Raw genomic sequence first — 115,343 nt, 5'->3', positions numbered from 1 at the left:
AGGGCTTCTGGCGGGGGGCGCCCAAGTTCGACGAGCTGGTCTTCAAGACGTACAAGGACCAGGACGCCGCCGTCTCCGCCCTCCGCAAGGGTGAGGTGTCCTTCGTCGCCGGGCAGCCCGCGCTCACGCCCGCGCAGGCCGCGTCCCTGAAGAACGAGGACAACATCAAGGTCAACGAGGGTCCGGGGCGGCGCTTCTTCGCGCTCGCCACCAACCCGGGGGCCAAGACCAGGGACGGCAAGAAGTTCGGTGACGGGAACCCGGCGCTGCTGAACAAGAAGGTCCGTCAGGCGCTCTTCCTCTCCGTCGACCGCAAGGCGCTCGTCGACAAGGTGTTCCAGGGACACGCGGTCGAGGGCGCGGGGTACATTCCGCCGCGCTTCTCCGAGTACGCCTGGCAGCCGTCCGCCGATCAGGTGATGACGTACGACCCGAAGAAGGCCGTCCGGCTCCTCGACGAGGCGGGCTATCAGAAGGACGACAACGGCCGGCGCGTCGGCAAGGACGGCAAGCCGCTCAACCTCCGCATCCTGTGCCACGCCACCGACCCGAACGACAAGGCCGTGGGAAAGTACCTGAAGGAGTGGTGGGGGAAGATCGGGATCGGGCTCAAGGTCAACTGCCTCGATGACGTGTCCGTGCCCTGGTACGCCGGTGAGTACGACCTCGCCTTCGACGGCTGGTCCGTCAACCCCGACCCCGACTTCGTGCTCGGCATCCACACCTGCGCCGCGCTGCCCGAGAAGGCCAAGGAGAGCGCCGCCACCGACAACTTCATCTGCGACAAGAAGTACGACAGCCTGTACGAGAAGCAGCTCGCCGAGTACGACCCCGGCAAGCGGGCCGCCATCGTCAAGCAGATGCAGTCGTGGCTGTACGACTCGGGGTACATGAACGTCCTCGCGTACCCGAACGCCGTCGAGGCCTACCGCACCGACCAGATCAAGTCCATCACCACCATGCCGACGGCCGCTGGCAACATCTACGGCCAGGACGGATATTGGAGCTGGTGGTCCGCAGTGCCCGCGGATGGGAAGAGTTCCTCCAAGGACGGCAGCTCGACCGGTGTCATCATCGGTATCGCCGCTGCCGCGGTGGTGCTCGTGGGCGGCGGAGTCCTGTTCGCCCGGCGCCGCCGTTCGACCGCAGAGGACCGCGAGTAACGCATGACCGCTGACAGCAATCCCGCTCTGCTCGACACCGGGGGCCGAAAAGGTCCCGGGGCCGACGGTGACCCGGCTCCAGCCGGGGCGCCGTCGGCCCGCGGGCCGCGCGCCCGCGACACCCGTGCCTACCTCATCTATGTGGCGGGCAAGCTCGGCGGCGCGCTCGTGTCGCTGTTCGCCGTGCTCGTCACCAGCTTCTTCCTGTTCCGGCTGATCCCCGGCGACCCCGTCAAGCAGATGACGGGCGGCAAACGCGTCTCGGCCGAGCAACTGGCCGCGATGCGCAAGGAGTTCGGCCTCGACAAGCCGGTCATGGCCCAGTTCTGGGACTACACCGGCAAGGTGCTGAGCGGCGACTTCGGTACGTCGTACCAGTTCCACGCGCCCGTCCTGGACAAGATCACGGACGCGCTGCCCGCGACGCTGCTCCTCACCGGAACGGCGTACGTCCTCTACACCCTCATCGGCATCTGGCTGGGCACGCGCACCGCCTGGCGCAACGGCGGACTCGGCGACCGCTTCAACACCGGGCTCGCCCTGACCCTGTACTCGGTGCCGTCGTTCTGGCTCGGCCTGCTGCTGATCATCACCTTCTCGGTGGGGATAGGGCCCATTCCCGGGATGTTCCCTACGGGTGGTCTTGAGTCGGGCGGCGAGACGGGCTTCGCGTACGTCATCGACGTCGCGCACCACATGGTGCTCCCCGTCCTCACCCTCGTCGCCGTCGGGTACGCGCAGACCTTGCTCGTCATGCGTTCCTCGCTGCTCGACGAGATGGGCAGCGACTATCTGACGACCGCGCGCGCCAAGGGGCTCCGCGATGATCTCGTGCGGCGCAGGCACGCCGTCCCCAACGCGCTGCTGCCGACCGTCACGCTGATGTTCGTCAATCTCGGCACGGTGGTGGCGGGCGCGATCCTCGTCGAGACCGTCTTCTCCTGGCCGGGGCTCGGCGGGCTCTTCTACGCGGCGCTCAGCGTGCCCGATCTGCCGCTGGTGCAGGGGCTCTTCTTCGTCTTCTCCACCGCGGTGATCCTGATGAACACCCTGGCCGACGTGATCTATCCGCTGCTCGATCCCCGGGTGGGCCGATGACGACCGAATCCGCACCGACCACCCCGACCGCCCCCGCGGCCCCTGCCGCCAAGAGCGCCCGCTCGCTGGCCTGGACCCGGCGCAGGCACTCCCTCGTCCGCTTCTGGCGCGAGTACCGTGCGCACAAGGCCGGGCTCTTCGGTCTCGCCGTACTCGTCATGATCGCCCTCGCGGCGGTCTTCGCGCCGCTGCTCGTCGGCTCGGACGCGCAGAGCGTGACCGAGGCGCCGGGCAGACCGATGGAGTCGCCGAGCGGTGAATTCCCGCTGGGCACCGACCAGTTCGGGCGCGACCTGCTCGGCCTGCTCGTGTGGGGCGCGCGCATCTCACTCTCGGTGGGGCTGCTCGCCGCCGTCCTCTCGGTGGCCATCGGCACGCTCGTCGGCATCACGGCCGGCCACTTCAAGGGCTGGTACGCCACCGTCATCATGCGCGTCACCGACTGGTTCCTGGTGATGCCGACCCTGGTGCTCGCCATCGCCCTCGCCTCCGTGATGTCCCGCTCGATCTGGACGATCATCCTGGCGATCGGCGTGACGACGTGGCCGACGACGGCGCGCCTGGTCCGCGCGCAGACCCTCGCGGTGGAGTCCCGCCCGTACATCGAACGCGCCCGCGCGCTCGGCGGCGGCCACGGCCACATCATGGCCCGCCACGTGCTGCCGAACGTCATGCCGCTCGTCCTCGCGCAGACCACGCTGGTCATCTCCGGTGCCATCCTCACCGAGGCCACGCTCGCCTTCCTCGGCCTCGGCGACCCGACCAACGTCTCGTGGGGCGGGCTGTTGCAGGACGCGCGCGAGGCGGGCGCGGTCAGCGCGGGTCACTGGTGGTACCTCGCCCCGCCCGGTCTCGCCATCGCGATCGTCGCGCTGGCGTTCACGCTGTGCGGCCGCGCCGTGGAATCCGTGCTCAACCCCAGGCTGGGGGCCACCCGTTGAACGACGTACAGAAGACCGGTGCACGAGACGTACGAGGCGTACGAGGCGTACAAGGCGTACGAGGCGTACGAGAGGACGTGGCCCCGGCGGCCGAAGGGCACCGCCTCCTCGACGTGCGGGACCTCGAAGTGACGTACGCAAACGGCGCCGCCGCCGTCCGTGGCGTGAACCTGCACGTCGACGCGGGCCACAAGCTCGGCGTCGCCGGCGAGTCGGGATGCGGGAAGTCCACGCTCGCGCTGGCCCTCCTCCGGCTGCTCCCCGCGGGCACGAAGGTGTCCGGCGAGATCCTGCTCGACGGCGAGGACGTCCTCACCATGAAGTGGGGGCGGGTCCGCGCGGTGCGCTGGGCGGGCGCGTCCATCGTCTTCCAGGGCGCCATGCACTCGCTCAACGCCGTCCACCGCATCGGCGACCAGATCGCCGAGCCGATCCTGCTGCACAAGAAGGCGACGCAGGCGGGCGCGGAGAAAAAGGTCGGCGAGCTCCTCGAACAGGTGGGGCTGCCCGCCGCCCGCGCGCGGGCGTACCCGCACGAGCTGTCCGGCGGGCAGCGGCAGCGCGTGATGATCGCGATGGCCCTCGCCTGCGACCCCCGCCTGATCATCGCCGACGAGCCGACGACCGCGCTCGACGTCATGATCCAGGCGCAGATCCTGCGCCTGATCGAGCAGTTGGTGGACGAGCAGGACCTCGGCCTGATGATGATCAGCCACGACCTGGCGGTGCTCTCCGACACGTGTGACCGGCTCGCGGTGATGTACGCCGGACGCGTCGTCGAGGAGGGACCCGCCACCGAGGTCTACGAGAACGCCCGGCACCCCTACGGGAAGGCCCTGTCAGCCGCGTTCCCGCGGATCGGTGACGCGGCGTCGCGGTTCGCCCCGCGCGGTCTGCCGGGAGACCCGCCCGACCCCTCCGACCTGCCGACGGGCTGCACGTTCCACACCCGGTGCCCGGTCGCACTCGACGTCTGCGCCACGGAGGACCAGGCGCTGCGGGAGGCGGGCCCGCATCACCGTGCCGCGTGTGTCCACGCGGGTGCGCCGCTCCCGGCGCAGCCCACGTCGGCACCCGCGGCGGCGGAGCGCACGCCGTGACCGAGAGCCCCCGCGAAGAGGAACCGCGCATGACCGCATCCACGATCCCGCCCGCGGCCGACGGCCCCCTGCTGTCCGCCGCCGATCTGCACATCGCCTTCCCCGGCCGCCGCGGCGCGCCGACCGCACGGGCCGTGGACGGCGTCGACCTCGACATCAAGGGCGGCGAGATCGTGGCCCTGGTCGGCGAGTCGGGGTGCGGAAAGACGACACTGGCCCGTTCGCTGCTCGGCCTCGTGCCCCCGACATCCGGCAAGGTCACGTTCGGCGGCAAGCCGCTCGACTACTCGGGGCGCGCGCTCAAGGCGTACCGGAAGCGGGTGCAGCTGGTCCTCCAGGATCCCAGCGGGTCGCTCAACCCCAGGCACACGGTGTACGACGCCGTGGCGGAAGGGCTGCGCATCCACGGGTACGGGGGCGACGAGCGGGCGGCGGTCGCCGAAGCCCTCTCGCGGGCCGGGCTGCGGCCGCCGGAGCGGTTCTTCCTGCGCTATCCGCACGAACTGTCGGGCGGTCAGCGCCAGCGCGTCGTCATCGCGGGCGCGCTGGTCCTCGAACCGGAACTCATCGTCGCCGACGAGCCGGTGGCTTCGCTGGACGCGTCCGTACGAGGTGAGATCCTGGCGCTCCTGCTGCGGCTGCGCGAAGAGCTGGGCCTGTCCGCGCTGGTGGTGACGCACGACCTGGGCCTCGCGTGGAACATCGCGGACCGGGTCGCGGTGATGTACCTGGGCCGGATCGTGGAGACGGGGACGGTGGAGGAGGTACTGACGTCGCCTCAGCACCCGTACACGCAGGCGCTGTTGTCCGTCCTGCCCGAGGCGCCGGGAGACCCGGTGGTACTGACGGGCGAGCCCCCGGACCCCTCCCGCATCCCCGGCGGCTGCCGCTTCCACGCCCGCTGCCAGGTACTCGCCTCCGGCGAGGCGGAGCGGGTGGGGGTCGCGGGGCGGTGCCGGGGGGAGGATCTGCCGCTCCTGTCCGGAGGGGGTGGGACGCAGGTTGCCTGCCACTGGGCTGCGGCGGCGCGGTAGGGGGTGCGGGGGATTGTTTCGTTTGCGGCTCACCCCCGGTGGGGGCTGGTCGCGCAGTTCCCCGCGCCCCTGAGCCAACGCCCTGCGGGCGTTTGCCCAGGGAGCACGAAAACCGTGCGAGCACCCACAGACCCCCAGGGGCGCGAGCAACCAAAACCAACCCGCACCCGGCCACGCAGGACACCCACCCAGGGGCGCGAGGAACTGCGCGAGCAACCACGACCAACCCGCACCCGGCCACGCAGGACACCCACCCAGGGGCGCGGGGAACTGCGCGACCAACCACGACCGACCCGCACCCGGCCACCCACGCACGCACGCAGAGCACCCCACCAGGGGCGCGAGGAACTGCGCGAGGCCCGCTACACCACCCCCGCTCCCCCCGCCCCCTCCACAAGCTCCCGGCACTTCTTCACGTCGTCCGCCATCGCCACCAGCAGCTCGTCGATCGAGTCGAACTTGGCCTGGCCGCGGACGAAGGCCAGGAAGTCGACGGCTACGTGCAGGCCGTACAGGTCGAGGCCGACGCGGTCGATCGCGTACGCCTCGACCGTGCGCTCGACGCCGTCGAACTGCGGGTTCGTGCCCACGGAGATCGCGGCCGGCATCGCCTCGCCCTCGACGTGCAGCCACCCGGCGTAGACGCCGTCGGCGGGGATGGCGGTGTGCGGCAGCGTCTCGACGTTGGCGGTGGGGAAGCCCAGCTCACGGCCGCGCTGCGCGCCCCGCACGACGACGCCCTCGACGCGGTGCGGGCGGCCGAGGATCTCCGCCGCCCCCCTCATGTCGCCCTCGGCGACCAGGCGCCGGGTCAGGGTCGAGGAGAAGGGCTCGCCGCCACCGGCCTCACCGCTGACGTACAGGTCGATGACGTCGACCTCGTAGTCGTACGTGCGGCCCAGTTCGGCCAGGAAGTCGACGTTGCCCGCGGCCTTGTGGCCGAAGCGGAAGTTGGGGCCCTCGACGACCACGCGCGCGTGCAGCTTGTCGACGAGGACCTTGACGACGAAGTCGGCGGGCGACAGCTTCGAGAACTCGGTGGTGAAGGGCAGGATCAGCAGCGCGTCCACGCCGAGCTCGGCCATCAGCTCGGCGCGGCGGTGGTGCGGGGCGAGCAGCGGCGGGTGGCTGCCGGGGCGCACGACCTCGCTGGGGTGCGGGTCGAAGGTGACGACCACGGCCGGCACGCCGAGCTCCCGCGCCTGCTCCACGGCGCGCCCGATGATCAGCTGGTGACCGCGGTGCACGCCGTCGTAGGAACCGATGGTGACGACGCTGCGCCCCCAGTCCTGGGGGATGTCCTCCAAGCCACGCCAGCGCTGCACTTCTTTGCTCCTCGCCGAACCCGTATACGTCACGTACATCTGTACGTTCCCATTGCCGATTGCGCAGGACTAAGACTGCCATGCCGACGGGTGGCGGCTCGCACCGGAGGGAGTGGCGGGGGTCACTCCGGGCCGGTCCGTAGGACTACGCCGGCATTCCGTACGACTACGCCGGTACGACGGCTACGCGGGCATGCGGACGCCACCGACGAACCGCTCGATCGTGCGGCGGGCGCTCGGGCCGACCACCGCGGCCCAGTCCTGCGGTGCCGCGTCGAGCCAGCCCGCGACGAGCACGGCGAAACCCGGCACGTCGCGGGCGAGTTCGACCAGGCGCCGGTCGAAGCGGGAGGCGCCCTCCGGGGTGCGGACGAGCAGTAGTCCGGTGCGGTGCACACGCTCGCGGGTGCGGGCCTCGCCGCACTCCCCCGCGCCGTGCGCCACCGCCCGCAAAACTCCCTCCAGGACCGCGGAGTCCCGCTCCTGGCCGAGCAGTACGTCGAGCAGCTCGTCCCGCGGGTCGCGCGAGGCGGCCGTACCGGGGGCGGTGAGCACGGGCGCGAGGGCGGCCCGCACCTGCGCGCAGTGGCCGCGCAGCAACGCGGTGACCAGCGGAAAGAGGACAGGACGTACGGCGGGGCCGTGTTCGAGCCGCCGGTCGATGTACGCGGCGGCGGGCCCTGCCGCTTCGGGCCTGGCCGCCACGAGGTCGTGCACGAGGTCGGCCACGCGGCGCGCGAGGGCGGGCGTGGTCACGTCGGCGAGGGCGGGCAGGACGTCCTCTGGCACCGGCCCCGGCGCGTGCAGGCGGGTGCGGAAGGCGTCGAGCACGGGCTCGGGGTGGGTGGCCAGGGCGGTGGCCGGGGCGCTCGCGGGCAGGTGGGGGTCGCCCGCGGTGAAGCGGCGCAGGGCGTGGGGCAGGTACCGGGTGCGGGTCTGCGGGTCGCGGACGAGGAGGGCGAGCGCGGGGCCGTGCAGGGCGTCGTCGGCGGGGTGGGCGAGGAGCGCGAGCGCCGCGTGCCGCAGGTACGCGCGGTCGCTGCCGGTGGTCGCGTGCGGGGCGGCGCGCAGGGCATGGGCGGCGGCCGCGGCGTGCCGGGCGGGGCGCCCGTCGCGGGCCCAGCGGGCGACGGCGCGGCACATCGCGGCGGGCTCCTCCTCGGCGAGCGCGGTCAGCAGTTCGTCGGCGCGGGTGTGGGCGCAGTCGGCCAGGGTCTCGGTGAGGTCGTCGATGGCGCGGTGCCGGTGGGTGTGGAGCAGCGCCTGCGCGGCGGAGGCGACGGTGGCGTCGGGCGCGGCGTCCAGCGGCCGTTCGTCGGTGAACCAGCCCACGAGGTGGGGCGGTACGCCCACGGGGTCGGCGGCGAGCAGGTCGGCGACGGCGTCGAGGCAACGGTCCGGGGTCCCCGGGGGGCCGTCGCGCACGACGAGCCGCCGCAGCAGCGCGAACCGCTCGGCCTCGGGCAGCCTCAGCGCCAGCCAGAAGGGGGCCCCGAACTCCCCACGCTCGGCGAGCGGTTCGAGTACGGCGAGGTACGGGGACGCGTCGGGAACCCGGAGCAGCACCTCCCTCAATAGGTGAGTGGCCCACCATGTGGCATCCGCCGTGTCGCCTGCCGTGTCCCCCGCCGATTCCCCCACCTCGGCACGCCCGTCCGCCGACGCTCCCTCGGCTGCCTCGGCCCGCCCCGCGCCCGGACCCGCCCCCTCCGTGCAGCCCGTGAAGCCCGCGAGGCCCGCGAAGCCCGTCATCGCGTCCGCCAGCCCGATCAGCCGCGAGGCCAGTTCCGCCGCACCCCGCTGGCGGCCCAGCGCGAGAAGTGCCTGAATCACCGGGCCGATACGGTGCCGCGGCACCGGCAGCGGGCGGGCGGCGGCCGGGGCGGGCCCGCGGCGGCGCTGCTCCGGGACCGTCGGGTTCCGGGGTTCCGGCCGGTGCCGGTGGACCAGTGACGTCAGGGCCGCGTCCACGTCCAGGTGCGTGCCCTGGAGCCAGTCGGCCACTTCCTCGTGCGCGAAGCGGTAGCCCCCGCCTGCGGGCACGAGGAGTCCCTCCGCGAGGACGGCCGACGCCCACCCCGTACAGCCGTGGAACTCCCTTCCCCTTCCCCTGCCGGGTGGCGCTCCCGACGGGAACACCGCCTCGAAGCCCGCCCGGTCCAGCTGCCCCTGGCCCGGCCCCAGGCACCGCCGCGCCGCCTCGTGGACCCGTCCGGAGACCACCGCCGCGAGGCGCCGTACCGTGTTGCCGCGCAGCCCGTTCGCCGCTGCGAGCCGCTCGGCGACCCGCAGGCACAGCAGGTCGAGGTGGGCCGCGAAGATCTCCTCCCGGTCCGGGGTGCCCGGTGGCGGCGCGCCGGGAAGGGCCGCCCGCACCTCGTGGAGCAGCCGCAGCGCCAGCGGGTGCCGTGCGTCGGCGGGGGCCGTCGTGCCGTCGGGGATGCCGTACAGCGCGCGGGCCCGGCGGGCTTGCGGCTCGGGGAGATCACCTAGGTGTACGCGACCGGGCAGCCCCGCGCCCTCGTCCGCCGCGTGCGGCGACGCCACTTCCGGCGACGCCGTGGCGAAGTGGGCCGCGGCCTGTTCCCAGTACTCCGTACGGCAGGCGACGACGAGGCGCGCGCCCGTGTCCCGCAGCCACAGGGCCGTGCCCTCGCTCCACCGCGCGAGGGTGTGCGCGAGCGCGGGCGGCATCTCCTCGGGGCCGTCGAGCAGCAGGAGCAACGGCCGGCCCGCGTCCCGTACGAGCCGTGCCACCCGGCCGGCCGGGATGTCACCGGCCCCCTGGTCCGTCGGGGCCTCCCCCGCCGCCTCCAGGATCCGCCCGGCGCGGTCGAGCGCCCGCTGGACCGCGTCGGCCACGGACGCGTCCGTGCTCCGCAGGTCGGCGCCGCGCAGCCACAGTGTGGGGGCGGGCTCCGCTCCCCGCGCCCTGCGCGCGGCGAGCGCGGCCAGCTCCGTGGTGCGTCCCGTGCCGGGGTCGCCGACGAGTCCGAGCACTCGTGCGGGCCCGGCGGTGAGGGCGTCCAACTCCCGTGCCGCATCCGGGCGTTCGACCGGTTCGCGGAGCGGGGCGGGCGGTCCGTCGGAGCCGGTCGAGGTGGCTGTCAGATGGAGCGCGCCCGCGAGATTGAGGTCCCGGCCGTAGGCGGGCACGGTTGCCGCGTTGTGCCTGAGGAGTTCGGCGAGCGGGCCGTGCGGGTCGGCGGTGGCCGCGTCCCGCAGCGGCACCGCGTAGCCCGCGGGGCGGTGGGTGAAGGCGTCCTGGCCGGGTTCGGCGGGTCCGGGGCGCTGCGGCAGCAGAGCGGTGCCGAGGACGGCGAGGACGGCGCCGGTCGAGGCGTCCACGACCGGCCCGCCCGCGGCCCCGCTGCCGAGCCGCAGCGCGTCGGCGCCGTCCGTGCCGATCGCCAGCTCCAGCGCGGACGCAAGGAGGTGGAAGCGGTCCGTCGCCGTGTACGTCACCGGCGCTGAGCCGAGGACCCGCGCCTCGCGCCGGCCGCGTGCGTCGATCCGCACGTACGTGCCGGTCACCACGGAGTCCCGCACGGTGACGGGGAGGGGCCGCAGCCCGAGTCCTTCGGTACGGACGAGGGCGAGTCCGGCGCGGGGCAGCGCCACCACGGCGTCGGCGGAGACCACGCAGGTGCGCTCGTCCGGCCCGTGCACGACGATCCTGGCCAGTCCGTCGACCGCTTCATGGCTGGTGATGACCGTGCCGTGCTCGTCGGCGGCGAAGCCCGTGCCCCGCGGGCGTCCGGCGAGATCGCGTAACCGCACCAGGGAGCGGTCGGGCGCCTGGGCCGAGGAACCGGCCGACGTCCCTGCATCCCCGGGGCCCCCGGCCCGCGGGCCGCGTCCCGCCATGCTCGAACCTCCCCACTATGCCCTGCTCTTCCGACCGTAGGTCGAGGGTGATCAGTGGGACAGGCCGCAGCGCGAACGCGCCCCCTTGCGACCCCGCGGTTCACTCCGAGCGCCTGTCCGAAAGGGTGAATGGGCGTCCGGCGGTGGATACATCTCTAAGTGGGGGGATCGTGGGGCGGCGGACCTGACTCCGCCGCCCCACAAACGCCTTTACGCGAAGACGGCGAGGCTCTTGGCCTTGCCCCGCGACTCCTCCGCGAGGACCAGGAAGCGGCCCTCCGGGTCGAAGACGGCGACGGCGCCCACACCCGCGTACTCCTCGGGCATGTCGATCCGGACGCCGTTGAGCAGCAGCTTCCCGCGCTTGTCGTCCACGTCCCAGCGCGGGAAGGCCCGGCTCGCGGCCTCGGCCACGGGCATCACCGTCAGCTCCTCCTGGAGCTGGTCGAGGGTCTTGGCCGCGTCCAGCTTGTAGGGGCCGACGCGGGTGCGGCGCAGCGCGGTCAGGTGACCGCCGACGCCGAGTCCGGCGCCGAGGTCGCGGGCGAGGGCCCTGATGTACGTGCCCGAGGAGCAGACGACGGAGACGACGAGGTCCAGGACGGGGGTGCCGTCCTCGGCCACGGCCTCGCGGATGTCGTACACCGTGAAGGCGGAGACGGTCACGGGCCTGGCGGGGATCTCGAACTCCTCGCCCTTGCGGGCGCGCGCGTACGACCGCTTGCCGTCGATCTTGATGGCGCTGACCTTCGACGGCACCTGCATGATGTCGCCGGACAGCTCGGCGATGCCCGCGTCGATGCCCGCGCGGGTGACCTTGGAGGCGTCGGCGGACGAGGTGATCTCGCCCTCGGCGTCGTCGGTGAGCGTGTTCTGCCCGAGACGGATGGTGCCCAGGTACTCCTTCTCGGTCAACGCGAGGTGGCCGAGGAGCTTGGTGGCGCGCTCGACGCCGAGCACGAGGACGCCCGTCGCCATCGGGTCGAGGGTGCCCGCGTGGCCGACGCGGCGGGTCTTGGCGATCCCGCGCATCTTGGCCACGACGTCGTGCGAAGTGAAGCCGGACGGCTTGTCGACGATGACAAGGCCGTCCGGCGTTGTGGTGCTGCTCTTGCTCATGCGGGGGCGTCGCCGTCCGTTTCGTCGTCGGACGCGTCGTCGTCCTCGGGCTTGCGGTACGGGTCGGCGCCGCCGGCGAACTCGGCACCCGCGGAGACCTCCCGCACCTTGGCGTCCGAGAGCCGTGCCTTGTCGAGCAGGTCCTCGATGGCCTTGGCGTTGTCCGGCAGGGCGTCCGCGACGAAGGCCAGCGTCGGCGTGAACTTCACGCCCGCCGCCTGGCCGACCGCCGAGCGGAGCACGCCCTTGGCGCTCTCCAGACCCGCGGCCGCGGCCGCACGGTCCTCGTCGTCGCCGTAGACCGTGTAGAAGACCGTGGCCTCCCGCAGGTCACCGGTCACCCGGGTGTCCGTGATCGTCACGTGCGTTCCGAGCCGCGGGTCCTTGATCCCGCGCTGCAGCTTCTGGGCAACCACCTCTCGGATGAGGTCCGCCAGCCTTTTCGCCCGCGCGTTGTCGGCCACTGCTCCGTCTCCCTTTTCCCCGGGTGCGTGCCCTGGGGCTTGTCTTGCCTTGTTCAGAGCCTGGGTGGCTCTCAGTCATCATCCCCGTGCAGCCGCCGTCGTACCGACAGCAGCTCCACTTCGGGCCGGGCGGCGACGAGGCGCTCGCACCGGTCCAGTACGTCCGTGAGATGGCCCCAGTCGCCCGACACCACGGCCAGCCCGACCTCGGCCCTGCGGTGCAGGTTCTGATCGCCCGTCTCCGCCGCGCTCACCGCGTACTTCCGCTGGAGCTCGGCGACGATCGGACGGACGACGGAGCGCTTCTCCTTCAGCGAATGTACGTCGCCGAGGAGGAGGTCGAAGGACAGAGTCCCCACATACATAAGGTGTCCGGATGTCCCGCCGGTACGGGATAGAGGCCCCGCCAACCGCTTGGCAGGGACACAAGAACCGTACACGGAACGGCCGGGGCCGATCGACGGGATATTTCCCCGTCGACCGGCCCCGACGCTGACCGCGTGGATCGGACTGCCGTGAGGCGGTCGATCAGCCGCGCGGCTTCTCGCGCATCTCGTACGTCGCGATGACGTCGTCGATCTTGATGTCGTTGAAGTTGCCGAGGTTGATACCGCCCTCGAACCCTTCGCGGATCTCGGTGACGTCGTCCTTGAAGCGGCGCAGACCCTCGATGTTGAGGCTCTCCGCGATGACCTTGCCATCGCGCAGCAGTCGGGCCTTGGTGTTGCGCTTGACCTCGCCGGAACGGATGAGGACACCCGCGATGTTGCCGAGCTTGGACGAGCGGAAGACCTCGCGGATCTCCGCGGTGCCGAGCTCGACCTCCTCGTACTCCGGCTTGAGCATGCCCTTGAGGGCCGCCTCGATCTCCTCGATGGCCTGGTAGATCACCGAGTAGTAGCGGACGTCGACGCCCTCGCGCTCCGCCATCTGCGCGGCACGGCCGGCCGCACGGACGTTGAAGCCGATGACGATGGCGTCGGAGCCCATCGCCAGGTCGATGTCGGACTCGGTGACCGCACCCACACCGCGGTGCAGGACGCGGATGTCGACCTCTTCACCGACGTCGAGCTGGAGCAGCGAGGACTCGAGAGCCTCCACCGAACCGGACGCGTCGCCCTTGATGATGATGTTGAGGTCCTGCACCAGGCCCGCCTTGAGCACCTGGTCGAGGTCCTCGAGGGACACCCGGCGGGTGCGCTTGGCGAACGCGGCGTTGCGCTCACGGGCGGCACGCTTCTCGGCGATCTGACGCGCCGTACGGTCCTCGTCGACAACCAGGAAGTTGTCGCCGGCACCCGGCACGTTGGTGAGACCGAGCACGAGGACCGGAGTCGACGGGGTCGCCTCCTCCACGTTCTCGCCCTTGTCGTCGAGCATCGCGCGGACTCGGCCGTACGCGTCACCGGCGACCATCGTGTCGCCGACGCGGAGGGTACCGCGCTGGACGAGGACGGTCGCGACGGCGCCGCGGCCCTTGTCGAGGTGGGCCTCGATCGCGATGCCCTGCGCGTCCTGCTCCGGGTTGGCCCGCAGGTCGAGCGAGGCGTCCGCGGTCAGGACCACGGCCTCGAGCAGCTGCTCGATGTTGAGGCCCTGGCGCGCGGAGATGTCGACGAACATCGTGTCGCCGCCGTACTCCTCGGCCACCAGACCGAACTCGGTGAGCTGACCGCGCACCTTGGTCGGGTCGGCACCCTCGACGTCGATCTTGTTGACCGCGACCACGATCGGCACGTCGGCCGCCTTGGCGTGGTTCAGCGCCTCGATCGTCTGCGGCATCACACCGTCGTTCGCCGCGACCACGAGGATCGCGATGTCGGTGGACTTCGCACCACGGGCACGCATGGCGGTGAACGCCTCGTGACCGGGGGTGTCGATGAAGGTGATGGCGCGCTCTTCGCCATTGACCTCGGTCGCGACCTGGTAGGCACCGATGTGCTGGGTGATGCCACCGGCCTCGCCCGCGACGACGTTCGTCTTGCGGATCGCGTCGAGGAGGCGGGTCTTACCGTGGTCGACGTGACCCATGACGGTGACGACCGGCGGACGGGAGACGAGCATCTCCTCGCCGCCCTCGTCCTCGCCGAACTCGATGGAGAACGACTCCAGGAGCTCGCGGTCCTCCTCCTCCGGGCTGACGATCTCCAGGACGAAGTTCATCTCGTCCGCGAGGAGCTTCAGCGTCTCGTCGGAGACGGACTGCGTGGCGGTGACCATCTCGCCGAGGTTCATCATCACGCCGACGAGCGACGCCGGGTTGGCGTTGATCTTCTCGGCGAAGTCGGTCAGCGAGGCACCGCGCGACAGCCGGACGACCTGTCCGTTGCCGCGAGGCAGCATGACGCCGCCCACCGACGGGGCCTGCATGGCCTCGTACTCCTGGCGCCTCTGCCGCTTCGACTTGCGGCCACGACGGGCGGGCCCGCCGGGACGGCCGAAGGCACCCTGCGTGCCACCACGGGCACCGGGACCACCGGGACGGCCACCGAAGCCGGGACGGCCACCGAAGCCGCCGCCGCCACCGGGACGACCGGCACCGCCGCCGCCACCCGGACCACCGGGACGGCCGGCGAAGCCGCCGCCACCGCCACCGGGACGGCCCGCGAAGCCGCCGCCACCGGGACGACCGCCACCGGCGCCGCCCGGACGACCGCCGCCACCGGGACCACGCCCGCCGCCGGGGCCACCGCCGGGACGCGGGCCCGCAGCGGGACGCTGCGGCATCATGCCCGGGTTCGGACGGTTACCGGCGGGACCGCCGCCGGGACGCGGAGCGCCGCCCTGCGGACGGGGCATGCCGCCCGGGGTCGGACGGGCGCCGCCCTGACCCTGCGGACGGGGAGCGCCACCGGGGCCGCCCTGGCCCTGCGGACGCGGGGCGCCACCGGGGCCGCCGGGGGCGCCGCCGGGACGCGGGGCACCGCCCGGACGGGGCGCCTGCGGGCGCGCCATGCCGGTAGAGCCACCAGAGGTGAAGGGGTTGTTGCCCGGACGCGGGCCCGCGGGGCGGGAGCCGCCGGGACGAGGAGCGCCGCCCTGGCCGCCGGGGCGCGGAGCACCCTGACGGTCGCCGCGGTCACCACGGTCGTTGCGGTCGCCGCGACCGCCCTGGCCCTGACCCTGGCCGGGGGCCGGACGGCCACCGGGCTTCGGGGCACCCGGGCGGGCGCCCGGACGGGGGGCCTGCGCAGCCGCGGGGGCGGCAGGAGCCTCCGGAGCGGCGGGCGGAGCGGTGAACTCCGGTGCGGCCGGAGCCGGCGAGGCCGGCGCGGGCTTGGGAGCCGGCGGCTTCGGACCCGGCGTCGGGCGCGGGCCCGGGGTCGCCGGAGAGGCCGCGGGCTTTTCGGCCGCGGCGGGCTTGGGCGCCGGCGGCTTGGGCGCGGCCGGACCCGGACGGGCGGCCTGCGCGGGAGAGGGGGACGCCGAGCCCGAGGGGGCCGGCGGCTTGGGGGCGGCCTGCTTGCGCGGCGCGCCGGGCTTGGCGGCGGACTTGCCGTTGCCGCCGCCCTGCTGGAATGCGTCAGTCAGTTTGCGTACCACCGGCGCCTCGATCGTCGAGGACGCCGAACGTACGAATTCACCGAGATCTTGGAGCTTGGCCATGACGACCTTGCTCTCTACACCGAACTCCTTGGCGAGTTCGTATACCCGGACCTTAGCCACTTCGCTCCTTTTAGGTCCGGGTTACGCCGGACCGTCGCTACTTCATGGGCGTACTCATCGCGTGCTCATCGAGTGCTCATCGCAATCTCGACCTACTTCCAACTCGCGGAATACCAAGGCCGCACGGGGTTCCGTGCGACCACGTCTTGCGCTGTCGCCTACTCGGCGACTGTCTCGACAGCCCGGCGCAACGCCTCCGTGTCGAGCGGTCCCTGGGCTCGGAGGGCCCGTGGGAACGCCCGGCGGCGGACCGCCAGGTCCAGACAGACCGGGGCGGGGTGTACATAGGCACCCCGGCCGGGCAGCGTACCGCTTGGATCGGGGGCGCAGGCGCCCTCTTTCGCCACGATGCGCAGCAGTTCGCTCTTGGCCGCTCGCTCCCGGCACCCCACACAGGTGCGCTCAGGGCGTGCGCGGGTATGCGTCCGGCCAGACACGCTTAAGTCTACCTCCCCGCACCGACCTCACCCCTTTGGGGCAAGAATCGAACGGCTACTCGCCACATACTGTCGTGATCGAAGCGTCGGCCGCCCGGGATTTTATTCCCGCGACGGCCCCGCCACGGGTCCTCTACTGGTCGGCCGGCTGCTCGGTGTCGGGCCGGATGTCGATGCGCCAGCCGGTCAGCCGCGCGGCCAGGCGGGCGTTCTGCCCCTCCTTGCCGATGGCCAGCGAGAGCTGGTAGTCCGGCACGGTCACCCGGGCCGAGCGCGCGCCGAGGTCGACGACCTCGACCTTGCTGACGCGGGCCGGGGAGAGCGCGTGGGCGACCATGTCGGCCGGGTCGTCCGACCAGTCGACGATGTCGATCTTCTCGCCGTTCAGCTCGGCCATGACATTGCGCACGCGGCTGCCCATCGGGCCGATGCAGGCGCCCTTGGCGTTGAGCCCCGAGCGGGTCGAGCGGACCGCGATCTTGGTGCGGTGTCCTGCCTCGCGGGCGATGGCGGTGATCTCGACGGAGCCGTCGGCGATCTCCGGGACCTCGAGCGCGAAGAGCTTCTTCACCAGGTTCGGGTGCGTGCGCGACAGGGTCACGGACGGGCCGCGCACGCCCTTGGCCACCCGGACCACGTAGCTGCGCAGGCGCATCCCGTGCGGGTACTCCTCGCCGGGCACCTGCTCCTGTACGGGCAGGATGGCCTCGAGCTTGCCGATGTCGACCAGCACGTTCTTCGGGTCGCGGCCCTGCTGGACGACGCCGGTGACGATGTCGCCCTCGCGGCCCGCGTACTCCCCGAGGGTCACGTCGTCCTGGGCGTCGCGCAGGCGCTGCAGGATGACCTGCTTGGCGGTGGTCGCGGCGATGCGGCCGAAGTCGGACGGGGTGTCGTCGAACTCCTTGGCCTCCTGCCCCTCTTCGAGGTCGGCCGGGTCCTCCGTCGCCCATACCGTCACATGGCCGCTCTCGCGGTCCAACTTCACGCGGGCACGGCGGAAACTGCCGTCGGTGCGGTGGTAGGCGATGAGGAGGGCGGACTCGATCGCCTCGACGAGGAGGTCGAAGGAGATCTCCTTCTCACGGACCAGACCCCGCAGGGCACTCATGTCGATGTCCACGGCTACGCCTCCTCTTCCTTCTTGTCCTTCTCTTCCTTCTTGTCCTTGCGGTTGAACTCGACCTGCACGCGCGCCTTGTCGATCTCGTCGTGGGCCAGGCGGCGGGAGGTGGCCTTGCGGCCCTTCACGCCGGGCACCTCGAGGTCGAGGCCCTCGTCGTCCACGGTGAGGATGCGGGCGGTCAGTTCGCCGCCGCCCTCGGTCAGCTGGAACTTCACCAGGCGGCCCACGGCGCGCACATAGTGACGGTGCTCGGTGAGGGCCCGCTCGGCGCCGGGGGAACCGACCTCCAGGTCGTACTCCCCCTCGCCCATGGCGTCACTCTCGTCGAGCTTCGCGGAGAGCAGGCGGCTCACTTCCGCGATCTGGTCCAGATCCACGCCGTCCTCGGAGTCGATCACGACTCTCAGCACTCGCTTGCGTCCGACCGAGGCCACTTCGATCTCTTCGAGATCCAGGTCCTGGGAGCTGACGAGCGGTTCCAGTAGTTGCCGCAGCCTCTCGCTCTGGGTGGTGCTCATCCGGGTGACTCCTCGGCCGCGTGTGCTGTTGTGGGTGCGTTGCAAGTCTGCGTGTCAGGTCAAAGGGTATCCGGTCCGAAGGGGTGTTGCCGCCCACGGACCGGACGATGCGCCGCTCCGGTCCGAGCCGCTCGCCGGTGCCGGGGCGGTCCGAAGGTACGGTGATCACCGGGCCCGTGCCCACCGATCTCCCTTTCCGTTCTTTTCTGTTCCTTTCCACTCACTTCTCGCTCACGCCTTTTGGCCTTCCTTCCGAGGACGTCTGCCGTGCCGTCGTATCGCACCGCCCCGTGGTCCCGCCCGGGTCCGCGCCGAAGGAGTCTGCTCACGGGGGCCGCCGGTGTCGCGTCGGCGGCGCTGCTCGCGGGCTGCAGCACGGACTCCGCCGGCGCCGACGCCGAGAAGCGTCTCTCCGCCGAGCGGCGGCTGCGCGCGAAGGCCGCGAAGGAGAGCGGGGAACTCCTGCGGCACTACGACGCCGTACTCGCCGCGCACCCCTCGCTCGCGCGCCGGCTCGGGCCGCTGCGGGCCGAGGTGAAGCAGCACGCCGAGGCGTTCGACGACCATGGCGCTCCGGCCGCCGCGCCCGCTTCCCCGTCCGCCTCCGCCTCCGCCTCCGGGACGCCGAAGGCGCCGCGTGCCGTGGCCTCGACGCCCGCCGATGCCGTACGCGAACTCGCCGATGCCGAGCGGAAGCTCGCCGACCGCCGGGGCGCCGCCCTCCTCGACGCCTCCGCCGAGCAGAGCAGACTGCTCGCCTCGGTGGCCGCCGCGGGAGCGGCCCACGCCTATCTCCTCACGGAGCCGGAGGACGACAAGTGAGCCGCGACGACACCTCGAAGGACCAGGAGCTGAAGGCCTTGCAGGCCGCACTCGGCGCCGAGCACGCCGCCGTGTACGGCTACGGCGTCGTCGGCGGCCGGATCGGCGACAAGCGCAGGGCCGAGGCGCGCACGGCGTACGACGCGCACCGCGCCCGGCGCGACGAGCTGCAGCGCGCGGTGCGCGACCTCGGCGGTGAGCCGCGGGCCGCCGACGCGGCGTACTCGCTGCCCTTCCCTGTGCCGGACTCCGCGGCGGCCGTGCGGCTCGCCACGGAGCTCGAGGACCGGGTCGCCGGGGTCTACTCCGATCTCGTACGGGCCGCTTCGGGCGCCCGGCGGGCCGCCGCGGCCACCGCGCTGCGGGAGGCCGCGGTCCGCGCGGCACGGTGGCGGGCCGGGAGCGTAGCCTTCCCTGGGCTCGCGGAGCGGTCGGCACCGCCGTCCGCAGCGGCAACGCCCAAGGCGTAACGCGCTCAGGAGCTTTACCGGAAGGGAACGACTCGCGCATGGCTTTCGAACCGCCGCAGCGCCTCGTCACAGCACTCGGCGAGACGGCGCAGGACGGCGACGACTGGCTGGAGAAGCTGCCCGGGGCAGTGGAACAGTCCGTCGTTGCACGCGAGTTGACCGTCGAGCGGGTCCACGTTCCCGGCGGCCGCAGCAGCCTCGTCGTGCTGGTGCGGCGGGCCGACGGCACGCCCGCCGTGCTGAAGCTGGTGCCGCCCCGCTCACGGCCGGAGAGCGAGCGCGCCGCGCTCGCCCACTGGAACGGGCTCGGCGCCGCACGGCTGCTCGACCCCGAGTGCTCGGACGGGGCGCTGCTCCTCGAACGGCTGCACCGCGACGTGTCGGTGCGGTCGCTGCCCGAGGCCAAGGCGCTCCTGGAGGCCGCGGGCACGCTGCGGCGGCTCTGGGTGACGCCGCCCGCCGGGCACCGGTTCGAGACGGTCGCCGAGCGGACGGGACGGCAGGCCGACGCGATGCGGGCCTCCGCCGCCGCGCAGCCAGACGTCGCACCGCTGGTCGACGCGGCGCTCGCGGCCCGCGACGAGCTGCTCGCCGCGGAGGTGGAGCCGCGGCTGCTTCACGGCACCTTCCGGCAGAGCAAGGTACTCGCCGGGGACCGGCTGCCGTGGCTGGCCGTGGGACCCGACCCGGTCGTCGGCGACTGCGCCTTCGATCTGGCGCGGCTCGTCCGTGACCGGGTCGAGGACCTGATCGCGTCGCCGTCGGGCGCCTCGATCACCCGGCGCCGGGTGAAGAAGCTGGCCGAGTCCCTGGAGGTGGACCAGGAGCGGCTGCGGGGGTGGACGCTGTTCCGGGCCGTGGAGTCGGGGGTGCGGGCCCTGCGGGTGGGGCGGGGGCAGGACGCGGAGTTGCTGTTGGAGTTCGCGGGGTGGCTGTAGTTCGCGGGGTGGCTGTAGGAGGTCGCCCTCCTACAGCCCCGTCTCCGGGGGCTCCGCCCCCGGACCCCGCTCCCCCGCTCCTCAAACTCTCCCCCTCCTCAAACGACGGAGGGGTTGGGATCAGGCCGTCAGGCGGGCGATCGCCTCGTCGACCGTGAGTTCCTCGCGCTCGCCCGTGCGGCGGTCCTTCAGCTCCAGGACGCCCTCGGCGGAGCGCCGGCCCGCGACCAGGATCTGCGGGACGCCGATCAGCTCGGCGTCAGTGAACTTCACACCCGGGGAGACCCCGGCCCGGTCGTCGACCAGGACGCGGGCGCCCGCGGCACCCAGCTTCTCGGCGACGTCGAGGGCCAGCTCCGTCTGGAGGGCCTTGCCCGCGGCGACCACGTGGACGTCGGCGGGTGCGACCTCCTTGGGCCAGCACAGGCCCTTGTCGTCGGCGGTCTGCTCGGCGAGCGCCGCCACCGCGCGGGAGACGCCGATGCCGTACGAGCCCATGGTGACGCGGACCGGCTTGCCCTGGTTGCCGAGGACGTCGAGCTGGAAGGTGTCGGCGTACTTGCGGCCGAGCTGGAAGATGTGGCCGATCTCGATGGCACGGTCCAGCTTGAGGCCGGTGCCGCAGTTCGGGCACGGGTCGCCCTCTTCGACCACGACGACGTCGAGGTACTGGTCGACCTCGAAGTCACGGCCGCAGACGACGTTCCTCGCGTGCTTGTCCTGCTTGTTGGCGCCGGTGATCCAGGCCGTGCCGGGGGCGACGCGCGGGTCGGCGATGTAGCGGACCTTGTCCAGGCCCTGCGGGCCGACGTAACCGCGTACGAGATCCTCGCGGCCCTCGAAGTCCTCCGCGGTGACCAGCTCGACCTCGGCCGGGGCCAGGTGCTCACCGAGCTTGCCGAGGTCGACCTCGCGGTCGCCGGGCACGCCGACGGCGACGATCTCGCCGTCGACCTTGACCAGGAGATTCTTCAGGGTCGCCGACGCCGGGACGCCGAGGTGCTCGGCGAGGGTCTCGATGGTCGGGGTGTCGGGGGTGTCCAGCTCCTCGACGGAGCCGTGCGCGGAGCCGTCGACCGGGGCGAGCGCGAAGGTCACGGCCTCGGTGTTGGCGGCGTAGTCGCAGGCCGGGCAGTCCGCGAAGGTGTCCTCGCCGGCCGGGGCGGGGGCCAGGAACTCCTCGGAGGCCGAGCCGCCCATGGCGCCGGAGATCGCGGAGACGATGCGGTAGTCGAGGCCGAGGCGCTCGAAGATCCTCTGGTACGCCCCGCGGTGCAGCGCGTACGCCTCGGCGAGGCCCTCGTCGGTGGTGTCGAAGGAGTACGAGTCCTTCATCTGGAACTCGCGGCCGCGCAGCACACCGGCGCGCGGGCGGGCCTCGTCGCGGTACTTCGTCTGGATCTGGTAGAGGATCACCGGCAGGTCCTTGTAGGACGAGCACTGGTCCTTGACGACCTGGGTGAAGATCTCCTCGTGGGTGGGGCCGAGGAGGTATTCGGCGCCCTTCCTGTCCTTGAGGCGGAAGAGCAGGTCGCCGTACTCCTCGTACCGGCCGGACGCCTCGTAGGGCTCCTTGGGCAGGAGCGCGGGGAGCAGCACTTCCTGACCGCCGATGGCGTCCATCTCCTCGCGCACGACGCGGGCGATGTTCTCGTAGACCTTCTTGCCCAGCGGCAGCCAGGTCCAGATGCCGGCGGCGGTACGGCGGACGTAGCCGGCCCGGACCAGGAGCTTGTGGTTGAGCGTCTCGGCGTCCGCGGGGTCGTCGCGCAGTGTCTTGACCATCAACCGGGACATGCGCTGGACCTGGGCCATGATTGTTTACTCCTGCTGCGTGAGGGTGATGCCAGGAGGTTAGCCGGGGCGCCGGTGCGGGCGGAAATCGGTTATCACTCAGACCCGCCGCGGCAGGGGCAGTGGGGCGCCCATCACGGCGTACGGCTTGGGGGCGCTGGGGAAGAGCACGCGGCGCGCGAGGTCCGTGTAGCCGAGTGAGCGGTAGAGGCCCCGGGCGGGGCTCTCGACGTCGATCGCGGAGAGGATCGAGCGGGGCTCGGGGACGCCCTCCGTGATGGTGGTGATCAGTGCCCGGCCGATGCCGCGGTTCTGGTGACCCGGGTGCACATGCAACTCGGTGATGACGAAGGAGTCGTCCAGCCAGTCGTCCACGTCCCGGCTGCGCAGGTACGGCTCGACGACCGTCGACCACCAGTGGCCGCGGTCGTTGGGCATGCCGTAGACGAAGCCGACGAGCCGGTCGTCGGGGGTGGTCGCGCCGAGCGCGCGGGCCCGGGGGTACGTGACGTGGCGCAGGACGATCTGCCGTCGCACGGCGATCTCCTCGTCGCTCAGACCGAAGGCGTGGGCCTGGACGCGCAGCGCGTCGTCCACGCGTGCGGCGAGGTCGAGGGGCCCGATCACGACGTCGTCTGTCATAAGGGCGACCCTACTTCGCGGCGCCCGCGTTCAGAACAGGACGCTCATGAACGCCCCGACCTCCTGGAAGCCGACCTTTCGGTACGCCGCCCTGGCCGCGGTGTTGAAGTCGTTGACGTAGAGGCTGGCGACCGGGGCGATGTCCGCGAGGGCGTAGCGCAGGACGGCCGCCATGCCGGGGGCGGCGAGGCCGCGGCCGCGGTACTCGGGGGCCACCCAGACGCCCTGGATCTGGCAGGCCTGTGGGGTGACGGCGCCGATCTCGGCCTTGAAGACGACCTTGCCGTCCCGGTCGATACGGGCGAAGGAGCGGCCGGAGCCGACGAGTTCGGCGACGCGGGCCTGGTAGAGGAGTCCGCCGTCACCCGCCATCGGGGAGACGCCGACCTCCTCGGTGAACATCGCCACGCACGCCGGCATGATCGTCTCCATCTCGTCCTTGCGGACGCGACGGACGTACGGGTCGGGGGTGATGTCGTCCGGGAGCCGGTCGGCGACCATCAGGGGCTGCTGGGCGCGGACCTCGCGGGCGGGGCCCCAGGACGGCTGGAGGAGCCGCCACAGCTGGGCGGTGGGGGTCGCGGGGCCGACGATGGACGAGCAGCGGCGGCCCGCCCTGCGGGCCCGGTCGGCGAAGCCGCGGACGGCGCGGGGGCTCGCGCATATCGGCACGAGGTTGGCGCCCGCGTAGCAGAGGGACTCCAGCATGCCGTCCTCGTACCAGCCCCACATCTCGCCGCCGAGACGCCAGGGGTCGAGCCCTGCCACCTGGACGCGGGCGGCCACGAAGGCGTTCGCGACCGGCTCGCGGTCGAGCACCGCGAGTGCGGCGTCCAGGTCGCTCGGTTCGAGCACCCTGGTGGTGGTCTGAGTCAACACGTGCGGGGGCCTCACCATACGGTCTGCTGATCTCCGCACTGTACCTGGCGGGGGCGCCTTGTGCGGGGGGTGCCTTTTGTCCGTTGGGCTCTGGGCTGGTCGGCGGGGTTTCTGTCGGTGGGGGTGGCGGTCTTTCCCGCCGTTGCGCGGCGGGTCTTGCGCAGGTGCCCGTGCCGTTGGCGGCGGGGCGTTCTTTCGCCGCTGCGCGGCAGGCCTTGCCCACCTGCCCGTTGGTGGGGGGGCGTTCTTTCGCCGCTGCGCGGCAGGCCTTGCCCAGGTGCCCGTGCCGTTGGCGGGGGGGGGCGTTCTTTCGCCGCTGCGCGGCAGGCCTCGCCCACGTGTCCGCCTGTGGGGGCGGGGGCCTTTTCGCCGCTTCGCGGCGGGTCTGCCCACCCACCCACCCGTTTGCCCTGCGACGTGGCCTTCCCGTAGGGGCGTTCGCCGCTGCGGGGCGAGGGGGCGTTCGCCGCTGCGGGGCGAGGGGGCGTGCATCCGCCCGCTCGGCGGGGGCGGGCCCTTTTCGCCGCTTCGCGGCGGCAATTTCCCACCCACCCACCCGTTTCCCCCGCGACGTGGCGTTGCCGTAGGGGTGCGGGGGCTGGGTGGGTGGATGGGGAAACGGCCGCGAAGCGGCGGGCCCGGAGGGAAAGCGGCGCCGGAGGCCGTGTGCACCGGCGGGGAGCGGCGGCCGACCACCGGTGGCGAGCCGGGCGGGTGGGTGGGTGGGGAAACCGCCACGGAGCGGCGGGCCGAGGGCGGATGCGGCGCCGAAGGCCGTGTGCACCGGCGCGGAGCGGCAGGCCTGCCGGGGGGCGGGTGGGTGGGTGGGGAAACCGCCGCGGAGCGGCGGGCCCCGGGGAAAGCGGCGCCGGGGGCCATGTGTACCGGCGCGCAGCGGCAGCCGACCACCCGTGGCGGGCCGGGTGGGTGGGTGGGTGGGTGGGTGGGGAAACCGCCGCGGAGCGGCGGGCCCCGGGGGAAGCGGCGCCGGAGGCCATGTGTACCGGCGCGCAGCGGCGGCCGACCACCCGTGGCGCGGGGAAACACACGCCCCGGCACGGGACGACGGCACGGGGCACCACACACGCCGGCGCGGAGCGGCGGCCCAGGACTGGCGGCGCCGGGAACCACACCTACCCACAGGGCACCACACGTACCGCCGCGGAGCGGCGGGCCGGGGGCGGATGCGGTGCCGGAGGCCGTGTGACACCGGCGCGGAGCGGCGGCCGGCCACCCGTGGCGCCGAGAAACGTACGCCCCGGCACGGGACGACGGCGCCGGAAGGCACGCGTACCGGCGCGGAGCGGCGGGCCATGGCCCCGGGAGCGTACAAACGTGCCCCGCCGCTACCCAAGCGGCGGGGCACGAAAAAGAGGAGGGAGCGCGGGTCAGCCCGCGACCGCCACCGTCGGCTCGCCGGAGGCCACGCCGTCCTTCTCCATCTGCTCCGCGATCTTCATCGCCTCGTCGATGAGCGTCTCCACGATCTTGGACTCGGGGACGGTCTTGATGACCTCGCCCTTGACGAAGATCTGGCCCTTGCCGTTTCCGGAGGCGACGCCGAGGTCGGCCTCGCGGGCCTCGCCCGGGCCGTTCACGACGCAGCCCATGACGGCGACGCGCAGCGGGACCTCCATGCCGTCGAGGCCCGCGGTGACCTCTTCGGCGAGCTTGTAGACGTCGACCTGGGCGCGACCGCAGGACGGGCAGGAGACGATCTCCAGGCGGCGCTGGCGGAGGTTGAGGGACTCCAGGATCTGGATGCCGACCTTGATCTCCTCGGCCGGCGGGGCCGACAGGGAGACGCGGATCGTGTCGCCGATGCCCTCGGAGAGCAGCGCGCCGAAGGCGACCGCCGACTTGATGGTGCCCTGGAAGGCGGGGCCCGCCTCGGTCACGCCGAGGTGCAGGGGGTAGTCGCACTGGGCCGCGAGCTGGCGGTAGGCGTTGACCATGACCACCGGGTCGTTGTGCTTCACGGAGATCTTGATGTCGCGGAAGTCGTGCTCCTCGAAGAGGGACGCCTCCCAGAGCGCCGACTCGACGAGCGCCTCGGGGGTCGCCTTGCCGTACTTCTTCAGGAGGCGGGCGTCCAGGGAGCCCGCGTTCACGCCGATGCGGATCGGCGTACCCGCGTCCTTGGCGGCGCGCGCGATCTCCTTGACCTTGTCGTCGAACTGCTTGATGTTGCCCGGGTTCACCCGGACCGCGGCGCAGCCCGCGTCGATGGCCGCGAACACGTACTTCGGCTGGAAGTGGATGTCGGCGATCACCGGGATCTGCGACTTCTTGGCGATGATCGGCAGCGCGTCGGCGTCGTCCTGCGTGGGGCAGGCGACGCGCACGATCTGGCAGCCGGAGGCCGTCAATTCGGCGATCTGCTGCAGCGTGGCGCCGATGTCGGAGGTGCGCGTGGTCGTCATCGACTGCACCGACACCGGCGCGTCCCCACCGACGGCCACCGCACCGACCTGGATCTTGCGGCTGACCCTTCGGTCGGCGAGCTTGGTCGGTACGGACGGGATTCCGAGCGATACGGCTGTCATCTGGCGAGCATCCCCAAGAGTGTGGATCACAAGAAGCGTGAGTCGAGGTCCCGAGATCGGCGGGCTCCAGGCTTCGAGATTACGGCACCGGGTATTGGCCGAACACATCCCGTCCGAAACTCCACCCAATGGAGGGCGGCCCATCACATAGCGTGCCGGGCCGCCGCAATCTCCTCGTAACCGGGCGCTTGCGAAGAAGCACCCGGTGATGTCAGGAGATTCTCACCGGGTTCACCACATCCGCGATGAGCACCAGGATCGTGAAGCAGATGAAGATGCCCGCCACCACGTAGGCGACCGGCATCAGCTTGGCGACGTCGAACGGGCCCGGGTCGGGGCGGCGCAGGACCTTCGCCGCGTTGCGGCGCACGGACTCCCACAGGGCGCCCGCGATGTGGCCGCCGTCGAGCGGGAGCAGCGGCAGCATGTTGAAGAGGAACAGGGAGAGGTTGAAGCCCGCGATGAGGAACAGCATCATCGCGATCTGGTTCTCCGGCGGGATGTCCAGGGTGAAGACGTCGCCGCCCACCCGGGCCGCGCCGACCACGCCCATCGGGGAGTCCTGCTTGCGGTCGCCGTCGCCGAACGCCGCGTTCCACAGGTCGGGGATCTTGGACGGCAGGGCGATGATCGACTCGACGCCGTTCTCCATCATGTCGCCCATGCGGTCCACGGACTGGCCGAAGGACTGCTGCACGATGCCGGTGGCGGGAGTGAAACCGAGGAACCCGGCGTACACGTACTTGCCCTCGACGTAGGCGCCGTCGCCGTCGGTCTTGGTGACCTGGTTCTTGATCAGGTCGGCGTGCAGGTCCACCCGCTTGCCGTCACGCTCGACCGTGATCGTGGCCGGGCCGATGGTCTCGCGGATCTTCGACTGGAGCGAGGACCAGTCGTCGACGGGCTTCCCCTGGAAGGCGACGATCTTGTCAGCGGGCTTCAGTCCCGCGGCCTTGGCGGGCGCGGGCTTGTCGCCCTTCTCGCACTTGGAGCGGTTCTCGCTCTGCTGGATGACGCAGTCGGAGACCTTGCCGACCTGGGTCGTCTGGCTGCTGATGCCGAACGTCATCATCACGCCGAGGAAGATCGCCACGGCGAGGATCAGGTTCATGAAGGGCCCGGCGAACATCACGATGACGCGCTTCCACGGCTTGCGCGTGTAGAAGAGGCGCGACTCGTCGCCGGGCTGCAGCTCCTCGAAGGCCGCCGAGCGGGCGTCCTCGATCATGCCGCGCCAGGGCGACGTCGACCGTGCCTCTATGCGGCCGTCCGCGCCCGGCGGGAACATGCCGATCATGCGGATGTAGCCGCCGAGGGGGATGGCCTTGACGCCGTACTCGGTGTCGCCCTTCTTCCGCGAGAAGATGGTCGGGCCGAAGCCCACCATGTACTGCGGGACGCGGATGCCGAACATCTTGGCGGTCGACAGGTGGCCCAGCTCGTGCCAGGCGATCGAGAAGAGCAGCCCGATCACGAAGACGACTATCCCGAGGATCATCATCAAAGTCGTCATGCACGGGCCTCCGCGGTCGCCTTGCCTGCCAGTTCACGTGCCCGAGCACGTGCCCAGGTCTCCGCTTCGAGGACGTCCGCGACGGTCAGGGAGGTTCCCGACGCGGTGGAGGCCGCGGCACCGTGCTCCTCGTGTTCGCGCACGGTGCGCGTCACGGTCTCCATGATGCCGTTGAAGGGCAGCGCGCCCTTCAGGAAGGCGTCCACGCATTCCTCGTTGGCGGCATTGAACACCGCCGGGGCCGTGCCCGCGAGCTCTCCGACGTGCCGGGCGAGGCCGACCGACGGGAAAGCGTCGTTGTCCAGGGGGAAGAACTCCCAGCTCGACGCCTTCGTCCAGTCGAAGGCGGGGGCAGCGTCCGGAACGCGTTCCGGCCAGCCGATGCCGATGGCGATCGGACCGGACATGTCGGGCGGCGTCGCCTGCGCGAGGGTCGAGCCGTCGGTGAACTCCACCATGGAGTGCACGTACGACTGGGGGTGGACGACGACCTCGATGCGGTCGAAGGGGATGTCGTAGAGGAGGTGCGCCTCGATGACCTCAAGGCCCTTGTTGACCAGCGTCGCGGAGTTGACGGTGATCACCGGGCCCATGGCCCAGGTCGGGTGCGCGAGCGCGTCCTCGGGGGTGACGTGCGCGAGGTCGGCCTTCGTACGGCCGCGGAAGGGACCGCCGGACGCGGTGACGACGAGCTTGCGCACGTCCGCGCGGGTGCCGGCCGCCAGCGCCTGGAAGAGGGCCGCGTGCTCGGAGTCGACCGGGATGATCTGGCCGGGCTTGGCGACGGCCTTCACGAGGGGCCCGCCGACGATGAGCGATTCCTTGTTGGCGAGCGCCAGCGTGCGCCCCGCCTCCAGGGCGGCCAGCGTCGGGGCGAGGCCGATGGAGCCGGTGATGCCGTTGAGGACCGTGTGGCACGCGGAGGCGGCGAGCTGGGTGGCGGCGTCGGCTCCGGCCAGGATCTCGGGCAGCGGCTCCCCCGCGCCGTACTCGGCCCGGAGCGCTTCGCGCAGTGCCGGTACGACGTCCTCGCGGGCGACCGCCACGGTCCGCACGCGCAGCTGCCGTGCCTGCTCGGCGAGGAGGCCGACGCGGCCGCCCGCGGCGGAGAGCGCCGTGACGCGGAAGCGGTCGGGGTTGCGCCGGACGAGGTCGATGGCCTGGGTGCCGATCGATCCCGTGGAGCCGAGGATCACGATGTCCCGCGGGCCGTCGCCGTCGACGGGGTCGAAGACGAGATGCGGGTCGGCGAGGGGGGATGGGCTGTCGCTCATCCCCCCATTGTGGCCGCAACACGCCTCCGGTCCGACAGGGCGTGCCCGGTTGGGGGCGTGCGTGGCGCGCGGCGGGGTCACCGCTTGTCGCGGTGTGCGCCCGCCGGTCCTTCACCGGAGTGGGCTACGCGTCCCGTTTGCCCTGTTTCCTGCTGGGTGGCCGGTCCGTCGCCGCGGGATCCGAAGTCACCCTCCAGGACGCCTTCCGCCGTGTCCACGGTCGGCGCAGAGAAGCGGAGCCGGTCCTCGGTCCTGCGTGCCCGCAGCCCCTCGGCGCTGATCTCGACGGCATCCCGTACCGGCTCCTCCTGCTCCTCCTGCTGCTCCTGCTGCTCCTGCTCCTCCGGTTGCTCCTGCTGTCCCGGCTGTTCGACGTGGACCTCCAGGTGGAACAGGTAGCCGACCGACTCCTCCTTGATCGCGTCCATCATCGCGCCGAACATCTCGAACCCCTCGCGCTGGAATTCGAAGAGAGGGTCCCTGCCGAGGTAGGACCGCATCCAGATGCCCTCCTGGAGGTAGTCCATCTCGTACAGGTGCTCGCGCCACTTGCGGTCCAGGACGGACAGCACCACGCGTCGTTCCAGTTCACGCATGACGTCCTCGCCGAGTGCGCGCTCGCGTTCCGCGTACCGCTCGTGGACGTCGTCGACCAGGGCCTCGCGGACCTGCTCGGCGGTCACGTCCGCGCGGGTGCCCGCCGCCGCGTCGAGGTCCTCGGGGGTGACGCGGACGGGGTAGAGCTGCCGGCAGGCGCTCCACAGCCGGTCCAGGTCCCACTCCTCGGCGAACCCCTCGGCGGTGGCGGCGGCGACGTACGCCTCGACCGTGTCGTCCATGAAGTGGTGGATCTGCCCGCGCAGGTCCTCGCCGTCCAGGACGCGGCGGCGCTCGGCGTAGATGAGGCTGCGCTGGCGGTTGAGGACCTCGTCGTACTTGAGGACGTTCTTGCGGGTCTCGAAGTGCTGCTGCTCGACCTGTGACTGGGCGGCGGCGATGGCGCGGGTGACCATCTTGTTCTCGATGGGGACGTCGTCGGGGACGTTGGTCATGAGCATCACGCGTTCGACCAGTTCGGCGCGGAAGAGCCGCATCAGGTCGTCGCCGAGCGAGAGGTAGAAGCGGGACAGGCCCGGGTCGCCCTGGCGGCCGCTGCGGCCGCGCAGCTGGTTGTCGATGCGGCGCGACTCGTGCCGTTCGGTGCCGAGGACGTACAGGCCGCCGAGCTCCGTGACCTCGGCGTGCTCGGCCGCCGCGGCGGCCTCGACGCGCCGCAGGATCTCGCCGTACCGGTCAGGGGCCTCCTCCGGGGTGAGGCCCGCGCTCCGGAGTTCGGTCTCGGCGATGGCCTCGGGGTTGCCGCCGAGCATGATGTCGGTGCCTCGTCCCGCCATGTTCGTGGCCACGGTGACGGCTCCCCTGCGGCCCGCCTGCGCCACGATCTGCGCCTCGCTCCGGTGGTTCTTGGCGTTGAGCACCGCGTGCCGGATGCCGCGCCCCGTGAGCAGTGCCGAGAGGTGTTCGGACTTGGCCACGGAGACGGTGCCGACGAGGATCGGCTGGCCGGTGCGGTGCCTTTCGATGATGTCGGCGACGACCGCCTCGAATTTCACGGATTCGTCGCGGTAGACGACGTCGGGCCGATCGGCGCGGACCATCGGTTTGTTGGTGGGGATCGGCACCACCTGGAGTTTGTAGATCTGGTGGAACTCTGCGGCCTCGGTCATGGCCGTGCCGGTCATTCCGGAGAGTTTCCCGTAGAGGCGGAAGAAATTCTGCAGCGTGATCGTGGCGAGCGTCTGGTTCTCGTCCTTGACCGTGACTCCCTCCTTGGCCTCGATGGCCTGGTGGACGCCTTCGTTGTAGCGGCGTCCGGCGAGAATGCGGCCGGTGTGCTCGTCGACGATCAGGACCTCGCCGTCGGTGACCACGTAGTCCTTGTCCCGCTTGAAGTGTTCCTTGGCCTTGAGGGCGTTGTTCAGCTGGCCGATGAGGGAGGTGTGGGCGGAGTCGTAGAAGTTGTCGATGCCGAGTTGGTCCTCCAGGAATTCCACACCGTTGTCGAGGATCGCGACGGTGCGCTTCTTCGGGTCGTACTCGTAGTCGTACGCGGCGCGCAGCTCGGCCAGTTCGAGTTTGCGCTGCTGGGTCGTGAACTTCTCCTCCTGGATCGCGACGCCCCGTAATCTGCGCACGACGTCGGCGAAGAATCCGTACCACTGCGTCGGCTGGTCGGCGGGGCCGGAGATGATCAGCGGGGTGCGGGCCTCGTCGATGAGGATGGAGTCGGCCTCGTCGACGATCGCGAAGTGGTGTCCGCGCTGCACCAGTTCGCTCTTCGACCAGGCCATGTTGTCGCGCAGGTAGTCAAAGCCGAATTCGTTGTTGGTGCCGTACGTGATGTCGCAGGCATAGGCGGCGCGGCGTTCGTCCGGGCTCATCTCGGTCTTGATGACGCCGACGGTCAGGCCCAGGAAACGGTAGGCGCGGCCCATCCAGCGGGCGTCGCGCGCGGCCAGGTAGTCGTTGACGGTGACGAGGTGGACGCCGTGTCCCGTCAGCGCGTTCAGATAGGCGGGCAGGGTGGCGGAGAGGGTCTTTCCCTCGCCCGTCTGCATTTCGGCGACGTTGCCGAGGTGGAGCGCCGCGCCGCCCATGATCTGGACGTCGAAGTGGCGCATTCCGAGGGTGCGGCGGGCGGCCTCGCGAACGGCCGCGAAGGCCTCGGGCAGCAGATCGTCGAGGTGTTCCCCGTCGGCGTACCGTTCTTTGAACTCGTCGGTGAGAGCGCGTAGTTCGCTGTCGCCAAGACGCTCCATGTCCGCCTCGACGGAATTGACCTGATCCCTGATCCGTTCGAGTCTGCGGAGCATTCTTCCTTCGCCCGCGCGCATGATTTTTCCGGTGAGGCGTTCCAGTTTGAGGATGGACAACGTGATCCCCTCCTGGTTCTCATGCCGGTCCGCTCATTGTGGGCGGGTCCCCTCTCCTCAGCAAGCAGCACGGTTACGGGCGGGACGGAATAGGGCGCACGCGAAATATTTCGGCGAATGGGGCGCCAGGGGGATGGAAAAGGTCGGCTCATGGGCGGCTTTCGCGGGTCGGTGTACGCCGATCTCGCATCGTCACACCGGACGCCGCGCCGCTCGTCCGGGGTGACGCCGGTCGGTGCGTCGTCCGGGCGGTACGCGCGACGGATGGCGGGTGACCGGGCCGGGGGCGCCCGTGAGGATGACCGTCATGGATCCCGAACTCGAAGCATTCATACCGCTGTTGCCGGAGACCGATCTGAGTGATCCGGCCACGGCGCGCGAGAGCCTCACCGGGCACGTCGCCCTGCGCCCTCTGCCGGACATCCCGGGCCTGCGGACCGAGGACCGCACGGTGCCCGCCGACCCGGACGTGCCGGTGCGGATCTACCGGCCGCGCCAGGCGCGGGGCGCCCTCGTCTGGCTGCACGGTGGCGGGTTCGTCTTCGGCGACCTCGACAGCGAGCACCAGGCGGCCGCGCTGCTCGCGGACGGCGCCGGGGCGGTGGTGGTCTCCGTGGGCTACCGGCTCGCCCCCGAGAACCGGTTCCCCGCCGCCCTGGACGACGCCTACGCCGTACTGGGCTGGGTGGTCGAGCACGCGGCGGAGCTGGGTGTGGACCCGGCCCGCGTCGCGGTCGGCGGCCACAGCGCGGGCGCGAACCTCGCGGCGGCGGCGGCGTTGCGCGCCCGCGACGAGCAGGGGCCGCCCATCCACTTCCAACTGCTCAACCAGGCAGGACTCGACGACCGCCAGGAGACGTGGTCGCAGCGGAACTTCACCGGGACGCCGTGGATGGACCGCGACAAGCTCGCCGCGTCGTGGCGCCACTACCTCGGCGACGGGCCCGCCACGCCCTACGCCGCCCCGGCCAGGGCCACCGACCTCTCGGGGCTGCCGCCCGCCTACATCGCCACCGCGGAGTTCGACCCGAACCGCGACGAGGACATCGACTACGCGCTGCGGCTGCTCCGGGCGGGCGTCTCCGTCGAGTTGCACCAGTGGCCCGGCACCTTCCACGGCTCGCACGCCCTGCTCTCCGCCGACGTCTCCCAGCGCCAGGTCGCCGAGCTCGGTGCGGTCCTGCGCAGGGCCCTGGCCGGATGAGACGCCGATGACCGGCCCGGACGGGCCGGGAACCCGCCCGCGCGACGAGCCGAGAACCCGCACACGTACGAGCCGAGGAGCGGCATGAACACGATGACGACCAGCACGGGCGAACCCACCGGCCTCGACCCCGCCGGACTGTGGTCCGCCCTCGACGCGGCCCACCGCGCGGGGATGCCCGGCATATACGCCGAAGTGCGCGCAGGCGAGGAGGTGTGGAGGGGCGCCGCGGGGGTCGCCGACCTCGACACCGGCCGCCCTGTCGGCCCCGACATGCGCCAGCGCGTCGGCAGCGTCACCAAGAGCTTCACCGCCGCCGCGGTGCTCCAGCAGGCCGAGCGGGGCCTCGTGCGGCTCGACGCGCCGGTCGGCGGCTATCTGCCGCGGCTGGTGCCGGGAGAGCGCGGCAGGCAGGTCACGGTGCGGATGCTGCTCAACCACACCAGCGGCTTCAGCGACTACCTCCCCCGCGCGTTCCCTTCCCTCAAGGGCTTCCCGTCCCTGGCGGACGCCTCGCCCGAGAGCCTGGACGACAACCGGTTCCGGGAGTTCGCGCCGGAGGAACTGATCGCGATGGGGCTCGCCGCGCCGCCCGGGAACGCTCCCGGCGGCCCCCTCGGAACGTACTCCAATACCAACTACCTGCTCCTGGGCCAGCTCCTCCAGCAGGTCACAGGCCTTTCGCCCGAGGAGTGCATCACCCGCGACGTCATCGAGCCCGCCGGCCTGCGGCACACCTCGTTCCCCTCGGGGCCGCACATCGAGGGACCGCACTCCCGGATGTACGAGGCGCTGTACGGCCTGATCGACCCGCCGCGCGACTACAGCGTCTACGACATGTCCTGGGTGAGCACGGGAGCCGGTCTGGTGTCGACCATGGCGGATCTCAACCGCTTCTACGCCTTGCTGCTCGGCGGCGAGATCGTGGACCGCTCGTCACTGGCGCAGATGCAGCGCACGGTCCCGGTCCGCGCCCTGGACGGCAGCAAGACGCTCGACTACGGCCTGGGCCTGCACCGGGTCGTGGTCCCCGGCGCCGGGACGTTCTGGGGCCACGACGGCACGGCCTGGGGAGCGGGCACGCTGTCCCTCAGCCGCGCCGACGGCGGGCGTCAGCTGTCCTTCGCGCTCAATCTCATGCGGTGGAACAGCCTGGACTCCGCGGGGAAGCCGCGGCCCCACCCCATCGACGGCGCGCTGGCGGTCCTGCACGGGCGCGCGGCGGGCGTCGGGGTGAGGCCTCGGAACACCGGCCCCACCCCTCCTTGATCACCGGCCCTCGATCACCCCTCCTTGATCACCCTGCGCACGTCCGGGCGCGGCTTCTCCGGCAGCGCGGTGTCCGCGATCCACGGCCCGTCGCCGGACGGGTCGACGACGCCCGCTTCGAGCCAGCCGTACGTCCCCGAGAGGACGCCCTTGACCACCTTGCGGTCCAGTTCGTCGGTGTTGGTCCAGAGCCGGTCGAAGAGTTCGTCGGTCCGGATGCGGGACTGGCGGCAGAAGGCGTCGGCCAGTTGGTACGCCTCGCGGCCGTGCTCCTCGGTGGTGCGCAGGAGTTCGGCGCGGACGCACGCCGCGCTCATCGCGAAGAGCTCCGCGCCGATGTCGACGACGCGGCCGAGGAAGCCCTGCTTGGTCTCCATCTTCCCCTGCCAGCGGGACATGGCGTAGAAGGTGGAGCGGGCCAGCTTGCGGGCGCCGCGCTCGACGTAGCGCAGGTGGCCGGAGAGGTCCACGTGGCCTTCGGGGTGGAACTCCGCGTACGAGCGGGGGAGTTGGCCGGGACCGGTGACCAGCTTGGGCAGCCAGCGGGCGTAGAAGCCGCCCGCCCGCGCGCCCGCCCTCGCCTTGTCGGACAGCGTCTTGTCGGGGTCGATGAGGTCGCCCGCCACCTTCAGGTGGGCGTCGACGGCCTCGCGGGCGATCAGCAGGTGCATGATCTCGGTGGAGCCCTCGAAGATGCGGTTGATGCGCAGATCGCGCAGGACCTGCTCGGCGGGGACGGCGCGTTCGCCGCGGGCCGCGAGGGACTCGGCGGTCTCGAAGCCCCGGCCGCCTCGGATCTGGACGAGTTCGTCGGCCATCAGGCAGGCCATCTCGGAGCCGTACAGCTTGGCGAGGGCCGCCTCGATGCGGATGTCGTTGCGGTCCTCGTCGGCCATCTGCGAGGAGAGGTCCAGGACGGCTTCGAGCGCGAAGGTCGTCGCGGCGATGAAGGAGATCTTCTTGCCGACCGCCTCGTGGTACGCGACCGGCTTGCCCCACTGCTCGCGGGCGGCCGACCACTCCCGGGCGATCTTCAGACACCACTTGCCCGCGCCGACGCACATCGCGGGCAGCGAGAGCCGCCCGGTGTTGAGGGTGGTGAGGGCGATCTTCAGACCCGCGCCCTCCTGGCCGATGCGGTTCGCGGCCGGTACGCGCACCCCATGGAAGCGGGTCACGCCGTTCTCCAGGCCCCGCAGGCCCATGAACGCGTTGCGGTTCTCCACGGTGACGCCCTCGGAGGCCGCCTCGACGACGAAGGCGGTGATGCCGCCCCTGTGCCCCTCGGACTTCGGTACGCGGGCCATGACGACCAGCAGATCCGCGACGACGCCATTGGTGGTCCACAGCTTCACGCCGTCCAGCACGTACTCGTCGCCATCGGGCACGGCCGCCATCGCCATGCGCGCCGGGTCCGAACCGACGTCCGGCTCGGTCAGCAGGAACGCGGTGATGTCGGTGCGCGCGCACCGCGGCAGGAAGGCGTCCTTCTGCTCCTGCGTCCCGAAGATCTTCAGCGGCTGCGGTACGCCGATCGACTGGTGCGCGGAGAGCAGCGCGCCGATGGCGGGGCTCGCGGAGCCGACGAGGGCGAGGGCCTTGTTGTAGTAGACCTGCGTGAGGCCGAGCCCGCCGTACTTCGTGTCGATCTTCATGCCGAGCGCGCCGAGCTCCTTGAGCCCGTTGATCACCTCGTCGGGGATCTTCGCCTCGCGCTCGATGCGGGCCGCGTCGATCTTCGTCTCGCAGAAGTCGCGGAGCTTGGCGAGGAACTCCTCGCCGCGCTGCGCGTCCTCGTCGGGCGGCATGGGATGCGGGTGGATCAGGTCGAGCCTGAAGCGGCCGAGGAAGAGTTCCTTGGCGAAGCTGGGCTTGCGCCAGTCCTGCTCACGGGCGGCCTCGGCGACCTGCCGTGCCTCTCGTTCGCTCACTGACGGTTCGGGGGTTGGTGCGGTCATGAGGAGCTCACCTCGCCGCGGAGTGGGGCCGCCGGACCCGTGGGCCCGGTCCTGCCCGGTCGGTTACTGACTGGTGCTACTGGATCGTTGGTACCCGATTCACCCCAACCCCACCAGTCCTCGCGCAGCGTTCGGCTCAGACGTCGTCCTCTTCGGTCCATTCGGCCCGCCGGACGCCGTACGGCAACGGCCGGAGCCCCCGCACAGTGGGCTCCGGCCGTTGGGCTCGGTGGGTGTGGTGGCTACAGGGCGAGGCCCGTCAGGACCATGACGCGCTCGTAGGTGTAGTCGTCCATCGCGAAGCGGACGCCCTCGCGGCCCACGCCGGACTGCTTGACGCCGCCGTACGGCATCTGGTCGGCGCGGTAGGAGGGGGCGTCGCCGATGACCACGCCGCCGACCTCCAGGGCGCGGTGGGCGCGGAAGGCGGTCTGGAGGTCGTGGGTGAAGACGCCCGCCTGGAGGCCGTACTTGGAGTCGTTGACGGCGTCGAACGCCTCGGCCTCGCCGTCGACCTTCTTGAGGGTGAGGACCGGTCCGAAGACCTCCTCGCGGGCGATCGTGGTGTCGGCGGGCACGTCGGCGAGCACGGTCGGCGCGTACGCGGCGCCGTCGCGCTTGCCGCCGGTGAGGAGCTGGGCGCCCGCGGCGACGGCCTCGTCGACCCAGGACTCCACGCGCTTGGCGGCGTCCTCGTTGACCAGCGGGCCGACCTCGGTCTTCGGGTCGGACGGGTCGCCGGTGACCTGCGCCTCGACGGCCTTGACCACGCGCGGCACCAGGCGGTCGTAGACAGCGGCGTCCGCGATCACCCGCTGCACGGAGATGCAGGACTGACCGCCCTGGTAGTTGGAGAACGTCGCGATGCGCGAGGCCGCCCAGTCGAGGTCCTCGTCGGAGGAGTAGTCGGCGAGGACGACGGCCGCGCCGTTGCCGCCGAGCTCCAGGGTGCAGTGCTTGCGCGGCACCGAGTCCATGATCGCGTAGCCGACCTTCTCGGAGCCGGTGAACGAGATGACCGGCATCCGCTCGTCCTGCACCAGGGCGGCCATCTTGTCGTTGGCGACCGGCAGGATGCTCCACGAACCGGCAGGCAGCTCGGTCTCGGCGAGCAGCTCACCGATGATCAGGCCCGAGAGCGGGGTGGCCGGCGCGGGCTTCAGGATGATCGGCGCGCCGACGGCGATGGCCGGGGCGATCTTGTGCGCGCAGAGGTTCAGCGGGAAGTTGAACGGTGCGATGCCGAGGACGACTCCCTTGGGGAAGCGGCGGGTGAGGGCGAGGCGGCCCTGCCCGCCGGCGTCGGTGTCCAGGCGCTGGGCCTCCCCACCGTTGAAGCGGCGGGCCTCCTCGGCGGCGAACCGGAAGACGGAGACGGCGCGGCCGACCTCGCCGCGCGCCCACTTGATGGGCTTGCCGTTCTCGGCGGAGATCAGCTGGGCGATCTCCTCGGTGCGCTCGACCAGACGGTCCGACACATGGGCGAGGGCGGCGGCGCGGACGTGGGCCGGGGTCGCGGCGAACTCGTCGCGCACGGCGTACGCGGCGGCGACGGCCTCCTCGACCTGGGCGTCGGTCGGGACGGCAGCCTTGGCGACGAGCCTTCCGTCCCAGGGCGAGGTGACGTCGAGGGTGGTCTCGCCGGTGGTCTGGCGACCGGCGAGCCAGAAGGCGTGGATGGAAGTCATGTCGATTCCCGGCCCTTCCGCGGTGGTGTTCTGGGGGGTACGTCCCTCACCGTAGGGGCAGCCGGAGCCACTGACGTTTGTCCGACGCGGAGTACTGGCCCCGGGCCCCGCGCCGGTTTGTACGGGGCGGGGCGTGCGGGGCCGCGTGGGGCGTCGTGGCTCGTCGGCGCGCCCGTCGTGGCTGGTCGCGCACTTCCCCGCGCCCCTTGACGGGCGCCCTCAGTCCGAGCCCATCGACGTCGCCTTCAGGGAGAGCCACAGCTCCATGCGGACGTCCGGGTCGTCCAGGGAGCGGCCGAGGATCTCCTCGACCCTGCGCATGCGGTAGCGCAGGGTGTGCCGGTGGACGCCCAGGTCGGCCGCGGCCGCGTCCCACTGCCCGTGCCGCGAGAGCCAGGCGCGCAGCGAGGCGACGAGGTCGCCGCGGCCGGTCGCGTCGTGCTCGTGCAGCGCCCGCAGCAGACCGTCCGCGAACGCCCGCACCGCGTCGTCGGCGAGCAGCGGAAGGACGGAACCGGCGGCCAGCTCCTCGTGCTCGACGAGGGCGCGCCCGCGCCGCCGCGCCACGGAGAGCGCCTGTTCGGCCTGTTTGTACGCGGTGGCCGCGGCGATCGGCCCGGCCGGCGCGGAGAGCCCCATCACCAGCTCGGCCTCCTCACCGGACGCGGCGGGCTCGCGCCCCGCGACGCCGCGCCCCGCCTCGAGGGCGGCCGCGTACTGCGCGCACGCACGGGCCGCCGTGCCGCCGTCCACGACGAGCAGTACGAGGCGTTCCCCGTACGGGACGACGAGCAGGGCCTCGCCGGACCGCGCGGCCGCCGCCTCGACGACGTCGACGAGCGCGGCGAGCGGGTCGCCGCCGCCCGAGACGTCGGCCACGGCCGCGAGGACCGCGGCGGAGGCGGTGCCGGGCCCGTCCTCCTGCGGTCCGGTCCCCTCGGCGCCGACCCGCACCCGGGCCGCAGAGGCGGACGCCACCTCGGCGACGACCAGGCGGAAGGGGGCGTCCAGGAGCCCGCCGTAGAGGTTCCCCGCGACGGTCCGCGCGTGGTCGGGCTCCCCCGCGAGCAGCATCCGCAGCACGGCGGCGCCGATCCGCTGCTCGGCGGCGTGCAGCGAGCGGGAGCGCTCCGTGGTGAGGGTGAGCAGCGCGATGGCGGAGTGCACGGCGTACCGCTCGGCGGTGCCGAGGGTGGACGCCGTGCCGACGGCGAGCGCGGCGCGCGGCCTGCGTCCCGTGCCGAGCGAGTGCAGCTCCACGCGGTCCTCGGTGCCCGCGACGACGGAGCTCGCGGGCGCCGGGCGCTCCCTGAGGCGTTCGACGTCGGCGGTGAGCCGGGCGGCCCTGCGGGTGGACCACTCAGGGGCGGTGGCGACGACGGCGCCGGACGCGTCGTACAGCGCGGCCCAGCCGTCGACCTGTCCGGCGAGCGCGAGCAGCAGTCCTTCGGGGCCGCCGCTCAGCGTCTGCTTGGTCAGTTCGCGCTGGGCGGCGAATCCGGCGGTGACCGCCTTGTACTGCTCGGCGGCGATGGCGGCGGACACGGCCTTGCTGATGGCGAGGAACGGCGTGCGCCGCGGCACCTCGATGAGCGGCAGGTCCGCGTCGGTGGCGGCGTCGAGGAGGGCCTTGGGGATGTCGGGGTAGTGCACGCCGACGGCGAAGCCGAGCCCGACGACGCCGGCGCCCGCGAGCCGTTTCACATAGCGCCGCATGGCCTCCGGATCCTCCGCGTCCAGCTTCAGCGCGGTGATGAGGAGCAGTTCGCCGCCCTCCATGTAGGGCACGGGGTCGGCGAGTTCGCTGGCGTGCGCCCAGCGCACGGCGGCGTCCAGATGGTCCTCGCCCGCGCGCACGGTCAGCTTGAGCGCGGAGTGGTGGACGAGCGAGGCGAGCGTGGGCGGCATGGGACCTTCAGGTCTGCGGCAGGTGGGGCGGGCGGGTTGTCCGGCCCCGGGGGTCGGGCGCCGGGGTGTGGATCCGCGCGATGTCGGTCGTCGTGACGTCCGTCTTCACGATTCGGTCCTCGCGTGTGATCTTTTGGCCGGTCCGTATGAACGACCTGTGTCGATTCTGCCTCACCGTACGGTGCGCCCGGGACCGAACACGTCGTCCCCACGAGCCGGGAACCCGCCCGCGCTGGGCCGTCCGGGTGCCCCGTCCCCGGCGCTTCAGGCCCGCAGGTCCACGAGGAGTGGGGGCGCGTACTCCCCCCGTACGTCGGTCAGCGAGAGCACGGCGTGCCCCGGCGGCACCCCGTGCGCCAGCTCGGACGCGGACCAGCGCTCGCGCTCGACCTGGCGGACGGTGACGGCGCGGGCCGTCGGGGCGTTGCCGGTGATGACCCGGCGCAGTATGTGCACGGTCTTGCCCAGTGGGGTCTCGGCGATGATCTGCCGGTCGGTGACATCGCGTGCCTCTGTCCACTCCTTGCCCCAGACCTCCGCGAAGTCCTGGCCGTCCCACGGGGTGAGCCCGGAGAGCGCCATGCGGCAGCCGGTCGCGCCGAGCAGCGGGGTGCGCAGCGGACGGGGTACGTCGTCGAGCGTACGCAGGGTCATGACGACGCCCGCGTTGGCGGACCGCAGGCGCTGGATGCGGCGTACGGACTCCGGGGTGACCGTGCCGGACGCGTCGTCCAGGACCAGGCAGGCGAAGAGCGAGCGGTCCTCGCGGGCGGCGGCGCTCGCGGTGAACTGGGCGAGGACGAGGCGGGCCAGGATCCGTGAGGCGTCGGCGTGGCCGCGCTCGGGGAGGTCGATGCGGACCCGGACGGGGTGGTCGAGGGCCCGCAGCGAGAACGGGGTGCTGCGGCCCGAGGTGTCGAAGAAGGCGGCGAAGGCGGGGCGGTCGAGCAGCGCGATGCGGTCGGCGAGGACCGCGCCGGGGTCGCCTGGGTGCCCCAACTGGCGCTCGCGGGCGTCGAGTTCACGGATCATGGCGTCATGGCCGGACTGCTGAAGCGCCTTGCGCAGCGCGCCGAGGGGGCCGGGCGAGCCGTCGAGCAGGGCGCGCAGCTCCGGCACGGAGGGGAAGCGCCGGTGGACGGCGAGCCAGGGGCCGAGGAGCTGGGCGAGGCAGGTCGTGGAGCGGCGGCTGTCGCCGCTGGGGTGCGGGTCGACGAGGTCACCGACGAGGGCCTCGGCGAGTACGGCCGCGGCCTCGTCCGGGTCGTCGGTGCCGCCGTACAGGTCGAGGTCGTACTCGGAGTCGGGGTGTCCGACGCGTACCACCACGTCGTAGTCCTCGGCGGGCCCGAGCCCCGCGCCCGCGGCGCCGACGACGACCACGGCGGCCCGCCCGGCGAGGGCCCCCAGGCACAGCGACTCGGCCAGCGGCCACACCACGCGGGCGGTCTTGCCGGACCCGCCGGGCCCGACGGCGACCAGCGAGGTGCCGAGCAGGTCGGGTCCGAGCGCGAGCCCGGTGCCCCGGTAGGCGTAGGGGTTGCGGGGGTCGTCGGCCGTCGTCCCGAGGCGCACCTGCGCCGTGGCCAGGTCGTGGCGGGCGGCGCGCTGGGGCAGGTCACGGTCGCCCGAGGGATGCGGGCAGGCGCCTGCCCCGTCCCGTACGACGGCGTCGCTGAAGGCGGCGAGCGGGCTGCGGCCGGCCCGCACGGACCGCCAGGCCCGCGCGATCCTTGCGTGGTCGACGTCCCGCATCAGTCCGGCCCGCGCGTCGGCGGCGAGCCGGTCGGCGGCGGCGTCGGCGCCCGCGGCCCGCAGCTGCGGCCAGCGGGCCGGGTCCTCCTCGGGGGCGGGCGGCGGCGGGGGCGCGTCGGGGCGGCGCAGGCGGGGGGCGACGAAGCGGCGCCAGACCTCGCCCCAGCGGCCGATCCGGCCGACGCCGATCATGATGCCGACCACGATGACGGTGTAGTAGCCGTACCAGACGACCGCGTTGCCGATCCGGTCGCCGGTGTAGATCCAGGCGTCGGGCAGGAACAGTTCGAGCGGCAGCACCCACCAGCCGCCCAGGTACCCGTTCCAGAGCAGGGACCAGAGGAGCCATCCCACCAGGAAGGCGATCAGGGCCCCGCTCAGCAGCTGCCGGGCCGGGATGAGCTCGGGCTCCTGCTCGGGCCGCGGCTTGTGCGCGAACCGCCAGACACCGGGCGGGGCGGGGGGCCGCGGCGCCCGCAGCCAGGCGAGGAAGGCGGCCCCCTCGGGCAGCGGCGGGGCCCCGGGAGCCTGCACGGGCCGGGGCGGCAGCCCGGGAGCCCCCGCCCCGGGGCGCGGTGCCGCGGGTCCGTGCGGAGGAGCCGCCGGGCGCGGCACCGGTGCGGCGTGTGTGCCGCGAGCGTCGTGCGTGCCGTCGGAGTCCATGCCCCTAGCCCCCTGACCTGACCAGCCGATCTATTGGTTCGCGGGTCAATCTAGTGCCCCTGCGGGGGGAGTTCACCGGATACGCGCCCGGGCCCGCGGCGATCCGGAACCACGCGGGCCGCGCGGGACCCGCCCCCGCTATGTCCACCACGGACAACCGCCCCGCCCAACGACTCCCCCATGGAGCATGCCCGCCCCCCGCCCCCGCCCCTAACCTGCGAAGAAAGCAGTAGCGCGTCCGTATCGTCGCCCCACCCCCCAGGAGCCCCTCATGACTGCCCTTCCGCAGGAGCGCCGCGTCGTCACCGCCATTCCCGGCCCGAAGTCGCAGGAGCTGCAGGCCCGCCGTACCGCCGTGGTCGCCGGTGGCGTGGGCTCCGTGCTGCCCGTCTTCACGGCCCGCGCGGGCGGCGGCATCATCGAGGACGTCGACGGCAACCGCCTGATCGACTTCGGCTCCGGCATCGCCGTGACCTCCGTGGGCGCCTCCGCCGAGGCCGTGGTGCGCCGGGCGTCCGCGCAGCTGGAGGAGTTCACCCACACCTGTTTCATGGTCACGCCGTACGAGGGCTACGTCGCCGTCGCCGAGGCGCTCGCGGAGCTCACGCCGGGTGACCACGAGAAGAAGTCGGCGCTGTTCAACTCCGGTGCCGAGGCCGTCGAGAACGCCGTCAAGATCGCCCGCGCGTACACCAAGCGCCAGGCCGTCGTCGTCTTCGACCACGGCTACCACGGCCGCACCAACCTCACGATGGCGCTGACCGCCAAGAACATGCCGTACAAGCACGGCTTCGGCCCGTTCGCGCCCGAGGTCTACCGCGTCCCCGTCGCCTACGGCTACCGCTGGCCGACCGGTGCCGAGAACGCCGGGCCCGAGGCGGCCCAGCAGGCCATCGACATGATCAACAAGCAGGTCGGTGCCGAGAACGTCGCCGCGATCATCATCGAGCCGGTGCTCGGCGAGGGCGGCTTCATCGAGCCCGCGAAGGGCTTCCTGCCGGAGATCGTCAGGTTCGCGAACGACAACGGCATCGTCTTCGTCGCGGACGAGATCCAGTCCGGCTTCTGCCGCACCGGCCAGTGGTTCGCCTGCGAGGACGAGGGCATCGTCCCCGACCTGATCACGACGGCCAAGGGCATCGCGGGCGGCCTGCCGCTCGCCGCCGTCACGGGCCGCGCCGAGATCATGGACGCCCCGCACTCGGGCGGCCTCGGCGGCACCTACGGCGGCAACCCGGTGGCCTGCGCCGGTGCGCTCGGCGCCATCGAGACCATGAAGGAGCTCGACCTCAACGCCAAGGCGAAGAACATCGAGGCCACCATGAAGGCCCGCCTCGCCGCCATGGCCGAGAAGTTCGACGTCATCGGCGACATCCGCGGCCGCGGCGCGATGATCGCCATCGAGCTCGTCAAGGACCGTACGACCAAGGAGCCCAACCCGGAGGCGACCGCCGCCCTGGCCAAGGCCTGCCACGCGGCGGGTCTGCTCGTGCTGACCTGCGGCACCTACGGCAACGTCCTGCGCTTCCTGCCGCCGCTCGTCATCGGCGACGACCTGCTCAACGAGGGCCTGGACATCATCGAGGGCGCCTTCGCCGGCATCTGAGCGTCCCGGCGCCGGGTCCCGTCGACCCGATGTGCGAGGCCCGTGCGGATCTCCTTCCGTGCGGGCCTCCGTGCTGCGGTGGACCGTCCTGGCATGCGGGCATCCGCTCCGTGGCGGCGCCGCGTCCGACAGCGACCGTCGGAGCGTGTGAAGAACGTGTGCGGGCCCCATGACGGGTTGCCGTTCCGCCTGTCGGCCCGCAATCACCTGCCGTACGGTTTCCGCAGTTGAGAAGAACCGCCCACAGGGGACTGTGGGCGACGCCATGGCGGAGCCTCCCCAGCCCCGTCCTGGCCGTGCCCTCGCGCACACACCCGGAGCCCCGGCTCCGGAACTCCTCACCGATCGGACGGCCGCCCGCCCCACACCCCCCGGGGCGTGCGGGCCACCGATCCGGAAGGCCGCCTCGGCGCCTCACCCGACGGACCCGCGTCAGCAGGCCGGCTCGGACAGGCCGGGCCGGTCGGCCACCGAAGGGCCGGCGCGCTCCCCCCCTGCGCCGGCCCTTCGGCATGTTCACCACGCGTCCCGCTCAGCACCGGCCGCGGGTCCCGCCGTCCGGCCCCGGGCGTCGAGCAGGTTCCCCGCCCGCTTCACCGTCCGCAGCGTGACGCAGCGGTCCACGATCCGTACGCCGTCGAGACCGTCCTCGATCTGCGCCTCCAGGCGGGTGACCTCGGTCAGGTCCCGCATCCAGACGCAGACCACCAGGTTGTACGTGCCGATCGTGGAGACCACCAGGCGGGCCTCCTCGAGGCGGGCCAGCTGCGCGGCGACCCCCGCGAGCCGCCGGGCCGAGACCCGGATGAAGTACCAGGCCTGCACGGACCGCCCGGTCATCGCGCGGGAGACGTCCGTCCACAGGACCACCCGGTGCCGGGTGAGGAGGCGGTGCACCACGTCACGCACCCGCCGTACGGGAACGCCCGTACGGGCCGCGATCTCGGTGGCGGGCGTGCGTCCGTCCTCGCCGAGGACGGCGAGTACCTCGCGATCCAGCTCCGTCAGCGCCGCGGGGCCCGGCTCCGTCGGCGCCCGCGAACCGGGCGGATCGCCCCTGGCTCCCTGGGCGGTGAACCGCCCGAGCTGCTCAGGGCCGAGCTCCCCGAGCCGCCAGTCGACCGATTCCTTGACGAACGAGGCGACGATCTGCGTCCGCACGGCCCTGACCTGCGGCCCCGCGCCGAGACGCCGCAGCACGTAGTCGGCGAGCGCCGCCTCGTCGGCCACGCCCACGCCGATCAGCAGGTCGCGCCCGCCGGACGTGATGTCGAGCGTCAGACACTCCGGGTCGTGCACGAGCGTCCCGGCCACCTCAAGGGGGTGGCCCGCGCACTCCACCTCCACGATGGCGAGGCGTGCGGCGCCGGCCCCCGACGCGTGGGCCGTGACCCAGGCCAGGCCTGCCGCCCGCAGCCGGTTCCACCGGCGCGCGGCGGTGACGGCGTCCACCCCGAGCACCGCTCCGACCTTGCTCCATGACGCCCTCGGCTCGATCTGCAGGGCGTTGACGATCTGCCGGTCGAGGCGGTCCACCCGCGAATCCGGTACGAGCGACTCGCCCTCGGCCCCCGTCGACGAATCGGTTCTCACAACTCCCTGTATAACGCCCCGGTCCTGCACGACGGAGGTCATTTTCGTCCGGATCCTGCACAGCCCTCCTCGTCGCCCTGCGGCTGCATGAAGATCGCGACGCGTGGTCGCCCGCCAGGGGTGACCCCCGCGGAAGACCCTCACGGGATTCAACAGGCTTACGGGGAGAATCAGTTGTCCAAGCCTCAGATATCGCGCCGCCGCTTCCTTCGGACGACGACGGCGGTCGGAGCCGTGGCCACGACGGGCGCGCTCACAGGAGTCGGCGCCGGCTCCGCCCACGCTGCGGCCTCCACCGCAGCGACGACGGCGGCGGGCGCGACGTCGCTGCGCTTCACCGCCGCCACCAACGGAGCCGCGTCGCTCGCCGGGGACCGGCTGATCGCCGAGGTGCAGGGCGTGCTGTGGTCCCTGCCGCGTGCGGGCGGCGAGGCCGTGCCGCTCACCCCCGCGGACCTGGAACCGACGCGTCCGGTGCACTCCCCCGACGGCCGGCTGATCGCCGTCAGCGCGTTCCGCTCGGGCAACTACCACATCTGGACGCTGAAGCCGGACGGCTCCGGGCTGACCCAACGCACCGAGGGCCCGTGGGACGACCGCGGCCCCGCCTGGTCCCCGGACGGCAAGCGGATCGCCTTCTCCTCCGAGCGCGGCGGCGACCCGGTGGCGGGCGCCCCCTTCCGCATCTGGGTGCTTGAGCCGGCGACCGGCGAGCTGACCCGGCTGACCGGGCGGCCGGACCAGTCGGGGCCCGTGCAGGACGGCGCCTGGGAGGACTTCGACCCGGTCTGGTCGCCGGACGGCAAGCGGGTGCTGTTCGTCCGCGCCGCGGTGGCGTCGGGGGCGCTCGACGCCCGCATCATCGCGTCGGTGGCGGCCGACGGCGGCGGCGCCGTCACCGTGGAGCACACCGACACCAGCACCGCCCAGGTCCTCACCCCCGCCGTCTCCCCGGACGGCACGCTGGCCTACCTGCGCACGACCCCCGCGCCGAACGCCGGATGCGCCCTCGTCGTGGGCGGCGAGCCGGTGGCGGTGGGCGGCGACATCGGGCCCGTGCCGCCCCGCTGGGTCTCCTCCAAGGAGCTGCTCCTGACGGTGGACGGCCACTTCACCGTCGTACGGCCCGACGATCCCGCGCGGCGCGAGAACATCCCCTTCACGGCGCCGCTGCCCGTGGAACGCCCCGGCTACCGGCTCAAGTCGTTCGACCTGGACGGCACCGCGAGCCGCCCGGTGCGCGCCTTCGACCTGCCCGTGCTCTCCCCCGACGGCAAGCAGGTCGCCTTCACCGCCCTCAACTCCCTCTGGGTCGGCGGCGTCTCGGGCGGCAGGGCGCCGCGCCGGGTGACGCGGGCCAAGGCGACCGGGTACCTCTACGCGGCCGCGTGGACGCCCGACGGCAAGGCACTGCTGTACTCCGACGACCGCGACGGCGTGCCCGCCGTCCGCAGACGGGAGCTGGACAGCGGCGAGGAGACGGTGCTCGCCTCCGGCGGCCGCATCCAGCCGGTGCTCTCGCCCGACGGCGGCCGCCTCGCCTCCTTCGACCTCGCGACGAACCTGATGCTCAAGGATCTGCGCACCGGGAAGGAGAAGGTGCTCGCGGCCAGTCCGCCGGGCGGTGAGCTCTCCGGCCGGCCCAGCTGGTCCCCCGACGGACGCTACGTCGCCGTCAGCTTCCGGGGCCGCGTCAACCAGCGGTTCCGCGAGGGCTACAACCTCATCCGGATCATCGACACCACCGACGGCTCCGCCGCCACCCACGCCGTGGCGCCGCACGCCTCCATCTCCGACCGCACCAGCAACGGCCCCGTCTGGTCCCCCGACGGCCGGTACATGGCCGTCGTCGTCGAGTCCGCGCTGTGGCTCCTTCCGGTGCGCGCCGACGGCACTCCCGACGGCAAGCCCCGCACCTTCCCCGGCGAGGCCGCCGACCACCCGACCTGGTCGGGCGACGGCAGCCACGTCCTGTACCTCTCGGCGGGCAGGCTCCGGCTCCTCACCGTCGCCGACGGCAGCGTCCGCACGGTCAGCCTGCCGCTGGAGCACCGGCGTCCCGCCCCCGAGGACACCGTCATCCACGCCGGCCGCTTCTGGGACGGCAGCGGCGACGACGCGTCGGTCCGCGAGGACGTCGACATCACCATTCGCGGCGGCCGCGTCACCGCCGTCGGGCCGCACCGGTCCGGCCGCACGGCGGGCCGCCGTATCGACGCGTCCGGGCAGACCGTGATCCCCGGCCTGTGGGACGCGCACATGCACCCCCAGCCCAACCTCTACGGTGGCAGGCAGGCCGCCCTGTTCCTCTCCTACGGCGTCACGAGCGCCATGTCGATGGGCGGTGCAGGTTACGAGGGGGCGAGGCTCCGCGAGGCCACCGCCGCCGGGGAGCTGGCCGGTCCCCGCCTCGTGACCGCGAGCGAGGTCCTTGACGGCTCGCGCGTCGCGTGGGACAACCGCGTCCACGCCACCCGCGAGGGCCTGCGCCTGACCCTCTCCCGGGGCAAGGCCCTCGACTGGGACTTCGTCAAGACCTACGTCCGGGCGCCGGGCTGGGTGATGGAGGAGGCCGCCCGCTTCGCGCACGAGCAGCTGGGCGTGCGCTGCGGCAGCCACAACCTCTCCCCCGGCATCCAGCTCGGCCAGGACCTGACGACGCACCTGCAGGCGACCCAGCGCGCCGAGTTCGGCCACGCGACGTCCGCGGGCGAGCTCGCCTACCAGGACGTGACGGAGATCTACACGGCCACGGGCGACTTCCACCTGGTCGCCACGCCGTTCTCGGCCGCGCCGCTGATCGGCGCGGCGCCCGGCCTCGCCGAGGACGAGCGGGTCACCCGGCTGATGCCGCCGTGGGAGACCTCCCAGGTCCAGAGCCTCGCCGCGCAGCCGCCCACGGAGGCCCAACTGGCCACGCTCACGCGGGAGATCGACATCTACCGCAGGATCTCGGCCGCCGGCGGACTGATCGCCGTCGGCACGGACTCGCCCGGCATCCCGACCGGTCTCGGCGTCCACATCGCGCTGCGCGCCCTGCGGCGCGGCGGCCTGACGGTCTCCGATACGCTGCGCACGGCGACGGCCGCGCCCGCGCGGATCTTCGGCCTCGACCGCGACCTCGGCACGCTGGAGGTGGGCAAGCTCGCCGACCTCGCGGTCATCGACGGAGACCCCTTCACCGACTTCGACTCGCTGGTGCGGACGGTGTCGGTCATGCGGGGCGGAGTGCCGTACGAGCAGCGGGACCTGGTCGCTTCCGTCCCCGCGGTGCCGGTCGCGGCGAAGGACCGGGCGCACTGGGCCCGGACGGGCAAGCAGCTGCGCAACCGCTGCTGCGAGCATGGGCACTGAGGCCTTCCGGCCCGTGTGACGGGGTGGTGCGGGACTCTCACCGGAGCTTTTGGTGGGGCTCCCGCGCCCCGGGCGATCATCCCTGCCAGGCTGGGGACATGTCTGTCTCCCCGCCCGCGCCACGGCGGCCGGCTCCCCCCGCCCTCTCCCTCCCTCTCTCCCTCTCCCTGTGCGCGCTTCTCTTCGCGCTCCTCGCCTGGCAGGTCGTCGTCGGCGGGCCGCTGCGCCGCGCCGACGAACGTGCGGCGGGTGCCCTCACCGGGAGCCGCCTGCCGGACCGCGCCGCGGAGTTCCTCGCCGACCTCGGGAACGCCACGGTCGCCGTGCCGGTCCTGCTCGCCGTCCTCGCGTACACCGCCTGGCGCGCCCGGCGGGTGGGCGCGTACCGCTGGTGGGTGCCCGGGGCCGCCGCGCTCGGCGCCATGGCGGGGGTGCCCGCGCTCGTGGCTCCGCTGAAGGCGCTGATCGACCGCCCGGGCCCGCCCGGCATGTCCGGGCACGACGGCTTCTTCCCCTCGGGCCACGCGGCGACCGCCGCGGTCGCCTACGGCGCGGCGCTCCTGCTTCTGCTGCCGTCGCTGCGCGGCGCGTACGGCCGCCGCGAACTGGTCATCGGCTGCTGCCTCCTGAACGTCGCGGTCGGCTTCGGCCTCGTGCGGCGCGGCTACCACTGGCCGCTGGACGTGGTGGCCGCCTGGTGCCTGGCCGTGGCGCTGTTGCACGCGATGTCGGCGGTGATCAGCCGAAGTACGCGTCGAAGTTCTTCGAGAACTCCCAGCTGTTGAAGCGATCCCAGTTGATCGACCAGGTCATCAGGCCGCGCAGGTCCGGCCAGGTCCCGTGTGGCTTGTACGTACCGCAGTTGCTGCCCTTGGTCAGGCAGTCCAGGGCCTTGTCGACCTCGCCCGTCGGCACATGGCCGTTGCCCGCGTTGACGGAGGCCGGCATGCCGATGGCAACCTTCTGGGGCGGCAGGGGCGGGAAGACGTTGTTCTTGTCGCCCGCCACGGGGAAGCCGGTGAGCAGCATGTCGGTCATGGCGATGTGGAAGTCCGCGCCGCCCATCGAGTGGTACTGGTTGTCCAGGCCCGTGATCGGCCCCGAGTTGTAATCCTGGACGTGCAGCAGCGTCAGGTCGTCGCGCAGGGCGTGGATGACCGGGAGGTACGCGCCCGCGCGCGGGTCCTGGCCGCCCCACTTCCCGGTGCCGTAGAACTGGTACCCGAGCTGCACGAAGAAGGTCTCGGGCGCCATGGTGAGCGTGAAGCCGGGCCCGTACTTGGCCTTGAGCGTCTTCACCGCCGAGATGAGGTTGACGATCGTCGGGGTCTTCGGGTGCTTGAAGTCCGTGTCGTCCGCGTTCAGAGAGAGCGAGTGGCCCTCGAAGTCGATGTCGAGGCCGTCGAGGCCGTAGGTGTCGATGATCGCGGAGACCGACGCCACGAAGGTGTCGCGGGCCTGGGTGGTGGTGAGCCGGACCTGGCCGTTCTGGCCGCCGATGGATATCAGGACCTTCTTGCCCGCCGCCTGCTTCGCCTTGACGGCGGCCTTGAACTCGTCCTTGGTCTCCACGTTCGGGCACTCGCTCTTCGGGCAGAGGCCGAAGCGGATGTCGCCCGAGGTCGTGGAGGTCGGTTCGCCGAAGGCGAGGTCGATGATGTCCCAGCTGTCGGGGGTGTCGGCGAGGCGGGTGTAGCCGGAGCCGTTGGCGAAGCTGGTGTGCAGGTAGCCGACGAGGGTGTGACCGGCGGGGGCGGCGGTCGCCGTCGGTCCGGGCGCCGCCGTCGCGCCGGGCGAGAGCAGCCCGGACGCGGCGAGCGCGCAGGCCGCGACGGCGACCCCGGTCAGGCGTCCGACGCGGCTCGGGCGGGCGGTTCGGGGCAAGACGGAGCGGTCCACAACTGCCTCCGGGCATGGGGAGGTTGGAGGGCGGGTCGCGCACAACTTGGTCCAGACCAATAGAGTTGTCAAGGGTTCCGGCAGCTCACGCCTCTCCCTCCCGGGCGAGCCGCGCCGCCGCCTCGTGCATCGCGAGTTCGAGCAGCACCGGGTCCGTCAGCGTCCCCGAGCCGTCCGGCGGGACCAGCCAGCGGATGCCGCCCGTGGCCCGGCCGGGGTAGGGCACGACGATCCAGGTGCCGCTGCCCGCGCCGCGTACGCCCGTGCCGAGCCAGTGGGACACCGTGCCCGGCGGCACGAAGAACCCCATGCGCTCATCGCCGAAACCGGCGAGCACGGGGCCAGGGTGGTCGACGCAGCGGGTCAGCACGTCGAGCGTCGGATAGCCGAGTCCTTCGGGCAGGATCAGCACGTCCCAGCGCTGCCCGGCGGGCAGGAGCGTGATCCCGAAGGGGTTGCGCTCCCACTCCCTGCGGCAGGCGTCGGGGTCGGGCGCCACCGACGCCAGCCAGGCGACCGCCGCCTTCGCCCCCCTGCCGCCTGAGCCACCTGAGCCACGCGTGCCGGTCATGGCAGGACCTCTCTCTTCTGTACGACAACAGTGCGTTCACAGGGGAGAGAGGTCCTGGGGCGGAGCATTACGCGGGTTACGGCCACCAGTTGGTGGCGTGAGGAGGCGCACGGGGCGGGCGGGGCGTGCGCCGGTTGATCACGCCCCGCTCAGCGGCACCTCGAAGAGGCAGCGAAGTGCACCTCCGTACCGTCAGCTGTCGAAGCCGAGGCCCAGTCTGTCCATCGTCTTGAGCCAGAGGTTCCGCTTGCCGCCGTTGGCGTCGGACCGCGCCAGGGACCACTTGGTCAGCGCGACGCCGGTCCACGCGAACGGCTCGGGCGGGAACGGCAGCGGTTTCGTGCGGACCATCTCCAGATCCGTACGCTCCGTACGCTCGCCGGAGAGCAGGTCCAGCATCACGTCGGCGCCGAACCGGGTGGCCCCGACACCGAGGCCCGTGTACCCGGCCGCGTAGGCGACGCGGCCCTTGTGGGCGGTGCCGAAGAACGCCGAGAACCGCGAGCACGTGTCGATCGCGCCGCCCCACGCGTGGGTGAAGCGGACGCCCTCCAGCTGCGGGAAGCAGGTGAAGAAGTGCTCGGCCAGCTTCGCGTACGTCTCGGGGCGGTGGTCGTACTCGGCACGCACCTTGCCGCCGAACGGGTAGATCGCGTCGTAGCCGCCCCACAGGATGCGGTTGTCGGCGGAGAGCCGGAAGTAGTGGAACTGGTTGGCGCTGTCGCCGAGGCCCTGGCGGTTCTTCCAGCCGATCGCCGCCAGCCGCTCCTCGCTCAGCGGCTCCGTCATCAGCGCGTAGTCGTAGACCGGGACGGTGTAGGCGCGCAGACGCTTGACCAGCGAGGGGAAGATGTTCGTGGCGAGCGCGACCTGCCGGGCGAAGACCCTCCCGTAGGGGGTGCGGACCGCCATCCCGGCGCCGGCGGAGGCCAGCTCAAGCGCGGGCGTGTGCTCGTGGACGCGTACGCCCTTCGCCAGGCACGCCCGCTTGAGGCCCCACGCGAGCTTCGCCGGGTTCAGCATGGCGACGCCGTCGCGGTCCCAGAGGCCGCCGAGGAAGGTCGGCGAGTCGACGTGCTCGCGCAGGGCGTCCGCGTCGAGCAGTTCGGAGCCCCCCGCCAGACCGTGCTCCGCCATCTCCGCGTACATCTCGTGCAGTTCGGCCAGCTGGTGGGGCTCGGTGGCGACGTCGATCTCACCGGTGCGCTCGAAGTCGCAGTCGATGGAGTAGCGCTTGACGGCCGCCTCGATCTCGTCGAGGTTGCGGGCGCCGAGCTCCTCCAGCTTCTCGATCTCGCCGGGCCAGCGGGACAGCCCGTTGGAGATGCCATGCGTGAGGGAGGCGGCGCAGAAGCCGCCGTTGCGGCCGGAGGCGGCCCAGCCCGCCTCGCGGCCCTCGACGAGGACGACGTCGCGCCCCGGGTCCCGCTCCTTGGCGATCAGGGCGGTCCACAGTCCGCTGTACCCGCCGCCGACCACGAGCAGGTCGCACCGGTCGTCGCCGGTGAGGGCGGGCTCGGGGGCGGGCCTGCCGGGGTCGTCCAGCCAGTGCGGGACGGGCCGGGCGTCGGAGAGGGACTCGGTGAAACGGGTCATGGCGCGAGGGGCCATGATTTCCACTCCTTCAGAAAAGGGAAGAGCGTCAGTTCGCTTGCTTGTTGCGGCGCTTGCCGATCAGCATTCCGGCGAGCACGAGCAGCACGGCCACGAGGAACATCGCCGTACCGATCACATTGATCTGAACGGGCGTACCCCGCTGCGCGGATCCCCAGACGAACATGGGGAACGTCACAGTCGAGCCCGCGTTGAAATTCGTGATGATGAAATCGTCGAAGGAGAGCGCGAAGGCGAGCAGCGCGCCCGCCGCGATACCGGGCGCGGCGATCGGAAGGGTGACTCTCAGGAACGTCTGCACGGGACCCGCGTAGAGGTCCTGCGCGGCCTGTTCGAGCCGTGGGTCCATCGACATGACGCGCGCCTTGACGGCGGTCACCACGAAGCTGAGGCAGAACATGATGTGGGCGATGAGGACCGTCCAGAAGCCGAGCTGCGCGCCCATGTTGAGGAAGAGCGTGAGCAGCGAGGCGGCCATGACGACCTCGGGCATCGCCATCGGCAGGAAGATCAGCGAGTTGATCGCGCCGCGCGCCCGGAAGCGGTAGCGCACCAGCGCGAAGGCGATCATCGTGCCGAGCACGGTCGCGCCGATCGTCGCCCAGGTCGCGATCTGCAGGCTCAGCGAGAGGGACCCGCACATGTCGGCGACGCCGCACGGATTCCGCCACGCGTCGAGCGAGAATTCCTGCCAGGAGTAATTGAAGCGCCCCTTCGGCCTGTTGAAGGAGAACACCGTCACGACGACGTTGGGGAGCAGCAGATACGCGAGTGTCAGCAGGCCCGCGATGACGACGGCATTGCGGCGCAGCCAGCGGAAGAAGGCGGCCATCAGACGAGATCCTCCGTCCCTGACTTGCGGATGTAGAAGGTCACCATGAAGAGGATGGCGGCCATGAGGATGAAGGAGAGCGCGGCGGCCGTCGGGTAATCCAGAATGCGCAGGAACTGCGTCTGGATGACGTTTCCGACCATGCGGGTGTCGGTGGATCCGAGGAGGTCCGCGTTCACGTAGTCGCCGGCCGCCGGGATGAAGGTGAGCAGGGTGCCGGAGACGACGCCCGGCATGGAGAGCGGGAAGGTCACCTTGCGGAAGGTCGTGGACGGCCTGGCGTACAGGTCGCCCGCTGCCTCGTGCAGCCGTCCGTCGATGCGTTCGAGCGAGGTGTAGAGCGGCAGGATCATGAACGGCAGGAAGTTGTACGTGAGTCCGCAGATCACCGCGAGCGGCGTGGCGAGGACCCGGTCGCCCGAGGTGACGCCCAGCCAGCTGGTGACGTCCAGGACGTGCAGGGAGTTGAGGGCGCCCACGACGGGGCCGCCGTCCGCGAGGATCGTCTTCCACGCCAGCGTACGGATGAGGAAGCTGGTGAAGAACGGCGCGATGACCAGGACGAGGATGATGTTGCGCCAGCGGCCCGCGCGGAACGCGATGAGGTAGGCGAGCGGGTAGCCGAGCAGCAGGCACAGGACCGTGGCGGCGCCCGCGTAGAGCACCGAGCGCAGGAACTGCGGCCAGTAGTCGGTGAGGGCGTCCCAGTAGGTGGCGAAGTGCCAGGTGACCTTGAAGCCCTCTTCGAGCGAGCCGGTCTGTACGGAGGTCGACGCCTGGTAGACCAGCGGCAGCGCGAAGAAGACGATCAGCCAGAGGATGCCGGGGAGCAGCAGCCAGTAGGGGACGAGCCGGCCGCGCTTGCGGAGCTTGCGCGGGGGCGCGGTGCCGTCCTCGGGGGCGGCCCCGGGGGCCGGGGGCGGCGCATCGGTCACGGTGGTCATGCGGAGGCTTCCTCCTCGACCTTCTCGACGCCCGCCTCGACGTCCTGTGCGGCGTCAAGGCCGAAGGTGTGCGCGGGGTTCCAGTGCAGGACGACCTCGGCGCCGGGGGTGAGGCGCAGGTCGCGCTCGATGTTCTGCGCGTACACCTCGAAGGAGGGGCAGACGGGGCTGCGGACGACGTACTGCGTACAGACGCCGATGAAACTGCTGTCGGCGATGCGGCCCGTGATGCGGTTGCGGCCCTCGGGGACGCGCCCCGCGTCGTCGGCGTGCGTGAGGGAGATCTTCTCGGGCCGTACGCCGACCAGGAGCTTGGCGCCGGTGACGGTGGGGCCACTACATCGGGCGGTGGGCAGCGTCAGCTCGCAGTCGCCCGCCTTGACGGTCAGGTCGTCGCCGTTCTTCGCGCCGATCTCCGCCTCGATGAAGTTGGAGGTGCCGAGGAAGTTGGCGACGAACGTGGTGCGCGGGTTCTCGTAGAGGTCGGCGGGGGCGCCGAGCTGCTCGACGCGGCCGCCGTTCATCACGGCCACGCGGTCGGCCATCGTCATGGCCTCCTCCTGGTCGTGCGTGACGTGCACGAAGGTGATGCCGACCTCGGTCTGGATGCGCTTGAGCTCCAGCTGCATCTGGCGGCGCAGCTTGAGGTCGAGGGCGCCGAGGGGTTCGTCGAGGAGGAGCACCTTGGGGTGGTTGATGAGGGCGCGGGCGACGGCGACGCGCTGCTGCTGGCCGCCGGAGAGCTGGTGGGGCTTCTTGCGGGCCTGCTCGCCGAGCTGGACCAGGTCGAGCATGTCACCGACCTGCGTCTTCACCGACTTGATGCCGCGGCGGCGCAGGCCGAAGGCGACGTTCTCGAAGATGTCCAGGTGCGGGAAGAGCGCGTACGACTGGAAGACGGTGTTCACCGGCCGCTTGTACGGCGGCAGGGCCGTCACGTCCTGGTCGCCGAGGTGGACCGTGCCGGAGCTGGGCTCCTCCAGGCCCGCGATCATGCGGAGCGTGGTGGTCTTGCCGCAGCCGGACGCGCCGAGCAGCGCGAAGAACGAGCCCTGCGGCACGGTGAGGTCGAGCGGATGCACGGCGGTGAACGAGCCGTAGGTCTTGCTGATCCCGGTGAGCCGGACGTCGCCGCCGGTGTCTTGAGCAGAGGTCATGGTGGGTCCAGGGGGAATCGAGGGGCAACAGGGGCGCCCCTTCAGGGGCGCGGGGAACTGCGCGACAAGCCACATGCGGCCGGCGGACGAACGGGCACCACCCGGCGCGGTGCTACGCGCCGCTGAGCCGCGCGAACTTCTGTTCGTACGCGGTCTCTTCCTTCGACGTGAGCGACCGGAACGCCCGCGACTTCTCCTTCATCTCCTTGTCGGGGATGATCAGCGGGTTCGACGCGGCGTCCGCGTCGATCTTCGCGAGCGCGTCCCGCACACCGTCCACCGGGCACACGTAGTTGATGTACGCCGCGAGGCGCGCCGCCGGCTCCGGCTCGTAGTAGTAGTCGATGAGCCGCTCGGCGTTGGACTTGTGCCGCGCCTTGTTGGGGACGAGGAGGTTGTCCGTGGACGTGATGTAGCCCCGGTCGGGGACGTGGAAGCCGATGTCCGGGTTGTCGGCCTTCAGCTGCACGATGTCACCGGCCCAGCCCAGGCACGCGGCCATGTCGCCCTTGGCGAGGTCGGAGGTGTAGTCGTTGCCGGTGAAGCGGCGGATCTGCTTCCTGTCGACGGCCTTCTGGAGGCGGGCGATGGCCGCGTCGAAGTCGTCGTCGGAGAAGTCCGCGGGGTCCTTGCCCATGTCGAGAAGGGTCATGCCGACGGTGTCGCGCATCTCGGAGAGGAAGCCGACGCGCCCCTTCAGCTCCGGGTCGTCGAGCAGCTCGGACACCGAAGTGATCTTCCTCCCGCCGGTCGCCTTCTTGTTGTAGGCGATGACGGTCGAGATGCCGGTCCAGGGGTACGAGTACGCCCGGCCGGGGTCCCAGTCCGGGTTGCGGAACTGGGCCGACAGGTTGGTGTACGCGTGCGGCAGGTTGGCCGGGTCGAGTCTCTGGACCCAGCCGAAGCGGATCAGCCGGGCCGCGAGCCAGTCCGTGACGCAGATGAGGTCGCGTCCGGTCTCCTGGCCCGCGGCGAGCTGCGGCTTGACCTTGCCGAAGAACTCGACGTTGTCGTTGATGTCCTCGGTGTACTTGACCTGGATCCCGGTGCGCTCGGTGAACGCCTCCAGGGTGGGCCGCCTGCTCGCGTCCTTCTCGTCGACGTCCATGTACTCGGTCCAGTTGGAGAAGGTGATCCGCTTCTCCGTGGCCGAGTGGTCGTCGGAGGAGACCTCGCCCTGCTCCTTGCCCGCCGCGGGGATGCCGCAGGCGCTCAGCGCACCGAGCCCGCCGACGGCGAAGGCGCCGCCCGCGGAGCCGCGCAGCAGCGAACGGCGGGTCAGGGCTCCCCTGCCGGAGCGCAGGCTGCGGTGCATGGCGGCCAGCTGGGCCGGGGACGGACGGTCGGGCTCGTACTGCTCCATACGCGTGGTTGCCCTTTCGGGAGGAAGGCGGCCGCCGGTCGTGCGGCCTGTCGGCTATCGGTCCCCGAAGATCGTGCGGTGCCAGTCCTTGCGGACCACCGCGGTGTTGTCGAACATGACGTGCTTGACCTGCGTGTACTCCTCAAACGAGTACGCGGACATGTCCTTTCCGTAACCGGACGCCTTGTAGCCGCCGTGCGGCATCTCGCTGAGGATCGGGATGTGGTCGTTGACCCAGACGCAGCCCGCCTTGATCTCGCGGGTCGCGCGGTTGGCGCGGAACACGTCGCGGCTCCAGGCGGATGCGGCGAGCCCGTAGGGGGTGTCGTTGGCGAGCCGGATGCCCTCGTCGTCGGAGTCGAAGGGCAGCACGACGAGGACCGGGCCGAAGATCTCGGACTGCACGATCTCGCTGTCCTGCGCGGCGTCGGCGATGAGGGTGGGCTTGTAGTAGGCGCCGGGGTGCGCGAGGGCCTCGCCACCGGTGACCACGCGCGCGTAGGACCGGGCCCGGTCGACGAAACCGGCGACGCGGTCGCGGTGCACGTGCGAGATGAGCGGCCCCATGTCGGTGTTCGGGTCGAACGGGTCGCCGAGCCGTACCGTCTCCATGAGGTCGGCGACGCCCTGCACGAACGCGTCGTAGAGCGGACGCTGCACGTACGCGCGCGTGGCGGCCGTGCAGTCCTGCCCGGAGTTGATGAGCGCGCCGGCGACCGCGCCGTGCACGGCGGCCTCCAGATCGGCGTCGTCGAACACCACGAAGGGCGCCTTGCCGCCGAGCTCCAGGTGGAGGCGCTTGACGGTGGCGGTGGCGATCTCGGCGACGCGCTTGCCGACGCCGGTGGACCCGGTGAAGGAGGTCATGGCGACGTCGGGGTGGCCGACGAGGTGCTCGCCGGCGTCCTTGCCCGCGCCCGTGACGATGTTGACGACCCCGTCGGGGATGCCTGCCTCGGTGGCGGCCCGCGCGAAGAGCAGCGAGGTGAACGGCGTCAGCTCGGCGGGCTTCAGGACGATGGTGTTGCCCGCCGCGATCGCCGGGAGAACCTTCCAGGCGGCCATCTGGAGCGGGTAGTTCCAGGGGGCGATGGACCCGACGACACCGATGGGCTCGCGCCGGATGTACGAGGTGTGGTCCCCGCTGTACTCACCGGCCGACTGGCCCTGCAGATGACGGGCCGCGCCCGCGAAGAAGGCGGCGTTGTCGACGGTCCCCGGGACGTCGAACTCCCGGCTCAGCTTGATCGGCTTGCCGCACTGCACCGACTCGGCCTGCGCGAACTCCTCGGCGCGCTCGGCAAGGACGCCCGCGAAGCGGTGCAGGGCGTCGGAGCGCTCGCCGGGGGTGGCGCCCGCCCAGCCGGGAAAGGCCTCGACGGCGGCGGCGACGGCGGCGTCCACGTCGTCTCTTCCCGCGAGCTCGTATGAGTGGACCGCCTCGCCCGTGGCGGGGTCGACGACCGCGTGGGTGTTGCCGGAGGTCCCCTTGGTCAGCCGCCCGGCGATGTACTGCGCGCCGTCCGCGAAGTGGTCCCGCGCCTGGAAGTTGTGCATGACGCTCTCCTCCGCCGCCCTCCCCGTAGCGCAGGGGTCGGCGTAGCTCCAGATCGATTTGAGTGCCGATCCTGACAGAGCACCGGTGGCCCAACAAGTGATTCCGTTGTTGCCTTTTGGTTACGCGACGGAATCTGTCGACCAAGTGTCGAGTCGACGCGAAAAACCAGGGACGGAGTGTCAGTGGTGCGTGCCAGACTCGCGTGCATGACGAAGACCGACTCGGTCCGCTCGGTGGAAGCCCTGGTCGGCGCGGTGCGCGCGGGCGAGAAGGTGAAGTACTTGCACTTCTGGGGCCACACCCCGCGCAGGGACGGCTCGCTGGGCCCGAGCTGCCTCAGCCAGTGGTGGCCCTCGCCCTTCAGCGTGGACGGCGTGGAGTACGCGACGGCGGAGCACTGGATGATGGCGGCCAAGGCCCGCCTCTTCGACGACGCGGACGCGGAGGGGGCGGCCCTCGCGGCCCGGACACCCGCCGAGGCGAAGAACGCGGGACGGCTCGTGAAGGGCTTCGACGAGGCGATATGGGAGCGCGAGCGGTTCGGCGTCGTGGTCGCGGGCAGCACGCACAAGTTCGCCTCCGACCCCGCACTCCGGCAGTTCCTCGCCGGGACGGGTCGGCGCGTCCTGGTCGAGGCGAGCCCCCTGGACCGTGTCTGGGGCATCGGCCTGGCGGCCGACGACCCGCGAGCGGAGGACCCCACGAAGTGGCGGGGCCCCAACCTGCTGGGCTTCGCCCTGATGGAGGCACGGTCCCGGCTCTGACCGGGGGCGCCTCAAGTGGTCCGGGGCGCCACGGCGCGGTCTCTAGCGGGGCTTCGCCGGGTCAACCGCTTCCGTACGAGACGCCTCTGTGCCGCCACCGTCGCGATCACGCCCGCGCCGAGGACCGGCCAGGCGAGGGGTCCCGCGGCGATCACGGCGGTGACCAGCAGCGGGCCGCCGCTGCGCTGGGCCGACGAGGACAGTCCGTGCACCCCTAGGTAGGCGCCCTGGGCGTCGTCGGGGGCGAGCGCGATCGAGAGTTCCCAGGACGCGATGGCGTGGAGGATCTCCGCGAAGGTGAGGGCGGTCGCCGCGACCGTGAGGGCGGCGACGGCGAGCCAGGTGCCGCCGGCCGTGGAGACGGTCAGCGCGGCGCATCCGACGACGAAGCACGCCGCGAGGGGGACGAGGAGAGCGCGGGCCCGCTCCGGGGTGCTGCCGAACCGGGACAGCGGCACCTGGCAGCAGACGACCAGGACGCAGTTGAGCACCATGAGGAGCGGCGCGAGGCCGGGCGGGGCGTCGGTGGCGTGGACGATCCACAGGGGGATGCCGACCTGGAGCACCGCGTCGTCGAGGAAGAGGGCCGCCTCGGTCCCGGTGAAGAGCAGGTAGGAGCGGTCGCGCCAGGGGTTGGACTGCGGGGCCGCGGGGGCGGGCGCGGTGGAGCCGGTGACCACGCGGGACGGTGAGGGCGGTTCGGCGCAGCGCCGGGTGAGGACCGCGGCGGCGAGGAAGCTGACCACGTTGCCGATGAGCAGTGCCTGGTAGGCGTGGGTGGTGCCGACGGCGAGAGCGAGCGCGCCCGCGAGGCCGCCGATGGCCCAGCCCGCGTTGGAGACGGTGCGCTGCACTGCCTGGTACCTGGTGCGGTCCTGGCCCGCGATGCGGGCGGCGTACAGCTTGGTGAGGACGTTGGCGCCACGGTCGGCGAGGCTGTTGACGGCCGAGTACAGCAGGAGCAGGGCGAAGTTGTCCGTGGTCAGCAGCGCCAGCAGTGCGACGGCCTGCTGGAGTTGGGAGGCGATGATGATGCGGGTGACCGGGAAGCGGTCGGCGAGGTGGCCCGCGAGCGGTGCGCCCGCGATGCCGACGGCGCCCGAGACACCCATGAGCACGCCGACCTGGGCGACGGAGAGCCCCGTGACCAGGGTGAAGTAGAGAGCGGCCGCGCCCATCCAGAGGCCGGTCCCGGCCTTGTTGATCAGGGCGATCCAGAGCATGCGGCGGCCGTCGGCACCTCCCGGTATGCGTGCGTACAGCGCGGACCGCTTACGGCTGAAGCTCACCAATCCCCCTTGGCTCGCGAATGATTCCGTGGTTCCGACTTGACTGGCGATTTTGTACTGATACATAATCACTTACGTGGCAGCACAATATGTGATCAGTGGGTCGACCGCCAAGGGCATTACGGCGTCGGTCGAACAGGCGGTGGCCGACGGCGGGTTGACGCCGGGCACCGCGCTGCCTCCGGTACGCAGGCTCGCCGACGACCTGGGCGTCAGCGCGGGCACGGTGGCGACGGCGTACAAGGAACTGCGGCAGCGCGGGATCGTGGTGACCCGCGGCCGGGGCGGGACGGTCGTGGCGCAGGCCCCGTCGGTCGGGACCCGTCGGCCACCCAGGGCGCCGCACGGGGTGCGCGATCTGGCGGGCGGGCATCCGGATTCGCGGCTGCTGCCGGTGCTCACACCGCCCGCGCGCGTGGAGCCGGTGGGCGGTTCGCACCGCGCCGCGCCGCGCCTCGCGCGACTCGAGGAAGTGGCACGGGAGTGGTTCGCGCGGGACGGGGTGCCCGACGACCGGGTGACCTTCGCCCACGGAGCGCTCGACTGCATGGCCCGGCTGCTCTCGGTGGAGCTGAAGCCGGGCGACACGGTGGCCGTGGAGGACCCGGGCTTCCACCATCTCCTCGACCTCGTACCGGCGTTGGGGCTGCGGATGGCGCCGGTGGCCGTGGACGACGAGGGGATCGGGCCGGAAGCGCTGCGTGCCGCGCTGCGCGCGGGCGCCAGGGCGGTCGTGTGCAGCCCGCGTGCGCAGAATCCGGTGGGCGGCCGCTTCACGGCGGAGCGGCGGGATGCGCTGCTCGAGGTGCTCCGCGGCTTCCCCGACGTGCTCGTCATCGAGGACGACCACAACGCCGAGGTGGCGGGGGCGGCCCCGCACTCACTGGCGAGCGGCGGACTCGCACGCTGGGCGCAGGTGCGCACCGTCTCCAAGCATCTGAGCATCGACCTGCGATGGGCGGCCCTGGCCTGCGACGCCACCACGCTCGCCAGGCACGAGGGGCGGATGCTCCTCACCTCGGGGTGGGTCAGTCACGTACTGCAGGAAACGGTCGAGCGGACGATGACGGACGCCGCGGCGCGCGAGGTGGTGGGCCGGGCCGAGCGCGCCTACACGGAGCGCCGTGAAGCGCTGATCCGCGAGCTGGCGCTGCGCGGGATCCCGGCGCGGGGGGCCAGCGGCATGAACGTATGGGTGCCCGTGCGGGACGAGTCCGCGGTAGTCAACGGGCTGCGTTCGCGGGGGTGGTGGGTGGCTGCGGGGGCGCGGTTCCGCATCGCCACGCCCACCGCCGTGCGCGTCACGACGTCCACGCTGGAGGTGGCGGAGGCGCCCCGCCTTGCCACGGACTTCGCCGCCGTGCTCGGGGAGTCGGAGGCGACGTACGGGGGGTGAGCGTACCGCGGGTGAGGCGGGCCGGGTCCGCCACCGTGGGGCGGGACGCCGCAGGGCGGGACTACGCCCGGACGGGAAGCACGGCCGAGGTGGCCGGTGGGGCTGAGGTGGGCGGTGCGACCGAGGTGGCCGGTGCGGCCGTCGTGGCCGTCGTGGCCGTCGTGGCCGAGTAGCCGGGGTCGTCGTCCCGTGCCGCGCCGTCGTCCGAGTCGTCGTCCGTCACCACGACGAGGAGCACCAGCATGGCCACGGCCAGCGCGATGCCCGCCGCCCCGCAGATGATCCCCGCGAGCGCCTGGCCGCCGTTCGTCGCCTCGCCCCTGCGCGCCTTGCCGCGCCCCACCGCGCCGAAGATCACCGCGAGGATGCCGAGGACGATCGCCAGCGGCCACAGGAAGAAGCCGACCGCCGCGATGATCCCGAGGACGAGCGCGGCCACGCCCATCCCGTTCGCGGGCGCCATCGGCACGCCGGGCCAGCCGTAGCCGGGTGCCCCTTGACCGCCCGGGTGGCCCGGTTGCCCCGGGTAGCCCGGATACCCGTACCCGGGAAACCCGCCCTGCGGCCCCGGGTACCCGCCCTGCGGCCCCGGATACCCGTACGGCACCTGCCCCGGCCCCTCCGGCGAGACCGGAGGCGGCGGCACCGGCTCCCCGGGCGCCGCGAACGGAGCGCCACCGCCCTGCGGAGGCGGGAACGACCCCGGCATCGACGTGAGCGTCCACTGACCGTGCACCGGGGGCGGCGGCCCCGCCGGCCTCGCGTCCTCGACCGGCGGCGCCCAGGGGTCCCGCTCCTCCGCGCCACCAGCACCGGCGCCGGCACCGGTCACGGAGTCACCCTCGGACTCGGACTCGGACTCGGACTCGGACTCGGCGGACATCCGATCACCCTCTTTCGTACGTTCCGTCATGCTACGGCCCTCGATTTTCCCGCGGCGACCGCCGCCTACGATGATCCCCGACCCACCGATCAGCCGATCAAGCCCGTTCCTGGGGAGGAACCCGTGACCGAGCAGCAGACCGCAGCCACGCAAGACGGAGACCCGCACGCCTTCATCGCGGGGCTGCCCAAGGCGGAACTCCACGTGCACCACGTCGGTTCGGCCTCCCCCCGCATCGTCTCCGAGCTGGCCGCCCGGCACCGCGACTCCACGGTGCCGAGCGACCCCGAGGCGCTCGCCGAGTACTTCACGTTCACGGACTTCGCGCACTTCATCCAGGTCTACCTGTCCGTCGTCGACCTGATCCGCACCCCGGACGACGTGCGTCTGCTCACCTACGAGGTGGCCCGCGACATGGCGCGGCAGAACGTGCGCTACGCCGAGCTGACCCTCACCCCGTTCTCCTCGGTCCGCCGCGGCATCGACGACCGCGCCTTCATGGACGCCATCGAGGACGCCCGCAAGGCCGCGGAGAACGAGTTCGGCACCGTACTGCGGTGGTGCTTCGACATCCCCGGCGAGGCCGGGCTCGAGGCGGCCGAGGAGACGGTCCGGCTCGCCACCACCGACAGGCTGCGCCCCGAGGGCCTGGTCTCCTTCGGGCTCGGCGGGCCCGAGATCGGCGTGCCGCGCCCTCAGTTCAAGCCCCACTTCGACCGGGCCCGCGCGGCGGGCCTGCGCTCGGTCCCGCACGCCGGCGAGACCACGGGACCCGAGACGGTCTGGGACGCGCTCACCCACCTCGGGGCCGAGCGCATCGGCCACGGCACCACGTCCGCCCAGGACCCGAAGCTGCTCGCCCACCTCGCCGAGCACCGCATCCCGCTGGAGGTCTGCCCGACCTCGAACATCGCGACCCGCGCGGTCCGCACCCTCGACGAGCACCCGATCAGGCAGTTCGTCGAGGCGGGGGTGGTCGTGACGGTCAACTCCGACGACCCGCCCATGTTCGGCACCGACCTCAACACCGAGTACGCGGTCGCGGCGCGCCTCCTCGGCCTCGACGAGCGCGGCATCGCGGCCCTCGCGAAGAACGCCGTCGAGGCGTCCTTCCTCGACCCGGCGGGCAAGGCGGCGATCGCCGCCGAGATCGACACGTACACGGAGACGTGGCTCGCGCGGTAATCCGCCTCCCGCGACCACAATGGGCCCATGCGCACCGTGACAGCTGTGGCCCACCGAGGCGATCCCTACCGCGTCCGCGAGAACACCCTCCCGTCCCTGCGCTCCGCGCTCGACCTGGGCGCGGACGCGGTCGAGATCGACGTCCGCCTGAGCAGTGACGGCGTGCCCGTCCTGCTGCACGACGCGACGCTCAAGCGCCTGTGGGGGTACGAGCGGCCGCTCGCCGCCCTGTCCGCCGCCGAGCTCGACGGCCTCACCGAAGGCGGCGTACCGACCCTCGCGGCGGCCATCGAGGCGACCGAGGGACACCGGCTCATGATCGACCTGCCGGGCGCGACGCACGACGCGGTCCGCACGGTCGTCGGCGTGGTCGCGGAGTGCGGCGCGGCCGAGCGCGTGTACTACTGCGCGGGCGGGCAAACAATGCTCGCCGTGCGCGACGCGGACCCTGCCGCCGAGATCGCGCTGACCTGGACGACCCTCGCCCCACCCCGCCCCGTCCTGCTCGACGCGGTGAAGCCGCGCTGGCTCAACTACCGCTTCCCCCTGGTCGACCGCGAACTCGTCCTCCAGGTGCACCGCCAGGGCCTGCTCGTCTCGGCCTGGACCCCCGACACCCGCCGCTCGATGCGCCGCCTGATCGACGCGGGGGCCGACTCGATCACCACCAACCGCGTCGACGTCCTGACCTCGCTGCGCATGTCCTGAATCCTCCGGATATCCGTGGTCCTCGGGGTACCCCCGCTCTTCGGGGTACCCGGGCCGGATGAGCGAGAGCGAGATTCTGGTAGGGACCTGTTCGTGGACGGACCGCGCGCTGCTGACCAGCGGCTGGTACCCGCGGGGACGCAGGGACGCGGAGGGCAGGCTGCGCCATTACGCCGACCGCTTCCCGCTGGTGGAGGTCGACTCGACGTACTACGCGCTGCCCAGCAGCCGCACCTGCGGCCAGTGGGCCGAGCGCACGCCGGACGGGTTCCGCTTCGACGTGAAGGCGTTCTCGATGCTCACCGGGCATCCGACGCGGCAGGCCGCTCTCCCGCCCGACCTGCGGGGACTCTCCGAGGGGCCGGAACTCCTCGACACCGTGTGGCAGCGCTTCACCGACGCGCTCGAACCGTTGCGCGCGGCGGACCGCCTCGGGACCCTGCTGTTCCAGTTCCCGCCGTGGTTCACGCCGGGCAGCCGGGCGGAGCACGCGCTCAAGGAGTGCGCGCGGCGCGCCGCGGGCTGGCCGGTCGCGGTGGAGTTCCGGCACCCGCACTGGTGGAGCGCGCACCAGGGGGCCCGGACCGCGGCGCTCCTGACGGAACTCGACCTCGCCGCGGTCGCGGTGGACACGGCGCAGGGCCTGCCGCACTCCATACCTCCGGTGGCCCCGGTCACCGCCCCCCGGCACGCGGTGATCCGCTTCCACGGCCGGAGCGCGGCATGGGGCACCGGCTCCAAGGAGGACAAGTTCCGGCACACCTACACGCGAACGGAACTCGCCGAGTGGCTCCCGCGCGTGCGCGACATGGCCGAGCGGGCCGACGAGGTCCACGTCCTGTTCAACAACTGCTGCGCGGACGCGGCGGTGCGCGCGGCGGAGTCGATGAAGGACCTGCTGGGCGAGCACGTGTCCCGGACCTAAGAGCCATAGGCTCTAAGGCCTGTCTTCCAGTTGGAGGGTGGCGACCGCTCCCCCGTCGGGCGCGTCGGCGAGGGTCAGGCGGGCGCCGAGCACTTCGGCCTGGCCCAGGGCGATGGTCAGGCCGAGGCCGTGCCCGTGGCCGCGCTCGGCGGTCCCCGTACGGAAGCGGCGGGGCCCGTGGGCCAGCAGGTCGGCGCCGAAGCCGGGGCCGTGGTCCCACACGGTGACGCGCGCGCCGTCGACCGTGACCTGGACGGGCCCCTCACCGTGCCGGTGCGCGTTGGTGACGAGGTTGGTGACGACGCGTTCGACGCGGCGCGGGTCGGTGCGTACGACCCGGGCGGCTCCGGTCTCCACCCGTACCTCGGTGTCCGTCCCGCCGCGCCGGACCACGTCGGCGACCAGCTCCCCCAGCGGAACGTCGTCGAGCCTCGCCCGCTCGGCCCCCGCGTCGAGGCGGGAGATCTCCAGCAGGTCCTCGGTCAGGCCGCGCAGGGCCGCCACCCGTTCGCGTACGAGATCCGCGACCTCGTCGTCCTCGGGGAGCAGGCCGCCCGCGGTGACCAGGCCCATCAGGGGGGTGCGCAGTTCGTGGGCGACATCGGCGGTGAAGCGCTTCTCCGACTCCAGTCTGCGTTGCAGGGTCGCCGCCATGGCGTCCATGGCGGCGGACATCTCGGTGATCTCGTCGCGGGCCCGGCCCCGGTTGCCGATACGGGCGTCGAGGTGGCCGTCGGCGATCCGGCGGGCGGTGCGGGCGCCGTGGCGCAGCCGCCGGTTGACCGGTTCGGTGGCGAGCGCGGCGAGGGGGACGACGACGGCGAGGGCGGCGAGGACGGCCTTGACGATGCTGCGGTCGAGGAGCTGCAGGGCGCGCACCTCGGCGCTCATGTCCGTGCGGACGGCGAGGACGTGGTCGCCGACGGCGACGGCCGCCCACATCCAGTACCAGTTCGGGTCCTTCCTGTCGTACCAGTCGGCGTACGCACCGGGCTCGCTCCGGGCGGCGAGGTCGCGGGCCAGCGGTGCGGGAACCTCGTCCCGTGTCAGAAGCTCGGCGGCGGCGGGACGTTTGCCGGTGCGGGCGTACTCCTGCTCCGCGGCGTGCAGTTGCGTGTACGACCGGTCGCGCCCCGCCCGCAGTCCGTGCTGCTGCGTCGCCTCGTGGACGAGCAGGCCGACCACGGCGGCGACCGCGCAGCAGGCGGCCGCGGTCAGCGCCGCGATCTTCCAGCGCAGGGCGCGCGGGTTGAAAAGTCCCATGACCGCCGTCTCAGCCCCGCACGAGTTTGTAGCCGAAGCCGCGGACGGTCTCGATGCGGCCGGCGCCGATCTTCTTGCGCAGCCGCACCACGGCCAGGTCGACGACCCGGGTGTCGCCCTCCCAGCCGTAGTCCCAGACGTCCCGCAGCAGCCGACGCCGGTCCAGGACGCTGCCGGGGTGCTCGGCGAAGGCCAGGAGCAGGCGCAGTTCGGTGGGGGTGAGCGGCACGGGCTCGCCCGCTCTGCGCACCTCGAGACCGCGGGTGTCGAGGCTCAGGTCACCAAAGACGAGCGGCTTCTCCGTTTCGGTCTCAGTCTCCGTCTCCGTCTCCGGGGTCTGCCTCCCGGCCGCTGACGCGTCGAAGGTCGCGCGCCGCAGCAACGTACGGATGCGGGCGACCATGACGCCGATGTCGACGGGCTTCACGACGTAGTCGTCGGCCCCGGCCTCAAGCCCCGCCACGACGTCCAGGGCGTCGCCCCGCGCGGACATCATCAGGACCGGTACGAGGCTCTCCTCACGGATACGCTGGCACAGCCCGATACCGTCCAGGCCGGGCAGCATCACATCGAGGATCAGCAGATCGTGCCGCCCCGCACGGAACGCCTCCAGGCCGTCGAGCCCGTCACCGGCGACCGAGACCTCGTACCCGTAACGCTCCAGGGCGAGTTGTACGGAGCGGCGGATGGCGGGGTCGTCCTCGACGACGAGCACGCTGACGACCGGCGCGTGTGCCGGGTCGGGGCCACGGGATGCAGACAAGACTCACCTTTCCGGGTACGCACGGCTTGGCAGCTCTGAGGCTCGGCAGCTCTGCGGCTTTGAGGCTTTGAGGCTTTGCGGCTTCGCGGCTCCGCGGCTTCGCGGCTCCGCGGCTCCGCGCGAGCGGCCCAGCGTTCATGGTGACCGTACCGGCGGGTCACAGACGCAGCGCGGCGGCTACCGGCAGATGATCGCTGCCGGTAGCCGGAAGGGTCCATGCGGAGGCGGGGACCAGGCCCTTCACCAGGATCTGGTCGATGCGGACGGCCGGGAACGCGGCGGGCCAGGTGAAGCCGAACCCCTTCCCCGCCTCGTCCTGCGCGGAGCGCAGCCCCGCGGTCAGGGGCCGCAGGGCCGCGTCATCGGTGGACCCGTTGAAGTCGCCGACCACAACGGTCCGGGGCAGCCGCTCCGCCCGTACGGCCGCGGCCAGCTTCACGGCCGCCTCGTTGCGGCGGGCGGTGGTGAAGCCGGTGCCCGGGTGGACGCGGACGGAGGCGAGGTGGGCGGCGTAGAGGGCGAGGGGTCCCTCGGGCGTCCGGATGGTCGCGCGCAGGGCCCGTGTCCAGGGCATGATCTCCACCGGCGCCATGGCCGCAAGGGGGTACTTGCTCCACAGGCCGACCCCGCCGAGCACCACGGAGTACCGGTAGCCGCGGGCCAGTTCGCGCTCGTACGCCGCGGCTCCCTTGCGGGGCAGCTCCTCCAGCGCCAGCACGTCGGCGCCCGAGGCCGCGAGTTTCCGCGCGGTCCCGGCCGGGTCGGGGTTCTCCTCGTTCACGTTGTGGCTGACCACGGTCAGGTCTCCGCCGCCCGACCGCTTGTCGGCGAACGTGCCGGCGAAGAGGGAGCACCAGGTGACGGCGGGCGCGAGGACGGCGACGGCGACGAGGGCGGAGCGCCGGGCCACCGCGACCGCGAGGAGCGCCACCACGCTCAGGCCCGTCCAGGGCAGCACCGTCTGCAGAAGGCTCCCGAGGTTGCCGATCCCGTTCGGTATGCGGGCGTGCAGGGCCATGACGAGGGCGGAGAGCAGGGCGAAAGCGACGGCGACCTGGTCCGCCTTCCGCCACGGGAGGCCGGTCCCGCCCGAAAGGCCCCGCACTGATCTCCACGGCACGCCACGGAAAGAATTCCGCTCACGTGTGAACACGACAGCCGCCTCCCTGAGGCTGGTGGGTGTACGCCGGACACGGGGTACGTCCACAGACTGAGGGAGCCGCGCTTCCGCCCGGTCAGCGCCGTGCTTCGGCCGTCGCGCGAGCGTGTATCAGCTGCGTATCACCGCGAGGGGCTCCCGACACAGTCGTCAGGGCCTGCCTTTGAACCCCAGTCTCAGGGAGTGCGGAACCCGCGGAACGTCACCTGCTTGCGGGTCTTGAAGCCGAGCCGTTCGTAGAGGGCGATGGCGCCGTCGTTCGCCTCGGCCACGTGCAGGAAGGGCCGCTCGTCCCGCGCCAGGACGTGCGTGACGAGCGCGCTCACCAGGCGGGCGGCGTGCCCCCGCCCGCGGGCCTCGGGGAGGGTGCAGACCGCGCTGATCTCCGTCCAGCCCGGCGGCCGCAGCCGTTCGCCCGCCATCGCGACCAGTCTCCCCCGCTCGCGTATGCCGAGGTAGGTGCCGAGTTCATGGGTGCGCGGCCAGAACGGGCCCGGTTGGGCCGACTCCACGAGGGCGAGCATGTCGGGCACGTCGTCGGCGCCGAGTTCGACCACGCCGGTGTCGGCGCCGTCATCGGTCCCGGCGTCCGGCGGGCCGGGCCGCCCGCTGCCGGGCCAGACCATCTGACGGCCCTCGAGCACGAAGACCGGCTCCCAGTCCGGCGGCGGGATCGCCGGGCAGCTGAACATGTCCGCGAACGCGTCGGGACCGAGCAGCCGGGCGAGGTCGTCCCACGCCGCCGCATCCGCGTCGGCGGGCACCGCGGAGAACGTCGCGACGTCCGGCAGATAGGTGGCGGCCAGTCCGGCCCGGCGGCCCAGACGCGCGTGCGAGCCGCGGAGCGATCCGCCCACCGGGTCGTCGAGTGCGACGACGTCGCGGTCCTCCATCGTGCTGCGCCTCTCCTGTCGCTTCCTGTGACGGCAGTCTAAGAGCCTGTGTCATATCCCCGGTCGGATCAGTGGGCGTCGTCTGGTGCGTGCGATCGCAAGGCGCCGGGAAGTTTTCGTAGCGGAGCTACTAGGGCTTTTCGGCAACGCGGCGAGCGTGCGTGCCAGACGACGACCACCCGGCCGGGGATATGGCACAGGCTCTCAGCAGCGGCCCGAACAACGGTTCAAGCAGTGGTCCGGGAGGCAGTCCGGGCGGTAGTCCCGGGCGGGGCCGTGGCAGCAGATCGGCCGAAGAGCGCCGCGGCCGAGCTACAGCCCCACCAACGCGTTCCACCGCTTGGCGAACTCCGTCCGCTCCTTCGACCTGATGTCCCGCGCGATGACGAGCCGCTTGCGCATCGTGTCGTCCGGGAAGATCAGCGGGTCCTCGGCGAGGGCGGCCCGTTCCTTGTCCTTGGAGGAGGCGAGGATGTCGCGGGCGGCCGGGACGGGGCAGACGTAGTTGACCCAGGCCGCGAGCTCCGCGGCCACCTCCGGCTCGTAGTAGTGGTCGATGAGCCGCTCGGCGTTGCGCTTGTGGCGGGCCAGGTTGGGGATCATCAGGGATTCCGCCCACAGCTCCGCGCCCTCCTCGGGGACGACGAACTCGATGTCCGGGTCGTCCGCCTGGAGCTGGATGACGTCGCCGCTGTAGGCCTGGCAGGCCAGGACGTCGCCGCTGGAGAGGTCCTTGATGTAGTCGTTGCCGGTGAAGCGGCGGATGTGGTGGCTGTTCACCAGCTTCTCGACCTTGTCGCACATCCGGTGGAAGTCGTCCGCCGTCCACTTGGTGATGTCGACGCCGTCGCCCTGGAGCAGCAGCGCGAACGCCTCGTCGAGGCCGGACAGCAGCGTGACGCGGCCCTTGAGGTCGTCGGCCCACAGGTCGGAGACGTGCTTGATCTCGCGGCCGAGCCTGCGCTTGTTGTACGCGATGCCGGTGATGCCCGACTGCCAGGGCACGGTGAACTTGCGCCCCGGGTCGAAGTGCGGCGAACGCAGTTGCGGGTCGAGGTACCTGGTGACGTTGGGCTGGTGCGCGCGGTCCATCTCCTGGACCCAGCCGAGCCGTACGAAGCGGGCGCACATCCAGTCGCTGATGACGATGAGGTCGCGGCCGGTCTCCTGGTGGTTCATCAGGGACGGGCTGATCTTGCCGAAGAACTCGTCGTTGTCGTTGATCTCCTCCGTGTAGCGGACGTCGATCCCGGTCCGCTTCTCGAAGGCATCGAGTGAGGGGCGCTTCGTCTTGTTCTCGTCGTCGGTGTCGATGTACAGGGGCCAGTTGGCGAACGTCAGCTTCTTGTCCCGCGCGGAGCGGTCACCGGCGGAGCGCTCGTCCGGTGCGATGTACGCGGCGGGCACCCCGCACCCCGCGAGCGTACTGACGGCCGCCCCGCCGGCCAGGGCGCGCAGCAGGGAACGGCGGGACACGGGGGAGGCTATGGGGCCGGGGTTCGCTCGCACCCCGGCAGCATGCGCCCTCGCGCCCGCGCCGGACAATGGACGCAGCGTCGAGCCGCGCCCCGTGGAGCCGACACCTTGTCGATCACCGGGCGTGCGATACGACGCGCCGGTCATCCGGCACGGGGTACGGCGCCGACCGCCGGGTGGGCGGGACGAGCCCACTGAAAGCCTGTCTTCGGCGCCGGCCAGGCTGACCCGCAGGCCCTCGACGCTGACGTCGAACTGCCTGGTCTCCGCGTGACCGCCATCGCGTAGCATCCGGTCCGACTACCGAAAGGATTGACGTGCTCATTTCTTCACGGCCGACTACCGGCGCCGCAAGGATCAGGCGTTCGGCCACGATCGCGACAGCGGCTGCTCTGCTCTGTGGCGCTGCTATGACGGCGGCACCCACGGCAAGTGCGGTGGGGGGCAGTGCCTGCGATCACAACACCCGCAACAAGACGTTCGTGTCTGTCAATACGGAGGACCTGCCGGTCCGCTCAGGCCCCGCCTCCAATTACAAGCGCGTGGGTACCCTGGAGAGCCTCTCGGGCCGCATCTACCGGTACTGCACTGCCAAGAACAAGGCAGGCAACACGTGGTGGTACGGGAAGGTCAGCAGTCCCTCGTACAAGACCGTGACCGGATGGGTCTACGGCGGCTACTTTTAAGCACCTGTGAGCCGCCCCGTCTGGAGTGTTCGCCCGGACTGCGCGCAGGGCTTGCTCACCAGCTGGACCGCGTGGGCGGCGCTGTGGGCGCCCCCCCCGGGGATGTTCGGCCACAGCGCGTCGGCACAGGTCTGCAAGCCGACTGACCGGGCGGGCCCTGGCCGTCCACACCCGCACCCGTGCACGCTCCTGCCCGGGTGCGGGTTCCGGACTCGTAGGCACCGATTGGAGCAGTGCACCGCCGACTTCGCCTGTTTCACCCCCATCGCCCACGGCCGACCGCACACCGGGCACACCGGCACACCGGCACACCGGGCAGATCGTCCAGCCGCCAATGCCTCATAGCCAGGGTTCAAGACACCTGCTCACACCGGCTCCAGCCACCCCGCCAGGTCCCCCGCCGTGATCCGTTCCAGCGGCGCCGCGTCGACCGGACCGGGGTACAGGCGGTACGCCGTGCCCGACGAGGCGTCCTCGGCCCCCGCCAACTCGCCGTGCAGCAGTACGAGAAGGGCCCGTCGGTCCGCAAGACCCGGTTCGGCGCGGAGCACGTCCGGCTCCCAGCCGTCGCGGACGCGCAGCGCGAAGTCCGCGCGCGGCTCGTCCTTCGCGCGGCGGTAGCCCCACAGCACGTGGCCGCGGCCGCGCACGTACACGTCACCGTCGGTGCGGGCCGCCGCCGTCCAGCAGGCGAGGTCCCAGAGGGTGGCCCTGCCGCACGGCTGGAAGGTGTCGAGCAGGTCGTTCCCCATCCGCCCGACCTGCCTGCGGTACCGCCACATGTCGTGGTCGGTGCCGACGGTGGCGAGGGTGACGTCGGCCCACCACGCGCGTCGGGTGCGCAGGTCGACGACCATCGGTACGCGGAACTTCGCGTCGCCGCCGAGGTCGAAGCGCTGCCGGACGGTGCGGGGGTCGTAGACGGCCCGTTCCTCTCCCCGCACCGCCATGAACCCGGCGAAGGCGTCCGGTAGTTCGTCGAAGGGCACGTCGTTGTACGCGATGACCGCGGGCACCACGAACCGCACCCCGGTGTGGGCCAGCCGCGGCAGGTCGAGGTCCAGGTACTCCGTGGCGCCGTGCGGGGCGGGCGCGGAGGTCAGGTCCCCGGAGTGCCGGGCGGCGCCGCCCGCGTACTCAAGCTGCGTGTAGTCGCAGAGGCCGACGAAGCGCCACAGGTCGTCGTAGAGCGCGACGGAGAGGTCGAGGTCGACGCGTGTGCCCTTGGGCTGCGTCCAGTGCAGGAAGAGCCGCACGGTCTCGCTGTCGGCGGGCATGGGCAGCGAGCTGCCGCGCGGCACCGCGACGAGCGAGGCCGCCGACGCGCGCTCCGCGAACGGCACGGGCAGGTCGGCGAGGGAGGCGTCAAGGACGGCCACGTCGTACCGCTCACCGGCGCGCTCGGCGAGGCGCCGCACGGCCTCGGCCGCGATGAGCTCGCCCGCCCGGCCCGCGACCCGTGCGGGCAGCGGCGGGCGGTGGTCCTCGACGGCGTACGCCTTGGTGACGCGCCCGCGCGGGAAGAAGACGCGGCGGTGCCCCGGCACGGCGCGGATCTTCATCCGGCCGTACGCGCCGAGCAGCGGCCCCGGTCCTGAGCGCGGCAGGGCGTCGGCGAGGGCCTCGCCGACCGTGTCGGGGAGCGTCGTCGCGCCGGAGCGGGCCAGCAGCACGTCGAGGCGGCGAAGCAGCTCACCGGGGCGCTCGCGCAGGAGCCGGGCGGCGCCCTGCACGTCCCAGCGGGCGAGAGCCTCCTCGACGCGCCCCTGCCAGGTGACGGTCCGCAGCCGGTCACCGGCGAGCCTGACGTCCTCGTGGCGGGCCGCCTCGGCGAGCAGCACCTCGCCGAGCGCGCCGTCGCCGACGCGTGTCCCGCGCAGGACCGCGAAGGCGAGCGCCACGCGCGCGTGGCGGTGGGCCTGCTCGAAGGGGTGCAGGATTTCGCCGACCCGCTTCCACGCGCGCGGGTGACGGTTCATGTCCTCGATGAGGCGCCGGAAGTCGAACCCGTCGAGCAGGGCGAGGAGTGCGCGGCGCGCGGGGCGCTTCAGGCCGCGCAGGCGCGGGAGTTCGAGCAGGTCGGGGTCGCCTCCGGACCGTACGACGAGCAGCCGCAGCACGTCCGTGGCGGTGTCCGCGTACCGCGTGATCCGCGGCCACGCCCCGGGGAGGTCGAGGAGCGGCGCGAGGGCGAGGGCCTTGCTCTCGCGCAGCGGGATCTCGGCCGGGAGCCAGTCGGCGGCGCCGGCCAGGTCGGCGTTCCCGAGGAGCAGCACCAGGTCGTCGTGGTCCTGGGGGCTCAGCGGCGTACGGCGGGCGAGCAGTGCCGTCAGTTCGGCGGCGGCGTCGCCTGGCGCGCCGAGCCGCAGGGCGCGCAGGATCTCGCCGCCGTCACCGCCGAGGCCGGAGCCGGTGTCGAGCCAGGGGTCGACGGGCCCTTCGGTCTCGTAGCGCTTGTCGCAGATCGGGCAGGCGTACCACTCGCAGCACTGGTCGCAGCAGTACCAGTGGCCGCGCTTCTTGCCGAGGCAGTCGTCGCACAGCAGATGGGCGCAGGGCCGCAGCGCGCGCACGCCCGCCTTGGTCCCCGCGCAGTTCATGCAGGGCTGGTGCGGCTGGGCGGCGAGGTGCCGGGCGACGACGGAGGTGTAGCGCTCGTACGCGGGCTGGTACGCGGTCTCGGCGGGGAACCGCGCGAACAGCGGGGCGTGGCGCCGGTCGGAGCCCATCAGCGCGTCGACGTCGGCGATCAGTCGGCGCCCGGTGGTGGCGAGGCCGTCGACGGACAGCGCGGTCAGCGCGCGGCGCAGCGGCACGGTCAACAGGTGCCCGCGGTCGGCGAGTTCGGCCTCCAGGACGACCACGCCCGCGTCGGTCACGGCGGTCCGTCCGGGGCCCTCGGGGACGTACACGCTCTGCCGGCGTCGCAGCAGCACCCCGGCGAGTTCGCCGGTCGCCGTCGTCGTCATCAGGTCCCACCCCCTAGCGCAGAAGAAGGCGGGGGCGGGGAGTGGGTGCGCTACGTATCTTTTTGCATAAGAAGAAGAAGGAAGCACACCACGGAGCCGCCCCCGCGTACGCAACGGTACGCGGGGGCGGACAGGCGGTCACACGATTTATCCCTCGATCGACGTCATCACGTGCTTGATGCGCGTGTAGTCGTCGAACCCGTACGACGAGAGGTCCTTGCCGTAGCCGGACTTCTTGAAGCCACCGTGCGGCATCTCGGCGACGAGAGGAATGTGCGTGTTGATCCAGACGCAGCCGAAGTCGAGGACCTTGGACATGCGCATCGCGCGCGCGTGGTCCTTGGTCCACACCGAGGACGCCAGCGCGTAGTCGACGCCGTTCGCGTACTCGACGGCCTGCGCCTCGTCCGTGAAGGACTGGACGGTGATGACCGGGCCGAAGACCTCGTTCTGGATGATCTCGTCGTCCTGCTTGAGGCCGGAGACGACGGTCGGCGCGAAGAAGTAGCCCTTCTCGCCGACCCGCTGGCCACCGGCCTCCACGCGCGCGTGCGCGGGCAGCCGCTCGATGAAGCCGGTGACCTGCTTCAGCTGGTTGGCGTTGTTGAGCGGGCCGTAGAGCACGTCCTCGTCGTCCGGCTGACCGGTCTTCGTGTCGGCGGCGGCCTTGGCGAGCGCCGTCACGAACTCGTCGTGGATGGACTCGTGGACGAGCACACGCGTGGCGGCCGTACAGTCCTGGCCCGCGTTGAAGAAGCCCGCCATCGAGATGTCCTCGACGGCCTTGGCGATGTCGGTGTCCTCGAAGACGACGACGGGCGCCTTGCCGCCGAGCTCCAGGTGGACCCGCTTGAGGTCCTTGGAGGCGGACTCGGCGACCTGCATGCCGGCGCGCACGGAGCCGGTGATGGAGGCCATCGCGGGCGTCCTGTGCTCGACCATCAGACGGCCGGTGTCACGGTCGCCCGTGACGACGTTGAAGACGCCGGGCGGCACGATGGAGCCGATGATCTCGGCCATCAGGACGGTCGACGCGGGGGTGGTGTCCGACGGCTTGAGGACCACCGTGTTGCCCGCGGCGAGCGCCGGGGCGAACTTCCAGACGCCCATCATCATGGGGTAGTTCCACGGCGCGACCTGCGCGCAGACACCGATCGGCTCGCGGCGGACGATGGAGGTCAGGCCCTCCATGTACTCGCCGGCGGCGCGGCCCTCGAGCATCCGCGCCGCGCCCGCGAAGAAGCGGATCTGGTCGACCATGGGCGGGATCTCCTCGGACCGCGTGAGTCCGATCGGCTTGCCCGTGTTCTCGACCTCGGCGGCGATGAGCTCCTCGGCCCGCTCCTCGAACGCGTCGGCGATCTTGAGCAGGGCCTTCTGCCGCTCGGCGGGCGTCAGGTCGCGCCAGGCGGGGAACGCGGCGGCGGCGGCCTGCATGGCGGCGTCCACGTCGGCCTCGCCCGAGAGCGGCGCGGTCGCGTACGCCTCGCCGGTCACCGGATTGATGACCTCGGTGGTCCGTCCGTCGGCCGCGTCCCGGAATTCTCCGTTGATGTAGTTGCGCAGACGGCGCAGCTCGGTGGTCACTTCCGCGGCCCTCCAAGTCAGATGTCCAGTGGATGAGACACCCACCCTAGTCGCTGCACCGACGCTTTCAACATACCTAGCGGCCCAGAACTGCGGAATCCGTGTCTATTGAAGTCACAGACAACGAATTTCATCGATCTGGCCTTGCGGAAGTGACGAGACGTCGTGCACAGTGAGGTCGTGGCAAGTCGCAGCGCAGACCCCAGTGGCCCCCGCGGCTCCCGCACCGGAAACCCGGGCGGAAGCGGCAATGGGAACGGCACTCCCCCCGTGGACGCCGTCTCCCTGGCGATCATCGAACAGCTCCAGGAGGACGGACGCCGTCCGTACGCCGCCATCGGCAAGGCCGTGGGCCTCTCCGAGGCGGCCGTGCGCCAGCGCGTCCAGAAGCTGCTCGACCAGGGCGTGATGCAGATCGTCGCCGTCACGGACCCGCTCACCGTGGGTTTCCGCAGGCAGGCAATGGTCGGCATCGACGTCGAGGGCGACGTGGACCCGGTCGCGGACGCCGTGGCCGCCATGCCGGAGGCCGAGTACGTGGTGATGACCGCGGGCTCGCACGACCTCCTCGTGGAGATCGTCTGCGAAGACGACGACCACCTGCTCGAAGTCATCAACAAGCGCATCCGCGCCCTCCCCGGCGTGCGCTCCACCGAGAGCTTCGTCTACCTCAAGCTCAAGAAGCAGACCTATATGTGGGGAACCCGATAGCCGTGAGCAAGGACCTCAGCCAGACCGCCTACGACCACCTGTGGATGCACTTCACCCGCATGTCGTCGTACGAGAACGCGCCCGTCCCCACCATCGTGCGTGGCGAGGGCACCTACATCTTCGACGACAAGGGCAAGAAGTACCTGGACGGTCTGTCCGGCCTCTTCGTCGTCAATGCCGGTCACGGCCGTCACGAGCTCGCCGAGACCGCCTACAAGCAGGCCCAGGAGCTGGCCTTCTTCCCGGTGTGGAGCTACGCCCACCCGAAGGCCGTCGAGCTCGCGGAGCGCCTCGCGAACTACGCGCCGGGCGACCTCAACAAGGTCTTCTTCACCACCGGTGGCGGCGAGGCCGTCGAGACCGCGTGGAAGCTGGCGAAGCAGTACCACAAGCTCACCGGCAACCACACGAAGTACAAGGTCATATCCCGCGCGGTGGCCTACCACGGCACCCCGCAGGGCGCCCTGTCCATCACCGGCCTGCCGGCCCTGAAGGCACCCTTCGAGCCGCTCGTCCCGGGCGCGCACAAGGTGCCGAACACCAACATTTACCGCGCCCCGATCCACGGCGACGACCCCGAGGCATTCGGCCGCTGGGCCGCCGACCAGATCGAGCAGGAGATCCTCTTCGAGGGCCCGGAGACGGTCGCCGCCGTCTTCCTGGAGCCGGTGCAGAACGCGGGCGGCTGCTTCCCGCCCCCGCCCGGCTACTTCCAGCGCGTGCGCGAGATCTGCGACAAGTACGACGTGCTGCTCGTCTCGGACGAGGTCATCTGCGCCTTCGGCCGTCTCGGCACGATGTTCGCGTGCGACAAGTTCGGCTACGTCCCGGACATGATCACCTGCGCCAAGGGCATGACCTCGGGCTACTCCCCGATCGGCGCCTGCATCATCTCGGACAAGCTCGCCGAGCCGTTCTACAAGGGCGACAACACCTTCCTGCACGGCTACACCTTCGGCGGCCACCCCGTGTCGGCCGCGGTGGGCATCGCCAACCTCGACATCTTCGAGAAGGAGGGCCTGAACCAGCACGTCCTGGACAACGAGGACGCGTTCTACCAGACCCTGCGCAAGCTGCTCGACCTGCCGATCGTCGGCGACGTCCGCGGCAACGGCTTCTTCTACGGCATCGAGCTGGTCAAGGACAAGGACACCAAGGAGTCCTTCAACGACGAGGAGACCGAGCGCGTCCTGTACGGCTTCCTCTCCAAGGCGCTCTACGACAACGGCCTGTACTGCCGTGCCGACGACCGCGGCGACCCGGTCGTCCAGCTCGCCCCGCCGCTGATCTCCACGCAGGACACCTTCGACGAGATCGAGGGCATCCTGCGCCAGGTGCTCACGGAGGCGTGGACGAAGCTCTGACCGTCATCCGGTCCCTCGTATGATCGAGTGATCAACACCGGCCCCGGGGGCGTCCGTTCGAGTGAGAACGGGCGCCCCCGGGCCGCGTCTTTTCCGGGCAGGTACGCCCGGCTCCCTAGCGTGCCAAGTGACCGATCGGCCCCGCCTTCGTTCCCCCGTACGGGGGAGGCAACTGATCTGAACCGAGGTGTACGTGATGGTGGCTCCGCCGGACAACGACGTGCTGTGGGCACACACCCTGCACGTCACACACAACGGCTCCCCCGCCCTCACCGGCGTCTCGCTCGGTGTCCGCGAGGGCGAGATCCTCGCCGTCAACGGCCCGCGCGGCTGCGGCAAGACGACGCTCCTGCGGTGCCTCTCCGGGCAGCTCCTCCCCCAGCAGGGCGAGGTCTGGTTCAACAGCACCCCCGTCCACACGATGCGCTCGCTGGCGCGCGAACGTCTGCGCCGCGACCGCTTCGGCTGGATCGACCCCGAACCGCAGCTCGTCCCCGAACTCACCGCCTGGGAGAACGTCGCCCTGCCGCTGATGCTGCGCGGCGCCTCCCACCGCGTCTCCAAGCCCGCCGCCCTGGAGTGGCTCGACCGCCTCGACATCGGCGCCTGCGCCCGCAAGCGCCCGCACGCCCTCCTCCAGTCCGAACGCCAGCGCGTCGCCATCGCCCGCGCCCTGGTCACCATGCCGTCCGTACTCTTCGCCGACGAGCCAACCGCCACCCTGCACCGCGCCGAGCGCGCCCACGCGCTGCGCACACTGACGACGGCGGCCCGCTCGCACGGCATCACCGTCGTCCTCGCCACACACGACCCGGACGTCGCCGCCCTCGCCGACCGAGCGATCACGCTGCTCGACGGGCGCCGCGTGAACACGGTGCACCTGCCGGGGGCGGAGGACGGCACGACGGCCGTGTCTGATGCGTCTGATGCGCCTGATGCGTCTGATGCGTCTGATGCGTCAGGCACGCCCGGCACCGAATCCAACGCCGAGCCCGACACCGAACCCCGCACCGGGCCTACCTCACCCACCGCACCCACCGCACCAAGCACCGCTGAGGCCCCCGCCACTCCCCGCCCGGCGAAGACAGCCAAAGCCCTCCGTGCGCCCGACGCAGCCGGCAGGCCGGGCGCCGTCGACGGCGCCGGTGGCATCGTCGCCCTCGGCACCGTCAGCACGGAAGGCCGGGCCGCGTGCTCGCTCTCCGTCTAGCCCGCGGCGCCCACCCGCTCGTCCAGCTGCGGCGCCTCCTCGTGGCCGCCGCGTCCGCGGGCACCGGCTTCCTGCTGCTGTGCACCCTGGCGTACGCGATGGAGCACCCCGGGACGGGGGCGGCGCTACGCCTCGCGTGGTGTCTCGCGCCGATCGCCGCCACCGTGTACTTCGCCGTCGCCGTGGCCCGGACCGACCCCGGCACCCGGCCGCGCGGCGGGCTCTCCGCGGTGGGCCTCGGTCCCAGCCGCCTGATGGTGCTCGCGGCGACCTCCACGGCTGTGTCCTGCACCCTCGGCTCCGTGCTGGCGCTGCTCTTCTTCCTGCACCTGCGCGGCGACATCAGCGGCCTGCCCTTCGACGGCGCGGCGACCGACCTGCTCGCGGGCGACGAACCGCTGCCGCTGGCCGGCGCGCTGACCCTGCTCGCCCTGGTCCCGATCGCGGCGTCGGCGACGAGCGCGCTCGTGCTGCGCCCGCGCCGGGCCACCGGGGCCGCCAAGCCCGCCCCCGCGGAGCCGGGCGCGGAGACCGGCCCGGCGCCCGCCGCGGACCCGAACGCCCCGGTCCGCCCCCCGAACGGACTGCCGTGGGGAGTCGCGCTGCTCGCGGCGGGTCTCGCCGTGGAGACCTACGCCAGCCGCTCCGGCGGCACCGTACGCGGTGGCTTCCCCATGCCGGGCGGCGCCGGCGGCGGTTCGGCGGGGGTGCTCGCCGGCTGGGCGCTGACCGCGCTCGGCCTCGTACTCGCGGGGCCCGGCGTGACCTACTTCAGCGGGCGGCTCCTGCAGGCGGCGCGGCCCGGGGCGCTGCGTCTGCTCGCGGGACGCGTGCTGCAGGAGGAGGCGCGGCGCATCGGGCAGCCGCTCGGCGTGCTGTGCGCGGTGGCGTCGGGCGCGTACGCCTCGACCGTGCCGTACGCGGGGACGGGCTCCCAGGCGGGCCCGCTCACCGCACTCGGCGGACTGCTCGTCGCGGGCTGCGCGGTACTGACCCTGGCGACGGCCGCGGTCGAGGCGAGGCAGGCCCGCTCGGACACGACGGGCGCACTGCTGCGGCTCGGGGCACCGACGACACTGCTGCGCGGTTCCGCGGTGCTGCGGGCGGGCGCGCTGGTCGCCGTGTTCGGACCGTTGACCTGGATCGTCGCGGAGCTGGCGGCGCTGCCGCTGCAACGCTGACGGAACGGCGCGCGCCGCGAGACGTGTGGCGAATCCGCGCCCGCGAAACTCGTGGAAGAACTTTCACGACGGCCGATGAGTTCCGACTCGAACGCGTGTCTACCCCTCCGTAAGCCGCACGCACTCACCGGGAGAGACACTCATGTACCAGCAGATGATCTTCGTGAACCTGGCCGTGTCCGACGTCGCCGCGACGAAGACCTTCTTCACGGAGCTCGGCTACGCCGTCAACCCGCAGTTCACGTCCGACGACAGCGTCTGTGTGGTGATCAGCGACACCATCTTCGCGATGATGCTGAGCAAGAAGCGCTACGCGGACTTCACCGGCAAGGAGATCGCGGACTCCACGAAGACCAGCGAGGCGCTCCTCGCCCTCAGCGCCGAGAGCCGCGAGAAGGTCGACGAACTCGTGGACAAGGCGCTCGCCGCAGGCGGCACGGCGGGTCAGGTGCAGGACTACGGCACGATGTACGGCCGCGCCTTCGACGACCTGGACGGCCACACCTGGGAAATCATGTGGATGGACCCGTCGGAGGTCCAGGGCGGCTGAGGAGAGCTGGCCGTTGTGGGCATGGGGCAGGGCAGGACCCCGTTGGGCGATGGCCCCCCTCGCCGACCGCCTGCATAGCATGGGTGGATGCAGCCGAGCCCCGAACGCCACGCGTCCAGTCCGCAACTTCCCGACGGGGACCGCGAGATCGAGACCCTTGCCGAGTTCGACGAGATCTGCGGCCGCGGTGGCCTCGCGGGGTGCCGGGTTCAGGCCGTCGATCTGACGGAGCGCACCGGCGCGCTCCTCGCCGCCGATGTCGTGGGCGCCGTCTTCCTCGGCTGCCCGATGCGCGAGGACGCGGCGGCGAAGGTGCGGGCGGGCGGGGCGCTGGTCTTCCCGCCGGTTCCGGGGCTGCCGTTCAACCCGTACAGGGGTCTGCTGTACTCGCCCGGCGACCTGTTCGCCGGGCTCGCCGACGGTGGGTACGAGGTGACGCCGGACGCCCACGCGTACGCCTGGTTCCAGCGGACCAAGGCCGACGGTGACGTCTTCTCGTCGATGCTGCGCGCCATCCACGACGACTCGATCTCGGACGCCCTCGACGAGCACCTGGCCGGGGCGCGGGTGGTGGGCGTCATGGGCGGCCACGCGATGGCGCGCGGCACGGACGCCTACGCGGGGGCGGCGCGGCTCGGGCGCGCGCTGGCCCGCACGGGATTCACGGTCGCGACGGGCGGCGGCCCCGGCGCGATGGAGGCCGCGAATCTCGGCGCCTACGCCGCGCCCCTGGGCGATCCCGTGCTGGACGAGGCGCTCGAACTCCTCGCCAAGGCGCCTTCGTTCACGCCGTCGGTCACCGACTGGGCGCGGGCGGCCTTCGCGGTCCGCGAGCGCTGGCCCGCCGGCGGCTCCTCGGTGGGCATCCCCACCTGGTTCTACGGCCACGAGCCGCCGAACGCGTTCGCCTCCCACCTGGCCAAGTACTTTGCCAACGCCACCCGCGAGGACGGTCTGCTCGCCCGCTCGAACGCGGGCGTCGTCTTCCTGCCGGGCGCCGCGGGCACGGTCCAGGAAGTCTTCGACAACGCCACCCCCAACTACTACGAGTCGCGCGGCGAACCCACCCCCATGGTCCTGGTCGACCGCACGCACTGGACCGAGCACCTGCCGGTGTGGCCGCTGCTCCAGTCGCTGGCCCGCGGCAGGCCGATGGAGTCGCGGATCGCGCTGGTGGACCGGGTGGAGGAGGCACCGGCCGCGCTCGACGCCCTGCTGAGCGGCCGCGCGCCGAGCGGTTCGGCGGGGTCGGTGTAGGGGCGCGGGACGGGGTAGGGGCTGGATCGGTGTAGGGGCAGGGGCGGTGTAGGGCGCGGGCGGCACCGTGCCGGGGCGACCAGCGTCAGCCCGCCCCGCCGAGGACCACGACATCCGCCGCGTCGAATCCGACCCCCACCGTCTCCCCCACCTCCGGTGCCGCACGCAGCGCGCACGCCGCTTCCAGGCGCGGCCCCTCCTTCGGCTGCAGCCGCACCGCGACATGGGTGCCGCGGAACGTGCGCGCCACCACCTCGCACGGCAGCCCCTCGTCGAGGGGCACGAGCCGCATCCCGGCGGGCCGGACCAGGAGCTTGCACCGTCCGGCGGGCGTCCGCTCCGGTACCGGGATCGCGCCCCACACCGTGTCGGCGACCGCGCCCCGCACCGTCGCGTCGACGATGTTGTCGAAGCCGAGGAAGCGCGCCACGAACTCGTCCGCCGGGTACTGCCAGACCTCAAGGGGCGTACCGGACTGGGCGATCCGGCCGTCACGCATGACGACGACACGGTCGGCGAGGGCGAAGGCCTCGCCCTGGTCGTGCGTGACGGCGAGCACCGTCGTGCCCAACTCGTCGAAGAGTTCCCGCAATTCGTCGACCAGGCGCTCCCGCAGCGAGCGGTCGAGCTGACCGAGCGGCTCGTCCAGCATCAGCAGGCGCGGTCGCGGGGCCAGCGCCCGGGCGAGCGCCACCCGCTGCTGCTCACCGCCGGACAACGCGGCGACCGCCCGCCGCTGCGCGTTCGGCAGCCCGACGAGCTCCAGCAACTCGGCGACCCTGTCGGCCTGTTCACCCCGTGACGCGCCGTGCATACGCAGCCCGAACGCGACGTTGCCCGCCACGTCACGCTGCGGGAAGAGCTGATGGTCCTGGAACATCAGGCCGACGCCCCGCTTGTGCGCGGGCACCCCGCGCTGATCGCGACCGTCCAGCAGGACGCGTCCGGCGTCCAGCCCCTGCAACCCGGCCACCACCCGCAGCAGCGTCGACTTGCCGCTGCCGCTCGGCCCGAGCACGCAGACGATTCCGTGCTCCCCGACATCGAGGTCGACGCGGTCCAGCGCGGCCCGCGCCCCGAAACGTACCGTCGCGTCCCGCAGACTCAGCAAAGCGTCCCTCACGTGCGTCACGCCGGTCACACCCGTCCCGTCCGCCATCAGAACTCCCCCGTCGTACGGTCGGTACGGATGCGTTCCAGGAGCAGCAGAGACACGGCACACACCACCATGAGGATCGTCGAAAGGGCCATCGCCTGCCCGTAGTTGAGGTCACCGGCCCGGCCGAGCAGCCGCGCCACGGCGACCGGCAGCGTCGGGTTGTCCGGCCGCGCGATGAAGACGGTCGCCCCGAACTCGCCGAGCGACACGGCGAAGGCGAACCCGGCGGCGATCAGCAGCGCCCGCCGCACCATGGGCAGGTCGACCTCCCGCCACACCCGCAGCGGCGACGCCCCGAGCACGGCCGCCGCCTCGCGAAGCCGTCCGTCCACCGCACGCAGGACGGGCAGCATGGTGCGTACGACGAAGGGCACACCGACCAGCGCCTGGGCGAGCGGTACGAGGATCCAGCTGGTCCGCAGATCGAGCGGCGGCTCGTCCAGCGTGATCAGGAACCCGAAGCCCACCGTCACCGCGGAGACCCCGAGCGGCAGCATGAGCAGCGCGTCGAAGCCGCGGACCAGGCGTCCGGCACGCCGGGTGAGCGCGGCGGCGGCGAGTCCCCCGATGACGATCGCGATGGCCGTGGCCACGACCGCGTACTGCAGGGAGTTCCAGATCGCGTCGATCGGCGGTACGAGGAAGGCGCCGCCGTCCGCCGAGGTCAGCTCCTCGTAGTACTGGAATCCGAAGCCTTCGGGGCCCTCGAAGGACCGCTGGACCAGCACCCCGAGGGGCAGCAGGATCAGCAGGGCGATCGTCGCCATGACGAGCCCGAGCAGTGTCCACTGCCCGGCGCCGCGCGGCCGGCGCGCCACCGCGGAGGCGTCGACGAGTTTCAGCACGCTCTCGCGCCGCCGTGCCGTCCAGGCATGGACGGCGAGGATCAGCCCCACCGCCGCGAACTGCACGATCGTCAGGACCGCGGCCGTCGGCAGGTCGAGCAGCTGTGCGGTCTGCCGGTAGATCTCCACTTCGAGGGTCGAGTACGCGGGTCCGCCGAGGATCTGCACGACGCCGAAGGAGGTGAAGGTGAAGAGGAAGACCATCAGCCCGGCCGCGGCCACCGCGGGGCCGAGCGCGGGCAGCGTCACCGTCCGCCACGCCGTCCAGCGCGAGGCGCCGAGCATCCGCGCGGCCTCCTCCTGCCGCGGGTCGAGCTGCGACCAGAGGCCGCCGACCGTGCGGACGACGACGGCATAGTTGAAGAAGACGTGCGCGAGCAGGATCGCCCAGACGGTGGTGTCCAGGCGTACGCCCCACAGCTCGTCGAACAGCCCGCCCCGCCCGATCAGCGCGAGGAAGGCCGTCCCGACGACGACCGTCGGCAGCACGAACGGCACGGTGACGACGGCCCGCAGCGCCCGCTTGCCGGGGAAGTCGAAGCGCGCGAAGACGTACGCGCCGGGGAGCGCGATCAGCAGCGTGAGCGCCGTCGACGCGAGCGCCTGCCAGGTGGTGAACCACAGCACGTGCCGGATGTCGGACTGCCCGAGGACGTCCGCGATCCGGCCGAAGCGCCAGGCCCCGTCGACGTGCAGCCCGCGCGCGACGATCGCCGTGACCGGGTAGGCGAAGAAGAGCGCGAAGAACGCGACGGGCAGGCCCATCAGAGCGAGCCGCGCCGCGCCCGCGCGACGCAGACCCGCGCGCGGGCGGCTCTGCGACGACGGCTTCACCTTCGGCTCCGCGTCCGACTCCGACCCCGCCCCCTCCCCTGACTTCGCTACTTCAGTACGAGCGAGGTCCACGACTTGATCCACGGCTCACGGTTGTCGGCGATCTTCTTGGGATCCATGGTCTGCGGCTTGTCGACCGTCACTCCGTGCTCCGTGAAGAGTTCGGGCAGCTTCGTGCCCTCGCGCACCGGGTTCACGAACATGTTCAGCGGCATGTCCTCCTGGAACTCCTTGCCCGCGAGGAAGTCGAGGAGCGCCTTGCCGCCCTTGGCGTTCCCCGCGTTGCTGAGCAGGCCCGCGTACTCGACCTGTCGGAAGCAGGTGCCGGTCGCGACGCCGGTCGGTGCCTCCTTGGGCTGCGGCTTGGCGTAGAGCACCTCGACGGGCGGCGAGGAGGCGTAGGAGACGACGAGCGGCCGGTCGCCCTTGGCCTTCTTGCCGCCGGCGGACCCGGAGAACTCCTCGTTGTAGGCCTGCTCCCAGCCGTCGACGACCTTGACGCCATTGGCCTTGAGCTTCTTCCAGTAGTCCGCCCAGCCGCCGTCGCCGTACTTGGCGGCCGTGCCGAGCAGGAAGCCGAGGCCCGGCGAGGAGGTCGAGGCGTTCTCGGTGACCAGCAGGTTCTTGTACGCGGGCTTGGCGAGGTCGTCGAAGGACTTCGGCGGCGCCAGCTTCTTGTCGGCGAAGTACTTCTTGTCGTAGTTCACGCAGATGTCGCCGCTGTCCATGGGGGTGACCCGGTGCTTGCCCTGGTCGACGCGGTACTGCGAGCCGATCTTGTCCGACCCCTTGGCCTCGTACGACTGGAAGAGGCCGTTGTCGAGCGCCCGGGACAGGAGCGTGTTGTCGACGCCGAAGAAGACATCGCCCTGCGGGTTGTCCTTGGAGAGGATCGCCTTGTTGACGGCGGCGCCCGCGTCACCGTCCTTCAGGACGTGCACGCGGTAGCCGGAGCGCTTCTCGAAGTCCTTCAGCACGTCCTTGGACACGTTGAAGGAGTCATGGCTGACGAGCGTCACGCTCTTGGAGTCGGATTTCCCCGAACCGCCGTCGGAGCTGCCGCACGCGGAGACGGCGACGAGCCCGATGCCGACCGCCACGGCGGTGAACGTGACCTTCTTGGTGGTGCTCACTGAAACTTCCTCCTGGGTGACCAGGAAGAGACGCGGCCCCGCCCGCCGACCGACTGGCCTGCGGGCAGGGCGCTACAGCTTGAGTCATGCCCGAACTCCCTACCCGGAATGACCCGGGCGAGGTTCAGAGGGTCTGCGGCCCACCTGTCCAAGGTGCCGCACTCTCAGCGCTGTGGCGCTCCCCTGTCGGAAATATGCAGATGTGTGTACGAGACGTACGCCCGCACGCCCGTCAGACTACCTCTCGGCCGCGGCGAGCTGACCGCACGCTCCGTCGATCTCCTGACCCCGGGTGTCCCGAATCGTGACCGGTACACCGTGCGCCGCGATGGCCGCCACGAACGCCTTCTCGTCCTCGGGGCGCGACGCGGTCCACTTCGAGCCCGGCGTCGGGTTCAGCGGAATCAGGTTCACGTGCACCGGCTTGCCCTTGAGCAGCCGCCCGAGCCGGTCACCACGCCATGCCTGGTCGTTGATGTCGCGGATCAGCGCGTACTCGATGGAGAGGCGGCGGCCCGACTTGGCCGCGTACTCCCAGCCCGCGTCGAGCACCTCGCGCACCTTCCACCGCGTGTTGACGGGAACGAGCGTGTCGCGCAGCTCGTCGTCCGGCGCGTGCAGCGAGATAGCGAGGCGGCACTTGAAGCCCTCGTCGGAGAACCGGTGGATGGCCGGCACGAGCCCCACCGTCGACACCGTGATCCCGCGCTGCGACAGGCCGAGGCCGTCCGGCTCCGGGTCGGTGAGGCGGCGGATGGCGCCGGTCACGCGCTTGTAGTTGGCCAGCGGCTCGCCCATGCCCATGAAGACGATGTTGGAGAGGCGCGCGGGCCCGCCCGGGATCTCGCCGTCCCTGAGCGCCCGCATGCCGTCGACGATCTGGTGCACGATCTCGCCCGTCGACAGGTTCCGGTCGAGGCCGGCCTGTCCCGTGGCGCAGAACGGGCAGTTCATGCCGCAGCCCGCCTGGGAGCTGATGCACATGGTGACCCGGTCCGGATAGCGCATGAGCACCGACTCGACGAGCGTCCCGTCGAACAGCCGCCAGAGCGTCTTGCGGGTGGTGTCGTCGTCACAGCTGATGTGCCGCACCACGGACATCAGATCGGGCAGCAGCGCCTCACGGAGCTTCTCGCGCGAACCGGCGGGGATGTCGGTCCACTCCGCCGGGTCGTGGGCGTACCGCGCGAAGTAGTGCTGCGAGAGCTGCTTGGCGCGGAACGGCTTCTCGCCGGTGGCGGCGACGGCTTCCTTGCGCTCGGCGGGCGTGAGGTCGGCGAGGTGCCGCGGGGGCTTCTTGGCTCCGCGGGGCGCGACGAAGGTGAGTTCTCCGGGTACAGGCATGGTCCTTCCAGTGTCGCAGACATACGCGAAGGGGCTCGCCGCCCTGTGGACAACGAACCCCTAACGCACGTTTACGCAGGTCAGCCAGGTATGGATCAGCCCGAACCGACGAAGATGACCAGCAGCAGCCAGACCACGGGGGCCGTCGGCAGCAGCGAGTCGAGGCGGTCCATGATGCCGCCGTGGCCCGGCAGCAGCGTGCCCATGTCCTTGATGCCGAGGTCCCGCTTGATCATCGACTCGCCGAGGTCACCGAGCGTGGCGCTCGCCGCGACGGCGAAGCCGATCACCAGGCCCTGCCACCACTGGCCGTCGTCGATCAGGAACTGCAGGCACAGCGCGCCCCCGGCCATCGCGAAGGTGACCGCTCCGACCAGGCCCTCCCGGGTCTTGCCGGGGCTGATGCGCGGCGCCAGCTTGTGCTTGCCGAAGCGCCAGCCGATCGCGTACGCCCCGGTGTCGCTGACGACGGTCAGGAGCAGGAAGGTCAGCACCCGCATGGCGCCGTCCTCGGCGGTCAGCATCAGCGCCACGAAGGTCGCGAGGAAAGGAACGTAGAAGGCGGCGAAGACCCCCGCCGTGACGTCCTTCAGATAGCCCTCCGGCGGCTCCGTCATGCGCCAGACGAGGACCGCGAGGGCGGTGAGGGCCATCGCGACCCACGCGCCCTCGGTCTCGCGCACGTAACCGGCGACGACCATCGCCGCACCGCCCACCGCGAGCGGCACGAGCGGCGCCTTGATGCCCTTGCGCTCCTCGAGCCGCGAGGTGAGCTCCCAGAGGCCGACCACGACGGCGACCACTATGACGCCGATGAAGACGGCCTTCACGATGAACAGCGACGCGATGATCACCGCGCCGAGTCCCACACCGACTCCTATGGCCGCCCCGAGATCGCGGCCCGCGCTCTTCTTCTGCGGTGCGGCCGGGGCCGGCTGCGGCTGTGGTGCGCTGGGCATGGGCTCCTGCGGAGGCTCGTCACGGAACAGGGGGCCGCCCGTCCGAGTGGCCCCCCGGCCGTCGTCCTGGTCTCCGCCGTTGACGGGTACGTCGGGCACGATGGGCATGGGCTGCGTCTCAGACGGAAACAGCGCGTCCTGCGCATCGTACGCGGGACCTGACGGGGTCGCCCCCTGACCGGGCCCCGCGTCGGGCGGCCCCCAATACCCGGCTCTGGGCGGCGCCCCCCAGGAAGAGTCGTTCACGGATCGGTTCCTGATTCCTCGGACTCGAGACTCAGACTTCGAGCAGCTCGGCTTCCTTGTGCTTGAGCAGCTCGTCCACCTGCGTGACGTACTTCGCGGTGGTGTCGTCGAGCTCCTTCTCGCCGCGGCGGCCCTCGTCCTCGCCGATGTCGCCGTCCTTGATCGCCTTGTCGAGGGCCTCCTTGGCCTTGCGGCGGATCGACCGGATCGAGATCTTGGAGTCCTCGGCCTTGGTCTTGGCGACCTTGATGTACTCCTTGCGGCGGTCCTGGGTCAGCTCAGGGAACGTCACACGGATGATGTTTCCGTCGTTGCTCGGGTTGACGCCGAGGTCGGAGTCGCGGATCGCCTGTTCGATGTTGCGCAGCGCGCTCTTGTCGAACGGGGTCACCACGGCCATCCGCGGCTCGGGCACCGAGAACGAGGCCAGCTGGTTGATCGGCGTCAGCGCGCCGTAGTAGTCAGCCACGATCTTGTTGAACATCGCCGGGTGCGCACGGCCGGTGCGGATCGCGGCGAAGTCCTCCTTGGCGACCACGACGGCCTTCTCCATCTTCTCCTCGGCCTCGAGGAGGGTCTCTTCGATCACCACTTGCTCCTGCGTGTCTTGAGTAGGCCCGGCCGGCACGGGGCGGCCGGCTGCGTCGCGTGTCTTTCCTGCACGGTGTCCGACCGGCAGGGCTTTGTCCATCCCCTCAAGTGACGTCTCGCGTCCGTCTCTTGAGACTGGCCCAGGTCCCTCGGGTCAGGCCCGGCTTCCCTGGTCGCCCACGAGTGTGCCGATCTTCTCACCCTTGACGGCCCGGGCGATATTGCCTTCGGAGAGCAGCTCGAAGACGAGGATGGGCAGCTTGTTGTCCCGGCACAGCGTGATCGCGGTCATGTCGGCGACCTTGAGATCGCGGGTGATGACCTCGCCGTAGCCGAGGGCGTCGTACTTCACGGCGTCGGGGTTGGTCTTGGGGTCGGAGTCGTAGACACCGTCCACGCCGTTCTTGCCCATGAGCAGCGCCTCCGCGTCGATCTCCAGGGCGCGCTGCGCGGCGGTGGTGTCGGTGGAGAAGTACGGCATGCCCATGCCTGCGCCGAAGATGACCACGCGGCCCTTCTCCAGGTGGCGCACGGCGCGCAGCGGGATGTACGGCTCCGCGACCTGGCCCATGGTGATGGCGGTCTGGACGCGGCACTCGATGCCCTCCTTCTCCAGGAAGTCCTGGAGGGCGAGGCAGTTCATGACGGTGCCGAGCATGCCCATGTAGTCGGAGCGGGCCCGGTCCATGCCGCGCTGCTGGAGCTCGGCGCCGCGGAAGAAGTTGCCACCACCGATCACGATGGCGATCTGCGCGCCGTCACGGACGACGGCCGCGATCTCGCGGGCGATGGCGTGCACCACATCGGGATCGACCCCGAGGCCGCCTCCACCGGCGAACGCCTCGCCGGAGAGCTTCAGCAGGAAGCGTCCGGCAACTTTGTCGTCGTCACTCTTCGAGTCGGCCTTGGTGGTCATGTGGTTCTCGCTTCTCTTACTTGGCACACATGCGAAGAAGGCCACTGCCGGCGGGGTGTCGTTCGCATCCCATGCTCGGCAGTGGCCTCCTCGTCAGATCCTGCGGTCGTACGTCACGCACGAGTGCCGTGCGCGGGCGACCGCTGTCGACCCTAGCGGGGTCTACCGTCGATCGCGGTACGGACTCAGATGCCGACCTTGATGCGCGAGAAGCGCTTCAGGGTGACACCGGCCTCGGCGAGAACCTTCTCGACCGACTTCTTGTTGTCCAGCGCGTACGGCTGGCCGAGGAGGGTGGCCTCCTTGAAGAAGCCGTTGACGCGACCCTCGACGATCTTCGGCAGGGCGGCCTCGGGCTTGCCCTCGGCGCGGGTGGTCTCCTCGGCGACGCGACGCTCCGACTCGACGACGTCGGCCGGGACGTCCTCACGGGAGAGGTACTTCGGCGCGAAGGCGGCGATGTGCTGGGCGATGCCCTTGGCCACGTCGGCGTCGGCCTTGTCCAGCTCGACGAGGACACCGATCTGCGGGGGCAGGTCGGGCATCGTGCGGTGCATGTACGCGGAGACGTAGGCGCCGGAGAACTGCGCGAAGCGGTCCAGGACGATCTTCTCGCCGAGGTTGGCGTTGGCCTCGTCGACGTACGCCTGGACGGTCTTGCCGGCCTCGATCTCGGAGGCGAGGAGCGCCTCGAGGTCGGCCGGGGAGGTCTTGGCGACGTGGGCGGCGAGGTTGTTCGCCACGGCCTGGAACTTCTCGCCCTTGGCGACGAAGTCCGTCTCGCACTTCAGCTCGACGATGACACCGGAGGTGTTGTCGTCGGCGATGAGGGAGACCACGGCGCCGTTCTCGGCGGAGCGGCCCTCGCGCTTGGCGACGCCCTTCTGGCCCTTGATGCGGAGCGCCTCGACGGCCTTGTCGACGCTGCCCTCGGCCTCGTCGAGCGCCTTCTTGCAGTCCATCATGCCGGCGCCGGTGAGCTCACGGAGCTTCTTGACGTCAGCGGCGGTGTAGTTCGCCATGATCGAATTTCTCTCTCGAAGTCTGAAAGATCTACGAAGGTCTACGGGTGAAAGGCGGGGGCCGATGGCCCCCGCCGTCACTTACCGAACCTGTGCGGTCAGGCCTGCTCGGCGTCCGCGGCGGGCGCCTCGACGGCGGCAACCTCGGCGGGAGCCTCGGCCTGCTCGGCGTCGGCGGCCTTCTCCGTCTCGGCGGACTTCTGAACCTCGGCGTCGGCCTCGGCGGCCTTCGGCTCGTCGGCCTTCTTCTCGCCCTCGAGCAGGTCGCGCTCCCACTCGGCGAGCGGCTCGCCCTGGGCCTTCTCGCCCGGCTTCGAGTCACCGGTGGCCACGCCGGAACGGGCGATGAGGCCCTCGGCGACGGCGTCGGCGATCACGCGGGTGAGCAGGGTGACGGAGCGGATCGCGTCGTCGTTGCCCGGGATCTTGTAGTCGACCTCGTCGGGGTCGCAGTTGGTGTCGAGGATGGCGACGACCGGGATGTTGAGCTTCCGGGCCTCGCCGACCGCGATGTGCTCCTTCTTGGTGTCCACGATCCAGACGGCGCTGGGCACCTTGGACATCTCGCGGATACCACCGAGGGTCTTCTCCAGCTTGGCCTTCTCGCGCGAGAGCACGAGAAGCTCCTTCTTGGTGAGACCGGACGCGGCGACGTCCTCGAAGTCGATCTGCTCGAGCTCCTTGAGGCGCTGCAGACGCTTGTAGACGGTCGAGAAGTTGGTGAGCATGCCGCCCAGCCAGCGCTGGTTCACGTAGGGCATGCCGACGCGGGTGGCCTGCTCCGCGATGGCCTCCTGCGCCTGCTTCTTCGTGCCGACGAACATGACCGTGCCGCCGTGGGCGACGGTCTCCTTGACGAACTCGTAGGCGCGGTCGATGTACGACAGCGACTGGAGCAGGTCGATGATGTAGATGCCGTTGCGCTCCGTGAAGATGAAGCGCTTCATCTTCGGGTTCCAACGACGGGTCTGGTGACCGAAGTGGACGCCGCTCTCCAGCAGCTCCCGCATCGTGACGACGGCCATGGCCGCTCTCCTTGAGAATCTCGGTTGTGCCGCGTGTGCCGGACGGCACTCGCGCCTGACGCCCGCTGTGCGCCGTGCCCACGAGGGACCGAGGGGCGCTGACACCGGCTGTTTCATGGCCTGGTGCCGGGGCGTGCGAAGTCGACCCGGTGACCCGGATCGCCACGAGAAGTGTACGGGACCCGCGGGGTACCGGGTGACGCCGCCGTCGATGCCCAGGTCCCGGCGGTGTCCGGACGGCGGCCGCGCCTCACACGACCGGGTGACGCGCCTGTCCACAACCGGCCGGCCGTCCACAGATCCGGACCATGATCCCCGCGGCGGTGTCCGGCGCGGGACGGTTCTCCCATGCATCTCGGACTTCTGCTGCCGACGCTGGCAGCCCTGCTCGCGACGGTCCTGCCCGCGACCCCGGCCCCTGGCCCGCTCCCGGCCCCGCCGTCGGCCTCACGACCGGCCGCCGTCTGGCCGGTGGGCGCACCGACCGGCCGGCCCCAGGTCGTACGCGGCTGGGACCCGCCGTCGACCCCGTACGGCGCGGGCCACCGCGGCGTGGACCTGGCCGCGCCGCCGGGTAGTCCGGTACGGGCGGCGGCCCCGGGACACATCGTCTTCGCGGGCCGGGTGGCGGGCAGAGGCGTGATCTCGGTGGAACTGGACGGCACGGGCGACCCGCCGCTGCGCACGACATACGAACCGGTCAGGGCCTCGCTGAAGAAGGGCGACAAGGTCGGGGCGGGCGACGAGATCGGCACCCTGGAACTCCCGGCCGGCCACTGCCCGCGGAGCTGCCTGCACTGGGGCCTGCGCAGAGCCGGGACCTATCTGGACCCGTTGAGCCTGCTGCCCCCGTGGCTCCGGCACCGGGGCCCGTCCCGCCTGCTACCGGTGAGCCCCGGAACATGAGGCCTCCGTCAGCCCCGCACACCGCGCAGAGCCATGGCCACGGCTGCCTCGGTGATGGCGGTCGGGGCCTCGGCGGCGCCCAGCTCGATCCGCCGCACCGCCGCGTCCACGATCCCCTGCAGCAGCATCGCCGCCATCCGCGGCTGCTCGTGCCCCAGCTCCTCGAGCGCCTCGACGATCATCGCGATGAGGCCGCCGTGCGCGGCACGGATCTTCTCCCGCGCCCCCGCGTCGAGCTCGCTCGCGGAGATGGCGACCACGGCCCGGTGCCGCCGGTCACCCACCAGGGCGAGCTGTCGCCGCACATAGGCCTCGACCTTGCCCTCGGCCGACTCCGCACCCTCCATCGCCGCCGACACCTCCGCCGCCCAGACGGGGAAGTCGACCTCGCACAGCTCTTCCACCACGGCCGCCCGCGACCGGAAGTACTCGTACACGGAGGACCGGGCGAGCCCGGTGCGCTCGGCGAGGGCGGGGAAGGTCAGCGCCTCCGTACCGCCTTCGGACAGCAGGGAACGCGCGGCGTCCAGCAGGGCGCCGCGTTGCATCGACCGGTGCTCGGCCACTGAGGCCGCTCGAATCCTTGGCACGGCTCCACTTTACGGACGGCGCGCCGCGGGCGGGAGCCGCTGCCGTGCCCGCGCCGCCGGGGCAGGGACCATTCACCGTGCTCAGCGGCCAAAACTCGCCAGCTTCGCCCGCAGCTGCAGCACGGACTTCGTGTGGATCTGGCTCACCCGGCTCTCGGTCACGCCGAGCACATTGCCGATCTCGGCGAGCGTGAGGCCCTCGTAGTAGTAGAGCGTCACGACGGTCTTCTCACGCTCCGGCAGCGTGTTGATCGCCCGCGCCAGCAGCCGGCGCAGCTCCCGGTCCTCGGCGACCTCGACCGGATTGTCGGCCGCGTGGTCCTCGAGCGTGTCCATCAGGCTGAGCCGGTCGCCGCCCTCGCCGCCGACGTGCAGCAGCTCTTCGAGGGCCACCACGTTCGCCAGGGACAACTGGCTGAAAACCGCGTGCAGTTCCTCCAGTGCGATCCCCATCTCGGCGGCGACCTCCCCCTCCGAGGGAGTCCGCCTCAGCTGCGCCTCCAGCGTGGCGTAGGCCCGCTCGACATTGCGCGCCTTCTGCCGCACGGACCGGGGGATCCAGTCGAGCGCCCGCAGTTCGTCGATCATGGCGCCGCGGATGCGCGTGATCGCGTATGTCTCGAACTTGATGGACCGCTCGATGTCGAACTTCTCGATCGCGTCGATCAGCCCGAACACCCCGGACGAGACGAAGTCGGCCTGTTCGACGTTGGGCGGCAGCCCCACGCTCACCCGTCCCGCGACGTACTTCACCAGCGGTGAGTAGTGCAGGATCAGCTGCTCCCGCAGCCGCCCGTCGCCCGTCTCCTTGTACGACCGCCACAGCTCGTCCAGCGACGACGGCGCGGGGGGCCGCTCCCGCTCGCCGCTACGAGCGGCGGGGGGAACCGCTGCCCGGTCGGACCCTGAGGTGTGCTGGGGCATTCGTCGCCTTGAGCCGTTCTGCCGTGAACTGGTGAGGTCGCGTGAGCCGGTGGGGTCGCACGGGCCGGTGACGTCGCGCGAGCCGTTCGGAACGCCGGCGTCGGTCACGCCGGTGCGGTGGAGAGTGTGCGTGGGGTGAATGAGGTTGTCCGTCTGGTTGTCCGTCCGTGCCGACCGTCTGGTTGTCCGTCCGTGCCGGAAGACTTGTGAGCGTAGCGTGACTGAAGTGTCGCAGTGTGCGAACAGTATGGGGTCCTGAGGGCGCAGATACGTTCCGCTGGGCGCCCCCGAGGGGCAGATCCGTCGCTCTGTGTGATGGCGTCGGCGTATCAACTGCGTTATTTCCCAAGGCTGTCGAGGGTCATCCGTCCGGCGCAACACACTGGGTCACGATTCACCTCCATCGGCGAAGACGGACCGAAACGCCTGGCGTGTCAACTGCCAGCCGTCGCCATGTCGTTCGACGAACTCCAACGACTGAAGCTCGTACAATCGCCCGACCGCTTCGTCCTCCGTCGTCCCGGCGCCGACCGCGACATCCCGCGCCGCCACCCGCGCGCGGGCCGGCAGCGCCGCCAGGACGCGCTGCACCTCCGGAGCGAGCAGGTCACGCGGCACGACGGGGCCCCGCCGGGCCGGCGCGAGCTCCCCCATGTCACCGACGAGCTCGACGACTTCGGCGGCGTCGGTCACCAGGACACCGTCACCCCGCAGCAGTTCGTGCACCCCCGCGGAGAGACCGCTGGTCGCGGGCCCCGGCACCCCCATCGTGAAGCGTCCCAATTCCTGAGCGCTGCGTGCCGTGGCGAGCGCCCCACTGCGGTACGCGGCCTCGACCACCACCGTCCCCCGGGTCAGCGCCGCGATCACCCTGTTCCGCTGGATGAACCGGCTCGGTGTCGGGTGATCCCCCGGTGGCAACTCGCCCACGACAAGACCCTGTTCCGCGATCCGGCCGATCAGCTCGGCGTGCCCGCTCGGATAGGGACGGTCGACGCCGCAGGCCAGCACTGCCGCGGTGGCGCCACCGGCGCCGAGCGCCCCGCGGTGCGCGGCACCGTCCACCCCGTACGCCCCGCCGGAGATCACCACCCAGCCGCGCTCCGCGAGCCCCGCGGCGAGCCCCGCGGCCATGTGCGCGCCGTACTCCGTGCAGGCCCGCGCCCCGACGACGGCCACCGAGCGCAGCGCCCACATCCGCAAGGAGGGCCGCCCCCTGACCCAGAGCCCGACCGGCCGCGCGTCCCCCAGGTCGTCCAGCGTCACCGGCCACTCCGCGTCCCCCGGACACACGAACCTCCCCCCGACGTCCGCCGCCACCCGCAGATCCCGCTCCGGCCGCACCTCGGCCGCCCGTGCCCGCAGCCCCTCCCAGCGCCGCGCGGTCACCCCGGCCGGCCGCTCCTCCTCCCCGCCGAGCCTGCGCAGCAACTCGGCCGCGCCCAGCTCACGAAGCCACCGCCCGCCGACCGCGTCCCCCGGCTCCAGGACCCGGGTCAGGGCGACCCGGGCGAGCCGCTCGTCGTCCGGCGGCGCATCGGCGATCACGCCGGCGCCCCGATCGTCATCGGCACGCCGCGTGAGACCCCTGTACGCAATTGCAGCGCCAGGGCGACGTCCTGCGCGGTGGGCCTGCCGTGTCCCGCGAGGTCCGCGACGGTCCAGGCCACCCGCAGGACGCGGTCAAGGCCGCGGGCGGTCAGGAAGCCGCGCTCCAGGTCCAGCTCGGCCGCGTCCAGCGCGCCGGGGTCGGCGGGCCAGCGGGTGCGCAGCGCATGGCCGGGAACCTCGCTGTTGGTCCGCCAGCCGGTGCCGGTCAGCCTGGCCGCCGCTCTCTCCCGCGCGGCCCGCACCCGGTCGGCGACGGTCTGGGTGGACTCCCCGCGCGTGCCGTACCCGGCCAGTTCGGACCGGGTGACGGGCTCCGCGACGACCTTCAGGTCGATCCGGTCGAGCAGCGGTCCCGAGAGGCGGGCCTGATAGCGGCGGATGACGGAGGCGGGGCATTCGCAGCCGTCGCCCAGCAGCGTATGGCGGCCGCACGGGCAGGGGTTGGCCGCGAGCACCATCAGGAACTTCGCGGGCAGCCGCACCACACCGGCGCTGCGCGCGATCACCACGTGTCCCGATTCGAGGGGCTGGCGCAGGGAGTCCAGGGTCTGGCTGCTGAACTCCGGCGCCTCGTCGAGAAAGAGCACTCCTCGATGAGCGAGGGACACCGCCCCCGGCCGGGGCACTCCCTTGCCGCCGCCCACCAGGGACTGCATCGTCGCGGAGTGGTGCGGTGCGCAGTAGGGCGCGATGTCGACCAGTGGCTTGCCCGGTGGCAGCATGCCCGCCACCGAGTGGACCGCGGTGACTTCCAGGGACTCTTCCCGGGTCAGCCGGGGCAAGACGGCGGGCAGCCGCTCCGCGAGCATCGTCTTTCCGGCACCCGGCGGCCCTTGCAGGAAGAGGTGGTGCGCCCCTGCCGCGGCGACCTCGACGGCGGTCCTGGCCGGCGTCTGGCCGACGACATCGGCCAGGTCGAGCGCATGGGTGTCGTCCAGGGCGCCGCTGAGGCCCGTGCCGAGGCCGGTGCCGGGCACGCAGAGTCCGGCGAGCATCGGATCGGGCCGGCCCGTCTCGTCCGGCTCCTCCTGCGGCACCGGCTCATCGGTGAGCACCGCGATGAGCTGCCGCAGGCTGCGCACGCCGAGGACGGATACGCCCGGCACCAGCGCGGCCTCGGCGGCCGTGCACTCCGGGACGACCACCTGCTCGTACCCCGCGTCGGCCGCCGCGAGGACCGCGGGCAGCACGCCCCGGACCGGCCGCACCCGGCCGTCGAGGCCCAGCTCCCCGATCATCACGATGTCGGCGAGGACCTTCGGGTCGATCCGCTCGGCCGCTCCGAGGACGGCGCAGGCGACCGCGAGGTCGAATCCGCTGCCACCCTTCGGCACCGACGCCGGGCTCAGTCCGACCGTGAGCTTCTTCTGGGGCCACTCGCCGCCGGAGTTGACCACGGCGGCACGGACCCGGTCGCGGCTCTCGGTCAGGCTCTTGTCCGGCAGTCCCACCAGCGTGAACGCCGCGACGCCGGGCTCCAGATCGGCCTGCACCTCGACGACCACGCCCTCGACACCGACCAGGGCGACGGAACACGTGCGCGCGAAACCCATCACGCCACCCCCCGCGCGTGCTCGACCACGGGGACACCGCGCCGCGGGATCAGGACGCCGACCAGATCGATGCGGACGCCGCCCGGCGGTGGGCCGCCGCGCTCCTCGATCCAGCGCTCGGCCAGTCTCCGCAGCCGCTCCGCCTTGATCCGCCCCACGGCCGCCATCGGATGCTCGAACGGCACTGAGCCGTCCCGGCCCGCCCTGCGCGTCTTGACCTCGCAGACGACCAGGGCCTCGCCGTCCATGGCCACGATGTCGATCTCACCGGTTCTGCCCGCGCGCCAGTTGCGCTCCAGAACCGTCATCCCCGACTCGACCATCCGCCGTGCGGCCAGCTCCTCGCCGTACCTGCCGATTGCTCCCCGTGCGTTCATGTCGGCACCACCTCCGGCACCCACAGTCACGCGTCGGCCCGCACCTGTTGGATCTTGGTGCACTACTCACCGGTTGTGGAAAACTCCGCCACCCCTGCGAGTGAATTCCACCGCGCTCCGGCTCGCCCCCGAGGGCGCCGGTCCTGGCGGCAGCCCTGGCCGCCTCAGCTGCCCGGCAGCTCGAGATCGCTCTTGTTGAGCTCCTCGATGTTCACGTCCTTGAATGTGAGAACGCGCACTTGCTTGACGAAACGAGCGGGTCTGTACATGTCCCACACCCAGGCGTCCGCCATGGACACCTCGAAGAAGACCTCGCCCTGGACCGAGTGCACCTGCATCTCGTAGTCGTTGGTGAGGTAGAAACGGCGCTCCGTCTCGATCACGTATTTGAACAGACCGACGACATCGCGGTACTCCCGGTAGAGCTTCAGCTCCATCTCGGTCTCGTACTTCTCGAGGTCCTCGGCGCTCATGGCATGTTCCCCTTCAGCCGTGCGTCCCCCTATTGTGCGTCAGCCCCGCGAACCCCTACACGATTTCCGTGTCGAGGATCTCGGGCCGATTCGGGGGCCCCTCGTCGAGCAGTCTGCGAAACAGCCCGGCGAGCCTGGTCGGATACACCGTCTCATGAGCCTCGGTCAGTTCTCGGCACGTCCACCAACGTGCTCCGGTGACACTGCGTCTTTCCAGTTCCGTGAGGCCCTCGGCGACGGTCCGCGTCTGTGACGTGCGGGCCAGGTAGTACCACTCGTCCTGGTCCCAGCGCCGCCCGGCGAACGGGAAGGAGCAGACCCGCCGCCACAGGACGGGGCCAAGCTCGACGTCCGTGATGCCGGTCTCCTCCCGCAGCTCGCGCAGGGCCGCCTCCTCCCGCGTCTCGTCGCCCTCCACACCGCCGCCCGGCGTGAACCACCAGTCGTCCGCCGGATTCCCGGGCTCATAGCCGTGCAGCAGCAGGATGCGGTCGTCCCGGTCCAGCAGGACCACGCGCGCGACCCGGCGCAACGGCCGCCCCGACAGTGACGCCGCGCTCTCAGCCGGCACTCGCGGTCTCCCCGGCACGGCTCCCGCCGCGTCGACGGCCCAGACGCTTCGCCACCGGCCCGTACGCCGCACCGCCCAGGACGAGGACCATGCCCGCCACGACAGCGATCACCACCATGCGCAGCGGTCCCGGCCGCGAGATGCCGCCCGGCATGTCCGCGAAGCCCTTGGGCCGTTCCAGCATGCCGAACTCGTCCATCGGCCAGGCCACCGCGTCGACCCGCGCCCGCACGGCATCGCGCGGCACCGAGCCGTGGTCCGCGTCGCCCAGGTGCACGCTGGAGTCCAGGGAACCGCTGCGCTCGTCGCCGAGGAGGAAGAGGCGGCCCTCGGGGACCGTGGTGGTGGGGATGCCGGTGGCCGCGGCGCCCTGCCCCTCGGGCAGATACGGTTCTGCGACTTCCTTGCCGTTGACGGTCAGCTTGCCGTCCTTGCAGCAGGCGACCTTGTCGCCGCCGATGCCGACGACGCGCTTGACCATCGGCAGATCGCCCCAGGTCGACTGCTTGAAGACGACGACGTCACCGCGGCGCACGTCGTCGCCGTCTATGCGCTGTGCGAGCACCCGGTCGCCGGAGCCGATCGTCGGTGTCATCGATCCGGTGGGGACGGTGTACGGCTGGTACTGGACGGCGCCCCAGGCGAACCCGCCGAGGAAGAGCACACAGCCGAGGGCCACGGCGATGCCCGACAGCACGCTGCCGAGCCTTCCGCGGCCCTCGTCCGTACGACGTGTCCTGCTCATCCCAGTGCTCCCCCGCTTCGGAGACGACCCCGCCGCCCCTGCGGGCGGCGGAAGATCGGCGATCTGGGACGGCACCCTACCCGGCGGTACTGCCGCCAGAAACCCTCGCGTCGCGCGCGGCGGCCACCGTGAGCCGACGCCTGCGCCACAGCACGACCGGGACGGCTCCCGCGAGTCCGAGGACGCTCGGGGCAGCGCTGGAGAGCGCGTTGATGCCCGGCTGGTCGAAGGTGTCGGGCTTGGGCAGCGTCGTCCAGCGGGTGGGCGGCCAGGCGATCACGATGGCGCGGCCCACGACGTTGTCCACGGGGACGGCGCCGCCCCCGGGCTGGTTCTGGTGGTAGCGCGAGTCCAGGGAGTTCTGCCGGTGGTCACCCATGACCCAGATTTTGCCCTTGGGTACCGTGACCTTGAACTGGCCGCCCTGGTCGTCGACGCTGCAAGGGGTGTTGCCGGCGAAGACGTACGGCTCGTTCAGCGCCTTGCCGTTGACCTTCACCGGGCCCGTGCCCTTGCATTCCACGGTGTCGCCGCCCACGCCGATGACGCGCTTGATGAGGTCCTTCTCGTCGGCGGACGGCATCAGGCCGACCCAGCCGAGGACCCGCTGGACCGCGTTCGGGTCGGGCGTGGGCTCGCCGTCCAGCCAGTGGCCGGGGTCCCGGAAGACGACGACCTCGCCGCGCTCGGGCTCGGATCCGAACCACGGCGTCAGCTTGTCGACGAGGACGCGGTCGCCCTGCTGCAGCGTGTTCTGCATCGAGTCCGACGGGATTGAGAACGCCTGGACCAGGAAGGTCTTGATGACCAGTGCCAGGACCAGGGCGATGCCGATGAGGAGCGGGAGCTCCTTCCAGAAGGAGCGGGGCTTCTTCCGCTGCTTGCCGCCCTGCTCCTTCGTCGCGCCGCCGGCGGCGCCGTCGGCGTCCGTGCCGTCATTCCCGGGGGTGGCACCGCCTTCGACGCCCTCGACGCCCGGCTCGTCGGATCGCTCCGGCCGCTCCTCGGGCCCCTCGTGTCCGGATCGTGCGCCGACCGCCAAATCCCCCACATCCACTCCTCAGTCCGTGCCGCCGCCTGCCCCAGATGCGATGCAGGCCCACCACTCCCATAACGAGCGGGAGTTCCGCAGGGGTCGGGAGCCGGATCAATCCATATCGATCGCCGGGGGCCACCCTATGCGACACACCTGTGGCCACGGCCTTTCCCGCACGCGCGTCGGGAACTGACGCAAATGTGGCGGGCTCGTCCAGTTTGCGCCAGTGGCCGAAGGGCCAGGCGATGACGATCGCGCGCCCCACCACCTCGTCCTCGGAGACGGTGCCGTGGAACTTCTCGGCGCGGTGGAAACGGGAGTCGGCCGAGTCGCTCCGGTGGTCGCCCATCATGAAGAGGCGCCCTTCGGGGACCTTCACCTCGAACGCGAAGGCGGAGGGCTTGTCCCCGGGGTGGATGTAGGGCTCGTCGAGGGGGGTGCCGTTGACGGTGACCTTGCCGTTCTTGTCGCAGCACTTCACGGTGTCGCCGCCGACGCCGATCACACGCTTGATCAGGTCCCGCTCGCTGTCGGAGGGAAGCAGACCGATCTGGGTCAGGCCCTCCTTGATCTGCTTGACGACCACGGGGTCGTGATTCTTCTTGCCCTGCTCCTCTTCGAGCCAGTTGCCGGGGTCCTTGAAGACGACGACGTCACCGCGGTCCGGCTTCGCCCCGAACCACGGCGTGAGCTTGTCGACCAGTACCCGGTCGCCGATCCGGATCGTCTGCTCCATGGATCCCGAAGGGATCACGAAGGCCTGCACAAGGAAGGTCTTCAGGACCAGAGCTATCAGCAGGGCCACCCCTATGAGGAGCGGCACTTCCTTGATGGCCGAGCGCCGCCTGCGCCGCTTCACCTTCTTCGCGAGCTTGCGCCGGTCGGCCCGGCCGGGCAGTACGGGGCCGTCGGTCGGCCGGGACCCGGTGGGCAGTGGCGTGTGCGCGCTGTTCTCGGCACCGCGCGTCCGGCCGCGGTTACCCATGCGCGCCGCCGGGTCCGGGCACGCGCGCGTAGCCGTCGGGACGCTTCAGGGAGGTCCAGTGACCGACCGGCCAGGCGATCCAGTCGGCCCTGCCGATGACCTCGTCGACGGGGATCATGCCGCCGCCGGGCTCGCCGAGGTGGTCGCGGGAGTCCCTGGAGTCACTGCGGTGATCGCCGAGGAGGAAGAGGCTGTCCTCGGGGACGACGACGTCGAAGGGCACCTTGGAGGGAGGGTTGCCCGGGTAGAGGTACGGCTCGTCGACGGGCTCGCCGTTCACCTTGATCCTCCCCCGCTTGTCACAGCAGACCACCCGGTCTCCCCCGGTTCCGACGACGCGCTTGATGTAGTCGGCGTCTCCGAAGTACCCGCTGCCGTCAAAGACGACCGCGTCACCCCGCTGCGGTCCGGAACCGAAACGGTACGCCAACTTGTTGACGAGTACCCGGTCCCCGGAGCGGAACGCGGGCTCCATGGAGCCGCTCGGAATCTGGAAGGGCTGCACCACGAAGGTGCTGATGACGAGCAGGAAACCCATGCACAGCAGGAACGTCAGGGTCCATCCGCCGCCCGGCAGCCAGTCGGTGAGGAACGCGAAAACGGAGCGCGACCGTTCCTCCGTCTCCTCGGATGCTTCGGCGACGTGCGGGACGTCGCCGGAATCGGAGGGTGGGGAGGAGCGGTCGCGCTCCGTGTGCTGTGCTTCGGTGTCCATCGGGGCCAGATGCTATCCGGCCCCGCTGTGGACCCGCGCGGGAGCTCAGCGCTCGCGCTTCTCCTTGATCTTCGCGGCCTTGCCGCGCAGCTCACGGAGGTAGTACAGCTTCGCGCGGCGCACGTCACCGCGGGTGACGAGCTCGATCTTCTCGACGATCGGGGTGTGCACCGGGAAGGTGCGCTCGACGCCGACGGAGAAGGAGACCTTGCGGACCGTGAAGGTCTCGCGCACGCCGGCACCCTGGCGACGGATGACTACGCCCTTGAACTGCTGCACACGGGAGCGGTTGCCCTCGATGACGCGCACGTGGACGTTGACGGTGTCACCCGGGCGGAAAGCCGGGACGTCGCTGCGCAGCGACGCGCTGTCGACGGAGTCGAGCAGGTTAGCCATGATCGTCTGCTTTCTTCACTGATGCCACAGGTCATCAGTGGGATGTGATGATGAGGATTCGGTAGCTGTTCGCGTCGGGCGGGCGTCTTGGCCTTCCCCGCCGAGCGGGGAGAAGAGCTTCGGCCGATCCCCCTGTGGCAGGGGCGCACGCTGGACGTACAGCAGCGGCCTATTCTTCCACGGCTTGGGGGTCTCGCCCAAATCGGCCGTCGGGCCCCGGCCGCCACCCCAGGATCGAGAGCATCTCGCGGTCCTTCTTGTCGAAGGCCCCGGGCTCGCAGCGCTCGATGAGATCGGGCCTGTTGCGAACGGTGCGCCGCAGCGCCTCGTCCCGCCGCCAGCGCGCGATCTTGCCGTGGTGGCCGCTGAGCAGCACGTCGGGGATGCCGTGCCCGCGCCACTGGGGAGGCTTGGTGTAGACCGGACCCTCCAGGAGGTTGGCCATGGCTCCGGGGGCGAAGGAGTCGTCCTGGTGGGACTCGGCGTTGCCGAGCACGCCCGGCAGGAGCCGGGCCACGGCCTCCGTGACGACCAGGACGGCGGCCTCCCCGCCGGCGAGGACGTAATCGCCGATGGAGACCTCGTAGACGGGCATGCGGGTCGCGTACTCGTCCGTGACGCGGCGGTCGATGCCCTCGTAGCGCGCGGGGGTGAAGACGAGCCAGGGGCGCTCGGAGAGCTCCACGGCGAGCTCCTGGGTGAAGGGGCGGCCACTGGGCGTGGGGACGACCAGGACGGGCCCGTGGGCCCCCGCCTCGTACCCGTCGGCGAGCACGTCGTCGAGGGCCGCGCCCCAGGGCTCGGTCTTCATGACCATGCCGGGGCCGCCGCCGTAGGGGGTGTCGTCGACCGTGTTGTGCCGGTCGTACGTCCACTGTCTGAGGTCGTGGACCTGGACGTCGAGCTGCCCACGCGCGCGTGCCTTGCCGACGAGGGAGACGTTCAGGGGGTCCAGGTACTCGGGGAAGATCGTGACGACGTCGAGCCGCATTACGCCTCGTCCCGCGCGGAGGCGATCTCGGCGCGGTCGTCGATGAGACCGGGGGGCGGGTCGATGACCGCGCGCTGGGCATCGAGGTCGATCTCGGTGACGATCTCCTCGACGAAGGGGATCATGACCTCGCTGCCGTCGGGCCGTTCCACGATGAAGAGGTCCTGCGAGGGCAGGTGCGAGATCTCGGTGATCCGGCCGACCTCCGTGCCGTCCTCCAGGACGACGTCGAGGTCCATGAGCTGGTGGTCGTAGAACTCGTCCTCGTCCTCGGGGAGCTCCGCCGGGTCGACCTCGGCGATCAGGATGGTGTTGCGCAGCGCCTCTGCGCCGGTGCGGTCGCGTACGCCCTCGAAGCGCAGCAGCAGTCGGCCGCTGTGCACCCGGCCCGACTCGATGGTCAGCGGGCCTGCGGAGGCGGGGTCCGTGGCGAGGACGGCACCGGGGCCGAGCCGCAGCTCCGGCTCGTCGGTGCGGACCTCGACGGTGACCTCACCCTTGATGCCGTGGGCACGGCCGATGCGGGCGACTACCAACTGCACTGCGTTTCTCCTCATCCAACGACTACGGGCCGGGGAAGGCCCTGGAGCCCTCCCCGGCCCGAGCCGGTGCTGCTGTGGTTCTGCGAACCCGGTTCAGCGAACCTGGTCCACGTCGACGAGGTCGACGCGGACACCGCGGCCACCGATGGCGCCCACGACCGTGCGCAGGGCACGCGCGGTGCGGCCGTTGCGGCCGATCACCTTGCCGAGGTCGTCAGGGTGGACCCGGACCTCGAGGACGCGCCCGCGGCGCAGGTTGCGCGAGGCCACCTGCACGTCGTCGGGGTTGTCGACGATGCCCTTCACGAGGTGCTCGAGAGCCTCCTCGAGCATGCTCAGGCCTCGGTGGACTCGGTGGACGCGGCTTCGGCCTCGTCCGCCTTCTTGTCCGACTTCTTGGCCTTCTGGGTGATGGCCTCACCCTTGGCGTCGTCGCCCTCGAGACCCTTGGTGAAGGCCTCGAAGGCGGCGCGCTTGTCCTTGGGCTCGGCGACCTTCAGCGGCGCCGGGGCCGGCAGGCCCTTGTGCTTCTGCCAGTCGCCGGTGAGCTTTAGGATGGCCATGACCGGCTCGGTCGGCTGGGCGCCGACGGACAGCCAGTACTGGGCACGCTCCGAGTTGACCTCGATGCGCGAGGGGTTCTGCACCGGGTGGTACAGACCGATCTCCTCGATGGCCCGGCCATCACGGCGGGTACGGGAGTCGGCGACGACGATGCGGTAGTGAGGCGAACGGATCTTGCCCAGACGCTTCAGCTTGATCTTGACTGCCACGGGAGTGGTGTCTCCTGGTCTTGACGTGGGTGGGCACAACAGTGATGCCGCGTGGGGTTGCGGTACTCGAGTGCCCGATGGACGCGTCAGCCGGAGGAGAGAGGGGTCCTGTGCGACTGTCGAGTACAGCTAGCCATTGTGCCATACGTCCCCGGGGCGCCCGAACCCGGACCGGGCGCCCCGGCCGGGCTCAGCCCACACCCACGGCGACCACGTCCGGGATGCGGAACGGCTTCCCGCAGCCGCCGCACATGATCGGCGCCTGGGCGAGCACCGAGGGGACGACGCGGACGTTGCGCCCGCAGTCGCAGACCGCCTTCACTCGCACGCCTCCTCCTGAGGAGCCGTGCCGGGCGGCGGGGCCCCGGAAGCTGCGCGCGGTGTCCGCCGTCGTCGCCGCGGTGTGCGCCTTCAGCGCGCGCTGCAGGCGCTCGATCGTCGGGCGGTAGAGCTTCTTCGCCTCCGGGTTGAGCGTGACCAGGGAGAAGCCGCTGCTCGGATGTGGCTCCTCGGGGTGGTCGAGGCCCAGCTCCTCGGCGATCGCGAGGAATCTGCGGTTGTGGTAGCGGCCGGCACGTGAAGTGTCGCGTACACCGCGCGAGGCGGCGATGCCATGGACTGCTTCGTGAAGCAGTCGCTCGAAGGAGAGCTCGGCGCCACAGGCGGACGACGACTCTCCGATCAGGGATTCGGGCGCGGCAAGGTCGGGCAGCTCGGGGTGGTGCCGCTGAATGTCGGCCCACGCCTGTGCCAGCTCTGCGGCGAGAACAGGTGGTGTCGTGCTCACGTCGTGACAACGAGCCGAGTGCCCCGGGGGTTCCATTCCGGGGCATCCCAAATAATTTGCACGTACCCGTCAGTTGCCATTGATGCGTCCGGACGAGGGCGGGTGCGCTGATCTGCGGAGAAGCCTCACAGCTCGCATCAAGCCGGTACGTAGCGGCGCGTACGCCCCAGCGCGTAGCCCATGTCCTCGCGCCGGGTGGGAGCGGGCGACGACAGCGACGTTACCCGGGGTCTCATCGGCGTCCGGCACCGGCCCGCGGTCCGGCGTACCCGGGAGGGGCGCACAACGGTGGCACGCAAGCATTGCCCGACAACCTCTGGACTCCACGACGGATGCGGAGTTCTCTGGCATACGGGGGGAGTGCGAGCGCACTGCACGGGGGCGGATGAACCGTTGGATTCCGGCACTGCACCAACTCTCGTTTGATTGGGGCGCTTTCGATGACACCAACACTCGTGCAGTCGCACCTCCCCCGCGCGGGCGCTTCGCCCCGTGTGGACCTGTGTGCACGCGCGCGTGACTGGGCGGAGATCCAGGAACGGATGCTGGTCCCGCTCTATGAAGCGGTGTACGAACGGCTCGAAGTGAATGGAGGCACCCGGCTCCTCGGCCTCGGCTGCGGTTCCGGACTGGCTCTGCTGATGGCCCTCTCCCGCGGCGCCGCGGTCACCGGCGTCGACCCCGCGCACCCCGAACGCCTCGCTCTCGCGCGCGAACGTCTGCTGGCGGACGGCGGGGAGGCAGCACGCGCGCGTGCCGGTACCCGCCTGGTGGAAGGCGGCCCGGCGGACGCGGCGGACCCGGAGCTGCCCGCGTACAACCTCGTCACCGCCTTCCAGCCGATCGGCTGCATGGCGGGTGACTCCGAAGGGCTGTCCGACCTCCTGGAGGCGGCGGCCCCGCTCGCCGGGCGCGGCGCCCCGGTGGTACTCGCCGGCTGGGGCCCTCCGGAGCGTTGTGCGACCTCCTCAGTACTGAGGGTGGCGACGAAGCTCGCCGATCCGCTCCGGTCCACGGGCAGCTGGCGCCCCGCGCTCCGGGACGACCTGGAGGAAGTCGCCCATCGGGCGGGGCTCAAGCCGGACGGCTCGGGCCGGGTGGCGTGCCCCTTCGGATACGCGGACGTGGAGAGCGCGGCGCGCGGGCTGCTGTCGACGGGGCTGTTCGACGCGGCGGTGGGCGCGACGGACCAGGTGCAGGTCGACAAGGAGCTGACGGAGGCGCTGCATCCGCATCGGCGCGGGGACGGCACGGTGTGGATGCCGAACGTCTTCCGCTACCTGATCGCCCGCACGCCCTAGCCGCCCGCGGCGGCCGAAACTGCCGGCCCGGGCCAAGGTCACAGGCCCTCGCCGTCCTTGGCCATCCGCGTGATGCCCGCCACCCGGTACGCCTGCGCTTCCTCCAGCGTCTCGTTCTCCAGCAATGCCACGGCCAGCGCGTCGAGTTGGTCCCGGTGGTCGCGCAGCTGGCGGCAGGCGCTCTCGTAGCACTCGTCGACGATCCGGCGCATCTCACCGTCGATGGTGTCGAGGGTCCCGGGGGCGGCCGCGAGCCCGTACGCCTGCTGGGCGTCGTTCGGCAGGGCCGAGAGGCGGCCCACGAGTTCGCTCATGCCCCAGCGGCCGACCATGCCGCGCGCGATGTTGGTGACCTGCTCCAGGTCGTTCTCGGCGCCGGTGGTGACGACTCCGTAGACGACGTGTTCGGCGGCCATGCCTCCCAGGGCGCCGATGATGCGACCTCTGAGGTACTCCTCGGTGTACGCGTATTTGTCGGAGTCGGGAGTCGAGAGCGTCACGCCCAGCGCACGCCCGCGCGGCACGATCGTGATCTTGCGGACCGGGTCGGCGCCGGGTTGCAGCATGCCGAGCAGGGCGTGGCCGCTTTCGTGGTACGCGGTGCGCCTGCGCTCGTCCTCCGGCATCACGAGCGGCCGCTCGGCGCCGAGCTGGACCTTCTCCATGGCTTCGGAGAGGTCGGACTGGGTGACCGTTCGCTGCTTGCGCTTGACGGCGACGAGGGCCGCTTCGTTGGCGAGGTTGGCGAGTTCGGCGCCGGTCATGCCCGGCGTCGTACGGGCGACCTGGGCGAGGTCGACGTCGTCGGCCAGTGGGATGGCCCGCGTGTGGATCTTGAGGATGGCCTCGCGGCCGCCGCGGTCGGGCGGTGAGACGTTGACGACGCGGTCGAAGCGCCCGGGTCTGGTGAGGGCGGGGTCGAGGACGTCTGCGCGGTTGGTGGCGGCGAGCACGATGACGCCTTCCGCGCCGGAGAAACCATCCATCTCGGTGAGGATCTGGTTCAGCGTCTGCTCGCGCTCGTCGTGCCCGCCCATTCCGCTGCCGCCGCCCCGCGCGCGCCCGATGGTGTCGATCTCGTCGATGAAGATGATCGACGGCGCGACCTTGCGGGCCTCGGCGAAGAGTTCGCGTACGCGCGAGGCGCCCACGCCCACGATCATCTCGATGAAGCCCGAGGCGGAGGCGGAGAAGAAGGGCACGCCCGCCTCGCCCGCCACGGCGCGGGCGAGCAGCGTCTTGCCGGTGCCGGGCGGCCCCGCGAGCAGCACGCCGCGCGGCATCCTGGCACCCATCCTGCGGTAGGCGTCGGGGTTCTTCAGGAAGTCGACGACGTCGTTGAGCTCGCCCTCGACCTCGTCGATCCCCGCCACGTCCTCGAACGTGGTCCGCTTCGCCCCGGGCTCCAGTTCGACGGGTTTCGGCGGCGTCTTGCGGCCGAGCATGCCGCCCCCGCCGCCCATCCCCGCGCCCATGCGCCGGGCGATGAAGATCCAGAGCACGACGAGCAGCAGCATCGGGGCGAGCGAGATGAGCAGGTTCGACAGGAAGCTGCGCTCCTGCACCACAGGCTCGGCGGTGACGGTGACCTTGTGCTTGGTCAGGTCGTCCCAGAGCTTGTCGTCGGCGAAGGCGGGGCGCTGCGTCGTGAACTTGGTGTACTTCCCCTTGTCACCGTCCGGCTTGGACTGCTCCTTCTTGAGCTGCCCCTGGATCGCGTCGCCCTTGGAGTAGATCTTCGTGACGTTGCCGGAGTCGACCTGCTTGGCGAACTCCGTGTACGAGATCGTCGGCTCGTCGCCGTCGTTGAAGAAGGACAGGACGAGGTTGGCGATGAGATACACGATCAGAGCCGTCAGGACCAGGCCGCCCCAGCCGCCCGGCATCTTCTTCTTCGGCGGCGGCGTCGGGTCGGGCGGCGGCGCGCCCTCGGAACGCCACGGCGGATCGGGCGCCTGGCGCGGCGGCACAGGGTTGCTCATATCCGGACGTTACGTCAGAAATTGGCCTCGGGCACCTGCTCCGGGGGGCCGGGAAACGCCAATGGGGCGCCCCTTTACGGAGGGGCGCCCCATTGGCGTACGGGACGGAACAGCCCATGATCGGGCGGGCGGTTCCGTCCACTCGACGAACGTCAGCCCATGAACTTCTTGAACTCGTCGGGAAGCTCGAAGTTCTGGCCGGCCTGGCCACCCGGAAGCCCGAAGGCGCCGCTGTCCTGACCGGCCTGCTCGCGGCGGGCGGCCGCCTCCTGCTCCTCCTGCTTGCGCTTCATCGGGTTGCCGGAGCGGCGCTTGCCCTTGGCCTGCTTCTGCTTCTTCTTCTGCCTGCCGGGGCCGCCGCCCATGCCCGGCATCCCGGGCATACCCGGCATGCCGCCGCCCTGGGCCATGCGGGACATCATCTTCCGCGCCTCGAAGAACCGCTCGACGAGGTTCTTCACGGCGCTGACGTCGACGCCGGAGCCCTTGGCGATACGGGCCCGGCGCGAGCCGTTGAGGATCGTCGGCTCCTGACGCTCGGCGGGCGTCATCGACTTGATGATGGCGGCGGTACGGTCCACGTCCCGCTCGTCCAGATTGGCGATCTGGTCCTTGATCTGCCCCATCCCGGGCATCATCCCGAGCAGCTTGCTGATGCTGCCCATCTTCCTGACCTGCTCCATCTGGGCCAGGAAGTCGTCGAGGGTGAAGTCCACACCCTTCTTGGAGGCCAGCTTGGAGGCCATCTTCTCGGCCTCTTGCTGCGAGAAGGTCTGCTCGGCCTTCTCGATCAGCGTGAGCATGTCGCCCATGCCGAGGATGCGGGACGCCATGCGGTCCGGGTGGAACGCGTCGAAGTCGTCCAGCTTCTCGCCGTTCGAGGCGAACATGATCTGACGCCCTGTGACCTGCGCGATCGAGAGCGCGGCACCACCGCGGGCGTCACCGTCGAGCTTGGAGAGCACGACGCCGTCGAAGCCGACGCCGTCCCGGAAGGACTCGGCCGTGTTGACCGCGTCCTGACCGATCATGGCGTCGACGACGAAGAGGACCTCGTCCGGGCTGACGGCGTCGCGGATGTCCGCGGCCTGCTGCATCAGCTCCTGGTCGATGCCGAGGCGTCCCGCGGTGTCGACGATGACGACGTCGAACTGCTTGGTCTTCGCGTACTCGACCGAGTCCTTGGCGACCTGCACCGGGTCGCCGACGCCGTTGCCCGGCTGGGGGGCGTAGACGCCGACGCCGGCGCGCTCCGCGACCACGCTCAGCTGGTTGACGGCGTTGGGGCGCTGGAGGTCGCAGGCGACGAGCAGCGGCGCGTGGCCCTGGCCCTTCAGCCAGAGACCGAGCTTGCCCGCGAGGGTCGTCTTACCGGCACCCTGGAGGCCCGCGAGCATGATGACGGTCGGGCCCGTCTTGGCGAAGCGCAGGCGCCTCGTCTCGCCACCGAGGATGCCGACGAGCTCCTCGTTGACGATCTTGATGACCTGCTGGGCGGGGTTGAGGGCCTGGGAGACCTCGGCGCCGGTCGCGCGCTCCTTGATCTGCTTGATGAAGGCGCGGACGACGGGCAGGGCGACGTCCGCCTCGAGGAGGGCGATGCGGATCTCGCGCGCCGTGGCGTCGATGTCCGCCTCGGACAGGCGGCCCTTGCCCCGGAGGTTCTTGAATGTCGCTGCGAGGCGGTCGGAGAGAGTATCGAACACGGCGGTCGCGAATCCTCGGGTCGGGGGAAGGGGAACAGGTCGCCTTCCAGAGTATCGGTCGACCGAGGGCACCGTGCGGTGGGCTTGGGCGGTTGTTCTGCGCGGGCCCCTGGCGGGGTGGCGTTCCGGTGGGCTCCGGTGGGTGGGCTCCCCCGCCTCCGTCTGCAGGTACGAACGGGCCCGCCGCTCCGCGGCGGATGTCTCCCACCCACCCACCCGTTTGCCCCGCGACGCACGGCGGGAGTAGGGGCGGGGGGGGCGGGTACATCCCCGCGACGCACGAATGGCAGCAGGGCCGAGGGTGGGGACATCCCCGCGACGCACAGCGGGAGCGGGGGCCCCGGGAGGGGCGGGTACAACCTCGCGACGCACGACGGAAGTAGGGACCCGGGGGGTGGGAACATCCCCGCGACGCATGGCGGGAGCGGGGGTCCCGGGAGGGGCGGGTACGCCCCCGCGACGCGCAGCGGGAGCAGGTGCCGGAGAGGGACCCGCGACGTACAGCCGAGACAGGGGAGCGAGACAGGGGAGCCAGTAGGTGCGCCCCCACCGGGGCGCGGTCGCACGCGCGCCGGAGGGGACGTGGGGGTATGTGCGAACGGAGCACCGAGCATCCTGTAGCCCCATTGTTCGTGCAGCGCGACGCAGGGATAGCGAGTACGCACATACCCCCGCGGCCCCGCCCCACAACCGCACAACAGCGCAGACCCCAGCCCCAGCGCAGCCGCACACGCCACCGCCCACGCCACCGCACACGCAACCGCCCACGCCACCCAAGCCCACCCCCCACCCCCTACCCCCGCAACCCCCCCTCCACCCCCCGAGCAACCCCCACCGCCCGCTCCCCCGCCAACGGCCCCCCATCCGCCCCCGTCACATAGAACGCATCCACCGCGTTCGCCCCCAGCGTCGACACATGCGCACTCCGCACCACCACCCCCGCCGCCTCCAACGCCCGCCCGATCCGGTGCAGGAGGCCCGGGGCGTCCTGGGCCCTCACCTCGATCACCGTTGCGAGGCGTGAAGCCGCCGGGGCCACCGTCACCCGGGCCGGCGGGGCGGCCGGGCCGCGGCGGCGCGGGTAGGCCGCCTCCCGCTCCGCGAGCCGCGCCTCGATGTCGAGTGAGCCGTCGAGTGCCCGCACGAGATCGGCCCGCAACCGCGTCGCCTGCGGCAGCGAGCCGTACTCCGCCGCCACCCGCCAGCTGAGCAGCAGCACCGAGGACGACTCGACGCCCGAGGGCAGCGTCACCTCCCGCAGCTCCGCGGTCCGCACCGCGAGCCGGTGCAGCGCGAGGACCCCGGCCACCGCGGACAGCACCCCCGGCTGATCCGGCACGGCGACCAACAGCCGCACCCCGAGCGGGTCCGCCTCCGCCTCGACCTCCCCGCCGACCTCGACCTCGACCTCGACCTCCCCCTCCCTCTCCGCCCGCGCCCGAAGCGCCAGCACGGGCCCACCCGTACGGAACGCCTCCATCGCGAGCCGCTCCTGCTCGGCCGTCGGCGCCGCGTCCTCTGCGGCATCCTCCGGGACGGCGTCCCCGGAGAGCACCGCCGCCACCCGCCGCACCAGATCGGCGACCAGCGAGGCCCGCCACGCCGACCAGGCCGCGGGCCCGGTGGCCAGCGCGTCCGCCTCGGTCAGGGCGTGCAGGAGCTCCAGCGTCCCTACGGAACCCACCGCCTCGGCGACCCCCCGTACCGTCGCGGGATCATCGAGGTCACGCCGTGTCGCCGTCTCCACGAGAAGCAGGTGGTGCCGGACCAGGCACGCGACGACCGCGACGTCGTCCGCGTCGAACCCGATCCGCGCCGCGACGTCGCGGGCGATGACCTCCCCGGCCTCGGAGTGGTCCCCGGGCCACCCCTTGCCGATGTCGTGCAGCAGCGCCGCGACGAGCAGCAGATCGGGCCGCCCCACCCGCCGGGTGAGTTCGGCCGCCCGTACCGCCGTCTCGACCAGGTGCCGGTCGACCGTCCAGGTGTGGACCGCGTTGCGCTGCGGCCGGCACCGCACCCGCTCCCAGTCCGGCAGCATCCGCGTGATGAGCCCCTCGGCCTCCAGCGCCTCCCACACGTCGACCGTCGTCCGGCCCGCGCCGAGCAACGTCACAAGCTGATCGCGGGCCTCGGCCGGCCACGGCGTGGGCAGGGGGCGCGCGGCGGCGGCCAGCCGGCGCACGGCGTGCAGCGAGAGCGGGAGTCCCGCCTGCGCCGCCGCCGCGGCGGCCCGCAGCGGCAGGACGGGGTCCCGCTCGGGCCGGGCGGCGCGGGCGAGCACGGCCTCCCCGTCCTGTTCGACGACCCCCTCGGCCAGCGGCGTCCGCTCCGCCACCGCTCCGCGGCCACGCCCGCCGCCACCACCAAGGAGCGTTCGCAGCCGCGGTCGCCCGGCCCGCGCCCGCAGCACGCGCCCGACCTCGCGCCAGGTCACGTCACTGGCGTACGAGACGACGCGCGCCGCCTCGTAGACCTGCCGAAGCAGGGTGTCGGCGTCCAGCAGGCCGAGTTCGGCGGCGACCTGGTCCTGCTCCTGGAGGGCGAGCCGGTCGGTGGCCCGGCCGGTCGCCAGGTGCAGCGCGTCGCGCACGTCGAGGAGGTGCCTGCGGGCGTCGGCGAGCCCTTCGCGGGGCGCGTCCGCGAGCCACGACGCGGCGACGGCCCGCAGCGCGGTGACGTCGCGCAGCCCGCCCCTCGCCTCCTTGAGGTCGGGTTCGAGGAGGTAGCTCAACTCGCCCTGGCGCTCCGCCCGTTCCTCGCACAGTTCGCGCAGCTCCGGCAGCCGCTTCACCGCCTGGTCGCGCCAGTCGGCGAGCACGGCGGTGCGCAGCGCGGCGGTCATCCCGGAGTCGCCCGCGACATGGCGGGCGTCGAGGAGCCCGAGGTGCACCTTGAGGTCCTCACCGGCCGTCTTCCTGGCCTCCGCGGGTGTCCGCACGGAGTGGTCGAGTGCGAGGCCGAGGTCCCAGACCGGGTACCAGAGGCGGTCGGCGAGCGCGGCCACCTCGGCGCCGGCCGCGTTGCCGTCGTGCAGGAGGAGCAGGTCGAGGTCGCTGCGGGGCGACAGCTCGCCGCGCCCGTAGCCGCCCACCGCGACGAGCGCGACGCCCCGCGGCACGCCCGCGGACCCCGCACCGCCGCCGCCACCGGCCCGGAAGAGCCCGGCCAGCCAGTCGTCCGTCAGCTCCGCGAGGGCGGAACGGCGCGGCGGCCCTGACCGCGACTCCTCGTGGAGGAGCCGCAGCCGGGCCGCCGCGTAGCCGCTGGGTCCGGATTCTTCCGGTTTCGCTTCGGTAGGTACGTCCACACTCGTCACCCAGCAGCTCCTGTTCGGTCCCACTCAGTTCATTTCGCCCGACGTCTCACTCCCGGGGGGGGGCGGGGCGGGGGCCCCGGGGGGGGGGCGGGGGCGGCGCCGGCCCGCCGGGGGCCCGGCGCGGACCGGCCGGCGGTGGCCGGCCGCGCGAGGGCCGGCGCC

At 71.7% G+C, this 115,343-nt stretch carries 92 protein-coding genes, 2 pseudogenes and 1 riboswitch (1 of these 95 cut by a window edge); of the genes and pseudogenes, 27 read left to right on the top strand and 67 right to left on the bottom strand.

Translation table 11 applies throughout. The features are described 5' to 3' along the window. The 5 genes from ACFVYR_RS10750 to ACFVYR_RS10730 form a co-directional block, all read left to right on the top strand. Nucleotides 1-1,163 carry the 3' portion of an ABC transporter substrate-binding protein gene (locus tag ACFVYR_RS10750; RefSeq protein ID WP_384262073.1) on the top strand. Its footprint begins 733 nt before the window's first position, so 1,163 of the gene's 1,896 nt are visible here — the last part of the coding sequence; the start codon falls outside the window, past its left edge; the stop codon is at nucleotides 1,161-1,163. Nucleotides 1,164-1,166: 3 nt separating this feature from the next. After that, nucleotides 1,167-2,261: an ABC transporter permease gene (locus tag ACFVYR_RS10745; RefSeq protein ID WP_384262076.1), complete on the top strand. Its 1,095-nt coding sequence runs from the start codon at nucleotides 1,167-1,169 to the stop codon at nucleotides 2,259-2,261. Further along, complete coding sequence (locus tag ACFVYR_RS10740; protein ID WP_384262079.1) at nucleotides 2,258-3,202, top strand: ABC transporter permease; 945 nt, start codon at nucleotides 2,258-2,260, stop codon at nucleotides 3,200-3,202. Before ACFVYR_RS10745 ends, ACFVYR_RS10740 begins: the two co-directional genes overlap by 4 nt. Before the next feature lie 113 nt (nucleotides 3,203-3,315). Then, nucleotides 3,316-4,302, top strand: coding sequence for an ABC transporter ATP-binding protein (locus ACFVYR_RS10735; protein WP_384262082.1), 987 nt, complete (start codon nucleotides 3,316-3,318; stop codon nucleotides 4,300-4,302). A 29-nt stretch (nucleotides 4,303-4,331) separates the two neighbouring features. After that, a complete protein-coding gene (locus ACFVYR_RS10730) occupies nucleotides 4,332-5,336 on the top strand; it encodes an ABC transporter ATP-binding protein (protein WP_384262085.1) in 1,005 nt (334 codons plus the stop codon). Between the two features lie 362 nt (nucleotides 5,337-5,698). On the opposite strand, the gene ACFVYR_RS10725 is transcribed toward ACFVYR_RS10730, so the two are convergent. The 9 genes from ACFVYR_RS10725 to rimP form a co-directional block, all read right to left on the bottom strand. Next, nucleotides 5,699-6,661: a bifunctional riboflavin kinase/FAD synthetase gene (locus ACFVYR_RS10725; protein WP_384262088.1), complete on the bottom strand. Its 963-nt coding sequence runs from the start codon at nucleotides 6,659-6,661 to the stop codon at nucleotides 5,699-5,701. Nucleotides 6,662-6,844: 183 nt separating this feature from the next. Then, nucleotides 6,845-10,528, bottom strand: coding sequence for a trypsin-like peptidase domain-containing protein (locus ACFVYR_RS10720; protein ID WP_384262091.1), 3,684 nt, complete (start codon nucleotides 10,526-10,528; stop codon nucleotides 6,845-6,847). A gap of 210 nt (nucleotides 10,529-10,738) precedes the next feature. Beyond that, on the bottom strand, nucleotides 10,739-11,647 hold the full coding sequence (gene truB / locus ACFVYR_RS10715) for a tRNA pseudouridine(55) synthase TruB (protein WP_384262093.1): 909 nt from the start codon (nucleotides 11,645-11,647) through the stop codon (nucleotides 10,739-10,741). After that, nucleotides 11,644-12,111 (bottom strand): 30S ribosome-binding factor RbfA, encoded by a 468-nt coding sequence (gene rbfA, locus ACFVYR_RS10710; RefSeq protein ID WP_384262096.1) that lies wholly within the window; start codon nucleotides 12,109-12,111, stop codon nucleotides 11,644-11,646. The genes truB and rbfA overlap by 4 nt, the downstream gene beginning before the upstream one ends. A 71-nt stretch (nucleotides 12,112-12,182) precedes the next feature. Continuing rightward, a complete protein-coding gene (locus tag ACFVYR_RS10705) occupies nucleotides 12,183-12,476 on the bottom strand; it encodes a DUF503 domain-containing protein (RefSeq protein ID WP_384262099.1) in 294 nt (97 codons plus the stop codon). A 163-nt stretch (nucleotides 12,477-12,639) separates the two neighbouring features. Further along, nucleotides 12,640-15,777: a translation initiation factor IF-2 gene (infB, locus tag ACFVYR_RS10700; RefSeq protein WP_384262102.1), complete on the bottom strand. Its 3,138-nt coding sequence runs from the start codon at nucleotides 15,775-15,777 to the stop codon at nucleotides 12,640-12,642. Between the two features lie 158 nt (nucleotides 15,778-15,935). Continuing rightward, nucleotides 15,936-16,214, bottom strand: coding sequence for a YlxR family protein (locus ACFVYR_RS10695; protein ID WP_384262105.1), 279 nt, complete (start codon nucleotides 16,212-16,214; stop codon nucleotides 15,936-15,938). A 133-nt stretch (nucleotides 16,215-16,347) separates the two neighbouring features. Next, the gene (gene nusA / locus ACFVYR_RS10690; protein ID WP_384262108.1) at nucleotides 16,348-17,337 is read right to left on the bottom strand and encodes a transcription termination factor NusA; all 990 of its coding nucleotides are present in this window, start codon (nucleotides 17,335-17,337) and stop codon (nucleotides 16,348-16,350) included. Between the two features lie 2 nt (nucleotides 17,338-17,339). Further along, entirely contained in the window at nucleotides 17,340-17,858 is a 519-nt protein-coding gene (gene rimP, locus ACFVYR_RS10685) for a ribosome maturation factor RimP (RefSeq protein ID WP_384262111.1), read from the bottom strand. A gap of 267 nt (nucleotides 17,859-18,125) precedes the next feature. On the opposite strand from rimP, the gene ACFVYR_RS10680 reads away from it, so the two are divergent. Genes ACFVYR_RS10680 through ACFVYR_RS10670 form a run of 3 tightly spaced genes read left to right on the top strand, consistent with a single transcriptional unit; the run spans nucleotide 18,126 to nucleotide 20,088 of the window. Continuing rightward, nucleotides 18,126-18,680 (top strand): hypothetical protein, encoded by a 555-nt coding sequence (locus tag ACFVYR_RS10680; RefSeq protein ID WP_384262114.1) that lies wholly within the window; start codon nucleotides 18,126-18,128, stop codon nucleotides 18,678-18,680. Continuing rightward, the gene (locus tag ACFVYR_RS10675) at nucleotides 18,677-19,150 is read left to right on the top strand and encodes a ferritin-like domain-containing protein (RefSeq protein WP_384262117.1); all 474 of its coding nucleotides are present in this window, start codon (nucleotides 18,677-18,679) and stop codon (nucleotides 19,148-19,150) included. Before ACFVYR_RS10680 ends, ACFVYR_RS10675 begins: the two co-directional genes overlap by 4 nt. 38 nt (nucleotides 19,151-19,188) lie before the next feature. Then, a complete protein-coding gene (locus ACFVYR_RS10670; RefSeq protein ID WP_384262120.1) occupies nucleotides 19,189-20,088 on the top strand; it encodes an aminoglycoside phosphotransferase family protein in 900 nt (299 codons plus the stop codon). Nucleotides 20,089-20,208: 120 nt separating this feature from the next. Here ACFVYR_RS10670 and ACFVYR_RS10665 read toward each other — a convergent pair whose 3' ends face one another. The 7 genes from ACFVYR_RS10665 to secA all read right to left on the bottom strand — a co-directional run bounded on the left by ACFVYR_RS10665 (nucleotide 20,209) and on the right by secA (nucleotide 31,630). Further along, a complete protein-coding gene (locus tag ACFVYR_RS10665; protein WP_384262123.1) occupies nucleotides 20,209-21,903 on the bottom strand; it encodes a proline--tRNA ligase in 1,695 nt (564 codons plus the stop codon). 78 nt (nucleotides 21,904-21,981) lie between these two features. Then, the gene (locus ACFVYR_RS10660; protein ID WP_384262126.1) at nucleotides 21,982-22,524 is read right to left on the bottom strand and encodes a GNAT family N-acetyltransferase; all 543 of its coding nucleotides are present in this window, start codon (nucleotides 22,522-22,524) and stop codon (nucleotides 21,982-21,984) included. A 30-nt stretch (nucleotides 22,525-22,554) separates the two neighbouring features. Beyond that, complete coding sequence (locus ACFVYR_RS10655; RefSeq protein WP_384262129.1) at nucleotides 22,555-23,403, bottom strand: GNAT family N-acetyltransferase; 849 nt, start codon at nucleotides 23,401-23,403, stop codon at nucleotides 22,555-22,557. A 1,388-nt stretch (nucleotides 23,404-24,791) separates the two neighbouring features. Further along, on the bottom strand, nucleotides 24,792-25,949 hold the full coding sequence (ispG, locus tag ACFVYR_RS10650; RefSeq protein ID WP_384250187.1) for a flavodoxin-dependent (E)-4-hydroxy-3-methylbut-2-enyl-diphosphate synthase: 1,158 nt from the start codon (nucleotides 25,947-25,949) through the stop codon (nucleotides 24,792-24,794). A gap of 211 nt (nucleotides 25,950-26,160) precedes the next feature. Beyond that, nucleotides 26,161-27,462, bottom strand: a complete 1,302-nt coding sequence (locus tag ACFVYR_RS10645; protein ID WP_384250185.1) for a M50 family metallopeptidase — start codon at nucleotides 27,460-27,462, stop codon at nucleotides 26,161-26,163. Continuing rightward, nucleotides 27,459-28,736 carry a 1-deoxy-D-xylulose-5-phosphate reductoisomerase gene (dxr, locus tag ACFVYR_RS10640; RefSeq protein ID WP_384250182.1) on the bottom strand — a complete coding sequence of 426 codons (1,278 nt, stop codon included), beginning with the start codon at nucleotides 28,734-28,736 and terminating at the stop codon, nucleotides 27,459-27,461. The genes ACFVYR_RS10645 and dxr overlap by 4 nt, the downstream gene beginning before the upstream one ends. Before the next feature lie 77 nt (nucleotides 28,737-28,813). Further along, entirely contained in the window at nucleotides 28,814-31,630 is a 2,817-nt protein-coding gene (secA, locus tag ACFVYR_RS10635) for a preprotein translocase subunit SecA (RefSeq protein ID WP_384250230.1), read from the bottom strand. A 346-nt stretch (nucleotides 31,631-31,976) separates the two neighbouring features. Here secA and ACFVYR_RS10630 point away from each other — a divergent pair, with 346 nt between their 5' ends. Both ACFVYR_RS10630 and ACFVYR_RS10625 read left to right on the top strand, forming a co-directional pair. After that, a complete protein-coding gene (locus tag ACFVYR_RS10630) occupies nucleotides 31,977-32,873 on the top strand; it encodes an alpha/beta hydrolase (RefSeq protein ID WP_384250179.1) in 897 nt (298 codons plus the stop codon). 84 nt (nucleotides 32,874-32,957) lie between these two features. After that, nucleotides 32,958-34,142: a serine hydrolase domain-containing protein gene (locus ACFVYR_RS10625; protein WP_384250176.1), complete on the top strand. Its 1,185-nt coding sequence runs from the start codon at nucleotides 32,958-32,960 to the stop codon at nucleotides 34,140-34,142. 14 nt (nucleotides 34,143-34,156) lie between these two features. On the opposite strand, the gene ACFVYR_RS10620 is transcribed toward ACFVYR_RS10625, so the two are convergent. The 4 genes from ACFVYR_RS10620 to ACFVYR_RS10605 all read right to left on the bottom strand — a co-directional run bounded on the left by ACFVYR_RS10620 (nucleotide 34,157) and on the right by ACFVYR_RS10605 (nucleotide 42,114). Beyond that, on the bottom strand, nucleotides 34,157-36,100 hold the full coding sequence (locus ACFVYR_RS10620; protein WP_384250173.1) for an acyl-CoA dehydrogenase family protein: 1,944 nt from the start codon (nucleotides 36,098-36,100) through the stop codon (nucleotides 34,157-34,159). Nucleotides 36,101-36,342: 242 nt separating this feature from the next. Further along, complete coding sequence (locus ACFVYR_RS10615; protein ID WP_384250170.1) at nucleotides 36,343-37,788, bottom strand: aldehyde dehydrogenase family protein; 1,446 nt, start codon at nucleotides 37,786-37,788, stop codon at nucleotides 36,343-36,345. 219 nt (nucleotides 37,789-38,007) lie between these two features. Further along, a complete protein-coding gene (locus tag ACFVYR_RS10610; protein WP_384250167.1) occupies nucleotides 38,008-39,696 on the bottom strand; it encodes a PucR family transcriptional regulator in 1,689 nt (562 codons plus the stop codon). A gap of 264 nt (nucleotides 39,697-39,960) precedes the next feature. Next, entirely contained in the window at nucleotides 39,961-42,114 is a 2,154-nt protein-coding gene (locus tag ACFVYR_RS10605) for an ATP-binding protein (RefSeq protein ID WP_384250164.1), read from the bottom strand. 271 nt (nucleotides 42,115-42,385) lie between these two features. On the opposite strand from ACFVYR_RS10605, the gene gabT reads away from it, so the two are divergent. Further along, on the top strand, nucleotides 42,386-43,720 hold the full coding sequence (gabT, locus tag ACFVYR_RS10600; RefSeq protein WP_384250161.1) for a 4-aminobutyrate--2-oxoglutarate transaminase: 1,335 nt from the start codon (nucleotides 42,386-42,388) through the stop codon (nucleotides 43,718-43,720). A gap of 516 nt (nucleotides 43,721-44,236) precedes the next feature. Here gabT and ACFVYR_RS10595 read toward each other — a convergent pair. Continuing rightward, nucleotides 44,237-45,313, bottom strand: coding sequence for an Lrp/AsnC family transcriptional regulator (locus tag ACFVYR_RS10595; RefSeq protein WP_384250158.1), 1,077 nt, complete (start codon nucleotides 45,311-45,313; stop codon nucleotides 44,237-44,239). An 87-nt stretch (nucleotides 45,314-45,400) separates the two neighbouring features. On the opposite strand from ACFVYR_RS10595, the gene ACFVYR_RS10590 reads away from it, so the two are divergent. Beyond that, nucleotides 45,401-48,667, top strand: coding sequence for an amidohydrolase family protein (locus ACFVYR_RS10590; protein WP_384250155.1), 3,267 nt, complete (start codon nucleotides 45,401-45,403; stop codon nucleotides 48,665-48,667). Between the two features lie 98 nt (nucleotides 48,668-48,765). Beyond that, complete coding sequence (locus tag ACFVYR_RS10585) at nucleotides 48,766-49,452, top strand: phosphatase PAP2 family protein (RefSeq protein WP_384250152.1); 687 nt, start codon at nucleotides 48,766-48,768, stop codon at nucleotides 49,450-49,452. Here the strand turns inward: ACFVYR_RS10585 and ACFVYR_RS10580 are convergent. The 8 genes and pseudogenes from ACFVYR_RS10580 to ACFVYR_RS10545 form a co-directional block, all read right to left on the bottom strand. Further along, nucleotides 49,406-50,410: pseudogene (locus tag ACFVYR_RS10580) on the bottom strand (chitinase); the annotation flags it as partial. The gene ACFVYR_RS10585 and the pseudogene ACFVYR_RS10580 overlap by 47 nt on opposite strands. A gap of 241 nt (nucleotides 50,411-50,651) precedes the next feature. After that, a complete protein-coding gene (locus ACFVYR_RS10575) occupies nucleotides 50,652-51,137 on the bottom strand; it encodes a hypothetical protein (RefSeq protein WP_384250149.1) in 486 nt (161 codons plus the stop codon). A gap of 192 nt (nucleotides 51,138-51,329) precedes the next feature. Then, complete coding sequence (locus ACFVYR_RS10570) at nucleotides 51,330-52,748, bottom strand: NAD(P)/FAD-dependent oxidoreductase (protein WP_384250146.1); 1,419 nt, start codon at nucleotides 52,746-52,748, stop codon at nucleotides 51,330-51,332. Between the two features lie 31 nt (nucleotides 52,749-52,779). Further along, nucleotides 52,780-53,583, bottom strand: coding sequence for an ABC transporter permease (locus ACFVYR_RS10565; RefSeq protein ID WP_384250142.1), 804 nt, complete (start codon nucleotides 53,581-53,583; stop codon nucleotides 52,780-52,782). Next, nucleotides 53,583-54,527 carry an ABC transporter permease gene (locus ACFVYR_RS10560; protein WP_384250137.1) on the bottom strand — a complete coding sequence of 315 codons (945 nt, stop codon included), beginning with the start codon at nucleotides 54,525-54,527 and terminating at the stop codon, nucleotides 53,583-53,585. Before ACFVYR_RS10560 ends, ACFVYR_RS10565 begins: the two co-directional genes overlap by 1 nt. Beyond that, the gene (locus ACFVYR_RS10555; RefSeq protein WP_384250134.1) at nucleotides 54,524-55,684 is read right to left on the bottom strand and encodes an ABC transporter ATP-binding protein; all 1,161 of its coding nucleotides are present in this window, start codon (nucleotides 55,682-55,684) and stop codon (nucleotides 54,524-54,526) included. Before ACFVYR_RS10555 ends, ACFVYR_RS10560 begins: the two co-directional genes overlap by 4 nt. 112 nt (nucleotides 55,685-55,796) lie before the next feature. Continuing rightward, a complete protein-coding gene (locus ACFVYR_RS10550) occupies nucleotides 55,797-57,047 on the bottom strand; it encodes a spermidine/putrescine ABC transporter substrate-binding protein (RefSeq protein ID WP_384250130.1) in 1,251 nt (416 codons plus the stop codon). A gap of 54 nt (nucleotides 57,048-57,101) precedes the next feature. Then, nucleotides 57,102-58,604 (bottom strand): gamma-aminobutyraldehyde dehydrogenase, encoded by a 1,503-nt coding sequence (locus ACFVYR_RS10545; RefSeq protein ID WP_384250126.1) that lies wholly within the window; start codon nucleotides 58,602-58,604, stop codon nucleotides 57,102-57,104. A gap of 207 nt (nucleotides 58,605-58,811) precedes the next feature. On the opposite strand from ACFVYR_RS10545, the gene ACFVYR_RS10540 reads away from it, so the two are divergent. Beyond that, nucleotides 58,812-59,369, top strand: coding sequence for an NADAR family protein (locus tag ACFVYR_RS10540; protein WP_384250123.1), 558 nt, complete (start codon nucleotides 58,812-58,814; stop codon nucleotides 59,367-59,369). Nucleotides 59,370-59,380: 11 nt separating this feature from the next. On the opposite strand, the gene ACFVYR_RS10535 is transcribed toward ACFVYR_RS10540, so the two are convergent. Then, nucleotides 59,381-60,658 (bottom strand): MFS transporter, encoded by a 1,278-nt coding sequence (locus tag ACFVYR_RS10535; protein ID WP_384250120.1) that lies wholly within the window; start codon nucleotides 60,656-60,658, stop codon nucleotides 59,381-59,383. 76 nt (nucleotides 60,659-60,734) lie between these two features. Between ACFVYR_RS10535 and ACFVYR_RS10530 the strand changes: the two genes are divergently transcribed. Continuing rightward, the gene (locus tag ACFVYR_RS10530; RefSeq protein WP_384250117.1) at nucleotides 60,735-62,054 is read left to right on the top strand and encodes an aminotransferase class I/II-fold pyridoxal phosphate-dependent enzyme; all 1,320 of its coding nucleotides are present in this window, start codon (nucleotides 60,735-60,737) and stop codon (nucleotides 62,052-62,054) included. Nucleotides 62,055-62,115: 61 nt separating this feature from the next. Here the strand turns inward: ACFVYR_RS10530 and ACFVYR_RS10525 are convergent, their stop codons facing one another. Further along, entirely contained in the window at nucleotides 62,116-62,937 is an 822-nt protein-coding gene (locus ACFVYR_RS10525) for a DUF4190 domain-containing protein (protein WP_384250114.1), read from the bottom strand. Between the two features lie 123 nt (nucleotides 62,938-63,060). Here ACFVYR_RS10525 and ACFVYR_RS10520 point away from each other — a divergent pair, with 123 nt between their 5' ends. Genes ACFVYR_RS10520 through ACFVYR_RS10510 form a run of 3 tightly spaced genes read left to right on the top strand, consistent with a single transcriptional unit; the run spans nucleotide 63,061 to nucleotide 65,755 of the window. Continuing rightward, complete coding sequence (locus tag ACFVYR_RS10520) at nucleotides 63,061-64,122, top strand: adenosine deaminase (protein ID WP_384250111.1); 1,062 nt, start codon at nucleotides 63,061-63,063, stop codon at nucleotides 64,120-64,122. Nucleotides 64,123-64,149: 27 nt separating this feature from the next. After that, nucleotides 64,150-64,830: a glycerophosphodiester phosphodiesterase gene (locus ACFVYR_RS10515; RefSeq protein ID WP_384250108.1), complete on the top strand. Its 681-nt coding sequence runs from the start codon at nucleotides 64,150-64,152 to the stop codon at nucleotides 64,828-64,830. Between the two features lie 58 nt (nucleotides 64,831-64,888). Next, nucleotides 64,889-65,755: a DUF72 domain-containing protein gene (locus ACFVYR_RS10510; RefSeq protein WP_384250105.1), complete on the top strand. Its 867-nt coding sequence runs from the start codon at nucleotides 64,889-64,891 to the stop codon at nucleotides 65,753-65,755. Nucleotides 65,756-65,767: 12 nt separating this feature from the next. Here the strand turns inward: ACFVYR_RS10510 and ACFVYR_RS10505 are convergent, their stop codons facing one another. From ACFVYR_RS10505 to ACFVYR_RS10485, 5 genes are all read right to left on the bottom strand, one after another. Next, entirely contained in the window at nucleotides 65,768-67,018 is a 1,251-nt protein-coding gene (locus ACFVYR_RS10505) for a sensor histidine kinase (RefSeq protein WP_384250102.1), read from the bottom strand. A gap of 10 nt (nucleotides 67,019-67,028) precedes the next feature. Then, entirely contained in the window at nucleotides 67,029-67,781 is a 753-nt protein-coding gene (gene cseB, locus ACFVYR_RS10500; RefSeq protein WP_384250100.1) for a two-component system response regulator CseB, read from the bottom strand. Between the two features lie 157 nt (nucleotides 67,782-67,938). Then, nucleotides 67,939-68,886: an endonuclease/exonuclease/phosphatase family protein gene (locus ACFVYR_RS10495; RefSeq protein WP_384250228.1), complete on the bottom strand. Its 948-nt coding sequence runs from the start codon at nucleotides 68,884-68,886 to the stop codon at nucleotides 67,939-67,941. 230 nt (nucleotides 68,887-69,116) lie between these two features. Next, nucleotides 69,117-69,833 carry a GNAT family N-acetyltransferase gene (locus ACFVYR_RS10490; RefSeq protein ID WP_384250097.1) on the bottom strand — a complete coding sequence of 239 codons (717 nt, stop codon included), beginning with the start codon at nucleotides 69,831-69,833 and terminating at the stop codon, nucleotides 69,117-69,119. 312 nt (nucleotides 69,834-70,145) lie between these two features. Beyond that, nucleotides 70,146-71,309 carry a PotD/PotF family extracellular solute-binding protein gene (locus ACFVYR_RS10485; protein WP_384250095.1) on the bottom strand — a complete coding sequence of 388 codons (1,164 nt, stop codon included), beginning with the start codon at nucleotides 71,307-71,309 and terminating at the stop codon, nucleotides 70,146-70,148. A 482-nt stretch (nucleotides 71,310-71,791) separates the two neighbouring features. Between ACFVYR_RS10485 and ACFVYR_RS10480 the strand changes: the two genes are divergently transcribed. Further along, nucleotides 71,792-71,995: a hypothetical protein gene (locus ACFVYR_RS10480; protein WP_384250092.1), complete on the top strand. Its 204-nt coding sequence runs from the start codon at nucleotides 71,792-71,794 to the stop codon at nucleotides 71,993-71,995. 365 nt (nucleotides 71,996-72,360) lie between these two features. Here the strand turns inward: ACFVYR_RS10480 and ACFVYR_RS10475 are convergent, their stop codons facing one another. Beyond that, on the bottom strand, nucleotides 72,361-74,964 hold the full coding sequence (locus ACFVYR_RS10475) for an MXAN_6230/SCO0854 family RING domain-containing protein (protein WP_384250090.1): 2,604 nt from the start codon (nucleotides 74,962-74,964) through the stop codon (nucleotides 72,361-72,363). Nucleotides 74,965-75,111: 147 nt separating this feature from the next. After that, nucleotides 75,112-76,551 (bottom strand): gamma-aminobutyraldehyde dehydrogenase, encoded by a 1,440-nt coding sequence (locus ACFVYR_RS10470; protein WP_384250087.1) that lies wholly within the window; start codon nucleotides 76,549-76,551, stop codon nucleotides 75,112-75,114. Between the two features lie 165 nt (nucleotides 76,552-76,716). On the opposite strand from ACFVYR_RS10470, the gene ACFVYR_RS10465 reads away from it, so the two are divergent. From ACFVYR_RS10465 to ACFVYR_RS10440, 6 genes and pseudogenes are all read left to right on the top strand, one after another. Then, on the top strand, nucleotides 76,717-77,262 hold the full coding sequence (locus ACFVYR_RS10465) for an Lrp/AsnC family transcriptional regulator (protein ID WP_384250085.1): 546 nt from the start codon (nucleotides 76,717-76,719) through the stop codon (nucleotides 77,260-77,262). After that, nucleotides 77,247-78,626: an aspartate aminotransferase family protein gene (locus tag ACFVYR_RS10460; RefSeq protein ID WP_384250082.1), complete on the top strand. Its 1,380-nt coding sequence runs from the start codon at nucleotides 77,247-77,249 to the stop codon at nucleotides 78,624-78,626. The genes ACFVYR_RS10465 and ACFVYR_RS10460 overlap by 16 nt, the downstream gene beginning before the upstream one ends. A gap of 196 nt (nucleotides 78,627-78,822) precedes the next feature. After that, a pseudogene (locus ACFVYR_RS10455) lies at nucleotides 78,823-79,524 on the top strand (ABC transporter ATP-binding protein); the annotation flags it as partial. 293 nt (nucleotides 79,525-79,817) lie between these two features. Beyond that, complete coding sequence (locus ACFVYR_RS10450; RefSeq protein WP_384250079.1) at nucleotides 79,818-81,017, top strand: hypothetical protein; 1,200 nt, start codon at nucleotides 79,818-79,820, stop codon at nucleotides 81,015-81,017. Nucleotides 81,018-81,159: 142 nt separating this feature from the next. Continuing rightward, nucleotides 81,160-81,567, top strand: coding sequence for a VOC family protein (locus ACFVYR_RS10445; protein WP_384250076.1), 408 nt, complete (start codon nucleotides 81,160-81,162; stop codon nucleotides 81,565-81,567). Nucleotides 81,568-81,654: 87 nt separating this feature from the next. After that, nucleotides 81,655-82,824, top strand: coding sequence for an LOG family protein (locus ACFVYR_RS10440; protein WP_384250074.1), 1,170 nt, complete (start codon nucleotides 81,655-81,657; stop codon nucleotides 82,822-82,824). Nucleotides 82,825-82,909: 85 nt separating this feature from the next. Here ACFVYR_RS10440 and ACFVYR_RS10435 read toward each other — a convergent pair whose 3' ends face one another. From ACFVYR_RS10435 to rpsB, 9 genes are all read right to left on the bottom strand, one after another. After that, nucleotides 82,910-83,947 (bottom strand): ABC transporter ATP-binding protein, encoded by a 1,038-nt coding sequence (locus ACFVYR_RS10435; protein ID WP_384250225.1) that lies wholly within the window; start codon nucleotides 83,945-83,947, stop codon nucleotides 82,910-82,912. A gap of 35 nt (nucleotides 83,948-83,982) precedes the next feature. Continuing rightward, on the bottom strand, nucleotides 83,983-85,593 hold the full coding sequence (locus ACFVYR_RS10430; RefSeq protein WP_384250223.1) for an ABC transporter permease: 1,611 nt from the start codon (nucleotides 85,591-85,593) through the stop codon (nucleotides 83,983-83,985). A 116-nt stretch (nucleotides 85,594-85,709) separates the two neighbouring features. Beyond that, a complete protein-coding gene (locus tag ACFVYR_RS10425; RefSeq protein WP_384250071.1) occupies nucleotides 85,710-86,795 on the bottom strand; it encodes a thiamine ABC transporter substrate binding subunit in 1,086 nt (361 codons plus the stop codon). Nucleotides 86,796-86,873: 78 nt separating this feature from the next. Next, nucleotides 86,874-86,990, bottom strand: a riboswitch (TPP riboswitch). A gap of 42 nt (nucleotides 86,991-87,032) precedes the next feature. After that, on the bottom strand, nucleotides 87,033-88,139 hold the full coding sequence (rlmN, locus tag ACFVYR_RS10420; RefSeq protein ID WP_384250069.1) for a 23S rRNA (adenine(2503)-C(2))-methyltransferase RlmN: 1,107 nt from the start codon (nucleotides 88,137-88,139) through the stop codon (nucleotides 87,033-87,035). Nucleotides 88,140-88,234: 95 nt separating this feature from the next. After that, a complete protein-coding gene (locus ACFVYR_RS10415; RefSeq protein ID WP_384250066.1) occupies nucleotides 88,235-89,344 on the bottom strand; it encodes a phosphatidate cytidylyltransferase in 1,110 nt (369 codons plus the stop codon). 31 nt (nucleotides 89,345-89,375) lie between these two features. After that, the gene (frr, locus tag ACFVYR_RS10410) at nucleotides 89,376-89,933 is read right to left on the bottom strand and encodes a ribosome recycling factor (protein ID WP_384250064.1); all 558 of its coding nucleotides are present in this window, start codon (nucleotides 89,931-89,933) and stop codon (nucleotides 89,376-89,378) included. A 156-nt stretch (nucleotides 89,934-90,089) separates the two neighbouring features. Further along, entirely contained in the window at nucleotides 90,090-90,851 is a 762-nt protein-coding gene (gene pyrH / locus ACFVYR_RS10405; protein ID WP_384250061.1) for a UMP kinase, read from the bottom strand. A gap of 185 nt (nucleotides 90,852-91,036) precedes the next feature. Then, nucleotides 91,037-91,873, bottom strand: coding sequence for a translation elongation factor Ts (tsf, locus tag ACFVYR_RS10400; RefSeq protein ID WP_384250058.1), 837 nt, complete (start codon nucleotides 91,871-91,873; stop codon nucleotides 91,037-91,039). A 98-nt stretch (nucleotides 91,874-91,971) separates the two neighbouring features. Beyond that, nucleotides 91,972-92,898 carry a 30S ribosomal protein S2 gene (rpsB, locus tag ACFVYR_RS10395; RefSeq protein ID WP_384250055.1) on the bottom strand — a complete coding sequence of 309 codons (927 nt, stop codon included), beginning with the start codon at nucleotides 92,896-92,898 and terminating at the stop codon, nucleotides 91,972-91,974. 348 nt (nucleotides 92,899-93,246) lie between these two features. Between rpsB and ACFVYR_RS10390 the strand changes: the two genes are divergently transcribed. Then, nucleotides 93,247-93,804 (top strand): murein hydrolase activator EnvC family protein, encoded by a 558-nt coding sequence (locus tag ACFVYR_RS10390; protein WP_384250052.1) that lies wholly within the window; start codon nucleotides 93,247-93,249, stop codon nucleotides 93,802-93,804. Nucleotides 93,805-93,812: 8 nt separating this feature from the next. Here the strand turns inward: ACFVYR_RS10390 and ACFVYR_RS10385 are convergent, their stop codons facing one another. The 17 genes from ACFVYR_RS10385 to ACFVYR_RS10305 form a co-directional block, all read right to left on the bottom strand. Continuing rightward, nucleotides 93,813-94,370 carry a TetR/AcrR family transcriptional regulator gene (locus tag ACFVYR_RS10385; protein ID WP_384250220.1) on the bottom strand — a complete coding sequence of 186 codons (558 nt, stop codon included), beginning with the start codon at nucleotides 94,368-94,370 and terminating at the stop codon, nucleotides 93,813-93,815. A 105-nt stretch (nucleotides 94,371-94,475) separates the two neighbouring features. Continuing rightward, entirely contained in the window at nucleotides 94,476-95,318 is an 843-nt protein-coding gene (whiG, locus tag ACFVYR_RS10380; protein WP_361720710.1) for an RNA polymerase sigma factor WhiG, read from the bottom strand. Between the two features lie 387 nt (nucleotides 95,319-95,705). After that, a complete protein-coding gene (gene dprA / locus ACFVYR_RS10375) occupies nucleotides 95,706-96,866 on the bottom strand; it encodes a DNA-processing protein DprA (RefSeq protein WP_384250049.1) in 1,161 nt (386 codons plus the stop codon). Beyond that, complete coding sequence (locus tag ACFVYR_RS10370; protein WP_384250046.1) at nucleotides 96,863-98,482, bottom strand: YifB family Mg chelatase-like AAA ATPase; 1,620 nt, start codon at nucleotides 98,480-98,482, stop codon at nucleotides 96,863-96,865. Before ACFVYR_RS10370 ends, dprA begins: the two co-directional genes overlap by 4 nt. Next, a complete protein-coding gene (locus tag ACFVYR_RS10365) occupies nucleotides 98,482-98,889 on the bottom strand; it encodes a YraN family protein (RefSeq protein ID WP_384250043.1) in 408 nt (135 codons plus the stop codon). Before ACFVYR_RS10365 ends, ACFVYR_RS10370 begins: the two co-directional genes overlap by 1 nt. Nucleotides 98,890-99,023: 134 nt before the next feature. Continuing rightward, a complete protein-coding gene (locus ACFVYR_RS10360) occupies nucleotides 99,024-99,332 on the bottom strand; it encodes a DUF2469 domain-containing protein (RefSeq protein WP_005311352.1) in 309 nt (102 codons plus the stop codon). A gap of 55 nt (nucleotides 99,333-99,387) precedes the next feature. Next, complete coding sequence (locus ACFVYR_RS10355; RefSeq protein ID WP_384250040.1) at nucleotides 99,388-99,903, bottom strand: NUDIX hydrolase; 516 nt, start codon at nucleotides 99,901-99,903, stop codon at nucleotides 99,388-99,390. Beyond that, nucleotides 99,893-100,648 (bottom strand): signal peptidase I, encoded by a 756-nt coding sequence (lepB, locus tag ACFVYR_RS10350; protein WP_384250037.1) that lies wholly within the window; start codon nucleotides 100,646-100,648, stop codon nucleotides 99,893-99,895. The genes ACFVYR_RS10355 and lepB (ACFVYR_RS10350) overlap by 11 nt, the downstream gene beginning before the upstream one ends. 76 nt (nucleotides 100,649-100,724) lie before the next feature. Continuing rightward, nucleotides 100,725-101,699 carry a signal peptidase I gene (gene lepB / locus ACFVYR_RS10345; RefSeq protein WP_384250034.1) on the bottom strand — a complete coding sequence of 325 codons (975 nt, stop codon included), beginning with the start codon at nucleotides 101,697-101,699 and terminating at the stop codon, nucleotides 100,725-100,727. Then, nucleotides 101,584-102,669: a signal peptidase I gene (gene lepB / locus ACFVYR_RS10340; RefSeq protein WP_384250030.1), complete on the bottom strand. Its 1,086-nt coding sequence runs from the start codon at nucleotides 102,667-102,669 to the stop codon at nucleotides 101,584-101,586. The genes lepB (ACFVYR_RS10345) and lepB (ACFVYR_RS10340) overlap by 116 nt, the downstream gene beginning before the upstream one ends. After that, entirely contained in the window at nucleotides 102,662-103,384 is a 723-nt protein-coding gene (gene lepB / locus ACFVYR_RS10335) for a signal peptidase I (protein ID WP_384250027.1), read from the bottom strand. The genes lepB (ACFVYR_RS10340) and lepB (ACFVYR_RS10335) overlap by 8 nt, the downstream gene beginning before the upstream one ends. A 45-nt stretch (nucleotides 103,385-103,429) precedes the next feature. Further along, nucleotides 103,430-103,780: a 50S ribosomal protein L19 gene (rplS, locus tag ACFVYR_RS10330; RefSeq protein WP_355811736.1), complete on the bottom strand. Its 351-nt coding sequence runs from the start codon at nucleotides 103,778-103,780 to the stop codon at nucleotides 103,430-103,432. A 169-nt stretch (nucleotides 103,781-103,949) separates the two neighbouring features. Continuing rightward, complete coding sequence (gene trmD, locus ACFVYR_RS10325) at nucleotides 103,950-104,771, bottom strand: tRNA (guanosine(37)-N1)-methyltransferase TrmD (protein ID WP_384250023.1); 822 nt, start codon at nucleotides 104,769-104,771, stop codon at nucleotides 103,950-103,952. Beyond that, nucleotides 104,771-105,313 carry a ribosome maturation factor RimM gene (gene rimM, locus ACFVYR_RS10320; RefSeq protein WP_384250020.1) on the bottom strand — a complete coding sequence of 181 codons (543 nt, stop codon included), beginning with the start codon at nucleotides 105,311-105,313 and terminating at the stop codon, nucleotides 104,771-104,773. Before rimM ends, trmD begins: the two co-directional genes overlap by 1 nt. Before the next feature lie 93 nt (nucleotides 105,314-105,406). Continuing rightward, complete coding sequence (locus ACFVYR_RS10315; protein WP_014176063.1) at nucleotides 105,407-105,646, bottom strand: RNA-binding protein; 240 nt, start codon at nucleotides 105,644-105,646, stop codon at nucleotides 105,407-105,409. Nucleotides 105,647-105,648: 2 nt separating this feature from the next. Further along, complete coding sequence (gene rpsP, locus ACFVYR_RS10310) at nucleotides 105,649-106,086, bottom strand: 30S ribosomal protein S16 (protein ID WP_150186450.1); 438 nt, start codon at nucleotides 106,084-106,086, stop codon at nucleotides 105,649-105,651. Nucleotides 106,087-106,276: 190 nt separating this feature from the next. Next, on the bottom strand, nucleotides 106,277-106,873 hold the full coding sequence (locus tag ACFVYR_RS10305; protein ID WP_384250016.1) for a hypothetical protein: 597 nt from the start codon (nucleotides 106,871-106,873) through the stop codon (nucleotides 106,277-106,279). 440 nt (nucleotides 106,874-107,313) lie between these two features. Here ACFVYR_RS10305 and ACFVYR_RS10300 point away from each other — a divergent pair, with 440 nt between their 5' ends. Then, on the top strand, nucleotides 107,314-108,174 hold the full coding sequence (locus tag ACFVYR_RS10300) for an SAM-dependent methyltransferase (RefSeq protein WP_384250013.1): 861 nt from the start codon (nucleotides 107,314-107,316) through the stop codon (nucleotides 108,172-108,174). Nucleotides 108,175-108,212: 38 nt separating this feature from the next. Here the strand turns inward: ACFVYR_RS10300 and ftsH are convergent, their stop codons facing one another. From ftsH to ACFVYR_RS10285, 3 genes are all read right to left on the bottom strand, one after another. Continuing rightward, nucleotides 108,213-110,156 (bottom strand): ATP-dependent zinc metalloprotease FtsH, encoded by a 1,944-nt coding sequence (gene ftsH / locus ACFVYR_RS10295; protein ID WP_384250010.1) that lies wholly within the window; start codon nucleotides 110,154-110,156, stop codon nucleotides 108,213-108,215. A 152-nt stretch (nucleotides 110,157-110,308) separates the two neighbouring features. Beyond that, complete coding sequence (gene ffh, locus ACFVYR_RS10290) at nucleotides 110,309-111,862, bottom strand: signal recognition particle protein (protein WP_384250008.1); 1,554 nt, start codon at nucleotides 111,860-111,862, stop codon at nucleotides 110,309-110,311. A 793-nt stretch (nucleotides 111,863-112,655) separates the two neighbouring features. Next, complete coding sequence (locus tag ACFVYR_RS10285) at nucleotides 112,656-115,181, bottom strand: [protein-PII] uridylyltransferase (RefSeq protein WP_384250006.1); 2,526 nt, start codon at nucleotides 115,179-115,181, stop codon at nucleotides 112,656-112,658. Nucleotides 115,182-115,343: the final 162 nt, after the last annotated feature.

Source organism: Streptomyces sp. NPDC058284 (genome assembly GCF_042881135.1).
Lineage (GTDB): Bacteria > Actinomycetota > Actinomycetes > Streptomycetales > Streptomycetaceae > Streptomyces.
Note: the sequence above shows the minus strand (reverse complement) of the source record. Positions and strands in the feature narration are given on the sequence as shown.

Excerpts from the sequence above, each read along its gene's own strand:
- ACFVYR_RS10745 (WP_384262076.1), top strand. The coding sequence starts at position 1,167 with ATGACCGCTGACAGCAATCCCGCTCTGCTCGACACCGGGGGCCGAAAA.
- ACFVYR_RS10740 (WP_384262079.1), top strand. The coding sequence starts at position 2,258 with ATGACGACCGAATCCGCACCGACCACCCCGACCGCCCCCGCGGCCCCT.
- ACFVYR_RS10730 (WP_384262085.1), top strand. The coding sequence starts at position 4,332 with ATGACCGCATCCACGATCCCGCCCGCGGCCGACGGCCCCCTGCTGTCC.
- ACFVYR_RS10720 (WP_384262091.1), bottom strand. The coding sequence starts at position 10,528 with ATGGCGGGACGCGGCCCGCGGGCCGGGGGCCCCGGGGATGCAGGGACG.
- truB (WP_384262093.1), bottom strand. The coding sequence starts at position 11,647 with ATGAGCAAGAGCAGCACCACAACGCCGGACGGCCTTGTCATCGTCGAC.
- ACFVYR_RS10705 (WP_384262099.1), bottom strand. The coding sequence starts at position 12,476 with ATGTATGTGGGGACTCTGTCCTTCGACCTCCTCCTCGGCGACGTACAT.
- rimP (WP_384262111.1), bottom strand. The coding sequence starts at position 17,858 with ATGAGCACCACCCAGAGCGAGAGGCTGCGGCAACTACTGGAACCGCTC.
- ACFVYR_RS10670 (WP_384262120.1), top strand. The coding sequence starts at position 19,189 with ATGGCTTTCGAACCGCCGCAGCGCCTCGTCACAGCACTCGGCGAGACG.
- ACFVYR_RS10665 (WP_384262123.1), bottom strand. The coding sequence starts at position 21,903 with ATGGCCCAGGTCCAGCGCATGTCCCGGTTGATGGTCAAGACACTGCGC.
- ACFVYR_RS10660 (WP_384262126.1), bottom strand. The coding sequence starts at position 22,524 with ATGACAGACGACGTCGTGATCGGGCCCCTCGACCTCGCCGCACGCGTG.
- ispG (WP_384250187.1), bottom strand. The coding sequence starts at position 25,949 with ATGACAGCCGTATCGCTCGGAATCCCGTCCGTACCGACCAAGCTCGCC.
- ACFVYR_RS10645 (WP_384250185.1), bottom strand. The coding sequence starts at position 27,462 with ATGACGACTTTGATGATGATCCTCGGGATAGTCGTCTTCGTGATCGGG.
- dxr (WP_384250182.1), bottom strand. The coding sequence starts at position 28,736 with ATGAGCGACAGCCCATCCCCCCTCGCCGACCCGCATCTCGTCTTCGAC.
- secA (WP_384250230.1), bottom strand. The coding sequence starts at position 31,630 with ATGCGCGCGGGCGAAGGAAGAATGCTCCGCAGACTCGAACGGATCAGG.
- ACFVYR_RS10630 (WP_384250179.1), top strand. The coding sequence starts at position 31,977 with ATGGATCCCGAACTCGAAGCATTCATACCGCTGTTGCCGGAGACCGAT.
- ACFVYR_RS10625 (WP_384250176.1), top strand. The coding sequence starts at position 32,958 with ATGAACACGATGACGACCAGCACGGGCGAACCCACCGGCCTCGACCCC.
- ACFVYR_RS10620 (WP_384250173.1), bottom strand. The coding sequence starts at position 36,100 with ATGACCGCACCAACCCCCGAACCGTCAGTGAGCGAACGAGAGGCACGG.
- ACFVYR_RS10615 (WP_384250170.1), bottom strand. The coding sequence starts at position 37,788 with ATGACTTCCATCCACGCCTTCTGGCTCGCCGGTCGCCAGACCACCGGC.
- ACFVYR_RS10610 (WP_384250167.1), bottom strand. The coding sequence starts at position 39,696 with ATGCCGCCCACGCTCGCCTCGCTCGTCCACCACTCCGCGCTCAAGCTG.
- ACFVYR_RS10605 (WP_384250164.1), bottom strand. The coding sequence starts at position 42,114 with ATGGACTCCGACGGCACGCACGACGCTCGCGGCACACACGCCGCACCG.
- gabT (WP_384250161.1), top strand. The coding sequence starts at position 42,386 with ATGACTGCCCTTCCGCAGGAGCGCCGCGTCGTCACCGCCATTCCCGGC.
- ACFVYR_RS10590 (WP_384250155.1), top strand. The coding sequence starts at position 45,401 with ATGAAGATCGCGACGCGTGGTCGCCCGCCAGGGGTGACCCCCGCGGAA.
- ACFVYR_RS10585 (WP_384250152.1), top strand. The coding sequence starts at position 48,766 with ATGTCTGTCTCCCCGCCCGCGCCACGGCGGCCGGCTCCCCCCGCCCTC.
- ACFVYR_RS10575 (WP_384250149.1), bottom strand. The coding sequence starts at position 51,137 with ATGACCGGCACGCGTGGCTCAGGTGGCTCAGGCGGCAGGGGGGCGAAG.
- ACFVYR_RS10570 (WP_384250146.1), bottom strand. The coding sequence starts at position 52,748 with ATGGCCCCTCGCGCCATGACCCGTTTCACCGAGTCCCTCTCCGACGCC.
- ACFVYR_RS10565 (WP_384250142.1), bottom strand. The coding sequence starts at position 53,583 with ATGGCCGCCTTCTTCCGCTGGCTGCGCCGCAATGCCGTCGTCATCGCG.
- ACFVYR_RS10560 (WP_384250137.1), bottom strand. The coding sequence starts at position 54,527 with ATGACCACCGTGACCGATGCGCCGCCCCCGGCCCCCGGGGCCGCCCCC.
- ACFVYR_RS10555 (WP_384250134.1), bottom strand. The coding sequence starts at position 55,684 with ATGACCTCTGCTCAAGACACCGGCGGCGACGTCCGGCTCACCGGGATC.
- ACFVYR_RS10550 (WP_384250130.1), bottom strand. The coding sequence starts at position 57,047 with ATGGAGCAGTACGAGCCCGACCGTCCGTCCCCGGCCCAGCTGGCCGCC.
- ACFVYR_RS10545 (WP_384250126.1), bottom strand. The coding sequence starts at position 58,604 with ATGCACAACTTCCAGGCGCGGGACCACTTCGCGGACGGCGCGCAGTAC.
- ACFVYR_RS10540 (WP_384250123.1), top strand. The coding sequence starts at position 58,812 with ATGACGAAGACCGACTCGGTCCGCTCGGTGGAAGCCCTGGTCGGCGCG.
- ACFVYR_RS10525 (WP_384250114.1), bottom strand. The coding sequence starts at position 62,937 with ATGTCCGCCGAGTCCGAGTCCGAGTCCGAGTCCGAGTCCGAGGGTGAC.
- ACFVYR_RS10515 (WP_384250108.1), top strand. The coding sequence starts at position 64,150 with ATGCGCACCGTGACAGCTGTGGCCCACCGAGGCGATCCCTACCGCGTC.
- ACFVYR_RS10510 (WP_384250105.1), top strand. The coding sequence starts at position 64,889 with ATGAGCGAGAGCGAGATTCTGGTAGGGACCTGTTCGTGGACGGACCGC.
- ACFVYR_RS10505 (WP_384250102.1), bottom strand. The coding sequence starts at position 67,018 with ATGGGACTTTTCAACCCGCGCGCCCTGCGCTGGAAGATCGCGGCGCTG.
- ACFVYR_RS10490 (WP_384250097.1), bottom strand. The coding sequence starts at position 69,833 with ATGGAGGACCGCGACGTCGTCGCACTCGACGACCCGGTGGGCGGATCG.
- ACFVYR_RS10475 (WP_384250090.1), bottom strand. The coding sequence starts at position 74,964 with ATGACGACGACGGCGACCGGCGAACTCGCCGGGGTGCTGCTGCGACGC.
- ACFVYR_RS10445 (WP_384250076.1), top strand. The coding sequence starts at position 81,160 with ATGTACCAGCAGATGATCTTCGTGAACCTGGCCGTGTCCGACGTCGCC.
- ACFVYR_RS10440 (WP_384250074.1), top strand. The coding sequence starts at position 81,655 with ATGCAGCCGAGCCCCGAACGCCACGCGTCCAGTCCGCAACTTCCCGAC.
- ACFVYR_RS10430 (WP_384250223.1), bottom strand. The coding sequence starts at position 85,593 with ATGGGCCTGCCCGTCGCGTTCTTCGCGCTCTTCTTCGCCTACCCGGTC.
- rlmN (WP_384250069.1), bottom strand. The coding sequence starts at position 88,139 with ATGCCTGTACCCGGAGAACTCACCTTCGTCGCGCCCCGCGGAGCCAAG.
- pyrH (WP_384250061.1), bottom strand. The coding sequence starts at position 90,851 with ATGACCACCAAGGCCGACTCGAAGAGTGACGACGACAAAGTTGCCGGA.
- tsf (WP_384250058.1), bottom strand. The coding sequence starts at position 91,873 with ATGGCGAACTACACCGCCGCTGACGTCAAGAAGCTCCGTGAGCTCACC.
- rpsB (WP_384250055.1), bottom strand. The coding sequence starts at position 92,898 with ATGGCCGTCGTCACGATGCGGGAGCTGCTGGAGAGCGGCGTCCACTTC.
- ACFVYR_RS10390 (WP_384250052.1), top strand. The coding sequence starts at position 93,247 with ATGCATCTCGGACTTCTGCTGCCGACGCTGGCAGCCCTGCTCGCGACG.
- whiG (WP_361720710.1), bottom strand. The coding sequence starts at position 95,318 with ATGCCCCAGCACACCTCAGGGTCCGACCGGGCAGCGGTTCCCCCCGCC.
- ACFVYR_RS10370 (WP_384250046.1), bottom strand. The coding sequence starts at position 98,482 with ATGGGTTTCGCGCGCACGTGTTCCGTCGCCCTGGTCGGTGTCGAGGGC.
- ACFVYR_RS10360 (WP_005311352.1), bottom strand. The coding sequence starts at position 99,332 with ATGAGCGCCGAGGACCTCGAGAAGTACGAGACCGAGATGGAGCTGAAG.
- lepB (WP_384250037.1), bottom strand. The coding sequence starts at position 100,648 with ATGAGCAGGACACGTCGTACGGACGAGGGCCGCGGAAGGCTCGGCAGC.
- lepB (WP_384250030.1), bottom strand. The coding sequence starts at position 102,669 with ATGGGTAACCGCGGCCGGACGCGCGGTGCCGAGAACAGCGCGCACACG.
- lepB (WP_384250027.1), bottom strand. The coding sequence starts at position 103,384 with ATGGACACCGAAGCACAGCACACGGAGCGCGACCGCTCCTCCCCACCC.
- rplS (WP_355811736.1), bottom strand. The coding sequence starts at position 103,780 with ATGGCTAACCTGCTCGACTCCGTCGACAGCGCGTCGCTGCGCAGCGAC.
- trmD (WP_384250023.1), bottom strand. The coding sequence starts at position 104,771 with ATGCGGCTCGACGTCGTCACGATCTTCCCCGAGTACCTGGACCCCCTG.
- ACFVYR_RS10315 (WP_014176063.1), bottom strand. The coding sequence starts at position 105,646 with ATGCTCGAGGAGGCTCTCGAGCACCTCGTGAAGGGCATCGTCGACAAC.
- ACFVYR_RS10300 (WP_384250013.1), top strand. The coding sequence starts at position 107,314 with ATGACACCAACACTCGTGCAGTCGCACCTCCCCCGCGCGGGCGCTTCG.
- ftsH (WP_384250010.1), bottom strand. The coding sequence starts at position 110,156 with ATGAGCAACCCTGTGCCGCCGCGCCAGGCGCCCGATCCGCCGTGGCGT.